The organism is Bradyrhizobium sp. LMTR 3 (assembly GCF_001693485.1).
In the GTDB taxonomy this organism is placed as follows: Bacteria; Pseudomonadota; Alphaproteobacteria; order Rhizobiales; family Xanthobacteraceae; genus Bradyrhizobium.
Genome location: NZ_MAXC01000051.1, coordinates 1 through 114,026, shown reverse-complemented (window position 1 = coordinate 114,026; position 114,026 = coordinate 1). Strand labels below are relative to the sequence as shown.

Here is a 114,026-nt window from a genome sequence, read left to right as displayed (position 1 = left end):
GCAGTGCCTTGCCGCGCTCAACACGCACGGTGTCCCGTCGTCGGCCTATCGCACGGTAGCCGAAGCGTTGCGCGATCCGCAGATTGCGCATCGCGGCGCATTGGCCGTGGTGGAGGACGGCGGCGGCACCTTCAAGGTCCTCAATCTGCCGTTCCGCATGTCGGGCGCCAACGTGTCGGCGGCGAAGCGCATGTCGACGCTCGGCGAGCACACGCGCGCCTACCTAAAGGAGACCGGCCTGTCGGAGGACGAGATCGCATCCTTCGGCAAGGCGCAGGTGTCTGCGAGCATCTGACGGCGCGCGTCGCGACGCAAGGGTGTCGATGCTGCGGCTTTTCATCCGCGGCTTGCAAACGCCCTTGCCCGCGACGGCGTTTCCGGACAATCTCCGATAGACATCGACGATCCGGAATACCGGACGAACGACATATCGGAGGGAACATCCATGAAGGCGGCGATCCGTTCGAGCGCGCTCGCGCGAATATTTCTTGTGGCGGGATTTGGCGTGGCGTTGTCGGCAATGCCCGCCAGCGCGCAGAAGCCGGGCGGCAGCATCACCTTCGGCCTTGAACTCGATATCCCCGGCTTCGATCCCCTGAAAGTCGGTGTGTTCGATACCTCCGCCGGAACTGCAGCAGCAGCGATTTTCGACACGCTAACGTCTCTGGATGACAAGGGCGCTGTGCAACCGAAACTCGCACTGTCCTGGACTCCTTCCGAGGACTTCAAGACCTGGACCTTCAAGCTACGGTCTGGCGTTAAATTCCACGACGGCACGCCTTTCAATGCGCAAGCGGTCAAGGAAAATTTCGATCGGCAGAAAGACCCTGCCAACAAATGCCGCTGCGCCTTTTACATCGCCTATGTCAACAACGTGCAGGCGCCCGACGAGCTGACGGTGGTCTACAATCTGAATGATCCACAGGTGAACATGCCGGCGCTTGTGAGCTTTGCAAGCGCCAACAATTCGGTGCAATCGCCAACCGCGTGGAAGACCAAGGGCGATGACTACAACCGCAACCCCGTTGGCACCGGTCCCTATATCCTGAAGTCATGGAGTGCGGGCGACCGCATGGTGCTTGAGAAGAATCCCGACTATTGGAACAAGGGCCGGCCCTATCTCGACCGTATCACATTGAAGCCGCTGCCGGACGCGCAGTCGCGCTTCGCCAGCCTGCAATCGGGTGAGGCCGACATCATCTGGGACGATGAATACGACGCCGACAATATCATGAAGGCGCAGAAGGACCCGAAATTGGCCGTGCACACCTATGTTGGGTCCGGCGCACAGGTCTATGCCTTCAACACTAAGGTCGCGCCGTTCGACGACGTGCGCGTCCGCCAGGCGCTGGTGATGGCGCTCGACCGCAAGAAGATGTCGCAGGCCATCACCAATGGTCTCGCAAGACCTGCCAGCAACCCCTATGGCGACGGCTCCTGGGTCAAATGCAAGGACGATGGTGCGCTTCCCGAAGACCTTGAGAAGGCCAAGGCGCTGATCAAGGACTATGGCAAGCCCGTCGAGTTCAAGATGCTCGTTACGGCGACGCCACGTGGGCGCACCGTCGGCCAGGTGCTGCAACAATTGTGGAAGCGGGCCGGTGCCAACATGGAGATCGAGCAGGTTGATCAGGCGACCATTCCGCCGCGCGCCTTCATGCGCCAGTTCCAGATGACGCCGTGGCGAATCATCGATCTCGCCGATCCTGACATCCAGATGTATGCGAATTTCAAGACTGGAAGCCCGGTGGCGCTTGCCAACTACTCCAATCCAGAACTCGATAAGCTGCTCGAACGCGCGCGGACCACGGCCGACACGAACAAGCGCATCGAGGACTATTGCGCGATCAGCCGTATCATCAACAAGGAAGCTATCTGGTTCTGGACTTTCCAGAACACCTATTACGCGCTGTCGAGCGCCAAGCTTAAGGGCTTGCCAAAAATGTACAGCGGGGTGGTGGACGTCTCCGGCACCTGGCTGGAATAATCTTCCATGCTGCTGTTCGTGGCGCGTAGGCTTCTGTACCTGATACCGGTCCTGATCGCCGTATCGCTGTTGACGTTCTTTATCGCGTCGCTGTTGCCGGGCGATCTCGCCTATACGATCCTCGGCGACCAGGCGACGCCGGAGAACGTCGCTGCCCTTCGCAAGGACATGGGACTCGATCAGCCGGTCTGGATTCGCTATTTCGGCTGGCTCGGCAACATCCTGCAGGGCGATTTCGGCCGTTCGTTCCGCACCGGACAGACAGTGTTGCAGACGGTCGCCGAGCGGCTACCGGTCTCGATCGAACTGATGTTGTTGGCACAACTCGGCGCGCTCGGAATCGGCGTTCCGTTAGCGATTATCTGCGCGGCGCGGAGCGGTGGACCGTTCGACCGCTTCATGACTGGCACTGCTTTCGGCATGTTGTCGGTGCCGACCTTCCTGTCGGCGATCCTGTTGATCTATTTCTTCGCGGTCGAACTGCGCTGGCTGCCGGCCACCGGCTATGTGCCGTTTGCCGAAGACCCGCTCGCCAACTTGCGCTTCTTGGTGCTGCCGTCGCTGACGCTGGCGCTGGCGGAATGGCCGAGCATCATGCGCGTGCTGCGTTCCGACATGATTGCGACCTTGCAGGAAGACTATATCGCGCTCGCCAAGGCAAAGGGCCTGACGCCGGCACGAATCCTCTTCGTGCATGCCCTCAAACCATCGTCGCTGACCTTGGTCACGATCACCGGCATCAATATCGGCCGGCTGATCGGCGGCGCTGTCATCGTCGAGACGATCTTTGCGCTTCCGGGAATTGGCCGGCTGCTGATCGGCGCGATTCTGACGCGCGACCTGATCATTCTGCAGGGGGTAGTGCTGTTGGTCGGGGCGGGCTTCGTCATCATGAACTTCATCGTCGACATGCTCTACGCGGTTCTCGATCCCAGGATTCGCCATGGCCACGCTTGAGCTCGATGTTGCCGAGGTGGCTGTAACCCAGCCTGCGCGCAAGGGCCGGCGGCTTGGCATGCTGTTCTGGGCGGCGATCGGCTGGATGACTTTCGTTTTCGCGATGGCAGTCTTTGCGCCTGCCTTGCCGCTGCCGAGCCCGACCGACATGGACATGCTGGAACGGCGGGCCCCGTTCTCTGCGGAACATTGGCTGGGGACCGACGGGCTCGGCCGCGACGAACTTTCGCGCCTGATCTACGGCGCGCGGATTTCGCTCGTGGTCGGTCTCTGCGCGCCTGTAATCGGGCTCACCATCGGCGGCGCGCTCGGCATGCTCGCGGGCTATTTCCGCGGCCGGTTCGAATCGATCGTTGTCGGCAGCATGGACGTGCTGCTGGCGTTTCCGCCACTTATCCTGGCGCTGGCCGTAACGGCGTATCTCGGGCAGTCGATTCTCAATCTCACTCTCATTCTCGGCTTCCTTGGCGTTCCCGCCTTCATGCGGGTGGCGCGCGCTGCGACGCTGACGTTGTCACGGCGCGAATTCGTCATCGCGGCGCAGGCACTGGGTGCCACGCATGCGCGCATCCTGTTGCGCGAACTGTTGCCGAACGTGATCCTGCCGCTGTTTGCCTTCTTCCTGCTCGGCGTTGCCATCACCATCGTCGTCGAGGGCTCGTTGTCATTCCTCGGGCTCGGCGTGCCGCCGCCGATATCGAGTTGGGGCAGCATGATCGGGGAGGGGCGCGAGAGCCTCGACGTGGCCCCGCGGCTCGCCTTCTTGCCGGCAGCGGCGATGTTCCTCACCGTGCTTTCCTTCAATCTGGTCGGCGATACGCTGCGTGCGCTGACCGATCCACGTCAAGGCGCGCTGTGAACGGGAACATCCTGCTCTCCGTCGAAGATGTCGTCGTCGATCTTCCGACACCGCGCGGCAATCTGCGCGCGGTGGATCATGTCGACCTCACCGTCGGCGCCGGGCGCACGCTCGGCGTCGTCGGCGAATCCGGCTGCGGCAAGACCATGCTGTCGCGGGCGGTCCTGCAATTGCTGCCGAAGAAGGCAAAGCTCTCCGGCCGGGTGATGTTCGACGGGCAGGACCTGCTACAGCTTCCGCCGGAGAAACTGCGCAAGCTGCGTGGCCGGTCGCTGGCGGTGGTATTCCAGGATCCGATGACCTCGCTCAACCCGGTGCTCACGATCGGGACCCAGTTGATCGAGACATTGCAGGAGCACCTCGAACTGGACGACGCCGCCGCCACCAGACGTAGCGTCGAGCTGCTCGCGGCGGTCGGAATCCCCGCGCCCGAGCAGCGGCTGGCGCAGTATCCGCATCAGCTCTCCGGCGGCATGCGGCAGCGCGTGGCAATCGCGATCGCGCTGTCGTGCGAACCAAAACTCCTGATCGCCGACGAGCCGACCACCGCGCTCGACGTCACGATCCAGGCGCAGATCCTCGATCTCTTGGCGAGGGAGCAGCGTCGCCGCCACATGGCGATGATCATCATCACCCACGATCTCGGCGTCGTCGCCGGCCGCACCGACGAAGTTGCGGTGATGTATGCCGGCCGCGTGGTCGAGCGCGCCCCGACGCCTGCCTTGTTCAAAAAGATGCGGATGCCCTATACCGAGGCGCTTCTGGCGGCGCTTCCCAAACTCGACGCCGCGCCCCACACGCCGCTGCCGGCGATATCGGGGCGTCCGCCAGATCCGACGCGGCCCCTGAGGGGGTGCTCGTTCTCGCCGCGCTGTCGCTATGCGGTGGCCCGCTGCCAGAACGAGAAACCGGCGCTCGAGGCGGCAGAGACGAAGGCCCATCAGTTCGCCTGCTTCCACCCGATAGAAGACCACGCGGATGCCAACGCATGATGCCGCAATCCGCTCCATCGATTTCGTCTGACGCGTTGCTCGAAGTCGACAATCTCGTTGTTGAATATCCTGTCGGTTCCAGGATCGTTCATGCCGTGTCCGGCGTCTCCTTGCAGATCGCCCGCGGCGAAACGCTGGGTCTGGTCGGCGAATCCGGTTGCGGGAAATCGACGCTGGGCCGCGCGGTCCTGCAACTGCGCCGGCCAACCGCCGGGCGTGTGCTGTTCGACGGCCACGATCTCACGACGATGCAAGGCGATGCCTTGCGGCTGATGCGCCGGCGCGTGCAGTTGATCTTCCAGGATCCGATCGCCTCGCTCAATCCGCGCCGCAAGATTGGCGACATCGTCGCCGAGCCATTGGTGATCGCGGGCGTCAAGGACCCGGAGAAGCGCAAGCAGCTTGTCCACGAGGTGCTGAGCGCGGTCGGGCTTGACCCGACGCTCGTCGTCGGACGGCTGCCGCATGAATTTTCCGGCGGCCAGTGCCAGCGCATATGCATTGCGCGCGCGCTCATTCTCAATCCCGAGTTCATCGTCTGCGATGAGCCGGTCTCCGCGCTCGATGTATCGATACGCGCCCAGATCCTCAATCTGCTCGAGGAGATGAAGGCCCGGTTCGGACTGACGCTGCTGTTCATTGCGCACGATCTCGCGGTGGTGAAAGCCGTGAGCGACCGCGTCGCGGTGATGTATCTGGGGCGTCTCTGCGAGGTCGGTCCCTCCGAGCAGCTCTTCGCCAGGCCAGCGCATCCCTATACCGCGCTCCTGATCGAGGCGATCCCGATGCCCGACCCGGATATTCGCCCCGCCGAGACCGTTCCCGTGGGGGAGCCGCCGTCGCCGATCGCGCCGCCGTCCGGCTGCCGGTTTCGCACCCGCTGTCCCCGCGCGGATCAACGATGCAGCGACGAGATGCCGGAACTGCGCGCCGTGGCGCCGGGCCAGTTCGTGGCTTGCCATCACCCGCTGATCTGAATACCCGGGGAGCGCCGCCCGCGTTTGTCTCGATGGGACGGACGTGGCAATGTCCGTTCTCAAGAAGTATCTAGCGCCCAAGAAATGGTCCAAGAACAAGAATGACGGGAGGGAAGCGATGAAGAGTTTTCAAGTCGCCGAGTTCAACGCACCGCTGAAGGAGGTGGATCAGGAGACGCCGCAGCCCACTGGTACGCAGGTGCTGATCAAGGTGAAGGCCGCCGGCGTCTGCCATAGCGATCTTCACATCTGGGAAGGCGGTTACGATCTCGGCCATGGCCGCAAGCCGCTGTCGCTGAAGGACCGCGGCGTGTCGTTGCCGCGCACGATGGGCCACGAGACGGTCGGCGAGGTCGTGGCGTTCGGGCCCGACGTTACCGCTGCCGACAGAGGCGATCTCAAGGTCGGCGACGTAGCCCTGGTCTATCCCTGGCTCGGCTGCGGTAAATGCGCTACCTGCGTCGGCGGCGACGAGAATATGTGCGTCGTCAAGCCGAACTCGCTCGGCGTCTATTGCGATGGCGGTTACGCCGATCACATGACGGTGCCGAACCCGAAATATCTGTTGAACCTGAAGGGACTCGACCCCGTTACCGCCGCGCCCTATGCCTGTTCCGGCGTCACCACCTATAGCGCGCTGAAGAAGGTCGAATTCGCCTTCAACTCGCCGATCGTCATCTTCGGCGCCGGCGGCCTCGGCCTGATGGCGCTGTCTCTGCTAAAGGCGATGGGCGGCAAGGGCGCCATCGTCGTCGACATCGATGCGCGCAAGCGCGAAGCGGCCGAGGCTGCCGGTGCGCTTGCAACCGTCGACGGCAAGGCGCCGGACGCGCTGGAGCAACTCGCGAAAAAGGCCGGCGAACCCATTCGCGCCGTGATCGATCTCGTCGGCAACGCGCAGACCACGCAGCTTGGATTCGATTGCCTCACCAAGGGCGGCAAGCTCGTCATTGTCGGCCTGTTCGGCGGCGGCGCGACCTTTGCTTTGCCGCTGATCCCGATCAAGGCGATCACGATCCAGGGCAGCTATGTCGGCAATCTGCGGGAGACCAAGGAATTGCTCGAACTCGTTCGAAACAAGATGATCGCGCCGATTCCGGTGACGACGCTGCCGCTCGCGAAAGCCAACGAAGCGCTCGCCGATTTGCAGAAGGGCAAACTGGTCGGCCGCGCGGTGCTGACGCCGTAAGGCGCGCTGTCGCCGCCGTCATTCCGGGATGGTCCGAAGGACCAGACCCGGAATCTCGAGATTCCCCGATGTGCAATTGCACATCTGAGGTTCGATGCTTCGCATCGCCCCGGAATGACTACCTAACCAAGGAACCCCCATGTCCGCGAATAACGCTCTCCACATCGCCGTGCTCGGCGGCGATGGCATCGGCCCTGAAGTGATGGCGCCGGCGCTGGAAGTCCTGCGCAAGATCGAGGCGACGAGCGAGCTGAAGTTTCGCTTCACCGAGGCGCCGGCCGGCGCCAACAATTATCTCGCGACCGGCAGGTCGATGCCCGACAGCACCGTGCGGCTGTGCGAGGAGGCGGACGCCATCCTGCTCGGCGCCTGCGGCCTGCCGTCGGTGCGCTACCCTGACAACACCGAGATCGCTCCGCAGATCGAACTGCGCTTCCATTTCGATCTCTATGCCGGCGTTCGCCCAGCGCGGCTGATCCCGGGCGTGCCAAGCCCGATCGCCGGCGCCGACCAGCGCGGCATCGACCTCGTGCTGATCCGGGAATCGACCGAGGGCCTGTTCGCCTCGATGGGCAAGGGCGTCGTCACGGACACCGAGGCGCGCGAGACGCTCGTCATCACCCGCAAGACCTCGGAACGGCTGTTCGAATTCTCGTTCCGCCTCGCCGAACGCCGCAAGGCGCGTGGGAAGACGAATGGCGGCCTGACCTGCGTCGACAAGGCAAACGTATTCAGGGCGTTCGCGTTCTTTCGCGAGATGTTTGATGAGGCGGCCAAGCGCCATCCCGGCGTGAAGTCCGACCGGCTCTATGTCGATGCCTGCTCGCTGATGATGGTGAAGCGTCCCTGGGATTTCGACGTCATGGTGACGGAGAACATGTTCGGCGACATTCTCTCCGACCTCGCCGCCGGCCTGATCGGCGGGCTAGGCATGGCACCCTCGGCCGATATCGGCGACCGCTACGCCGTGTTCCAGCCGTGCCACGGCACCGCGCCCGACATCATGGGACAGGGCAAGGCCAATCCTACCGCGATGATCTTGTCGGCGGCGATGATGCTGGACTGGCTCGCCGACAAGCACGGGCTGGAAAGCGCCGCCGAAGCCGGTGAACGCATCGAGCGCGCGGTCGACAAGGCCTATGCGGGCGGAATCAAACCGATGGAGTTCGGCGGCAATAACGGCACGGCGGATATCACGAAGACGGTGCTGGCGGCGTTGTAAGCCGGCTGACGCGGATGGACCTTCGCTGATCGGCCCGCTCGCAGGGCGTTACTTTCCCTTGAACTGCGGCTTGCGCTTTTCCATGAAAGCCGTTCGGCCTTCGCGGAAATCCTCCGAATCCATGCAGGTGCGGCCGATCGCCTTGATCGCCTCCATGTCGCGCTTGCTTTCGTCCTTCAGCACCTCGGCGATGGTGATCTTGGCGGCCTTGATGGCGAGCGGCGCGTTGCCGGAGATGGTGCGCGCTATCTCCATGGTGGCGTCCCACAACTCCGCGTCCGGCAGCACACGATCGACCAATCCGATCCGCAACGCTTCCGCAGCCTCAATCCGCATGCCCGTGTACATGATGAGCCGCGCCCAGGATGGGCCGACCAGCGAGACGAGGTGGCGCAGGCCGTCATAGCCATAGGCGATGCCGAGCTTGGCGGCTGGAATGCCGAACTGGCTGTTGTCGGAGGCGATACGGATGTCCGTGAGCATCGCGACCTGCATGCCGCCGCCGAGACAGAAGCCGCGAATGCAGGCAATCGTCGGCTTGGGGTAACTTGCGAGCAGCGCGCGTTGCGCCTCGCTCCGCTTGGAATATTCTTCCGACGCCGCCGCATTATGGCGAGTCTTTTCGAACTGGCTGATGTCGGCGCCCGAGACGAAGGCTTTGTCGCCGGCGCCGACCAGGATCACGACGCGCACGTCCGCGTCGTCGCGCAGTTCGGTCAGCGCGTGGCCCAGGCCTTCCCACATTTCGAGCGACATCGCATTGCGCTTGTCGGGATTGTTGAAGGTGATGACGCCGACGCCATCGCTGACGCTTTGCAGGATCTTGCCGTCGGCACGGGATATTTCGGCAGTTTTGGCGATGTCGAGCATCGGTTGCGGCTTTCACTCGTGAGGCTTGGTCCATTGTCGGACAAGCGTCGCGCCGAGGTCAATTGCCGCCTTTGCACGTGCGACCAGCAGAGGGCGCCGGGCAATGGGGTGAGGTCGTCAGGGCAGGAGCGGGCTCACGCGTATTGCGTGTGAGGGAATATCGGCGTGACGGTGATGCAGTCGTTGTTGATGGTCGAACCGGCGGTAGTCGTCGAAGACCTGCCGCGTCGGCTTTTCGCTGCGGTGCATCCGGACTCCGCCATCCCCATCCTGATGGCGTCGCACGGTATGGTCCCGGCCAGCTCAAGATTTGGCCCAGCGCAGCAACAGGCTACCCGGCGATTTCTCGCGCGTTTGAACGGGTCCGCGGTGCTGCGATCCAGGCGCGATAATGCCTAGCCCTCGTTGGCGGCGATCGATTCCATCAAAGACACCAACTGACGCTGTACAGTCTGGTCCTTGATCTTGCTGTAGGCACGCAACAGCCTGAGGCTGAACGCGCTGTCCAGGAAGAGCAGGCTCTCGACTTCGCGCGCCTTGCCGTCGCCGTCGTAGAAGAACGTCACCGGCACGTCGAGCGCGGTAGCGATTTGCTGAAGACGAGCCGCGCCGACACGATTGACGCCCTTCTCGTACTTCTGAACCTGCTGGAAGCTGACGCCGAGCTTATCGCCGAGCTCCGCTTGTGAGATTTTCTGTTCCACACGCCGCAGGCGAATCCGCTTGCCCAATTCGATATCGGGTTTGCCGGCGCTGCGCTGTTTCATCTTTTTCGCTGCTGATCTGCTGTTCATTCTGGTTTTACCGTCCTTCAATCGGGAAACCCTGGCAAAAAGTAGGTCAGGGGTTCATCCATATGTACCGCGTTAAAGTCAGTCCGGTCCGTGAGTTGGTATAGGGAACCACGGAATTCCTGAGAGATTGCGGGATGGTAGCCAAACGCTTTTGCGCATTGGAAGCATCCTGATACCGGCGCCGCCAACTACCTAAAGCTGTCGGCGCCCGGGGCGTGTTGACAAAACCCCGCCCATTACATTTGGCAAAATATTCGACAAACCACAACCACCGCGAGTTCAATGGACACAGATTTTGGCCGGCATGCTTACTGTGACCCGATCACGTACCGGATTTCTACGGGGGTTGCGGGTCGATCATGAAGTCGCTCGCAGCGCATCGGCGGTTGTTGCTAAAATTTTCCGCCGACACTGATGCCTGACAAAATGCAGCAGAGTTCAGCTCCGCTTTCGGATCCGGCGTGCTGGGAAATAGCAGCAAGCCGCGTGCTCGCCGCGCTATCGGAATCCTGCAAATAGATCTGGCGCAGCGTCGTTCGAACGGGAACGCCTTGCACGCGGGACGGGCCGGATCCGACATCGCGCAATATTTGCGGCGTGTCGGTTGCACCGCGCCAGCGGCATCCACGGATCGATCGATGTCGCGCAGCGACGCCCATGCCACGAAGCTGTGTCGGGCGCTTTACGGCTCTTGGCGCTGGGGGACGCAAGGCTCGGCTCGAGCCGGGATTTGCCCAAAATGGCTGCAATCACCGGCCTGGCCGTCTGCGGCTTATTGGCCTGGGGTACTACTTAAATTGGCTTCCACAGCCGCACCGTTTTGCATACGCTTTGCGGTAGTGGCCGCGTCGTCGGCCAGCCCAAAGTCCCGCTTACAAGGGACGGGCGTTACTGGGGAGGAAGCTATGAAACGAAGAACCCTACTTGCGGGCCTTGGTGCGACGGCTGCGGCCGGCGTCCTGGGCATGCCATCGATCGTCAGGGCACAGGCGCCCGTTACCCTCAACGGGGCGGTGCAGTTCAACGACGATCACGCCTTCACCAAGGCGCTGACCAGGTTCGAAGAGCTGGTGAAGAAGTACTACGGCAAGCCGGTCAACTTCACGCTGCACAAGAACTCGTCGCTCGGTCTCGAGAAGCAGTATTTCGAGTACATGTCGCAGGGCAAGGCGGTCGATTACGGCATCGTCTCGCCGGCCCACATGTCGACCTTCGCCAAGGCGGCTCCGTTCATCGATGCTCCCTTTGTGTTCAAGGGCATCGAGCACATGAATAAGGTGGTCGAAAAGAATATTCTGGCACCTGTGGCCGACGAAATCGCGACCAAGGCGGAGGTCGTCCTGATCGGCTATGCGGGCGGCGGCATTCGCAACATCTTCGCCAACAAGCCGCTCAAGAATCTCGCCGATCTCAAAGGCCTCAAGGTGCGCGTGCAGGGCGCTCCGATCTGGTCGAAGACGTTTGCAGCCGTCGGCATGAGCCCGACGGTGATCGCTTACAACGAGGTCTACAACGCCATCCAGAACGGCGTGATCTCGGCGGGCGAAAACGAGGCCGCCGGCGTCGAGGCGATGAAGTTCTACGAAGTTGCCCCGCACCTCAATCTGACGCAGCACGCAGTATCGATCCGGCCGATCTGCTTCTCGGTGAAGACGTTGAAGACCCTGCCGAAGGATCTGCAGGACGCGATCATGAAGGCCGGCAAGGAAGCCGGCGATTATGGCCGCCAGCTCGAGTCGAGCGAGGAGGTCGTCAAGCTCGATACGCTGGAAAAGGCCGGCAAGCTCAAGCGCGTTCCGTTCGAGGAGCGCGATGCCATGAAGAAGCTCGCCGATCCCGTGATGGCCACCTATGCCAAGGAAATCGGCGCCGAAGCCATCTTCGAGAAGATCAACGTCGCCTGATATTTGTCGCGCCGAGCGACAGGAGGTGGGGCAAGCCATGCGGCTTGCCCCACTTCCGTGATCGTTACCTTCCGGAGCCATGATGACTGAAATACCGATGCCGCCGAACCCGTCGCTATGGCGACGAGCGACGGCGGTCTATGCGAAATTACTCGAAATCCTGCTCGCCGCATGTGTCGGCATTCTGGTCGTTCCGGTCACCCTGCAGGTCATCTCGCGCTATACGCCGTTCATTCCGTCCTACATCTGGACCGAGGAGATGGCGCGCTTCCTGTTCATCTGGACCATCATGATCGGCGCCATGGTCGGAATCAGGGAGGCGCAGCATTTCGAGGTCGACGTCTGGCCCACTCTGTCGCGGCGGGCGGAAGCCGCGGTGCGGATCGTCTCGCGTCTCGGCGTGCTGGCGATGGCGCTGGTATTCGTTTGGGCTGGCCTGGAATTCACGCGGTTCGCCTGGAACCGAACGTCGGAACTGGCCGATCTACCGCTCTGGATGATTCATGTCGCATGGCCCGTGGCGGGTGTGACGTGGATCGTCTTTGCAGGCGAACAGATCATCGACGAATTGAAAATTCTGGTCGGGGCGAGCCGATGAACGGTAATGTACTTTCTGCCGGAGAGGCCGCACTGGTCCTGTTCGGCGTTTTCGTTGGCCTGCTCATCGTGCGCGTGCCGGTAGCGTTTGCGCTGGGTCTTGCCTGCGTACCGATCCTGCTCATCGAGCCCCGCTTGTCGATGATGTCGCTCGCGCAGGAGACCTTCAACGCCTACAACTCGTTCATCCTGCTCGCCGTGCCCTTCTTCCTCTTGACCGCCAACCTGATGGGCATCGGCGGCATCACCGACCGCCTGGTGGCGTTGTCGCGCTCGATGGTCGGGCATTGGCCGGGCTCGCTGGCGCAGATCAACGTCGTGCTGTCGGTGTTCTTTGCCGGCATTTCCGGCTCTTCCACCGCCGACGCCGCGAGCCAGTCCAAGATATTCATCGATGCCCAGACCAAGGAAGGTTACGACCTCTCGTTTTCGATCGCCATCACCGCCGTAACAGCGGTGCTCGCCGTCATCATCCCGCCCTCGATCCTGATGATCGTCTGGGGCGGATTGATCTCGACCTCGATCGCAGCGATGTATCTGGCCGGCATCGTCCCCGGCCTGTTGATCGCGGGCGCCCAGATGGCCACCGTGCATGTCTACGCGGTGCGCCGCGGCTATCCGACCTACCCGAAATCGAGTTGGACCGACATCGGCTACGCCATCTGGCGATCGATACCGGCGCTGATGACGCCGTTCATCATCGTCGGCGGCATCCTGCTCGGATGGTTCACCGCCACTGAATCCGCCTGCATCGCCGTGCTCTATTCCGTGGTGCTGTCGGCGTTCTTTTACCGCGAAACCGGCCCGCGCGAACTCTACAAGGCGCTGCTCGATACCGGGCGCCTGGCAGGCGTCGCGCTGTTCTGCATCGGCACCGCGAGCGCGTTCGGCTGGCTGCTGGCCTATTACAAGATACCGCAGGAGCTCCTGGCCAACGTTTCGACCTGGGGCATGGGCGCGGTCGCGGCCGGCTTCTTCATCGCGTTCTGCTTCCTGGTCGTAGGCTGTTTCCTCGACGCCATTCCGGCGATCGTGATTGTCGGCACCGTGCTGGAGCCGTTGGCGAGGTCGGTCGACCTGCACCCTGTTCAGTTTGCGATCATCTCGATCGTGTCGCTGGCGTTCGGACTGGTGACGCCGCCCTATGGCCTGTGCCTGATGATCGCCTGCTCGATCGCGGGCGTGCGGCTGCGCTACGCGCTGAAAGACACGTTGATCATGCTGATACCGATGCTGCTGGTATTGGTCGCCGTCATCATCTGGCCGAGCGTCTCGCTATTCCTGCCACGCCTGATCGTGCCGGAGATGCTTAAATAGCTATTCTTCCCTGTCGAGTGCACAGCTTACCGTGTAGACGACGCCGCGCGGCAGAAAGTCGACGGTTGCCTCGCCGCCGAGCTGGTCGCGTGCGCTGCGCTCGATCAGCCGCGAGCCGAAGCCGCGCTGCACCGGTGCCGTGACGGGCGGGCCGCCTGCCTCGGTCCAGATCAACCGCAACTTGCGCCCGTCGCTTTCTTCGAGGATTTCCCAATCCACCGCGACGGTCCCGGTATCGTTCGATAGCGCGCCGTATTTAGCGGCATTGGTTGCGATCTCGTGCACGATCATCGACAGCACCACGGCGAGCCGCGGCGACAGCGGCACCCGCGGTCCGAACATCCGCACCCGCTCCGGATTGTTGAGCAGGTAGGGCTGCAGCACCCTCGCAATCACTTCCCGCAGCACCGCGCCCTGCCACTTCTCCTGGCTGAGCAAGTTATGCGCCTCCGCCAGCGCGCCGAGCCTTCCCTCGAACTTCTCGCGCTCCGCCCGGCTCGCGCTGCGGAAGGTCTGGGTGGCGATCGACTGCAGGACCGCGAGCGTATTCTTGACGCGATGGTTGAGCTCCTCGATCAGGAGATTGTGGAGCATCTCGCCGCGGGCGATCTGGGTTGCCATCCGCACCGCGAAGGCGAGCCCGACCATCAGCAGCACGGCACCCATTACGCTCGTGATCGCGAGGTTGCGCCAGAGCGGCGCGACCAGCGAGCTTTCGGCCACGCCGGCGGCAACGGTCCAGCCGGTGAGCGAGGAGCGGGTAAAGCTCGTAATCAGCCGCACGCCCTCGAGCGATACCGTCGGCAGGGTGGCTTCCGGATTGTTGAACATCTCCGCATAGAGCGAGGGCGATGCACGCTTACCGACAGTATCCTGTGGGTTAGGCACGCGCGCGAAATTGGTGCCTTCGCCGTCGAAGATCGAGATCGTCCAGTCCTTGCTCGGCCGCTGCTGCTCGACCATGGCCTGGAAAATCTCGATCGGTGGACTGAAAGAAATGTCGTAGAGTACTTCGCCATCGACGATGACGGGCACTTCGACCGTTACGATCAAGCGTTTCTTGACCGCCCCAAAGAACAGGTTGGAATAGACCGGCTTCTTTTCCGCGAATACCCTCCCGACCAGGGCGAGGTTGTTGCGCAATGGCAGGTTTGTCGTATCGGTCGTCAGCGAGGAGAACAACTGGCGACCTTCGCGGTTCGCCACCAGCACGACGCCACCTTCGCCATACTGGTCGAGGAAGCCCTGGCAAATGCGGCGGAATGCCTCGAAATCCCCGTCGCGCAGTGCGTTTGTCAGCGACAGCACCTGGAGTGCGCCGGTGATCCGCTGCATCTCCGAGTCGAGCACGAGGCGAATGCTGCGAACCGTTTCAAGGACCCGTTGCGTCGCGTTCTGGCGGTCCTGCTTGTAATGGTTGAAAACGATGCCGGCCGCGAAAACAATCAACGGCAGCGTGGTTCCCGCGACCAGAAGGGCAAGACGCACTGGCAATGAAAGCTTCGGCAACGCAAGCCCCGGATCGGCGCCCAATCGGGGGCAAGCATAGGAGAAGCCGCCGAATTTCGCCAAGAATAATAAGAGGATAAGGTAAGATATTCAGCCGACTGGAGAAGCGGCCGGGTTCCGCCGCGTGGCCCCGCCGCCGACCTCAGAGATTGCTGTCGGTGATCGCGGCATACACCATGGTGCGCAGCTCGCGACGCAAGGGATAGGCGCTCGACGGCAGCACCTGAGTCATGAAGATCGTGATCAGTTCTTCCACCGGGTCGATGAAGAACGACGTCGTCGCCGCACCGCCCCAGTTGAACTCGCCGGAACTGCCGGCAATCAAGGTCTGCGCCGGGTTCATGGTGACGGCGAAGCCGAGCCCGAAGCCGATGCCGTTATAGGCCGCTTCCGAGAACAGCGACCGCGACATCGCCGGCAGATCGACCCCGCCGGGCAGATGGTTGGAAATCATCAGCTTCAGCGTCTTCGGACCTAACAATCTGATACCGCCGAGCTCGCCGCCATTGAGCAGCGCCCGGCAGAAGGTGAGATAGTCGGCCGTGGTCGAGCACAGGCCGCCGCCGCCGGAGATGAAGGAGGGCGGCGACAGGAATGAACTCGTCGCCGGGTCGTCCTGCAGCGTCAGCGTGCCCTTGCGCTCCGTGGCGTGGAACGTCATGCCGCCCTGCGGGTCGGCCGAATAACACGCCGCGAACCGATGCGCCCTGTCCTTGGGCACGAAGAAGTCTGTATCCTTCATCCCGAGCGGATCGAGGATACGCTCCTTCAGAAACTGCTCGAACGGCTTGCCGCTGATCAAACCAATGAGATAGCCGATCACGTCCGTGGCGACGGAGTAATTCCAGGCCTCGCCCGGCGAAAATTCCAGCGGAATTTTTGCGAGGTCGTCGATCATGCCTTGCAGCGTGCCGGCCTTGATGACTTCGCCGATCTTGTTCTCGCGATAGGCCGCATCGACGTTGCTGCGTTGCTGGAAGCCGTATGTCAGGCCGGAGGTGTGCCGCAACAGATCCACGATCAGCATCGGCCGTGACGGCGGCCGGGTCAGGAAGGCCGGGTGCGTACCGGCCACGAACACGCCGAGGTTCTTCCATCCCGGAATGTATTTGTGAACGGGCTCGTCGAGCGCGACGCGGCCTTCCTCGACCAGCATCATGAAGGCGACGCTCGTGAGCGGCTTGGTCATCGAATAGATGCGGAAGATCGTGTCGTCCTTGACCGGCACCTTGCGCTCGAGATCGGCAAAGCCCTGCACGGACGAATGGACGACCTTGCCGCGGCGATAGATCAGAAGCTGCGTCCCCGGGAAGCGGCCGGCATCGATGTAGCGCTGCTTCAGATGATTTTCGAGGCGATCGAGGGCCGCCTTGGACATTCCGGCGGATTCTGGGGAGGCGGGGGCTAACATCGGCATCTCCGGCTGGCGACTGTGGCCTTGATAGCCGAAAAGTGTCCCCTGTTCCAACGGGCCGTGCTTATGCGGGCTGGAAGGGTGATATAGGCTGACTCCAGCCATCGCATATCCCCGCAGGACAGCAAAAATGCGCCAATTCAACGAGACCGAACTGACCGCCGCCGTCATCCGCAGCTTCGACAATACGACTGATACGCGCGCCAAATTCCTGCTGCAGGAACTGGTGAAGTCCCTCCACGACTATGTCCGCAAGACTGACCTCACCTTCGAGGAATGGGAATATGCGATCGATTTTCTAACGCGGACCGGCCAGAAGTGCACCCCGATCCGGCAGGAGTTCATTCTGCTGTCCGACGTGCTCGGCGTGTCGATGCTGGTCGATGCCGTGAACCACCGGGAGCGCGAGGGCGCCACCGAGACCACGGTGCTCGGCCCGTTCTATGTCGGCGAGCACAAGGTGACGCCGCACGGCACCGATATCTCGGCGACGCTACCCGGCGAGCGGATGTTCGTGCAGAGCTGCGTCACCGACCTCGAGGGCAAGCCGCTGGCCGGCGTGCCGGTGGACATCTGGCATGCCGACGATGACGGCTTCTATGATTCCCAGAAGCCGGCCTATGCGACTGAAGGGCCGTCGTCGCGGGCGCGTTTCATTACCGATGCCGATGGAAGGTTCTTCTTCCGCACCATCCTGCCGTGCAGTTACCCGATTCCGACCGACGGCCCGGTGGGCGAGATGATCGTGCAGACCGGCCGTCACCCGATGCGGCCGGCCCACGTGCATTTCCTGGTCGATGCGCCCGGCTATCAGCCGCTGATCACCCACGTCTTCATCGACGGCGACAAATACCTCGATTCCGACGTGGTGTTCGGGGTCAAGGACGAACTGGTCGCCAGAATCGAGAAGCGTACCGATCCAACGATGCCGGATGGCAAGCCCGCGGGCGAGCCGTGGCACCTGATGACCTACGAATTCCGCATGAAGCCAGGCGAGGGAAGCGCGCCGAAACCGATGATGGCGAAGGCCGCAGAGGGCGCGTAAGGCAGGGTTGCACAGCTTGCTCAATTCTTGTGCGTCGCACAAAGATTGAGCGAATCGCAAGTTTAGGATGCGATGACTGGTTCCTGACCGTCGCCTATTTATACGGCAGGTATCTGTCAATATACTGATATTAATAGTCTTTTTGCAGTGCGGAAGGCTTGGCACAAAGCTTGAATAGCTAGTGCCGACGCCATTGTCGCCGTCCCTTGAGACCACTTATCCGAATTGTGACGCCGCACGTCCGGGCATCCCCGGCGCGCGCCCTTATGCGTCTCGCGCGGCGACACGAAACGGAGGGCCCCATTCACACGCAAAGGAGCGCACTACCCATGACGAAGCCTACCCATCCGACCTCGCGCCGCGGTTTCAGCCGCCGCCAGCTCCTGAAGGCGACCGGCGGCACGGCAGCACTGCTCGCCGCCGCCAAGCTGAACTTCCCCGCCGGCGCGTTTGCGCAAGGCGCGGGTCCGGAAGTGACCAAGGCGACGCTCGGGTTCATTGCGCTGAGCGACGCGGGGCCATTGTTCGTTGCCAAGGACAAAGGATTTTTCGCCAAGCACGGCATGCCCGACGTCGAGGTCGCCAAGCAGGCGTCGTGGGGTACCACCCGCGACAATCTCGTGCTCGGCTCGGAAGGCAACGGCATCGATGGCGCGCATATCCTGACGCCGATGCCGTATCTGATTTCGGCCGGCAAGGTGACGCAGAACAACGTGCCGACGCCGATGTACATCCTGGCGCGGCTCAATCTCGACAGCCAGTGCATCTCCGTTTCCAACGAATATGCCGACCTCAAGCTCGGCGTCGACACCGCGCCGTTCAAGGTTGCGCTTGAGAAGAAGAAGGCTGCCGGCAAGTCGATCAAGGCCGCGATGACTTTCCCCGGCGGGACCCACGATCTCTGGCTCCGCTACTGGCTCGCTGCCGGCGGCATCGATCCCGACAAGGATATCGAAACCATCGTGGTGCCGCCGCCGCAAATGGTCGCCAACATGAAGGTCGGCACCATGGATTGCTTCTGCGTCGGCGAGCCGTGGAACCTGCAATTGATCAATCAGAAGATCGGCTACACCGCCGTCACGACAGGAGAAATCTGGGCCAAGCACCCCGAAAAGTCATTGGGTATGCGCGCTGCCTGGGTCGACAAATACCCAAAAGCCGCCAAGGCAATCCTGATGGCTGTGATGGAGGCGCAGCAATGGTCTGACAAGGCCGAGAACAAGAAAGAGCTCGCCACCATCATGGGCAAGCGGCAGTGGATGAATTGCCCTGTCGACGACGTTTATGACCGTTCGGCGGGCAAGTTCGACTACGGCATCCCCGGCAAGGTCGTCGAGAACTCGCCGCACATCATGAAGTACTGGCGCGACCACGCGTCCTATCCGTTCCAGAGCCACGATCTCTGGTTCCTCACCGAGGACATCCGCTGGGGCAAATTTGATGCAGGCTTCGACACCAAGGCGCTGATCGGCAAGGTCAACCGCGAAGATATGTGGCGCGATGCCGCCAAGACGCTCGGCGTCGCGGCTTCCGACATTCCAGCCTCGACTTCGCGCGGCAAGGAGACCTTTTTCGACGGCAAGGTGTTCGATCCGGAAAACCCGGCTGCATACCTGAAGTCGCTGTCGATCAAGCGTGTTGAAGTCTGATCAAGCCCGGGCCGCGCGCAACTGCGGGCGGCCCGCTCATTGAAACACGGAGATACAACTTCAATGTCGATGCCTGCGATCAAATCCGAAGCCACCGCCGTGGCCATTCCGACCTCTGCGGCGCCGGTGGTGATGATGACGCCGAAGCCGGCGCCGCGTGCCGAGAAATACGTCAAGATGAGCAAGGAGATCGCGGTGCGCGTCGTGCCGCCGCTGATCGTGCTTGCGCTCCTGATGTTGTTCTGGGAGCTGGTCTGCCGCCGCACCGGATCGACCCTGCCGCCGCCTTCGCGCGTCTTCAAGGATACCAAGGAGCTGATCTTCGATCCGTTCTTCGACAACGGCGGAATCGACAAGGGCCTGTTCTGGCACCTGTCCGCCTCGCTGCAGCGCGTCGCGTATGGCTATTCGATTGCCGCGATCGTCGGTATCGCGCTCGGCACGCTGGTCGGGCAATCGGTGTGGGCGATGCGCGGGCTCGATCCGCTCTTCCAGGTGCTGCGCACCATTCCGCCGCTGGCCTGGCTGCCGCTGTCGCTGGCCGCGTTCCGTGATGGACAGCCGTCGGCGATCTTCGTCATCTTCATCACTTCGGTCTGGCCGATCATCATCAACACCGCGGTCGGCATCCGCAACATCCCGCAGGATTACCGGAACGTCGCAGCCGTCGTGCAGCTCAATCCATTGGAGTTCTTCTCCAAGATCATGATTCCGGCGGCGGCGCCCTACATCTTCACGGGCCTTCGCATCGGCATCGGCCTGTCGTGGCTGGCGATCGTGGCCGCGGAAATGCTGATCGGCGGCGTCGGCATCGGCTTCTTCATCTGGGACGCCTGGAATTCCTCGCACATCAGCGAAATCATCCTCGCGCTGTTCTATGTCGGCATCATCGGCTTCGTGCTCGACCGCCTGATCGCGGGACTGGCGAACGTCGTAACCCGCGGCACCGCGCTGAACTGAAGGATCAAGTCATGCAGGCCTATCTGAAGCTCGACCATATCGACAAGACGTTCACCCGCGGCAACGCCACGACAGAAGTGCTGAAGGACATCAGCCTGACGATCGAGAAGGGCGAATACGTCTCGATCATCGGCCATTCCGGCTGTGGCAAGTCCACGCTGCTCAACATCGTCGCCGGCCTCACCGGCGCCACAAATGGTGGGGTGCTGCTGGAGAACCGCGAGGTCAATTCGCCGGGACCGGATCGCGCGGTGGTGTTTCAGAACCACAGCCTGCTGCCGTGGCTGACGGTGTACGAAAACGTCAAGCTCGGCGTCGACAAGGTGTTTTCGTCGACCAAGAGCCGCGCCGAACGTGACGCCTGGGTGATGCACAATCTCAACCTGGTGCAGATGGCGCACGCCAAGGACAAGCGCCCGTCGGAAATTTCAGGTGGCATGAAGCAGCGCGTCGGCATCGCCCGTGCGCTGGCGATGGAGCCGAAAGTTCTTTTGCTCGACGAGCCGTTCGGCGCGCTTGACGCACTGACGCGTGCGCATCTGCAGGACTCGGTGATGGCGCTGCACCAGAAGCTCGGCAACACCATCTTGATGATCACCCACGACGTAGACGAAGCCGTGCTGCTGTCGGACCGCATCGTGATGATGACCAACGGGCCGAGCGCGCGGATCGGCGAGGTGCTGGAAGTGCCGCTGGCGCGTCCGCGCAAGCGGCTCGAGCTCGCGACCAACCCCGGCTACCTCAAGTGCCGGCAGCGCGTGCTCGAATTCCTCTACGAGCGGCATCGCTTCGTCGAGGCGGCGTAGGCGCTTCTCTTATGGAGCTTTGGCGGTGAACTATTGTTCTCGCGGCGCGACGAACTGGATTGCCCTTAACACGTGAGGAGAGTTTCGGTGCCAACACAAATCAATCTGGTTCAGGAGAGTTTCGCCAAAGTTGCGCCGATTTCGGAGCAAGCCGCCATCATATTCTACGATCGCCTATTCGAGGTCGCGCCAACGGTGAAGGCGATGTTTCCTGTCGACATGAAAGAGCAGCGCAAGAAGCTGGTGACGACGCTGGCCGTGGTGGTGAACGGCCTGGGCAATCTCGAATCGGTGTTGCCGGCCGCCAGCGCCTTGGCAAAGCGTCACGTCAGCTACGGCGCCAAGGCCGAGCACTATCCCGTAGTTGGCGGCGCGCTGCTGTGGACGCTCGAAAAAGGTCTTGGCGCGGCCTGGACGCCTGATGTCGCCGCGGCCTGGACCGCGGCCTACACCACGCTGTCCGGTTACATGATCTCGGAAGCCTACGGCAGCACTCAAGCCGCCGACTAAGGAATGCGCCATGAGCGAACCGCTCGTCATCGTTGGCAACGGCATGGCCGCTGCCCGCCTGGTCGATGAACTGGCCAAGGCTGCCCTGGGCCGCTACGCGGTCGCCGTGATCGGCGACGAACCGCGGCTTGCCTATAATCGCGTGCTGCTATCGTCGGTGCTGGCCGGCGAAACCACTTCGCAGGACATCGAGCTGCGGCCGGCGTCCTGGTGGCGCGACCGCGGCGTCACCCTGAAATATGGCTGCGTGGCGACCGAGATTGATGTCGGTCGCCGTGAACTCAAGATCGAGAACGACGAGAGCATTCCGTTTTCGAAACTGGTGCTGACCACAGGGTCGTCGCCGCTGCGGCTGAATGTAGCCGGCGCCGATCTAGCAGGCGTCCACACGTTCCGCGACAGCCGCGACGTCGACTTGCTGCTGACACTGGCCGCGCAGAAAAAGCGCGTGGTGGTGGTTGGCGGTGGACTGCTGGGTCTCGAGGCGGCTTATGGCCTCGCCAAGGCCGGCGCGCCGGTGACGCTGGTGCATCTGATGGACCGCCTGATGGAGCGACAGCTCGACGCGCCTGCGGCGGCGATATTAAAATCCCTCGTCGAGAGCAAGGGCATCGAGATCCTGCTCAACGCCAACACGGCGCACATTCATGGCGAGACGCGGGTTGAAGGCGTCGAACTGGCGGACGGACGCCGGCTTGAGGCCGACGCCGTGATCTTTGCCGCAGGCATTCGTCCGAACATCGCGCTCGCCAGGGAAGCCGGTATCTCTGTCAACCGCGGCATTGTGGTCGACGACTATCTGCAGACCGACGCGTCCGGCATATTCGCGATCGGCGAATGCGCCGAACATCGCGGCATCTGCTACGGCTTGGTTGAGCCGGCCTATGAGCAGGCGGGGGTGCTGGCGCGGCATCTCGCCGGGCGTGAAGCGTCGTACAGCGGAAGCATCGTTGCGACCAATCTGAAAGTTTCCGGTGTCAGCGTGTTCTCCGCCGGCGATTTCATGGGCGGCGACGGCAGCGAGGCCATCGTGCTGTCCGACATCAACCACGGCACTTACAAGAAGCTCGTGATCGCGGATGGGCGGTTGACCGGCGCGGTGCTGATCGGCGATGTCGTCGACGCGCTTTGGTATCTCGAATTGATCCGCACGCGTCAGCCGACGGCCCGAATTCGCGCCGATATGATGTTCGGCCGCTCGCTCGCGATCCGTTCCGAGGCGGCATGATCGGATTGCTGGCATGACAGTCGTCGATCCCGATCTCCGCGCTGTCAAAACCACCTGCGCCTATTGCGGCGTGGGCTGCGGAATATTGGCGACGCCGGACGGGCGGGGCGGGGCGGCGATCTCGGGCGATCCCGACCATCCCGCCAATTTCGGCCGGCTGTGCTCGAAGGGTTCGGCGCTTGGCGAGACGCTCGGGCTAGCGAACCGGCTGCTCTATCCGATGATCCGCTGCGGCAAAGGAACCATGGAGCGGGTGGCCTGGAGCGACGCGCTGGACCATGTCGCGCACAGGTTTCACCACATCATCGCGCGCGACGGTCCGGGCGCAGTTGCGTTCTATCTTTCCGGCCAGTTGCTGACGGAGGACTACTACGTCGCCAACAAGCTGATGAAGGGCTTTGTCGGCAGCGCCAACGTCGACACCAATTCGAGGCTGTGCATGGCCTCGTCCGTCGCCGGCCACCGCCGCGCTTTTGGCGCCGACACCGTGCCGGGATGTTACGAGGATCTCGACGAGGCCGACCTCTTGGTGCTGGTCGGCTCCAATGCGGCCTGGTGCCATCCGGTGCTGTACCAGCGCATGCTGGTCAACAAGCAGAAGCGCGGTGCGCGCATCGTCGTGATCGACCCGCGCCGGACTGACACCGTCGGCGACGACGATCTGTTCCTGGGATTGAGGCCGGGCACGGATACAGCGTTGTTCAGCGGGTTGCTGGTTTACCTCGCGGACAGCGGCGTGCTCGACCGCGACTACATCGAACTCCACACCACCGGCTTCGACAATGCTATTGCCCGCGCGCGCAGCATCGCCGGAAGCATCGGGGCTACGGCGCTCGCGACCGGCTTGCCTGAGGAGGACGTTGCGACGTTCTTCCAGGTGTTTGCCAGCACGCCGCGGGTGGTCACCCTCTATTCGCAGGGCGTCAACCAGTCGGCGCAGGGCACCGACAAGGTCAACGCCATCCTCAATTGCCACCTCGCGACCGGCCGGATCGGCCTGCCGGGCGCGTCGCCGTTCTCGCTGACCGGGCAGCCCAACGCGATGGGCGGCCGCGAGGTCGGCGGGCTTGCCAACCAGCTCGCCGCCCATATGGGATTCACGCCGCCGGATATCGATCGCGTGCGGCGGTTCTGGAAGGCGCCGCGCATCGCCACCCATGAGGGCCTGAAGGCGGTGCAGATGTTCGAGGCCATCGCGCGCGGCGAGATCAAGGCGTTATGGGTGATGGGCACCAATCCGGCGGTGTCGCTGCCGAACGCGGACGGTGTTCGCGAAGCCCTGAAGAAGCTCGAGTTGTTCGTGATTTCCGAGAACGTGATCTCGAACGACACGGTGGACGCGGGCGCGCATGTGCTGCTGCCAGCGCAGGCCTGGGGCGAGAAATCCGGCACGGTGACCAACTCGGAACGGCGCATCTCGCGGCAGCGCGCGTTTCTTCCCGCGCCGGGAGAGGCCAAGCCCGATTGGTGGATCATGGGTGAGGTCGCCAGGCGCCTCGGCTTCGGCGCGGCCTTCAGCTTCACCTCGGCGGCGGATATTTTTCGCGAGCACGCCGCGCTCTCGGCCTTCGAGAACGTGGGCGCGCGCGACTTCGATATCGGTGCGCTGCAGTCGCTGTCGGACAGCGATTTCGATGCAATGACGCCGGTGCAATGGCCGGTACGGCAAGGGACCGAGCCGCAAGCGCGCTTCTTCGCCGAAGGCGGCTTCTTTGCCAACGATTTCAGAGCCCGTTTCGTCGCGCCGGAAACTCCGGCGCTGCGGACCGAGACCACCGCGGCGCGGCCGCTACGGCTCAACACCGGGCGCATCCGCGACCAGTGGCACACCATGACGCGCACGGGGGAAAGCCCGCGGCTCGGCCAGCATCTGCCGGAGCCGTTCGTCGAAGTCCATCCGGACGATGCCGCAAAATACGGCGTCGCCGACGGCGACTTCGCACGCGTCACCACCGACTACGGGCAATGCACGCTCCGCGTCATCGTCAGCGAACGCCAGCAGCGCGGCATGCTGTTCGCGCCGATCCACTGGAGCGAGGCCAATGCGACCGGCGCGCGCGTAGGCTCGCTGGTAGCGCCCGTCACCGATCCGTTCTCGGGCCAGCCCGAGAACAAGGCGACTCCGGCCTCGATCGTGCCGTACGAATACGTCTTCCGCGGCTTTGCGTTGTCGCGCAAGCCACTCGAACTGCCCGCGCATGCCTGGGTGGCGCGCGTTGCCGTCAACGGCGGCCATGGCTACCTGTTCGCCGACAATGCCGATGTCGCAGGCTGGCAATCCTGGCTGAAATCCATCGCGCGCGACGATCTTGCCGAATACAAGGACTTTGGTGGCGGCGTCTATCGCGCCGCATCCTTTGACGGCGACCGTATCGACACCTGCCTGTTCATCGGTCCGGCGCGCGACGCCGGTGACTGGAACGTGGTCAAGGACTTGTTTGCCGCGGATACACTGGGCCACGACCAGCGCCGCATGCTGCTCTCGGGCAAATCGGTCGATGGCCTCGCCAACGCCGGCCCGATCGTCTGCGCCTGCTTCGGCGTCGGCCGCAACACGATTTGCGACACTATCGCAGCGGGCGCGCGTTCGGCTGCCGATATCGGAACGAAGCTGAAAGCCGGCACCAATTGCGGCTCCTGCATTCCGGAATTGAAGCGGCTGATCACGCAGGCGGGAACCGAAGCCGAGCCGCGGAAGCTGGCGACGGCGAACTAGGTGGCTCCTCTCGCTCTCCCCGTGAAGGACGGGAAGAGGGAGCGGCAGCCGCTCACCTTTACCCCTTCCGGTTCCTTGCATTCACCGCGATCGCTGCCGCGGCGGTGCGGTTCTCGACGCCGAGCTTGGAATAGATTTGCTCGAGGTGCTTGTCGACGGTGCGCGGCGAGAGTCCCAGGATCTGCGCGATGTCGCGGTTGGTCTTGCCCTTGGACAGCCATGACAGCACTTCGCCCTCGCGCATCGTCAAGCCCAACTCGCTGGAGAATTCCACTGGCGCCTCCGCGCCGGAATCTTTCGCCAGCCGGAGCAGGAATTCGTTCGCGCCGAGCTTCCCCATATATTGCAGGCGAAGCTGCTCGGTGCCGTGACGTGTCGGCATGGCCACGGCCTTCGCCCCGGCTTTGCCCTTGCGCGCCTCATCGAGCCATTGCGGAATCGGTTCGGGCAGCGCGACGTCATCATCGCCGTCGGCGGCAAGCGAGTCGGAGAGCAGCTTTTGCGCCTGCGGTGTCGCCCACATGATGTTGCCCGCGGCATTAACGGCGAGCAGATAGCGGCCGGAGACGTCGAGCGCGGCGCGCGCGCTCTGGGTCAGGCGGGCATTGGCGAGATGGACGCGGATGCGCGCCAGCATTTCCTCGACCGCGATCGGTTTTGTCACATAGTCGACGCCGCCGGCCTCAAGCCCGCGCACGATGTGTTCGGTTTCGGCCAGCCCCGTCATGAAGATGATCGGAACATGGTCGAGCCCGGCGTCGCGCTTCAGCCGCCGGCAGGTCTCGAACCCGTCCATCCCCGGCATCACAGCGTCGAGTAGAACGATATCGGGCGTGATCTGGTCGACGATCCGCATGGCGGAAGCACCATCGAGCGCGACCATGACGGTCATGCCCGCGCCGTCGAGCGCATCGGTCAATAGTCGCAGCGTCTCGGGCGAGTCGTCGACGACGAGGGCGACGTCGCGCTTTTTTGATTCAATGATCATAGCTATGCAGCGCTTTCAGGGTCGCCATGTACTGATCGAGATCGAAGCGGTCGACCAATGCGCGCATTTGCGACACGAAGTCGGCATGTTCGGGGTAGTCATTTCCGATCTCGTCGAGCTTGACCTGGATCGCGCGGACGTAACCCAGTTGCCCGAGCCCGATCAGTTCCTCGACATGTTTCACTGGCGGCCGCGAGCCGGTCTCCGGCCTCCAATGGGGGGCAGGGACTTCGCCTGCCTCATACTGCCATTCGAGCTTCAGCAATTGCCGGACGGTTTCGAGCAGCTTGGGAATATCGATCGGCTTCATCAGGTAGCCGTCGTGGAAAGGTTGCGCCAGGGGCGCGCCATGCGCTTCGAGCGCGCTCGCTGACACCATCAGGATGCGCGCCTGGTGATGGCCGCCGGCACGCAGCGTCTCCGCCACCGTCCAGCCGTCCATCCCGGCCATCGAGATGTCGAGCAGGAACAGATCAGGCCGGCAGTGCTGCGCCAGCGCCAAACAGCCGGGTCCGTCAGGCGCGCTGAGCAAAATGAAGCCGAGCGGCGTCAGCACCTCGCGCAGGAGATCGCGATGGGTCGGATCGTCGTCGGTGATCAGGATCGTCTTGCGCGGGCCGTGATAGCCGAAGATCGGCGCCTCCACCGGCGCGATCCGCGTCGGATTGGTGACTTCCGACAGCAGGATTTTCACGCGAAACGTGCTTCCGCTGCCGACTTGGCTCGTCACCTTGATGTCGCCGCCCATCACGCCCGCCAGGAGCCGGCTGATGGTCAGCCCAAGCCCGGTGCCGGTCTGCGGCTGCGAGACGCCGAGCGCGCCGCGCTCAAAGGGTGCGAAGATACGTTCGAGGTCGTTAGGCTGGATGCCGGGCCCGGTGTCGATGATCTCGAATTCTGCAACGGGACTGCGGTAATGCACGACGAACTGCACGTTTCCGGTCTGCGTGAACTTCAGTGCATTAGACAGCAGGTTGATCAGAACCTGCCGCAGCCGCTTCTCATCGGCATAGACGACGAGCGGCAGCACCGAAGGTCGCTTGAAGATGAAGTCGATGCCCTTGGCGGCGGCCTGAACGCGAAACATACCGACGAGCTGATCGAGAAATTCGCTCAGGCGGACCTCGTCGCGCGACAGATAAAGCCGGCCTGCTTCGATTTTGGAGATATCGAGGATGCCGTCGATCAGTCCCGACAAATGGTCCGCGCTGCGCCGGACCACGCGCACCTGGTCGCGGGGCTTTGCGGGGAGGCTGGAATCCTGCTCCAGCAATTGCGCATAGCCGCTGATGGCGTTCAGCGGTGAGCGCAGCTCATGGCTCAGCCCCACCACATAGCGGCTCTTGGCAAGGTTTGCCGATTCCGCGACTTCCTTAGCGCGTTGCAACTCGGCGTCGGTGCGCTTATGCGCATCAATCTCCTGGATCAGGAGCGCGGTCTGCCGCCGCGTCTCCGCTTCCGCCGCGCGGCGGCTCTGTTGCGCCAGCACGAACAGCCATGCCACCACGCCGATGATGATGGTGAGCGCGAAGAAAACCTTCCACAGCACGTCCGACAGCGCAAAATTTTCGACCGGCATTGCCGCCGAGGTCTGCAGGTAGATCAGCCCCAGCGTCAGCCCGACCAGACCCGCGGAGACCGCGAACACGCCGAGATAGTGCCCGAACTGCGAATTGATCCGCGTGTAGATCGCCTCCGGCAACAGTTTCCCGAGCATGTCAGAGACCTGCGCGCCGGCCCGCGCATGCGGCTTGCAGAGATCGTGGCAGCGCGCATCGAGCGAACAGCACAGCGAGCAGATCGGCCCGGCATAGGCGGGGCAGGAGGCCATGTCCTCCGGCTCGAACGAATGCTCGCAGATACAGCACTGGATCGATTCGAGGTTCTGCCAGCTCCGCTTCGGCTTGCGCGCGATGTAATATTTGCCGTCGGTCGCCCATGCGATCAGGGGCGCGGTGACGAAGGCAACCGCGAGCGCCACGAAGGCGGAGAGCGCCTTCGCCGTCGGGCCGAACAGGCCGTAAAAGGCGGAGATCGAGACGATGGTCGCGATCGTCATCGCGCCGACGCCGACCGGGTTGATATCGCAGAGATGCGCGCGCTTGAACTCGATGTGCTGCGGGCGCAAGCCGAGCGGCTTGTTGACGACGAGATCGGCAACCAGCGCGCCGACCCAGGCAATCGCCACGTTGGAATAAAGCGCCAGCGTCTGCTCGAGCGCCTTGTAGACGCCGATTTCCATCAACAGCAGCGCCACTAGAACGTTGAAGACGAGCCACACCACACGGCCGGGATGGCTGTGGGTCAGTCGCGAGAAGAAGTTCGACCAGGCGATCGAGCCGGCATAGGCGTTGGTGACGTTGATCTTGATCTGCGAGAGAATGACGAAGGTGCCGGTCAGCGCCAGCGCCAGATCGGGCTGCGACAGCACGTAGCGGAACGCTTCGAGATACATGTGCGCCGGCTCGGCGGCCTGCTCGCTGGAGACGCCATGGCTCAGCGCGAAGTAGGCGAGGAAAGAGCCCAGGAGCAGCTTGAGCGCGCCGAAAATGATCCAGCCGGGGCCGGCGCTGAGCAGCGCGATCCACCATGACGTTCGCGAGGTCCGGCGATCACGCGGCAGAAACCGCAGGAAGTCGACTTGCTCGCCGATCTGTGCAACCAGCGAAAACACTACCGACGCGGCGGTGCCGAACAGCAGCAGATCGAGATGGCCGCCCGCGTCGCCATGCTCGCCGGCGAACTTGCGCCACTCGGTGAACGATTGCGGGTTGGCATAGGCGATCGCCACGAAGGGCAGGATGTGAAGCACGATCCAGATCGGCTGCGTCCACAATTGAAAGCGGCTGATCAGGGTGATGCCGTAGGTCACCAAGGGAATGATGACGACGGCGCTGATGAGATAGCCGATCGGGCGCGGGATGCCGAAGCACATCTCGAGCGCCGCGGCCATGATAACCGCCTCGATCGCGAAGAAGATGAAGGTGAAGGAGGCGTAGATCAGCGAGGTGATGGTGGAGCCGATATAGCCGAAGCCGGCGCCGCGGGTCAGCAGATCAATATCGATGCCGCATCTTGCGGCATGATAGGCAATCGGCAGGCCGCAGAGGAAGATGATGACGCTGACGACAAGAATAGCTGATGTGGCGTTGGCCGCGCCGTAATTAAGCGTAATGGTGCCGCCGATCGCCTCCAGCGCCAGAAAGGAGATCGCGCCAAGCGCGGTATTGGCGACGCGGGCGGCAGACCACCGCCTCGCGCTCTTGGCGGTGAAGCGCAGCGCGTAGTCTTCCAACGTCTGGTTGGCGACCCATTGGTTATATTGGCGCCTGACGCGGTCTATCCGCTGCCGCCCTGCCACCCGCTGCTCCTGCCCAGTTCGACCGACCCGCTTGGCCCAGCAAACTCCGTACCAAAACCTACGTCGCTATTTTGCGGTGCAATATACGCAATCCCACGTATCTGTGCGGTGCACAATTCTGGGCAATCCTCGCCTGACCAATAAGCGTTCTCGAACAAAAAATGGGGTGCTCATGTCAGACGAACCAAACAAGGGCCTGCGGTCTCCGCTTCGCCGCAAACTGCTGATGGGCGCGGCGGCGCTGCCGCTCGTTTCGATCCTTCCACGGCCCTCATTCGGGGCAGGTCCCGCAACCGCCACCGTCAACACCACGGGGCTCGCGGTCACCGATACGGAGGTCACCGTCGGCATCCTGCACTCGGCCACCGGCACGATGGCGATCTCGGAGACGGGTTCGATCCAGGCCGAAAAGCTCGCGATCGAACAGATCAACGCCGCCGGCGGCGTGCTCGGGCGCAAGATCAAGTTCATCCAGGAAGACGGCGCCAGCGACTGGCCGACCTTTGCGGAAAAGGCCAAGAAGCTTCTCGTCAACGACAAGGTCGCAGCGATCATGGGTTGCTGGACCTCGGCATCGCGCAAGGCGGTGCTGCCGGTCGTCGAGCAGTACAACGGCATGCTGTACTATCCGACCTTCTACGAAGGCCTCGAGCAGTCCAAGAACGTCATCTACACCGGCCAGGAAGCGACCCAGCAGATCCTCGCCGGCCTGAACTGGATCGCCAAGGAGAAGGGCGCCAAATCGTTCTTCTTCATCGGTTCGGACTACATCTGGCCGCGCACCTCGAACAAGATCGCGCGCAAGCACGTCGAGAACGTACTGAAGGGCAAGGTCGTCGGCGAGGAATATTACGCGCTCGGCAGCACCCAGTTCAATTCGGTGATCAACAAGATCAAGCTGACCAAGCCCGACGTCATCTTCACCGACGTGGTCGGCGGCTCGAACGTCGCCTTCTACAAGCAGCTCAAGGCGGCCGGCGTCGACCTGTCGAAACAGGCGTTGCTGACGATTTCGGTGACCGAAGATGAAATCGACGGCATCGGCGGCGAGAACATTGCGGGCGCCTATGCCTGCATGAAGTACTTCCAGTCGCTCGACAATGCCAACAACAAGACGTTCGTGCCCGCCTTCAAGAAGATGTGGGGCGAGAAGACCGTGATCGGCGACGTGACGCAGGCCGGCTATCTCGGTCCGTGGTTGTGGAAGCTGACCTGCGAGAAGGCTGGCAGCTTCGACGTCGACAAGATAGCAGCCGCTTCGGCCGGCGTGGAATTCAAGGAGGCGCCCGAAGGCTACGTGCGCATCCATGAAAACCATCACCTCTGGTCGAAGACCCGAGTAGGGCGCGCCAAGCTCGATGGTCAGTTCGAGCTGATCTTCGAGACCGCTGACCTGATCGAGCCCGATCCGTTCCCGAAGGGCTACCAATAAGCGCGGAGTCTTCCCGCAACTTTCAAACCACTCCCTGGCGTGGACCGTCAATCCGCGCTTCACGACCCCGCGTCGCGAATTTTATCGCGACGCGGGACCTTCCTCCGGCGGAGAAGTCAGATGTTCGGCGACTATTCGATTGGCGATCTGGGCTCCATCTTCGTCATGCAGGGTTTTGCGGGCCTGATCCTGTTCTCCGTCTACGTGCTGATGGCGCTCGGCCTTGCCATCATCTTCGGCCAGATGGGCGTCATCAACATGGCGCATGGCGAGTTCATGATCCTGGGGGCCTACGTCACCTGGATGACGTCGAATCTGTTCCAGAGCTATCTGCCAGGTCTTTTCAGCGGCTATTTCTTTGTCGCGATGATGCTGGCTTTCCTCGCCTCCGGCGCGCTCGGAATGCTGGTGGAGTGGGGGCTGATCCGTCATCTCTACAAGCGCCCGCTCGACACGCTGCTCGCCACATGGGGCCTCAGCCTCATACTGCAGCAGGCCTATCGCTCCGTCTTTGGCGCGCGCGAGGTCGGCGTCGAGCTGCCGCAGTGGATGCTGGGCTCGCTCAAGGTGACCGACAGCATCGAGGTGCCGATCAACGGCATCTTCGTGATGGGTCTTACCGTTTCGATCACGTGCGCGGTGGCTTACGTCATTTACAAGTCGCGCTGGGGACGGCAGGTCCGCGCGGTCGTGCAGAACCGGATCATGGCCGGCGCCGTCGGCATCAATACCGAAAAAGTCGATCGCTACACCTACGGCCTCGGTTGCGGGATTGCCGGAATAGCGGGAAGCGCTTTTACCATGATCGGCTCGACCGGTCCGACCTCCGGGCAGCTCTACATTGTCGACACGTTCCTGGTTGTTGTGTTTGGCGGCGCCGCGAGCCTGCTCGGCACCATCGCGTCGGCCTTCTCGATCTCGCAAACGCAATCGACGCTCGAATTCTTCATGTCGGGCTCGATGGCCAAGGTTCTCACGTTGCTCGCCGTCGTCGGAATCCTGATGCTGCGGCCGCAAGGTCTCTTCAGCCTCAAGGTTCGCAAGTAAGAACGAGAAAGCACGGTCATGATCATCAACTCGCGCTTCTTCAATCGCTCCGAACTTATCGGCTTCGTGACGTTGGCACTCTTGCTCTTCCTCATCCTGCCGTTGTCGCTGGATGCGTTTCGCCTCAACCTGGTCGCCAAATATCTGACCTATGCCTTTGTCGCCATCGGCCTGGTGCTGTGCTGGGGCTATGGCGGTATTTTGAGCCTGGGGCAGGGGATGTTCTTCGGCCTCGGCGGCTATTGCATGGCGATGTTTCTCAAGCTCGAGGCGTCGAGCGTCGAAAATACAAAAATCCAGTCGACGCCGGGCATCCCCGATTTCATGGACTGGAATCAGATCACTGCGCTGCCGTTCTTCTGGAAACCGTTCCACAGCTTCCCGCTTACGCTGCTCGCGATCGTTCTGGTGCCGACGCTGTTCGCCTTTATCATCGGCACCGCGATGTTCAAGCGTCGGGTCGGCGGCGTGTATTTCGCGATCATTACGCAGGCGATCGCCGCCATCCTCACCATCCTGATCGTCGGCCAGCAGGGCTACACCGGCGGCATCAACGGCATCACCGACCTGCGCACGCTGAACGGCTGGGATATCCGCACCGACCACGCCAAGTTCATCCTGTACTTTGTCGAGGTGGTTCTGCTGTTCGGCTGCATCGTCACTGCACAGTTCATCCGCCTGACCAAGCTGGGCCGTATCCTGGTGGCGATGCGTGAGCAGGAAGATCGCGTCCGCTTCTCCGGCTACAGCGTCGCCAATTTCAAGATCTTCGCCTTCTGCGCCGCCGCCATTTTTTCCGCGATCGGCGGTGCGCTGTTCACGCTCGAAGTAGGTTTCATGTCGCCGTCCTTTGTCGGCATCGTGCCCTCGATCGAGATGGTGATCTACACTGCCGTCGGCGGCCGGATGTCGATCTTCGGCGCGGTATACGGCTCGCTGCTGGTGAACTTCGCCAAGACGACGCTCTCGGAATCGTTTCCACAGCTCTGGCTGTTCGGGCTGGGCGCGTTGTTCATCGCGGTCGTGCTGGCCTTCCCGAACGGTTTGTCCGGCATCTGGGCGGATCACGTCCAGTCGCGCATCGATCGCCTGATCAGCTCGATCAAGAGGAAGTCCGGCGGCTGGACCAGCAATTCGGTCGCCGACGGCGCCCCGGCAGAGTGAGGAGAACATCATGCTCATCGGTCATCTCGGTTGCCGATGCCACACTGGCGAAATGAGGAGATAGATCATGCTCATCGGTCACCAGCCCAAACCCTTCCTGCTCGCGGTCGAGGCCCTCACGGTTTCCTTCGACGGCTTCAAGGCGGTGAACAATCTTTCCTTCTATGTCGAGGAGAACGAGATCCGCGTCATCATCGGCCCCAACGGCGCCGGCAAGACCACTGTGCTCGACCTGATCTGCGGAAAGACCAAGGCGACCTCAGGCTCGATCCAGTTTCGCGGCAAGGAGCTGACGAAGCTGAAGGAGAACCAGATCGTACAGACCGGCGTGGGGCGCAAGTTCCAGACCCCGTCGGTGTTCGAGGATCTGACCGTGTTCGAGAACCTGGAGATTTCCTATCCGCGCGGCCGCACCGTGTTCGGCTCGCTCACCTTCCAGCGCGATGATGCTGTCAAGCAGCGCATCGAGGAAGTCGCCGAGATGATCTTCCTGAAGGATCGTCTCGATACCTATGCCGATCAGCTCAGCCACGGCCAGAAGCAATGGCTGGAGATCGGCATGCTGCTGATCCAGGATCCGGAACTGCTGATGCTCGACGAGCCGGTCGCCGGCATGAGCGTCAGCGAGCGCGCGAAGACCGCCGAACTGTTGAACCGCATCATCAAGGATCGCTCGGTGCTCGTCATCGAGCACGACATGAAATTCGTCGAGGACATCGCCCACAAGGTCACGGTGCTGCACCAGGGCCAAATCCTTTCGGAGGGGACGATGGAGAAGGTCAAGAACGATCCCAAGGTCATCGAAGTTTATCTGGGTCACTAAGGAGCGCGTCGATGTTGGCTATCTCCAATCTTCACGTCGCCTACGGCCAAAGCGAGGTGCTGCACGGCCTCAACGTCTCGATCGCGCCCAACGAGATCGTCGCGATCATGGGCCGCAACGGCATGGGCAAGACCACGCTGATGAAGTCGCTGATGGGCATCGTGCCGACCAAGAGCGGCTCGGTGAGCATGGAAGGCGCCGAGCTCAGCGAGCTGCCAAGCTACGAGCGCGTCGCCAAGGGCCTCGCCTACGTGCCGCAGGGCCGCATGATCTTTTCCACCATGACGGTAAAGGAGAACATCGAGACCGGCCTCGTGGTGTCGGGCGGCTCGGAGGTGCCCGAGGACATCTACGAATTGTTCCCGGTGCTACTGGAGATGAAGGGCCGGCGCGGCGGCAATCTTTCCGGCGGACAGCAGCAGCAACTCGCGATTGCCCGCGCGCTTGCCACCAAGCCAAAAGTGCTGCTCCTGGACGAGCCGACCGAGGGCATCCAGCCGTCGATCATCAAGGACATGGCGCGAACGCTGAAGCGCATCCGCGACGAGCGCGGCCTGTCGATCGTCGTTTCCGAACAGGTGTTGAGCTTTGCGCTCGATATCGCCGACCGCGTGCTGGTCATCGAGAACGGCGAGATCGTCCGCGACGAGCCGCGCGACAGCGTCGATGCCGCGCAAGTCTCGAAATTCCTGTCCGTGTAAACCCGCAAACCGTGCTGTCTAAAAGGGGAGCTATCGATGCCAGAGACACTGATCAAGGTCGATCTTTCGAAATCGGCCTACGACAACGACATGATTCACAACCGCTGGCATCCCGATATTCCGATCGTGGCGTGGGTCAATCCGGGCGACGATTTCATCATCGAGACCTATGACTGGACCGGCGGTTTCATCAAGAACAACGATTCCGCCGATGACGTGCGCGACATCGACCTCTCGATCGTGCACTTCCTGTCCGGCCCGATTGGCGTCAAAGGCGCCGAGCCCGGCGATCTGCTCGTGGTGGATCTGCTCGATGTCGGTCCGTTGAAGGAAAGCCTGTGGGGTTTCAACGGCTTCTTCTCCAAGCAGAACGGCGGCGGCTTCCTTACCGACCATTTCCCGCTGGCGCAGAAATCGATCTGGGACATCAAGGGTCTCTACACCTCGTCGCGCCACGTGCCTGGCGTAAATTTTGCTGGCTTGATCCATCCGGGCCTGATCGGCTGTCTGCCCGATCCGAAATTGCTGGCGACCTGGAACGAGCGCGAGACCGCGCTGATCGCGACCAATCCGACGCGCGTGCCGGGCCTTGCCAATCCGCCGTTCGCCGCGACCGCGCATGCCGGCCGCGCCAAGGGCGATGCCAAGGCCAAGGTGGGCGCCGAAGGCGCCCGCACGGTGCCGCCGCGCGAGCATGGCGGCAATTGCGACATCAAGGATCTGTCGCGCGGCTCGAAGATCTTTTTCCCGGTCTATGTGCCGGGCGGTGGGCTGTCGATGGGCGATTTGCACTTCAGCCAGGGCGACGGCGAGATCACCTTCTGCGGCGCGATCGAAATGGCCGGCTGGCTGCATCTGAAGGTCGATGTCATCAAGGACGGCGTTGCCAAATACGGCATCAAGAATCCGGTGTTCAAGCCATCGCCGATCACGCCGAACTACAAGGACTATCTGATCTTCGAGGGCATCTCGGTCGACGAGGCCGGCAGGCAGCATTACCTCGACGTCCACATCGCCTATCGCCAGGCGTGTTTGAACGCGATCGAGTATCTCAAGAAGTTCGGCTATTCCGGCGCTCAGGCGTATTCGATCCTCGGCACCGCGCCGTGCCAGGGCCACATCTCAGGCGTCGTCGACGTGCCCAACGCCTGCGCCACGCTGTGGCTGCCGACCGAGATATTCGACTTCGACATCATGCCGTCGTCGGCAGGTCCCATCAAACACATCAAGGGTGACATCCAGATGCCGATCTCGCCGGATAAATGATCCAGCGCGAAGGATGCGGGACGGCTCCGCGTGTCGGCCGCCCCGCATCCACGACGAACATATCCATTCGCTATTCGCCCTAAGGAAGTTCAATGCCCGTCTACGAATATCTCTGCAACGATTGCGGCCCGTTCACGGATATGCGGCCGATGGCCGAATGCGACGACCCGCAGGACTGCCCGAATTGCGAGAATGAATCGCCGCGCGTGATCCTGACCGCGCCGGCGTTCTTCTGCATGCCTTCGGACAAGCGGAAAGCGATTGCCACCAACGAGCGTAGCGCCCATGCGCCGAAGACATTAGCGGAATACAAGGCTTCGCACGGTCCCGGCTGTGGTTGCTGTTCAACCGGCAAGAAGAAGCCGGCACGGCTGATGACCAAGACCAGAGGCGGCGCCAAGGGCTTTCCGACCGCGCGGCCCTGGATGATCAGCCACTGAGGCTCGATCCATCGAACTCAAACCAGAACAAGAGGCGATCCCAATGCTTCACGGTGACATTTCCTCCAGCAATGACACGGTCGGCGTCGCCGTCGTCAACTACAAAATGCCTCGCCTGCATACCAAGGCGGAGGTGCTCGACAACGCCCGCAAGATCGCCGACATGATCGTCGGCATGAAGCTCGGTCTGCCGGGGATGGATCTCGTGATCTTCCCGGAATATTCCACCCACGGCATCATGTATGACTCCAAGGAGATGTACGAGACTGCCTCGCAGGTCCCGGGTGATGAGACTGAGATCTTCGCCGAAGCGTGTCGCAAGGCAAAAGTCTGGGGCGTGTTCTCGCTCACCGGGGAGCGCCACGAGGAGCACCCGCACAAGGCGCCGTACAACACCTTGATCCTGATGAACGACGAGGGCGAGATTGTCCAGAAGTATCGCAAGATCATGCCGTGGGTACCGATCGAAGGCTGGTACCCAGGCAATTGCACCTATGTTTCCGAGGGCCCCAAGGGCCTGAAGATCAGCCTGATCATCTGCGACGACGGCAACTTTCCGGAGATCTGGCGCGACTGCGCCATGAAGGGCGCCGAACTGATCGTGCGCTGCCAGGGCTACATGTATCCCGCCAAGGAACAGCAGATCCTGATTTCCAAGGCGATGGCCTGGGCCAACAATGTCTATGTCGCGGTCGCCAACGCTGCAGGCTTTGACGGCGTCTACTCTTACTTCGGTCACTCCGCGATCATCGGCTTCGACGGCCGCACGCTCGGCGAGACCGGCGAGGAGGAATACGGCATTCAGTACGCGGGATTGTCGAAGAGCCTGATCCGCGACGCGCGCCGCAACGGCCAGTCGCAGAACCATCTCTTCAAGCTGCTGCACCGCGGCTATACCGGCATGATCAATTCCGGCGAAGGCGCGCGCGGCGTCGCGGCCTGTCCCTACGATTTCTATGCGAAATGGATCGCGGACCCCGAAGGGACGCGTGAGATGGTCGAAGCGATGACGCGTTCGACCGTCGGCACCGACGAGTGCCCGATCGAAGGTATCCCGAACGAGGCGACGGCGAGTAATTATTGAGCTGTCAAGCGCGCCACGCACACGGGCGTCGTCCCGGCTTTGAGCCGGGACCCATAACCACAGCCGTGTGTGGTGTGTGTGCTGTAGCCCCAGCACGGCGCAACCATGAACGGCCGTGGTTATGTGTCCCGGGTCGCGCTTCGCTTGCCCGGGACGACGTTTGAGGGGACATCATCGCCCGTTTCGTCTATGGTCCGCGCGGCTCCATGGACGAACGAGGCGCGACCTTGCAGAAAAGAAAATGCGGCACCGATAACCCCGACGTCTCCGTGATCGGCCAGGGCACCTGGTATCTCGACCGCGGCGACCGCAAGGCGGCCATCGCTGCGCTGCGCCGTGGCATCGAAACCGGTATGACCCATATCGACACCGCCGAGATGTATGGCGATGCTGAGCCCGTGATTGCCGACGCGATCGCGGAGCTGCCGCGGGAAAAGCTCTTCCTGGTCTCAAAGGTGTTGCCGAGCAACGCCTCGCGCCGCGGCACTATCACCGCCTGCGAGCGCTCGCTGAAGCGGCTGAAGGCCGATTATCTCGACTGCTACCTGCTGCACTGGCGCGGCTCCTATCCGTTCGAGGAGACGGTGGCGGCGTTCGAGGAGCTGGTGGCGAGCGGAAAGATCCGTTCCTGGGGCGTAAGCAATTTTGATTCAGATGATCTCGATGAACTCGTCGATATCGCGGGCGAGGGCAAGATCGCCTGCAACCAGGTGCTCTATCATCTGCAAGAGCGCGCGATCGAACATGCCGTGATCCCGTGGTGCGAGAGGCATGGCGTCGCCGTCGTCGCCTATTCGCCGTTCGGCCACAATGACTTTCCGTCGCCGCGCAGCAAGGGCGGCGAGGTGCTGCAGGCGATTGCCGATGCACACGAGGCGACCCCGCGCCAGGTCGCGCTGGCGTTTCTCACGCGCACGGCGTCGGTGCTCGCGATTCCAAAAGCCTCCAGCGCGGAACACGCGGCCGAGAATGCGCGGGCAGGGGACTTGAAGTTGAGCGAGGCCGAGATTGGCGCCCTCGACAAGGCTTTTCCACGCGGCCCCAAGCCGCGGGGTTTGCCGATGCTGTAGCCTCTCCCTCCACGGTCTGAACATCTTCGCGGGGAGAAAGGCTCTCACTGCGAGTGCAGCGGTTCGCCGATAGACTTGCTGACGGACTTCAGGCGGCCGGAAACAGCAGTTCGAACGCGACGCCCTTGTCGGACGGCAGGAGCCGGATCGATCCGCCATGGCTGGTCATGATAGCCTGGACGATCGAGAGTCCCATTCCCGTGCCGCCGGTGTCGCGGCGCGTGGTGAAGAAAGCGTCGAAGATCTTCTCCCGGTTCGCTTCGGATATCGGATCTCCATCATTGCTGACGATCATCCTGACGGATCCGTTTTCCTCAGCCGCTTCGAGCCGCACGGCCTTGGCGTTATGACGGATGGCGTTGTCGGTCAGATGCGACAGCACGATCAGCGCCTTTTCGCTGGACATGCCGATCGAGCGGTCCAGGCACCCCGTTGCGTCGATCGCGCGTGTCGGAAACCGGCTCTTTAACCCGCCAATCACCTGCGACAGCTCGGTCTGCTCATTCTGCGGCGCGGCCTCGGCGCGCGCCAGCTCGCGTAAGCGCCGGGTCATGGCTTCCAGGCGCCCGGTGTCCCCCAGAATGTTCGATATGAAGTTCTTCTGCTCCATCCGGGTGAGGGTGTCTGTCTTGCTCTGCAGGGAATCCAGCAGCAGTTCGGCAGCACCCTTGATCGATGTCAGCGGCGACTTCAATTCGTGGGTAAGGTGGGCCGAGAAGGTCGCGATGTAATCCGACCGCCGCGACAATTGTTCGGCCATGTCGAGAAAACTGTGCGACAACTGGGCAAACTCGCGCGTGCCGTAATGGGCGAGAGGCCGAAATGCATCGCGATCGCCACGGCTGATGCGCGCGGCGCGATCGACCAGCTCGCGCATCGGGCGGGTGATGGTTCGGGAGAATACCAGGCCGATAACGATGGTCGCGAAAACAACCGCAAGTGCCGCCAGAATGAACTTGCCGCGTTCCTGATAGAGGTGATCGAAGATGTTGCTCGGGGTCCTCGACGTATAGATCACGCCTGCGACACGGTTGTTGACGATGACAGGCATTGCCGAGAATACGTGGACGCCGACGCCGCGGCTGATCGAGTAGATCGGAGGAGGAGGCTTGTCGGGTTTGCGAATCCGCAGGGCCGCCCGGTATTGTCCCTTGAGCGCTGTGGCTATCTCCTCGATATGAGCGAGCGATTGGCCTATCTCGTCGCGGCCGGCTATCACGACGCCATGGGGATCGAGGATGCGGAAGCCGGCCAGCGTGACTTTCTGGGTTTCCCGGATAATCGGCGTCAGCCGCGAGCCGATCTCGACATAGGGTTGCGATGCGGGTGCGCTTGCCGGAAGTGCGTCAGGCCGCCGCCGAAGCAGGTCGGCGCCGGCAGCGAGATCGAGCGCGGGTCGGATCGGCGTAAGCTGGTCTTCCCGGCCCAGGCGCGCCTCGGGCGGAATTTCGGCGCCGAGCGCAATGCCGGCGTTAAGGCGAGTTTCCACTTCCCGCGCATAGACCGCGGCAAGCACCCGGCTTTGCGCGATCAGCTCGGCCTGGGTTTGGTGAATGAGCTGGTTGTCATAGAGGCGGAAGAAGAATAGTCCGACCAACGGCAGTGTCGCCGCAGCGGTGAGCGCGGCAAAAATGACCTGTCCTACCGACGGCCGCCATTTTTCAGCCTTGCGAGGCATCATGCCTGGAGCTCGCATCGCCCGAGCTTGAAGCCAACGCCGTGAATGGTTTCGATGACAGTGTCGCAGTTCACGGCGGACAGCTTGGCGCGGATATTGCGGATGTGGCTGTCGATGGTGCGATCCGAAACCTGGATGTTGAGCTGATAGGCGGCGCTCATGATCTGCTCGCGGCTGAAAACGAGCGTTGGCCGTGTCAGGAATGCCCTGAGGATTCCAAACTCGATGGCCGTCAGGCGCAGCGGCTTGCCCGCAAACTCGGCAATATGCTGGCCGGGATCGACGAACAACTTGCCCTGCGACAGCGTGGCAGTGGATGCCTTTGCGTCCTGCCCGCGCGAAGTGATGCGGCGCAGGATGACGTTTACCCTCGCTACGAGTTCGCGCGGGCTGAAGGGCTTGGTGACATAGTCGTCACCGCCGATCTCCAGACCCAGTACGCGATCGATCTCGTCGTCGCGCGCGGAGAGAAACAGGATCGGAACGTCTGAGGCTTTCCTTATTTCGCGGCAGACGTCCAGGCCGTCGAATTCCGGCATGCCGATATCCAGGATGATCAGATCCGGCTTGTCGGCGGCAAAGCGGGTCAACGCTTCCTTGCCGTCGCGCGCTTCAAAGACGGTCATTCCGGCTTTCTTTAGTGCAACACGGATGACCTCGCGTATATGAAGGTCATCGTCAACGATGAGAATGCGGTGCGTCAAACGTCTCTCCCCGGCGCAATCGGCTTGCAGTCGAACTAACCTGTGGTCGAACTCTTCGGTTGGGCTTCCAGGGCACGCTGGAGGCGCCAACTCCGAAAACCCCAGGAGCGCCAGGAAGCGGCCTCTTTCGCTTGCAGTTCTACAAGGCAACTACGGCGGGAAACAAGGGCCGGATCGAACCCGCGAAGGGCGATGGCCCGGTCTATGGCAGGCAACGCCTGTGGCCCGAGGGATAGCAGATAGTTCATATCGATCCACACTCCTTTGCCGCCCGCTTCGCGGCTATGGTTGACATTATAGTCAGCGATGATGGCGGCGAAATTCACCAGTGAACAGATGTAGAGGGTCGCCGTCAGGGTGATGAGGTTGGCGCGGATCAGCCAATCATTCGAGCGGTTCAGCGCGATGCGGGCGACGATGAGCATGAGGCCCAACGCGACCAGTACCATCCAGATGAAAGCCGCGACGCGCCACCAGGTCAGCAGATAAATCTGGACATAGAGATCGAGGCGCAGGATCGACGACATCACCAGCAGAACATTCTGCGCCACCCATAGATAGACCAGCGGCCGGATTACGTCCGATTGCTCGGCGGGCCCACCAGGCCTCATCGCGGCCAGAACGAAGCCAGCCGCCAGAAGCGCCGTGACAATAAGGGGATAAGCGCCGCGATGGGCGTAGGAGGCGTAGCTGATATCTGCGGGCAAGGCCACGTTGCCCCAGAGATAGATCGCATCGAGGATGGTTTGAACGGCGAACAACAAGTTGAACAGGACCAGCGAACGCAGGATCGTCGCGACGCCGAAGAACTCCATCCGGTCCGATCGCGGCGCCTGGTCTAGAACCGCCGCTTCGACCACGGCGGACGAAACCGCCATCTTGCTGCGCCACCAGACATGGATGAAGGGCCATGTGGTCGACAGCGCCACAGCCCAGAACAATATCCGGCCCAGGCTCAGATAAGAGGCGGCGCCGCCCGGGTTCATGAGGCGGATCCACTTCTCCAGCAATGGATTTGCCGAAACCAGCAGAAGAACGAAGATGCCGCCGAGGGCCACGGGAACGAACCAGATCGTAAGACCGGTCTTCAGTGTCGGCAGATTGAACAAGGCGATGGCGTCCCGAAAAAACCTGAAGGGGCCGACCAGAAACAGATCGCATAGCGCCGCCGCCTGTTCACTGAGCTTGTACCTTTGCAGATTGGTGGTCAGCAACAGACCAACGCCGAGCGCCAGAATCATGAAGGCCAGAGAAGCCGCGTTGAATTCCTCGATAGCCGGTGCAAGTCCGGCCAACACGAGCACGCCGGCCAGCAGCATCCGACTTCTGTTCAACGTTGCGAAATTGGCGGTAAGTGAGCCCAGAGCCAGTGCGAGCGCAAAGACGACCGCAGAAATTCCGATTTGTTGGCCGTAGAACAACCAGTCGGCCAGGGCTGCCAGCGCCACGGCAATCGCGGGTTTGACCGGGAGCGGGCTCGCCTGAGCGGAGCCTGCATCGGATGCCGGCGTGGTGAGATCGGTCATTGTTGCGCTACCTGTCTGGAGGGGAAAATTGCAAGCCAGCGCCGTCGCGGGTCGCTCGCATAGCCACCACCCGTCGTTAGCTAGTCTTGTGGGAACAGGCATTCGATAACCGCCGCTGAGTTGCAAGGCGGACTATCTGGCGCAGTTGTGCAATTGGTTGGAGCGCCGTCTGCAAGAGTTCAGGATTTTTATGCAGTTTCCGTGCAGGTGCGGTTATGCGCTCGCGCCGGCGAGACAAGTTTGATACGGGCAATGCTCTCGTCCGATCCCCTTGCCCAAGCTCCCATCATTTTCATGCAAAGTCTCAACCGTATCGGCCTGATCCTGGTCTGGTTCGCTGGAATAGCCTTCGTTTTCGCTGCTGCGAACAAAAACGATCCCTATCTGATTTCGCTGCGGGGAACGGGAAACGTTGCTCTGGCTACTGCGAGCGTGATTGCCGCCGTCTTGCTCATCCGCTGCGGTTACTGGAGAAGAGGCGTTGCGGGAAGGGCGCTCATACTGCTGTGGTGCCTGCCATTGCTGTCGATGCTCGGTGCGCATGCTGCGTTTGAATGGCGCAAGCAACGGGTTCTGCGGGCCGATGCCGCACAGGTGCGCAGCCTTGGAAAGCATTTTATCGTTGGGTACTCGTCATTCCCGGAGGTTTCAGTTCTCGCCGAGAAGGGCCTGATCTCCGGCGTCTACATCACCAAGCACAATGTCGCGGGATCGTCGGCGACGCGTCTGAAAGAGGAGATTTCGGCGCTGCAGGCAAAGCGGCGCGCTGCCGGCCTGCCGCCCCTGATCGTCGCGGCCGATCAGGAGGGCGGCATCGTATCGCATCTGGCGCCGCCCTTGACCAAGCTGCCGGCGCTATCGACGCTTGCGAGGCTGGCGCCGGATGTGCGCGCCGAGAAAGCAGAGGCATTCGGGCGCACCCACGGGCAGGAGCTGGCGGCGCTCGGTGTAACCCTGAATCTTGCGCCGGTGCTCGATTTGCGACCTGAATTGAAGCGCAACCGGTTCGACTTCAACACGCTGATCGGCCGCCGCGCGATTTCCGATGATCCGACCGTCGTCGCCGAGATCGCGCGGGCTTATGTGAACGGCCTCGAAGCGTCCGGCGTTGGAGCGGCCGTCAAGCACTTTCCGGGGCTCGGCCGCGTGCGAGCCGATACTCATCATTTCAGCGCCGACTTGGATGCGCCGCTCGATGAACTCGAAGCGTCGGACTGGATTCCGTTCAGAAAGGTGCTGGCCGGCACGAAAGCGCAACTGATGATCGGGCATGTGACGCTGACGTCGGTCGACCCGGACCGCGCCGCGTCACATTCCAAACGCGTCGTCGACGGCATCATTCGCAAAAAATGGAGCTATCAGGGCGTTATCATGACCGACGACCTCGTGATGGGAGCAATCTATCAACGCAATGTCTGCACGTCGGTGGTCGAGGCGCTCAATGCCGGCGTCGATCTGTTGCTGGTCGCCTTCGACGGGGCGCAGTTCTATCGCATCTTCACCTGCGCCATGGCGGCGTCGGCCGAAGGCAGGCTCGACGCCGCCATGTTGGGAGACAGTGAGACGCGGCTGAAAGGGGCGTTCCCTGTGGATTGAGGGACCGCAGTGCGGGGTCGGAAGGCAAGACGCCGGCGCGAACTACTTCGCGAACCGGCCTTCCTTCGGCAGATCCGTCATTGCCCGGGTCCGGAATGCGGGCTTGTGATCCTGCTGTTTGGACCACGACACATAGTAGGCGATTGCTGTCATGATCGAAATCCCGGCGAAGCTGACCAGGACATGCAAGGCAAGCGAATTCGGGCCCGTGATCAGGACGAGATGCGCGGCAAACGAGAGAAATACCCCGGCGCAGAACACGGCCAGCCATTCCTGGCCGCACTTCATGATCGGCTGTAGCGCCTGCCATCGGAATCCGCGCCAGCTCCGCGGCACCATGTAGGTAAAGAGAAAGGCCAGCGCCAGGAAATGAAGCACCCCGTGGGGGGCAAGGTTCTCCCCATCGTTGGAAGGAAAGGCATCGCGCAGGAAATCCGGTACGATGCCAGCTTGTGGAAACTTCCCTGCAACTGTGACGACCAGCGCAAAGAGCAGGTACAGCCATGCCGCGGCGCGCAGGATTGCGAGGCCCTGGAGGGTGCGTATGGCGTGCACCTGCCTGGCACCGCCTAGCGCAAACCAGGCGCCGAGCACAAACAGGAGCTGCCAGCAGAACGGGTTGAGATGCCAGCGTCCGTCCGGAAACGAAGACAGATTCCAGTCGAGCAGGCGGGATGCGAAGTAGAGACCAATCGATCCAGCGAGCGTAAGGTTCGGCCGCCGCATCATGCCGAACAGCACGATCGGAAAGAACGCCATCAGCACGATGAACAGTTGCAGCACGTCGAGATTGAGCGGCTTGGCCTGAAGCAGCAGGCCGTGAATCAGCGTCCGGATCGCATGGTCGACGATCCCCGTAACATTGAACTCGCCGATGAGTTCGGGGGCACGGGATCTGCGCGCGACATATCCGATCAGTTCGATATAGATCACGAACAAGACGACGTAAGCGGCGTAAAGCTGCCACAGGCGCTTGAAAATGCGGGTCGCCGAGACGACGAAACCGCGTTCCAGTATCATCTTTCCATAGAGGATCGCGGCCGTGTAGCCGCCGATGAATACAAACAGGTCGGTGGCGCCGCTGAAGCCGAAATTGCGCATGGTCAGCAGGCTCACCGCATTGTGCGGGACGTGATCCAGAAAGAGAAACCAGGCCGCGATACCAAGCAGCAGACAGAGTCGGAGATCGCGGTCGCGCGCGGCGAGCTCGGCCTTCATTGACGGATACATTTTTGGCTAAGACTTTACATGTCGGAGGAATCGAATCGCGAATCTAGCGCGATTGTCCGCACCGTCGGAATAGACTTTGCGTGAAGAATAATTAAGCAAGTTGTCGGCGATTAAAGCCCGCCCGGCAATCACAATGTTTTGAGGGAATAGCGCGACCGAACGTGATCACGCTCTCTCGTGCTTGCGCAGATCGCGGATGTGATCGAAATGGCTGGTCTGCAGATCGGCGGCCGTCGCGCCGATGTCGGGAAGGGCCGCCTCGTTCAGAATATCGGCCGTGACATCTTCGACCGAGCAATCCGCGATTTCGTGGATGAAGCTGATATTCTTGTACTCGCCCGACGCCACCCGGGAGATGACCTCGCGCCTTGTGATTTCCGGATCGACAATAGCCTCGCGACCGCGGCGGCCGTAGTCGATCATCACGACGAAATATTGCATGCTGGCGATCTGACCTTATCCCGCGCGCCGGAATCTACCAGAAGAAGTATTTCTGAAAATCGGAAATTAGTCAAGCAAAAATTCCGAAAAACAGAAATTGCGGACAGGGTCGACGAAGCCGTCACGCCTCGGCAGGATTTGTTGATTCGGAAGGCGCAAGCTGCCTTGATTACTTTTCCGCCGTGCGTCCGCCGGTCGCCCTTGCTGCCTTGCGCGAGCGGGCCGCCGCCTTGTTGCGCAATCGTTCGATCTGGCCCCTCGGCAGGGTGACGCAGATCTCGCCGATCCATTCCAGCTTTACGCCGGTGATCGGCTTGGCATTGAAGCTCGTCAGGTTGACCGACGCCGGGGATTTTCCGCGCTCGATCGTCTTCAGATAACGCTCGCCGGTCTTCAGACGGACCGCGGCTTCCTCGCCGTAGAAGCTCGACAGCGGGTGGCGCTGCTCGCGATAGACGACGATAACATCGCCATTTTCGTACTTTGGCAGCATGGAATCGCCGGCTACCTCGAAGGCGATGGTTTCTTCCGCGATCGGAAAGGGCAATTCGACCTCGCCGAGGCCTTCCGGCGGCACCTGCTCGTGTTCCGGCTCGATCGAGGCGCCCGCGCCCACCCGCCCCATGATCGGCACCGAATTCAGTTCGAGATATTCGATGATAGGCGCGATTTCAGACGCCTTAATCAGCCGTATCCCGGACAGGATTTCGGAAACCGCGCCGGGACGAACGCCCATCGCGGCGGCCAATCCGCCCTTGGTCTTGCCCGGCTTTTCCAGGCCCCGCTCGATCAACCTGATGTCCAGCATGATCACACCTTTCCGACTTTCAGAAACGATATCAGTTCCGATTATCAGAAATCAAGCTTGACTTTCATTTCGGAATATCAGAAATTGATTGCCGGCGTCGGGCGGCGTTGACAAGAGCAAGGACAACAAGATGGAACTGTCGAACTGGGCGCCCGAGCACTCGGACGCGCTGCGGGAATTTCTTGCCAAAGGCATGAGCTATTCGGAGGCCGCGCGAGCGATCAATTCACGATTCAATACGTTCTACACTCGCAGTGCAGCGCTCGGGCGCGCACGGCGCCTCGGACTAGGAGCTGACGATCGCCTGCAACCGTCTATGCCCACCAAGCCGGCGGACCTGCACGACATCGGAGAACCTCGTGCCAGCGATTCCAGGACGTCTGCGCTTGTCTGGCCGGTGCCGTTGTTTAAGGAGATCAAGCCGCTCAAGCTGCGCTGCGCTGCGATCGAGCCACGGCATATCTCCCTGGCCGAGCTGGAGAGTGGTGACTGCCGCTATCCCTATGGCGGCGATGAGGAGAGTGAGGATATTACTTTCTGCGGTCATCCGCGCCGCCCGGGTTCGGCTTACTGCACGCCGCATTTTCATTTGAGTCGCAACCCGGTCGTGCCGTCCGACTACGCGGTGAGCACCGCTCTGCTGCGGATGTTGGAGACGGCATGACGCACGCTGCTGTCACATGCTTGGTCGACAGGCTGAAACGGCTGCCGCGCCGCCATCGAATCGCTCACCTGAGTGCGCTGATCGGACTTCAGCCGGAGGGCTGCGGCCGCCGGCGCGAATTGTCCGAATTGCTGCGCGACGAGATATCGAGCACGTCAACCGAATAGAACTTCGGGTCGATACCGGAATTCACTGTTTTCAAGGAGCACATCAGATGCCGAGAGCCAAACGCCGAAAGCCATACGATCCCGCCAAGGCGCATGACCGAAGGTCGCGCGATTTGTTACGCAATGCCGAAGTCGCAACGGTCGAGGTCGACAATCCGCTGGCGTTGGAGCCGGGCGAAAAGATCGTTGCCTTGCGTTCGATTCGCAACGACCCCCTCGCTCGGTTACATTCCCACCGCCAGATCGACGAGGCGCAGTACCAGGCGGGCAGGGCGTTCCAGAGCGACTGGGAGAAGGCGGAGCGCGGCCCGCGCGCGGTCGATCCGACCCGGGAATATGTCGATGGCGGGCAGCGGCGCGAACCGATCACCGAGGGTCAACGCAAGGCGGTGCTGCGGTTGAACCGCGCCGAGCGCGAACTTGGGGCGGACGGCTCGGCGCTAGTGCATGACGTCCTGGTCCAGGGAATGACCATGGAACAGGTCGGCGAGCGGAGGGGACTGCGTACCAAGCGATGGCATGACTATTTTTCAAGGCGATTGCGCGAATGCCTCGACCGGTTGGCGCTGTTGTACGGGTTCGCGACGGAGCATCCCGTCCCTGTCAAAACCCTCCCGCGCTGAAGCGCAGAGGCTGCACCACGTCATAGGCCGCCTTCGTCAACGGTACGGCGTAGTCGACGGTCAAGGCGCCGAATGGCGAGGCCCAGGTCAGGCCGGCACCGACCGACGAGCGCACGACATTCTTGTTGGCGACCTGAAGCGATGCCGTCGATCCGCTGTAGCGGAATACGCTTCCGGCGTCGACGAAGGCTGTGGCCCTGAGGCCGTATTCGTTGGGCACGCCGGGAACCGCGCTCTGCAGTTCGGCGGTCGTTGCCCAGTAGGCGCTGCCGCCGACATTATCCATCGTGGTGCCCGGCGTCAGGTCGCGTGGGCCGAAGCCGTTGGGAGCAAAGCCACGCACCATGGTTGGGCCGCCGAAGAAGTTGTTCATCAGCGGCACCCGCTGGCCGCCCCAACCGGTAACGTAGCCGCCCTGGGCGCGCACCATGCCGACCAGGTCGCTATTGAGCGATTTGTAATAGCGCACGTCTTCCGTGGTCTTCAGGAATTTTACGTCGCCGCCTAGTCCAGCCAGATCCTGGCTGAGCTGCGATCTGATTCCGCTGGTTGGGCTCTTTGTGTTGTCGAGCGTACTGTAGGTCGTCGTACTGCCGGGGGCGGAGACCCATGTCGGGCCGGCGGCGGCCGCCTGCCGGACAGCCAACGAGGGCGTCAGGCCGGAGCTGTTCGGCGATAGCGTGATGTTCTGATTGTAGATCGAGTAGCGCCACTGCACGCCGAGTTCCTCGTTGATCGGCGTGCCCAGTTGCAGCCTCGCGCCGTAGGTGGTGCTGCCGTAGGATTGGTAGCTATTGGCGTCGTTCTGGCGCCCGAAAAGTTCGATTCCGGCGGCGACCTTGGTGCCGAGAAAATACGGCTCGGACGCCGCCAGGTTGATGCCGCGCGCATATTGGCCGTAGGTGAAGGTGGCCTGCACATTCTTGCCCGTGCCGTAGAAATTTCGCTCGCCTACTTTGACCTCCACAAGTGCACCATCGACTGTCGAGTAGCCGCCAGCGATGTTGAAATCACCGGTTGCCTGGTCAACCGCCTCGACGTCGAGGATGACATGATCGGGCGCCGAGCCAGGCCGATTCGATATTTTCACCGTCTTGAAGTAGTTCAAGTTTTTCAGGCGCCGTTCGGCCCGATCTATCAATGTCTTGTTGTAGGGATCACCTTCTGCGATATCGAATTCGCGCCGGATCACGTAATCGCGGGTTCGCGTGTTGCCGTGAATTTCGATCCGCTCGACATAGGCTCGAGGCCCCTGTTCGATCACGAACGCAACGTCGATGCGTTGTGCTGCGGCATCGCGGGTGAGTCGCGGCGTCGCCTGGGCAAAGGGATAGCCGAGCTTCGCCATTTCGACCGCCAGCAGCTCCGTGGTCTTGTCCAGGGTGTTGCCGTCGAACACCGCGCCTGGATGGGCGGTGGGAAGGCCACGAAGCTTGTCGCAGTCCATGCCCGGAACGTTGCAGGCGACGCTGACTTCCCGGAAGTGATAAAGCGGGCCTTCGTCGATTGCGAAGCTCAGCGTGAACCCCTTCGTCGTCGGATCATACTCCGCCTTTGCCGATGAGACGCTGACATCGGCGTAACCTTTGCTGCGGTAGTAGAGCCGTAGCTGTTCCTGGTCTTGCGCGACGCGGTTGGGATCGTAGACGTTACCGCCGGTCAGAAAGCTCAGCATATGGGTGGCGGAGGTCTTGATCACGGCGCTGAGCTGTCGCTTGCCGAAGGCCTTGTTGCCCGTGAAATCGATCTGTCGCACTGGAGTCTTTGCGCCCTCCGTTACGGCATAGATGAGGTCGACCCGGCCGTTGCCGCGGTCGATGATTTGCGGATCGACGCTGACCTCGGCGCGGCCGACACGCCGGTAGGCCTCGATGATGCGGCCGACGTCGGACTGCACGGTGGCGCGTTGCAGCGAGCCGCGCGGCTTTGACTCGATGGCGGCGGCGAGATCGGCGTCCTTGACTTTCCTGTTGCCTTCGAATGCGACGCGGTCGAGTACAGGCGCTTCGGACAGGTGCACGACAAGCCGGTCACCGGCGCGTTCGATGGAAACTTTCTCGAACAGGCCGGTTGCGATCAGTGCTTTCAGCGCCGCATCACGCGCAGCGTCATCGAAATGCCCATCAAGGCTTGCGTGAAAGTGTGAGCGTACGGTCTCGGCGTCGACGCGGCGGTTGCCTTCGACGATGATCGTATCTTGCGATGGAGGCGCGGCTTCGGCGACGGCCGGCGTGGTGAAAATCAAGCCGAGGGCGCCGGCAAGCCGGCAAACGGCCGCCCCGGATCGGAACGATCGGTTGCGCTGCGTGATGCGTCTGATCTCCACGTCCCGCCGGACTCCCAGTTAATGGGCTGAGATCGAATTGCCCGCGCGGGGCGAAAAAATGTCTGGGATAAGGTGAGTTGCGGGCGAGTTTTTCGCGAGGCGCCACAATTTAGACGCCTTCTGTTAATGCCGATTTTCTCAGAATTGTCGCAATGCACGCTTCATGCTTCGCCATCGAGAGAGCCTCGGACGCTCGCGCAGGAACCCGCGCAGGCGTCGACGCTCGCAGGAGCATCACATGCGATATGCCGCCTTCGTTGCCGCTGCGCTCATGCTGATTCAGCCCGCGCACGCAGAGAAGGCGCCGGAGGTCGATCCGCGCGCCTCGCTCGGGGTAGTCCAGCAGTGGATCTATAACTACCGCGCCAAGCCGGACTATGCACATGTCCCCGCAGCCGTGCGGGTGCTGTTTCACTCGCAAACATTCAAGGAGCCGGAGAACGCCGGCATTTACCTGGGCTTTATCGCCGGTGCGATTGGCTCCAACCCCGCCAAGGCCGAGCAACTCATTGCCAGTTTCTTCCCGGTTCGGCCGGAAGACGAATGGGTGATCGTCCGCGCCATCGCCTATTCGGGGCTGCCTGACTGGAGAAACGTTCTGCGCCGGGTCGCGCCACGAATGCCGGGCCGGCGGGTCATGATCGACAGCTATCTGGCAGGCAAGCTGCCGACTTTGGCCGACATCCCGCTGGAAGAAGTGAAGCCCGGCATGATGGACAAGTTGCGCGGCGCCTTCACCAAGAATCCGTTTGCCAAGGACGAGCGCAAGCTGAACACGACGCTCACATTGGCGAGCAACCAGGATTTGCTGGATACGCTGTGGGGTTACTATTTTGCGACCGGCTCGCATGCCCCGATCCAGCGCATTATCCAGATGCTGCCATGGAGCAAGAGCCGCGACACGGTCGACAAGCTGACGGTCGGAAGCATGGCGCGCTATACGTTGGCAAGCTACGCGATTCGTGATGCAAGCTTGCGCGAATACCTCCGCAGCGAACTTGCAAGGCAACCGGTGGCGGTCAAGGCACCGCTTGCCGAAGTAGTTGAGGCGGCGGACACAGTGCAGATCGCTGCTCTTCGCAAGGATGCGCTGGCCGCCGTGGATGAACTCAAGACCAAGGGCTCCGATAGCCGCCGGGATCTCAGCTTCTGGGGTCAGGTCGGCGTCGGCGCGGTTGCGCTCGGCTGCGTCTCTGCGGCTGCGTTAGGGCAGGTCGCAGTCGGCATTCCCTGTGTGATCGGAGGTTCGGCCTCGCAGGGGTTGCTGTCGTTTTGGGAAAAGCAGCAGTAAGCGAGGCGGGGCGCGGAAGCTCATTCCAATCCGGCGCGGCGAAAGCCTTCGAGATAGTGCTCGCGATCGGCGTCGAGCTTCCAGGGTAACTGCGTCGCGATCCAGGCGAGCGAGATATTCGGCTGAGTCCGGCGCAATTCCTGAAGCGCAGCGCGCGCGAGTTCGATCTGGCCGGTCATGCCGGCGGCGACCGTCAGCACCCGATAGGCGCCGGTGAGGTCGCCACGCTGACGCGTCGCCTCGCGTGCCAGTGCGATGGCTTCCTGATAGTTCCGTCCCACGAACTGGGCGTAGGCGGCAACGCCGTAATAGATCGCCGAAGAGGGATCGCGGGGACTCTGGCGGATGGCGCGTTGCGTCGCCGCATAAGCGTCCATCCATCGGCCGGCATAGGATAGCCCCAGCGCATAGTATCCCTGTGCCAGGGAGAAATTGGGGTTGAGCTGGAGCGCCAGTTCGAACTCGGCCAGCGAATGGTCGAGCCGGCGCGTGGAGAAATACACGCTGCCGAGGGCCGTATGAGCCCAGGCATCCTCGCTGTCGGCGGCAATCGCCGCCAATGCTGCTTGCTCGGCGACGGGTGCTGCGGTTGCAAGATCCGTCCAGCCGAGATGCACGCCGAACATGTGGTTGGTCGCGAACAGCGCCAGCGCCTGACCGTAGTCCGGATCGAGCGCAATCGCGCGTTCCAGCAGCGCTTGCGCGGCGAGGCTATCGGGTCGCGTTACACGCCAGTGATGCGACAGCGCCCGCATCACCAGGTCCCATGCGTCGATGCTGTTGGGCGGCTTGCGACGGCTGCGAAAATTCTCCGCCGCGTAAATCTGCGGCTCGATCGCGGTGACAATAGCATCCGTGATCTCGTCCTGTACCGCGTATACGTCGGTCAGATCGCGGTCGTAATGCTCCGCCCAGATGTGGCTGCCGGTTGCCGTATCGTTGAGCTGCGCGGTGATGCGCACGCGATCGCCGCTTCTTCGCACACTGCCTTCGACCACGTAGCGTACGCCAAGCTCGGCAGCGACCCGCCTCATATGCACTGGCTTGCCTTTGTAGGTGAATGACGAGTTGCGCGCGATCACGAAAAACCAGCGCAATTTGGACAACGCAGTGATGATGTCCTCGCTAATTCCGTCGGAGAAATACTCCTGCTCCCGGTCGCCGCTCATATTGTCGAACGGCAATACGGCTATCGCCGGCCGGTCGGGCAGCGCGAGCCCCGCACGTGGCTGTTCTGCTTCCGTGGACAATGCGGCCTGTGCATCGCACGGCCGATTCACGTCGCCGACGAAGCGAACCCCTTTTCGGGGAATGGTGCGGATGAGTCTCTGTTCCTTTCCGTTGTCGCCGATCGCATTGCGGGCAGCATTGATCCGGCTGTCTAGCGTGGAATCCGAGACGATCCGCCCACCCCACACCAACGCAATGAGATCATCCCGGCTGACCACGCGATCGCGGTGCTTCAGCAGGTGAACCAGCAAGTCGAATACTTGCGGCTGCATCGCAACCAGATCGCCGCCACGGCGCAGCTCGCGACGATCGGTGTCCAGGATGTGATTATCGAAGTTGAATCTCACCTGCCTCATCGCATCTGTTCTCAAGAAACAATCAAGTCCGTCTCATGAAGAGATCAAGCGTCAGGCAAAGACCTGTCGCCGTTCTCCGCGCATCCTGCCAAAACCGGGAGTTCCAATCCCATTGCCCGGAGCGGAGCCAATTTCATGACGGAAACTCAAACCCTCAGCCCGGCGATGCCGGGCCATCGAGTGCTAAGATTCACTGCATTTCTGTTCGGAGGTGTGGCCTATCTCACATTTCTGTTCACGATTCTGTACGCCATCGGGTTCGTCTCGGGCCTCGCCGTGCCGAAGACGATCGATACCGGCCCGAAAACGGGGATATTGGAGGCAATTGTCGTCAATCTCGGGCTGATGTCGTTGTTTGCCATTCAGCATAGCGTCATGGCGCGCAAATCGTTCAAACACTGGTGGACGCAGTTTATTCCAAGATCTGTCGAGCGCAGCACTTATGTGCTGTGTGCAAGCCTGACACTTCTGTTGTTGTTCTGGCAATGGCGTCCGATGCCGGATGTCATCTGGAATGTCCAAGAGCCTGAAATGGCCATGGTGCTCGCGACGCTGTCGTTCGTGGGTTGGGTGATCGTGTTCACGAGCACCTTCCTGATCAATCATTTCGAACTGTTCGGATTGCATCAGGTCGCCAACAATCTTGTCGGCCGCGAGATGCCGGCACCAGTCTTCCGGATGCCGTTTTTCTACCGGTTTGTCCGACACCCGATCTATCTCGGCTTTATCATCGCCTTCTGGGCGGCCCCGACGATGAGCGCCGGGCATCTGCTGTTCGCAGCGGTGACCACGGCCTACATCTTCATCGGCATTACGTTGGAGGAGCGCGATCTTGTCGCCATGTTCGGCGAGGAGTATCTCCGGTACCGGGAGCGGGTTTCGATGCTGTTCCCCTGGCGCAGGTCTAGCTGACCAGTTCTCCTGTAAGGAGGCGGAAGAATGATGAAGCATACTGGAAGCTGTTTTTGCGGTGCGGTCGAGGTCCAGGTCACGGGCGCGCCGGAAGGAATGGGCTATTGTCATTGCCGTTCTTGTCGTTCGTGGTCCGGAGGACCCGTGAATGCGTTCACGCTGTGGAAGCCGGATGCAGTACGGATCACGGCAGGTGCGCAACATGTTTCGACGTTCGAGAAGACGCCGATGAGCCAGCGCAAGTACTGTGAGGAGTGCGGCGGTCATCTGATGACAAACCACCCGGCGCTTGGGCTGGTCGATGTCTTTGCCGCAACCCTTCCGACGCTACCTTTCACGCCCGGCGTGCACATCAACTATGCCGAGACGGTGCTGCCGATGCGGGATGGGTTGCCCAAACTGAAAGATTTCCCGGCTGAGTTCGGCGGGTCCGGTGAAATGATTCCCGAGTAATGGGGACGGGCTTCTGGAGAAGTGGCGACGCAGCGAACATTGTTTGCGGCGTCGGCAGATCAATAAGGCGCTGCTCGACTTCCGGACCTGACCCCCGGGAGCGGGCAGCGTCTTTTTTGGTGCCCGTCACGTCGAGTCTGGACCCTCCAGCTTGGATGCGAGGACATCCCCGCACATGCTTTAAGAGCTATGTCAGCGGCAGGTCCCGCCCTGCAAAATCGGGGTTTGGCGTTGCCCATCCGGTTCCGGTAAGAAAGCCTTGAAGTCGCGGCGAAAACCTTCATTTCGCCAGGCAAAATAAACAAGAGGAAATGCCGGAAATGACTGTCAGGCCGCAATTGCCGGAGCGAACGCCGCGCGCAAAGGGCGAACCGACCGCACTGGACGGTCTACTGGTCGTCGACTTCACCAGGGTCGTTGCCGGTCCGGCCTGCACGCAAACGTTGGCCGATTTCGGTGCCGAGGTGATCAAGATCGAAAACCCCGATGGCGGCGACGATACCCGCCACTATGAACATGCGGAAATCGGCGGCGAGAGCGCGGCCTTCCTCAGCCTCAATCGCAACAAGCGCGGCATTGCGCTCGATTTCAACAATCCTGCCGCACTCGAAGTTGCGCGCGAATTGATCGCGAAGGCCGATGTCGTGGTGGAGAACTTCTCCGGCGGCGTGATGAAGAAGTTCGGTCTAGACTATGCTTCCCTCGCGCCGACCAATCCGCGGCTGATCTATTGCTCGATCTCGGCCTATGGCCGCAAGGGTGAGTTCGCGTTGCGTCCGGGCTTCGATCCGATCACGCAGGCCGAGAGCGGCTTCATGTCGCTGAACGGCTTTCCGGATGGCGAGCCGGTGCGGACCGGTCCGCCGATCGTCGATATGGCGACGGGCATGTCGGCATGCAACGCAATCCTGCTGGCGCTGATCGCCCGCGACCGGCTCGGCCGCGGCCAGCAGGTCGAGGTCGCTCTGATCGACACCGCCGTGTCGATGACCGGTTTCTATGGCATGGCCTACCTCATCAGTGGCGCTAACCCGGGCCGTTTCGGAAATTCGCCGAACGGCTCGCCCACCGTCGGCGTCTATCAGGCATCCGATGGACCGCTTTACATGGCCTGCGCCAATGACCGGCTCTACCGCCGGCTTGTGGTGGACGTGCTTGAACGGCCGGATCTCGTCACGGATCCCGAGTTCGCGCACCGGAAAAGCCGAACTGCCAACAGAGAAAAGTTGCGTGCCATCATCGCCGGTGTCTTTGCGACCGACAGTCTCGAGAACTGGATGGCGAAGATGAAGAAGGCCAACATACCGGTTGGCTATCTGCGAACGGTAGAGGAAGGATTCAACGCGCCGGAAGTGCGCGACCGTCATCGCCTCAGCCGGATCCCGCATCCGACCGCGGGCGCCGTCCCCAATATTGAAACGCCGTTGCAGATGAGCTTGACGCCAACCGTCGATCCCGTGGCGGCGCCGCTGCTGGGTGAGCATACCAGGGAAGTACTCCAAAAGACGCTCGGATACGATGAGCGGCGTATTGCGGCTCTGACCGAGGCGGGAGCTTTCGGGAAAACGGATAACGCGGCTTGAGCGAAGCTGATCTTCGTTCTATCCCGATGTATCTCGCAAACGAATGACATCCCTGCGTTTGCACCACGCCTAACCCTTTCAAAGCGGTAGCTTTTTCCGTTCTTCTGCGGCTAATGTGCCGCCAAAGCGGGAGAGAAACATCATGAACGACGGGACCTCCATACGGTCGGCGAGAAATGTCGAGCTCGGCGCCAGTGGCGAAGAATTCCAGAATCTCCACGAATTCATTCGGAAGGCACGCGCCCGGCTCAACCAGAATGCATGGGACTATATCGTCGGGGCCTCCGAAACGGAGACCACCATGCGTCGCAACCGCATGGCGCTCGACGAGATTGCATTCCGGCCTCGGGTATTGCGCAATGTCGTGGAAGTCGACCCCTCGACCGAGGTCTTCGGCCGCCGCCTGCGTCTGCCTGTCATGATTGCACCGGTCGGTGCGCTGGAGATTTTCGATCCCAATTCAGGCGCCGCGGTCGCGCGCGGAGCCGGGCAGTTCGGCGCCGCTCATATGTTGAGTTCGGTGTCCGAACCGGGGCTGGAGGCGACGGCCAAAGCCGCACCCGGCGCATTGCGTATCTATCAGCTCTATGTCCGCGGCGACGACGCCTTTGTTGAAGACGTTGTCAGCCGCTCTATCGAGAATGGTTATGCCGCCTTTTGCCTGACAGTCGACACCGCGCATTACAGCCGGCGCGAGCGCGATATCGCTAAGCGGTATGTCCGCGAAAGCCGTATCCGGGCCACCGGCGGCGACTTCCAAAAAGGGCTGGAGTGGCGCACGGTGAAGCTGATCAAGGACAAGTATAAAATTCCGCTGGTGATCAAGGGCATCGCCACGGCGGAAGACGCGGCCATTGCGCTCGATCATGGCGTGGACTGGATCTATGTGTCGAACCATGGCGGCCGCCAGCTCGACCACGGACGCGGTGCGATGCACGTCTTGCCGGAAATCGTCGACGCGGTTGCCGGTCGCGCCAGGATCATGGTTGACGGGTCGTTCTGCCGCGGTACCGACATCGTAAAGGCGATTGCCTCCGGCGCCGATCTGGTCGGCATCGGCCGTCTGCAGTGCTGGGCGCTCGCGGCCGCAGGCGAGGCCGGCATCGTGCGGATGCTTGAATTGCTGGAAGACGAAGTGATCCGCTGCCTCGGGCTGCTCGGCGTCACCAGCCTTGCCGAGCTCGACAACTCCTATCTGCATGCAGCTACGGCGACCAATCCACCCAGTGTGTTCAGCGCCTTTCCCTTGCTGGATATTGAGCCCTACCGCTATTGAGAAGAGCAGCCGCGCCGGCCTTTCGACCGATCGAGCCCGGTCATTTCCGGAGCTGCTCGCTCGTCGGGGAACCTGGCGGGCATCTCCGCATTATCGGGTGCGCCGCGGATGGCGGGAAAATATGAGTCTGATCTCCATGGCCCAATATTTGGAAGCGAATGGCAGAAAATCCTTTCGCTGAATTCAGCCTCGAGAAGGCGATCGATCTCCGCTGGACGTTGCGGGACATCCAGGCTCGCCGACTGAAACTGTCGCCGGTCAGCGACGAAGACTTGAGAACATTGACGGGTCTCGGCCTGGTCGAAGTGCGCGAGGAGGGGATCGTGCTGACGCAGGCGGGGATCGCCGTGCTGAACGACTCGTAATCAGCGCGCCTTCAGGAAGCTCTCGCCAGAGTCGCAAGGCGTGCAGTGGTAGGTCAGCACGTCGTAATTCTGGTCGCGTGGCTCGATCGTGGCGAGCCGCATTTGTGCGCCGCATTTCATGCACGGCATTTCTATGCTGGTTTGAAAGCGCGTGCAGGTTGGCGTCGGTCGAAATGTTTGCAGCATCTTATCTCCATGTCCCAAGAGAGACTTAAAATCAGAGACGCAACGCCACCGACAGCCCATCCCTAAGCCCGAATCACTATGCCATACTGTTGCCACCATTGGAATCGGGCACCGCACCCGTACGGCTACGGGCCGCGAGGGAAGGAAATCATTCCTTGGGTCATTTTTGAGATTGGGCCATGGCGGCCACCGGGGCCTACAGCGAAGCTCGGGTCCAATACGGCGCAGACGCAGCCGGGAATTGTGCTAACCTGCCAATGTCGACATTGGAGAAGCGACCATGACTGAACCGAAACTCGAAGTCCCGGCCGAACTGCGCGAGTTGGCCGAGAGAACCATCGACCAGGCAGAAAAGGCGTTCGGCATGTTCTTCGATGCCGCCGGAAAGTCCATGACGTCGATGCCGGGTGCGGGTACGGAAATTTCCAAGCAGGCGCTGTCGTTTACCGAACAGAATATGAAGGCTGCGTTCGAGCATGCCCGCAAGCTGGTCCATGCGACCGATCTCCAGGAAGCGATGCAGATCCAGTCTGAATTCCTGCGCAGCCAGTTCACCAACGCGGGCGAACATATGCGACAGATAACCGGCGGCGTCATGTCAACCGCAAAGGATTCGACGAAGGGCAAGCTCTGAGGGGCCTGCTAGCGGCGACGTCCGATCGCGACACCGAACAAAAAGGCGACGAACAGACTGGCCAGCGGCGCTTCGCGAGTGATCGCGCTTATGGTCGAGAGCGGCATTCCCGGTTTCCGTGCCGCCGTGACTGCATCGCTTAGCCGGCCGACCGCGGTCTGCAGCGCGGCGGACACTTCTGTCAGCGTGCGTGACACATCGGTCGCGGTATCAACGGCGCGCTCCGCCATGCCGGGCTGGGATGGTCCTGAGGTTTCATTCACAATTTGCAACTCATCCTTGATCGCTTTGGCATCCGCCGAGCGACGGCTAACTTCCGACAATGCGGGGCCAATACATTTGTTCCAAAAGGTCCACCTCTGGCAGATCGATGAGGGAACTTTCGGCATCGTCCGGATTTGATTTGGCAAGAGGAAGCAACGCGGATTTTCCGATGGCGAAAGAATTGACTGAAGATCAGTTGATCAGAAGCGGTGGCGCGCCATTGAAGGTCGCGATTGGGGTCGCCATTCTCGGCATGCTCGGCATGCTGATCGTTGACCATGGGCCGTGGAACAAGCCGAAAGTACAGCACCCAACGATCGCCAATTACAGCACCACCGGTGAAGCTGCACGGGCAGCCGGTGCGCAGGTCATGCCAACCGAACCGAAGCTTGAGGTGGAGCCTGAACCGCCCGTACCAAAGCCGGTTCACCCGGCTAATCGGGCGCCGCAATAAGCCGCAATAAAGCGTGCCGTTTGACCCGCCGGGCAAATCGCCGGCAAAGCGGCATCATCACGGAAACTCGCAGGGGCCTCCGAAAGAGCACATCAGCGCACGCTGACGAACACGCCCCAGCATGCGGCCAAGCCTGCCACCACCAGTACCAGCAGTGGATTGTCACAGAACGGGCTGCGATATTGGCACATCGCCGCACCTAGCGAGCCATGTCGTGACGGCTTGCCGCATAGAACAAGCCCGACAGAAGCGTGAGTATGGCAGCAACGAAAAATATCCGATGGCCTCCTTGCGCTCAGTTGAACCGCGGGTTGCGCCATCCACGGCCAACGATTTCGTTTCGATATCGCTGCGTTCGATTTGAGGCTGCTCCGGTACTTGACGTGTCGGGCAAATCAGGTGCACGATGACATCATCGCCGATCTTGCAGAGCCCGCGCCGGAAACGGTGACGGGCTTTTCACTTCATAGAGTTTCGGCCAGGGCGATTTCGAATTGTCGAAGCCGTTTCGTCGAATTTTCCGCAATTCGCTGACCACTCGAAAACGGTTTGACATGTCGGGCAAATCACCGGCATAACGCCATCATCGCGAAAATTGCAAAGCCCGCACGGAGAAATCCGTCGCGGGCTTTTTGTTTGGAATTCTCGAATCGGACGGCGGTCGCACGTCGACGCCGCAACTCCCAACGCTCCCCGCCCGGGCGTCACGAGTGCGCCGCCGTCCGAACCTTCCATCACCACCCAATTGGCCGGCATGCGCGAACATGCCGGTCCGCGGCGCGGATCGTCACGCGCCGCACGCGGCCCCGACGGGATAAGGTTCGCGCCCCAAATGATCCGCGCCTGCACACCGCGATCATGCCGCACATTTCTTTTTTGGAGAAAAGCCGATGACCGCCTGCCTGATCTCGCTTGCACTTGTCGGCCTCATCGTCATCGCCGTATCGGAGGAGTTGTCGTGAGCACCGACATCAATCAGTTCATCCCGCATCCCAAACGCGATGACGCGCAGACGGATTTTCCAACAATTTCCTTTCGCACTACTCTGCGAGAGCCCTCCATCGGCCGTGTCGATGCAAGTCCAGACAAGCATGGCGGATCGTCCCGGCGAGAAGCCTAAATGGGCAAAGCAAAGGCTCTTGTTGAGATCCGATCGCTCGCGCGCAGCCACACTCGAACCGCAATCCGTGTTCTCGTCGGCATCATGCGGAGCAAGGATGCAACGCCAGCCGCCCGCGTGTCCGCCGCCAACGCCATCCTCGATCGCGGCTGGGGCAAGGCAACGCAGCCGCTGGAGAACAGCGGTGAGGGCGCGCTTGAACTGATTCATCGGATTGAGCGCGTCATTGTGCATCCTGGAAAAGGGAGCGGGCAAGCGCTTGAGGCCTCATCAAGTGCCCCGATTCGAAATGAAGCACAAGGCAAGCAGACACTTATGAACACGGCCTCTGCCGCATCTGCACAAAAATTGCTGAAACTATAGGATGCTATCAGGAGGAGAATGCACGAGAAATCCTCACGGGATCGATAGGGTCATCCGTCGATAAAGCGGCTTGAACCTCTAGATACGAGTGGCTTCCAAATGACTTATCAGAAGATGACAACCTCCCTAGCCCGTTCGATGGTGTTCTCGCTGGCTGCTTCCTCACTGCTGCTTATCCAAGCATCGACCGTTCGCGCCGATCCCGCCCTCTGCTTGGAAAAAGCAAAGTCCTATTTCGCTGAGATCGATCAGTTGCTGTCAAAAGAAAAAAACTGGATCATGCCTTTCGTCGAGCTCAATGAGCGATACTCCCCTCTTGAGGATTGCGATACCGACCTCCTGTTGCAGGAAGCCACCCGATGGAGATTCATCCAGCCAATAATCTACAATCCGCACGCGAAGTATTACCTTGTTCGTTTCTGGAGCGATGACGTCAAGGTTCAGTTCGCGTATTACGCCATCAAGAAGAAGTCCGATACTCACAGCGCTGGGTGGGTGAGCAAGTGCGATCGTCTCGACGTTATCAGCCCGGACTATGCTTGGTGCATCCTGGGCAATTGGCTCAATTACTGGCTCCGTTGATCTCCATTACGATCGCACATTGACTGACGTCGTCGAGCAGTCGGCAACGGATGCACTATCGTTCCATGTGCCGCCAGGACAAATTGCGGTTTAAGACCCGTGCAATCGGTGATCATGACGTAACGCCCCACGTCCCCTACGCCTCGAGGGCAATAGAACGACAGCCCTGTTAATCATTGATTTGAGCGTAAAGACTTGGCCGCTCAGCATTCATCACAACGGTCAGCGAGATAGTCAATGCGTGAAAGAATTTTTCTCACCTACACCAATGCGACGGCGTTGCCATATTTTGGAAAGGTCTTAGCGCACCATATCGTGTTGAACTACATCGACTCCAATGGAGTCCACCACACACTAGAGGGGGTGCCAGAACGGAAGTTCAATCGCAATATCGAAAAACTGATCGCATTCTCCAGCGAGGAGCGGCAGCTAGACAGCACAAGGAATACGGATTCGCCGTTTCGGCGGCTAAGAGCGTACCGAGACAAAGGTATCGGCACTGCATCGCTGGACAAGCCGCATACGATGATTGCCAGTGGTGATGATCTCAGCTTTCAATGGGATCGAATGAAGCGATTCGGTGACGGCGTTAACGCCACTGGTTACGAGTATCGTCCATATTCCCAAAACAGCAATTCCTTTGCAGCCGGAGCCTTGAAGCAGGGAGGCTTTCTCGGGCCAGGTGCCGTGCTCCCTGAAGTCTTTAATCGGCTCATCGTAGTTGATCCGGCAAATGGCAGTGCACATGCCGTTCGGGTTCCAGGGTTTGATCGACGCCTGACAAATCCACTTAACATGGCGGTGCCTCCTCTTGACGCAGTGCCGTTCGTGCCAACGAATTCGTCGCTGACCGAGGTTCGTCAAGACGCGTTCGATAAACGGTTCGAAACCCCGGATACTTCTCCTCGGGAGAATCGCTCGAAAAATAAGGGCTACCCTGCTTGGCTGCCGCCAATAGGAACTCAGGGGACCACGGGCGGAAAGCCAGAGCGATATCTAGCTCGTCGCGTTGCCGGCCAACCCGAAATATCTGCATTCGACGTGGGCGCTCGAGCGGTGCCTTTCGTTCCGTCTGATGAGAATTCCTCGTCTCCTCGTTCGACTTCACTTCCTGACCGCTTCGGAAACTGGAGTTCCTCACCACCAGTCAGTGCGCCGAGAGCGACATATTCGCTTGCGCCGCCGCGAGCCGAAACACCACCCGGTATCGCCACCGGCAAGCCGGAGCCCGATCTACCCTTTCCCCTTCCGATCCTGAATTTTTCGAAGAGCCTATCGGCGCGCGACGATAGGATCGACGACGACTTTCTTTTCGGCTTGCTTCGCTTCAGAAGGTAAGGGCGCCTCTGACAATCTGTCCTCTGGCGTCGAGATAAGGAATCGGCGAGCTTGAAACCATCGAACAGGACGTGTCATTGACCATCCTAAAAATTCCGACAGCGAAGGTCTTTGAGCCGCTGCTAGCGCCCGCGCGCTACAAGGGCGTTTACGGCGGGCGCGGCTCGGGTAAGGCAGTCGTCACGATGATCGTAGCGGGATTCGTCGGTGCCGTGTGGCTCGGCATCAAGGCGACGCTCGGCAAATGATCGGTTGACGCACACATAAACGTGCAGGTGCGACATGTATCAAATTCGGGAGGTTGACGGGAGCGAGGACGATAATGCGGACACACTTGCAGAACTTCATCAGTTGACGTTTCTTGATACCGCGCCCGTTCCGCAATTCGATCAGGGGCATTGGTGGCTTGCGTTTTGCGGAACCAGGCCTGTCGCTTTCGCCGGTGTCATTCCGTCGACGCACGTTTTCAAAGCCGGCTATTTTTGCCGCGTGGGCGTGCTGGGCAACCATTGCGGACGTCGGCTTCAGTTGCGCCTGATGCGAGCCATGGAGGCGCGTGCGCGTCTGAATGGGTGGTATTCGATCGTATCTGACACTACGGATAATATTTCGTCAGCCAACAACTTCATTCGTGCGGGTTACCGCCTGTTCAGCCCAGCGCATCCCTGGGCCTGGCCGAACACGCTTTATTGGCGCAAGGACATGAAATAGCTGCTTGGGATTTCCATGTCTCAAAATGCCTCTACTCGCCCGGTGGCCATCGGCCGCCGGGCTTTTTTGCGTTTTTGAGCAGCCTCTTGCGGCGGAGTAGCCATGTTCCGCCGTCTTGATCATTGGCCGTCAGCCGGTAGACTGGCAAAATGCGGGCGGCGTAAAGCAACGAAGCAGGCGAGGAAACACATGGCGGAGCACGGCCGCAAGCCGGATGCAGGTTCGCCCGCGGGACCGGGCTCGGACAGCTATGCCGCCATGGTTGCACGTGCCAAGGCCCTGATTCCAGAATTGCGCGGTCGCGCTTCAAAGACGGAGGAGCTCCGCCGCCTGCCGCCCGAGACCGAACGTGATTTGCATGACGCCGGCTTGTTCCGGGTCGTGCAGCCCAGGCGCGTCGGAGGCGCCGAGCTTGACTATGTGGCTCTGGTCGATTGCTCCGACGCATTGGCGCAGGCGGATGCTTCCGTAGCATGGAATTTCGCCAACCTTGCCAGCCACCACTGGATGCTGGGCATGTTCGACAAGCATGCGCAGGACGCGGTTTGGAGCAGGAATGCCGATGCGTTGATTGCCTCGTCCTTCATCTTTCCAGCCGGGCGCGCGAGAAAGGCGGAAGGGGGATACGTCCTGCGCGGTCATTGGCCGTTCTCCTCGGGTGTGGAATCCTGCGACTGGAACATGCTTGCGGGCGTGGTGTCCTCGGACGATGAGGCCGAGGGTATCGAATACCGGATATTCCTGCTCAACCGGAGCGAATACAGGATCAACGACACCTGGAATGCGACGGGCCTGTGCGGTACCGGGTCGAACGATGTATGGGTCGAGGATCGCTTCATTGCGAAGAACATGACCATCGCAGTCAGTGATCTGACCGGCGGACCGACGCCCGGAAGCGTCGTCAACCCAAACGCGCTCTATGCGCTACCGGTATTCTCGCTGTTTCCTTATGTATTGTCGGGCGTCGGTCTGGGCAATGCGCAAGCCTGTCTCGATGATTACGTCGAGCTCGCGCGGCATCGGGCCTCGACCTACAATCGTGCCAAACTCAGCGATCTGCAGACGACCCAAATCAAGATCGCGGAAGCGTCCGCCAAGATCGATGCGGCGCGCCTCGTGATGCGTACGAACTGCATCGATGCGATGGCCGAGGCGAGGCGGGGCCATATTCCAGACCTTGCGGTCAAGACGAGGTTGCGGCGGGATGGCGCCTTCGCAGTGAACCTCTGCACCGAAGCGGTCTCGCTGTTGTTCGCGGCAAGTGGCGCACGCAGCCTGTTCACGTCAGGTGCGCTGCAGCGGCAGTTCCGCGACGCTCACGCCGTGAATTCGCACCTCGCATTCAATTTTGATGCGGCCGGAACAAACTATGGACGCGTGGCGCTTGGCCTGCCGTCCGAAAATCTGACGCTCTGAGGCCCGACGGATGTCTGATGCACCCAAACATCCGGCCGATCCGGCCAATGAACTTGCCAGCGACAACTCGGCGATTGACCCACGGGATTTTCGCAATGCGCTCGGCACATTCGCCACCGGCGTCACCATTGTCACGGCAATGGCCGCGGACGGGAGGCCGTATGGCGTTACTTGCAACTCCTTTGCTTCGGTATCGCTCAATCCGCCGCTGGTGTTGTGGAGTCTCGGGATGTTTTCGCAGGGCCTTACGATCTTCCAGAACGCCAGCCATTTTGCGGTCAACGTTCTCGGAGCTTCCCAGCAGGCGCTGGCGTCGCAGTTCGCAAAGTCGTCGGATGACAAGTTCGCCGGCGTGAACTGGACGCCGGGGCTTGGCGACGCGCCGGTGTTGACCGATTGCGTCGCCAATTTCCAATGCCGCGCGGCCAATCGATATTACGGCGGCGACCACATCATCTTCCTCGGCGCCGTCGAGGCCTATGCCTATAATCGGCAGGAACCCCTGCTGTTTGCGCGCGGTAGTTTCGGCCGGTTCATTGCTGGAGATGACAGCAAGTCCTCGTGAGCAACCGCCGAATCTCGTTGGGCCGTCGACAAGCCTGCGGTAGACCGCAAATCTAGATGTTTGCCATCTCTGCGCGATACCAGTCGCCAATCTCGCTGGCTGTCATCAGGGCCACGCTGTCGTGACCCAGAACATAGTCGAGCAACGCCTCCAGATACTTGATACGATGCGGCACGCCCGTGATGTACGGGTGAACCGAGATCGCCATGATCCGCGCGTTCGATGCGCCTTCGAGATATAGACGATCGAACTGATCGGTGCAGCGTTTCAGGAATTGCTCGGAAGAAAGATGCTGTAGTGCGTGGATGACGATGTCGTTGGTTTCGACCGAGTAGGGAATCGTCGTGATGGTGCCGTGAGGCGTGGCGATGTCCTGCGGCAGATCGTCGATCACCCAATCCGCGACGTATTCGATGCCGTTGAGGCGCAGCAGATCGATGGTTTCCTCGGTCTCGGTGAGGCCCGGGCTTTCCCATGATCGCGGCGGCTTGCCTGCAAATTTCGAAATTGTCTCGACCGATCGTTTGATGGCATCCGCCTGATTCTCGACCTTGTGCATCGGCCCCTGTACGAAACCGTGGCCCATGAATTCAAAGCCGGCGTCGAGTGCAGCGGAGGCGACGCGCGGGTAGGCGTTGCAGACATTGGCATTGAGCGCCAACGTCACGGGTATTTTGCGATCCGTCAGCGCCTTGAGCTGTCGCCAGAAGCCGGCGCGCATCCCGTATTCATGCCAGGACCAGTTCGGCACGTCGGGCAATAGCGGCTGGCCCATCGGCGGGCTCAGCACGGTGCGAGGCATCGCGTTCTCGATCCGCCACTCCTCGACATTGAGGATGACCCATACCGCGAGTTTCTTGCCGCCGGGAAGCGTGAGCTTCGGCCTGTCGACTTGTGCTTGATAGGGAATGCGATCGCTCAGCGCCACGGCGAGCTCCCCGGCGGATTACTCGGCGGCCTTGGAAGCGCCGGATGCGCCAGCATTGATCCTCGGCATGACCTGTTCGGCCATCAGGACCATCGACTGTCGCCCCAGTTCGCGGTCTTTCCAGTCCTTGCCGGCATAAAGCAACGTGCCGAAGGGGCCGGTCTCTTCCTGAAAAGCCAGCAGTTGATCCGCCACGCTGTCCGGCGTGCCATGAATGATCAGCTTGTCGCAGATCGACTCCAGCGTCACCTCGTCGTCCGGCTGATCGCGGCGGGTCTTGAACAGCTCGATGCGACCGCTCCGCTTCAACTTGGTAAGCAACGAGCGATAGTAGTAGACATAAGGTCCGTTTGGATCGGTGGCATAAGCCTTTGCGGTAGCTGCGTTCTTGGCTACGAACACGCTCTTGGCGACGCGCCAGTTCGCCGGATCTGCAGGACGGCCGGCGCGTTCACATCCCTCTACGTATTTCGGCCAATGGCTTTTCACCCAGGCCGGCATCAGGAAATTTGCCGAGATTGGTTCCCAACCGCGCGCGGCGGCTTCGGTCACGCCCTTTGAAAACGGCGCCACCGCAGTGACCACGATCGGCGGGTGCGGCCGCTGCAGTGGACGCGGAATGAAGCCCTGGCCGATGTCTTCGATCAGAGTCTTCTGCACCGATATATTCCAGAATTGACCTTGCAGATTATAGGGCGGCTCGCTGGCCCAGATCTGAAGCACCTGATTGATCGCCTCCAGGAACATGGCATTCCTGTCCGCCTCGAGATTGCCGAACACTTCCGCGTCCGACAGCAGGCCGCCGGGGCTGATGCCGAAGATCAATCGCCCGTCGAGCATGTGATCGAGCATCGCTATCGAGGCTGCAATCGCTGCTGGATGGGCGTTCGGCATGTTGACGGTGCCGGTGCCAAGTTTAATCTTGCTGGTTGCAGCAGCGAGCCATGCAATGAATGCGAAGCATGACGTGATGTTCTCGGCTCTGTCCGTGGTGTGCTCGCCGACATAGCCCTCGGTGAACCCGAGCTCATCGGCCAGCAGGAAAGCCTCGCGATCTTCCTTGAGCGAAAGCCGCCAATCCTTGTCGACAGGATGGATCGGCATCGTAAAGAACCCAAGCTTCATGGTTCGCTCTTCCCCAAAAGGCAACTTATTGTTTGCACAGAACGTGCGTCGTTCGCCGCTCGAAAACAAGCTCAAAGTCGCAAATTACCCGACAACAAACTTGACCTTTGGCGATCGCAGCCGTCTAATTCCGCGAAAATGATGACTGTTGGCCGGGGAGGTCACGCCAAGAATGAAAGCCGCGGCTTTCGCCTACGTTCGCGCAACCAGCGTCGAAAATGCGCTGGAATTGTTGAGCGTGCATGGCGAAGCTGCCAAGCTATTGTCGGGAGGCCAGAGCCTGGTGCCGGCGATGAATCTGCGCCTGGTCGCGCCGGAACTCATTGTCGATATTGGCGAGCTGACCGAGTTGCGCGGGGTAGCGGTGAAGGGAGAGGTCCTCACCATCGGCGCGCTGACACGTCACGCTGATCTGTTGAAGTCGCGGGAAATAGCAGCCCACGCTCCCCTGTTGAAGGATGCGGTCGCCCATGTCGCCCATCCCGCGATCCGCAATCGCGGCACGATTGGGGGAAGCCTTGCGCACGCTGATCCAGCTTCGGAACTGCCAGCCTGCATGCTCACGCTTGGCGCTACCATCATTGCCCGTGGACCGGGCGGCGAGCGGCGGATTGCGGCAAACGAGTTCTTCGTCGGGATCTACGAAACCACGCTTACTCCGCAGGAACTGCTGGTTGCCGTCGAGCTGCCGGTGAATCCAAAGAACTCGACGCATTTCTTTCATGAGTTCGCCCGTCGGCATGGCGATTACGCCATTGTTGGCCTTGCAGCGCAGGCTTCCATCAAGGATGGGCGCTTCGCCGATCTTCGACTTGGCTTCTTTGCCGTCGGCGATCGCCCGTTGCTGGCCAAGTCTGCCAGCAAGCTGGTCGATGTCGCCATCACACCTGCGGTGTTGTCTGAGGCAGCTTCTGCATTGGACGACGAACTCGATCCGCTGGAGGATCAACAAGCGACAGCCGCCATGCGTCGGCATCTGGCGAAGGTTCTGTTGACGCGCTGCGTGTCGTTACTGCTTGCCCGGTCTGATCTTCGTGCGGGAGCGTCGGCGTGACGGCTACGATTGCGATTGCGTTGAGTGTCAATGGCGAGCTCGTCGAAGCGAATGTACTGCCGCGCCTGAATCTGGCAGATTTTCTTCGCGAGCATCTCAAGCTGACCGGCACGCATGTCGGATGCGAACATGGCGTGTGCGGGGCATGCACGGTCCGCGTCAATGGCGACATCGTCCGCTCCTGCCTGATGCTCGCGGTTCAGACGCACAAGGCCGCGATCGAGACGATCGAGGGGGTGTCCGACAGCGGTGAGATTGCCGATTTGCAGTCAGCATTCCGGGAGCGTAACGCACTGCAGTGCGGTTTCTGCACGCCGGGAATGCTGATGGCGGCGCAGGATCTGCTGAAGCAATCGCCGTGTCCGGATCGAGAACGGATACGCGAACATCTTTCCGGCAACTATTGTCGCTGTACAGGCTACCAGGCCATCGTCGACGCCATCGAAAGCACAGCGTGGGCGCGCACGGGACGCCGGCCATGACATCGGAGCTGGCAAATCCTCAAACACTTTCTGCGCTGGACCGCCCGAACTCGTATATCGGGAAGGCAGTGCCGCGGCCGAACCTCGATCGTCTGATGCAGGGACGCGGGCTCTATGTCAGCGACATCGAGCTCCCACGTATGGCGTATGCCGTGTTCCTACGCTCGCCGCACGCGCACGCGAGGATCGTTGGCATCGAGACTTCAGCGGCCAAGCAGATGCCCGGAGTCATCGCCGTCGTTTCAGGCAGGGAGCTATCGACCGTCGTCACGCCGTGGGTCGGCGTGCTTTCGCATCTGAAGGGACTCAAATCCGCCCCGCAAAGTGCGATTGCTGTCGACCGAGTGTGCTGGCAGGGTGAAGCGGTCGCTGCCGTGGTGGCGGCCAGCCGCGCACAGGCCGAGGACGCCGCAGAGCATGTCTCGGTTAAATATGAGGAGCTGCACGCCGTAACGGATATGCGTACCGCGCTCGATCCGGCAACGCCTGTGATCCACGCCTCCCTCGGGGACAATCTGGCGTTCGAGCGCATTCACGACGCGGGCGCCGTCGATCAGGCCTTTGCCGAGTCCGACGAGGTGTTCGAAGCAGAGTTCGTTTTCGGACGGCATACCGGCGTGACGCTGGAGCCGCGCGCGGTGGTAGCTGACTGGAGCGCCGCGGAAGCCAAGCTGACCATCTATCAGGGCACGCAGGCGCCGCATATGGTGCAGAATATCGCGGCGCTCCATCTTGGCTTGAAGGAATCGCAGGTCCGCGTCGTCTGCAAGGACGTCGGCGGCTCCTTCGGTATCAAGGTCCATATCTATGCGGATGAGATGGCGACCTACGCACTATCCAAACTCCTGCGGCGTCCGGTCAAGTTCGTCGCCGACCGGGTCGAGAGCTTCAACACCGATATTCATGCGCGCGACCATCGCTGCAGGGGAAAGATCGGCGTCAAGCGCGATGGCACCATCATGGCATTCGAGATCGACGATCTTACGGGCATCGGGCCTTATTCCATGTACCCGCGCACCAGCGCGATCGAGGCCAATCAGGTCGTCAATCTCGTGGGCGGGCCCTATGTGACCGGGAATTACCGCGCCCGTGCCCGCGTTGTATTTCAGAACAAGAACGTGATGTGCCAGTACCGTGCCGTCGGCCATCCGATCGCCTGCTCGGTGACGGAGGGCCTGGTCGATCTGGCGGCGATGAAGATTGCCATGGATCCAGTTGAAATCCGCCGCCGCAATCTGATTGCCGACGACGCCTACCCCTGCGCCTCGCCATCAGGTCTGCGCTTCGAGCAGTTGTCGCACCATGCGGCGCTCGCCAAGCTCGTCCAAATGATGGACTACGATGCGTTGCGCGCTGAGCAGGCTGCCTTGCGAGTGAAGAACATCCATCGTGGCATCGGCATCGCCAGCTTCATCGAGGTTACCAACCCGAGCGCGGCATTTTATGGCGTGGGCGGTGCGAAGATATCCTCGCAGGACGGTGTCGCGGTGCGGCTTGATGCGCAGGGGTCAGTGATCTGCCAAACAAGTATCACCGAGCAGGGACAGGGATCGGAATCGCTTACCGCACAGATCGTTGGAAGCGTGCTTGGCGTCTCGATGGATCGCGTCCGCGTGATCCTGGGCGACACCGACAATACGCCGTATGGTGGCGGCACCTGGGCTTCGCGCGGTGCTGGTATCGGTGGAGAGGCCGCGCTTCAGGCCGCCAAGGTACTGCGCAAGAACATCCTCGACGTAGCGGCTGTCGTTCTGCAATCGACGCCAAGCGAACTCGATATTGTCAACAACGCGGTAGTGAATGTCGTCGATGGCGCGCCGCGAATCGATCTGAGCGAGCTCGCGCGAATTGTCTATTTCCGCCCCGACACGTTGCCGCCGGGTATTCAGCCCGAGTTGATGGCGACCAGGCACTTTGTCCCGCGCAACTATCCGTTCGCCTTCACCAATGGCGTTCAGGCCTCATGGCTGGAGCTTGATCCCGATACGGGCTTTGTGAAGCTGCTGAAGCATTGGGTAGTCGAGGATTGCGGCACGATCATTAACCCGCAACTGGTTGATGAGCAGATCAGAGGCGGCGTGGTGCAGGGGCTTGGCGCCGCGCTATTTGAGAAATGTGTGTATGACGAACGTGGACAACTCACCAACGCAAATATGGCCGACTATCTGGTTCCGATGTCCGGTGAAATGCCGGACATCGACGTCGGACATGTGGTTTCACCGACCCTCGAATCGGAACTGGGCGCGAAGGGCGCAGGGGAAGCCGGCACGGCAGGTGCGGCGGCCGCCGTGACCAATGCGGTCAATGACGCGCTCAGGCCGTTTGGGACAATCATTACAGAGATCCCCCTGACGCCTCAGGTTATTCTGACCGCCTTGGGACGCATCTAATGCGACCGCGATAAATTTGATCAGGAGGGGAAGGGCGGCGTTGATGGAGCGCCGGGCGGCGCTGCGGCCTTCCCTGCAAAACGCTGTGTCGCAAAACCTTCATACACGGCCTATACGTCACACCGATTGGTGATGAGATCGTCAATTGCTGCCCTAACCCGGAGTGCCCCATGAAGACCGCCCGTTTTGTTCTTGCCTTGCTGGCGCTGTTGCTAATCGCGCCCTGGCAATCCGCCAAAGCGGCCGACGTCATCTGCTACAATTGCCCGCCGGAATGGGCGGACTGGGCTTCCATGCTCAAGGCCCTCAAAGCCGACCTCAACTACGATATCCCGCATGACAACAAGAATTCCGGCCAAGCGCTTGCTCAGATACTTGCCGAGAAGAATAACCCGGTGGGTGATATCGGCTATTTCGGTGTCACCTTCGGTATGAAGGCCAAGGCGCAGGATGCGCTTGAGCCTTACAAGCCGGCGAAATGGGACCAGGTCCCCGCCGGCCTGAAGGATGCCGACGGTTACTGGACCACGATTCATTCCGGCACGCTTGGCCTGTTCGTGAACAAGGACGCGCTTGGCGGCAAGCCGGTGCCGGCCTGCTGGAAGGATCTCCTGAAGCCCGACTATAAGGGGATGGTCGGTTATCTCGATCCGTCGTCGGCCGCCGTCGGGTATGTCGGCGCGGTCGCGATCAATCTGGCGCTCGGTGGCTCCGAAGCGAACTTCGATCCCGCGATCAACTTCTTCAAGGACCTGCGGAAGAACGACCCGATTGTCCCCAAGCAGACTTCCTATGCCCGCGTCGTCTCCGGAGAGATGCCGATCCTGTTCGATTATGATTTCAACGCCTATCGCGCGAAATACTCAGAAAAAGGCAATTTTGAATTCGTAATCCCCTGCGAGGGATCGGTGGTGTTTCCTTACGTCGCCGGCCTCGTCAAGAACGCGCCCAATAGGGACAAGGCCAAGAAGGTGCTGGACTATCTTTTGTCGGACAAGGGACAGGCGATCTGGACCAACGCCTACCTTCGGCCGGCTCGGCCGATCGATCTGCCCGAGGCGGTGAAGAAGAAATTCCTGCCTGACAGCGAATATGCGCGTGCGAAGAACGTCGACTGGGGCCAGATGGAAAACATGCAAAAAGGCTTTGTCGATCGCTATCTCGCCGAGGTTCGCTGAGGCAATATGGCGCCTCTCGCCGGGGCACCGTGTTTCTGATGTCGCATAGGTCTTTTGTCTGGTTATGCTTGCTGCCGCTTGCGGTACTGACGGCGGCATTCTTCCTGTTGCCGATGGCGCGGCTTGTTGTAACGGGAGCAGCGGGACCGCAGGGGCTCGCGGGGTATCTCGCGATCCTGACCGAGCCGCGTTACCGTGCGACCCTCCTCAACACGGTCTTGCTAGCCACCGCGACCACCATTGTGACCCTGATCGTGGCGACGGTCACCGGGATGTTCCTGCAACGGCATCGTTTCCCCGGTCGCGCCGTTCTGATTGCGACGCTGACCTTTCCGCTGGCGTTTCCCGGCGTGGTGGTCGGCTTCATGATCATTCTTCTAGCCGGTCGACAGGGCCTGATAGGCGATTTCTCAAACCGCGTGCTTGGCGAGAAGCTGGTCTTTGCCTATTCGATCTACGGGTTGTTTCTTGGGTATCTGTATTTCTCCATCCCGCGCGTCATCCTCACCATCATGGCCGCGGTGCAGAAGCTTGATACAGGCCTGGAAGAAGCCGCGCGCTCGCTTGGCGCGAGCCCTTGGGCAGTGCAGCGTGATGTCGTCCTGCCGGCCCTGGCGCCGGCCTTCGTCGCCTCCGGCGCAATTGCGTTTGCGACCGCGATGGGGGCGTTCGGAACGGCGTTTACGCTGGCGACGAACATCGATGTGCTGCCGATGCTGATCTATACCGAATTCACGCTGGCTGCGAACTTCTCGATCTCGGCCGCGCTATCGGTCGGGCTCGGCATCATTACCTGGCTTATTCTTGCGCTCGCCCGCTCCTTCAGCGGAAGTGCCGTTGCGGCGGCTGGATGAGACCATGCGGGATCGCCTGATCTTCATCGGCCAGTTCATCTTCACCCTCCTGGTAGCCGGATTTCTGGTGGTGCCCGCGATTCTGTCGATCTCCGCCGGCGTCACCGTGAACTACTTCCGCGGCATCCAATCCGGCGTAACCTTGCAATGGGTTGTGCAGGTATGGGAGCTCTATGCGGGCACCATCCTGCTTTCATTCGTGGTTGCATTTGCAACTCTTGCAGTGACGCTCGTCGCCGGCGTTCCAGGCGCCTATGCCTTGCATGTGCGGGGAGGGCGCCTGTCGCGGATCGTCGAGGAGATCATCACGCTGCCGTTGGCGATCCCTGGCCTGGCTATCGCACTGGCACTGCTCTTGACCTATGGAGGTTTCGGCGACTTTCGCCGCTCCTGGCTGTTCATTCTCGCAGGCCATGTCATCTTCACGATGCCCTTCATGGTGCGATCCGTGATGGCTGTGTTCGCGACCGTCGACATCAAAACGCTGGATGAGGGCGCGGCATCGCTCGGCGCATCGCCGTGGCGGCGCTTCCGCGACGTGATCGTCCCCAATGCTCTGCCCGGTATATTGGCGGGCAGCCTGATGGTGGTAACGCTGTCGCTCGGAGAATTCAACCTGACCTGGATGCTGCACACGCCATTGACCAAGACATTGCCGATCGGGCTCGCCGACAGCTATGCCTCGATGCGGCTGGAAGTGGCCTCGGCCTATACGCTGATCTTCTTCGTGATGATCATTCCGCTGCTGGTCGCCATGCAATTGTTTGCCGAGAAGGAACAGAAGAAATGAGTGCGCAGGCCGGACACGGCGCCTCGGTGCGCATCGAGGCCTGCGGCAAGACCTTTGCCGACGGAACGCGCGCGCTTGAGCCTGCAACGCTCGAGATCGCTCGTGGTGAAACGCTGGTGCTGCTCGGCCCCTCCGGTTGCGGCAAGACCACCATGCTGCGCATTATCGCCGGCCTCGAACTGCCCGATGCTGGCGGCAGGGTACTGTTCGACGGCAAAGACATGACGGCGGTGCCGATCGAGCGACGCAACGTCGGCATGGTATTTCAGTCCTATGCGCTTTTCCCCAATATGACCGTATCCGATAATATCGGTTATGGATTGAAGATCCGCGGCGTACCGAAGAAGGAGCGGGCGGCGCGCGTGGCCGAACTGGTGGCGCTGACCAATATCTCCGGGCTGGAGAATCGCCGGATCGACCAGCTTTCAGGCGGCCAGCGGCAGCGGGTGGCGCTGGCGCGCGCGGTAGCGATCCGGCCGGGCATCCTGCTGCTCGACGAACCGCTGACGGCGCTCGATGCCGCCCTGCGTGACCGGCTGCGCGGCGAGCTGAACCGCCTGCTGCGCGCGCTCGGCATTACCACGATTTACGTGACGCACGATCAGTCCGAGGCCATGGAGCTTGGCGACCGTGTCGTGGTCATGCAGAAGGGGAAGATTGCCCAGATCGGCACGCCGCGCGAGATCTACTTCACGCCGAACAGTCGCTTTGTCGCCGAATTCATCGGCGCGGCGAATATCGTCGAGGCGGCCATCGAGAATGGTCACTTGGTATTGCCGGGCGGATGTCAGCCGATTGACGGCGATGCAAATATGCCGGCCGCAGTGGCGATGATTCGCCCCGAGACCATACGCGTGATGGCGGCCGAAAGCGCGCCGCTTTCAGGTATAATCGACAGCGTCAGCTTCATTGGTGACAGGCAACGGCTGGTGGTCAGCGGCGTGTCCAACAGGTCGCTCACCGTCGATGCGCCGAACACGGTCCGGGCCAAATCCGGCGAACGGATCGGATTATCGATTTCGCCGGACGCCGTCCGTCTGTTGCCGCCCGAAAGCTGAGAAGGTCGATGTCGCCAATGCCGGTTCATATTGCCCAGATTTCTGATCTGCACATCAAGCCGCCGGGAACACTTGCCTATGGCAAGGTGGATACTGCAAAGGCGCTCGAACGTTGCATTGCCGCCCTGAACGAATTCAGGCCTGCGCCCGATTTTGTAGTTGTCTCCGGCGATCTGGCGGACACGCCGACGGCCGAGGAGTATCAATATCTCAATCGGCTGCTGGCGCCGCTCGAGCTTCCGTTCGCCGGCATTCCCGGCAATCACGACTCGCGCGAATTGATGCGTGCCGCGCTTCCTTCCGCGTCCTATGCCTTCGTATCAGGGCCGCTCAATCAGAAGATCGAGGTTGCCGGGCTCGATCTGCTGTTGCTGGATTCAAGCGTAGATCGGAAGCCGCATGGCGAACTCGATGGGCCCACCTTGCAATGGCTTGACGAGGTGCTGGCTTCGTCGCTCGACCGGCCGGCGCTGCTGTTTATGCACCATCCGCCGTTCAAGGCCGGCATTTGGCACATGGACCGTCAGAATCTCCTCAATGCAAGCGAACTCGCGCCCATCGTGCGTCGTCATCCCCGCGTGCAATTGATCGCAACTGGACATGTGCACCGCGCGGCACTGACCATGTTTGCGGGCGTGCCGACCACGATCTGTCCCGCTCCCAACCATGCCGTCGATCTCGATCTGGCCGAACTGCGCGAACCTTCGTTCAAGGTGGAGCCGCCGGCCTTCCATCTCCATAGCTGGTTTCCGGGTGAGGGGTTCGGCACGGTCGTTACCCATCAAGTCCCGATAGGCACGTTCGACGGCCCACACCCGTTTTTTGGGCCGGATGGGAAGCTGCTGTAGCCGTGCGGCATTCCTTGGCCGGATCGATTGCATAAGCCGAAGATCGGGCGCAATCTTTCCCAAATGGCGGCCGCAATCCTAAGATTTGTGCCGCTCATATTGGGGGAAGTGATGCGGCCGCTTCATCTGGTGATTCCAGCGCTCGCCTTGCTCCTAAGCCATCATGCGATGGCGCAGGGGAGCTATCCGGACCGGCCCATCAAGATGATCGTGCCGCTGGCCGCGGCAAGTGCGGTCGACGTCGCGGCGCGGATCGTCACCCAGAAGATGGCCGACAATATGGGCCAGCAAATCGTGATCCTGAATCAGCCGGGCGCTTCAGGCCTGATCGGGGCGGAGGCTGTCGCCCGCGCTGAACCGGATGGCTACACGATTGGCGGGTTCAACGACAGCATCATGACGATGGTGCCGAACCTGCAGTCCAGGATGCGCTGGGACATCCTGAAGGACTTCGAGCCGGTGTCGCTGGTCGCGACGGTGGAGTGGGGGTTGGTAACCAACAATCAGGCCAGCTTCAAGAACGCAGCAGATCTGATTGCGGCCGCGAAGGCGACGCCCGGCAAGATCGACTATGGTTCGGGCGGGCCGGGCAGTCCGCAGCATCTGGCGATGGCGATGTTCGCGTCGGCCGCCGGCATATCGCTCACGCATGTGCCTTACAAGGGGGCCACCCAGGCTGCAACCGACATCGCCGCTGGCCAGATCCCCGTCGGCTTCCAGGGCCTGGGCACGGTCGCAACGCTCGTGCGCGGCGGCCGACTCAAGCTGATCGGGGTAACCACCGAGAGGAGGTTGTCGCAATTCCCCGATGTGCCGACCGTCTCGGAATCCGGTCTGCCCGGCTTCTTCTTCAACTCATGGTTCGCAATTCTTGGTCCCGCCCGTACCCCGAAGCATATTGTTGCCCGCCTGAACGCCGAGGTGCTGAAGGCGGTTGGCGATCCTGACGTGCGCCGCAAGCTTGAAGAGTTGGGTTTTGCCGTGCGAGGCAGTTCAGCGGAAGAGCTGCGCGCCATGACGCACGATCAGCTCGCGAAGTATGAGCGCGTGATCAGGGAAACCGGAATCGCCAAGGAATAGTTGCCGACCGATGCGCCACAGCGCCAGGGTCGGCAGCCTATTTCCGCAATCAATAGCAGGCGTAACGGTGGCCGTTGCGGCCGACATAGTACTCGGCGCCCATCGTACAGGGACCTGGCGCAACTTTGAGCGCGCTGCCGGAGACACGAAAGCCAAGGTCCTCATGAGAAAGGCCAGCACAACCTCTGAGGGTCGTGCTGGAATTATCTTTGCCTACGCGTAAGTGGGATAGTTCTATTTAAGCCAGCGCCTTTTCGCGTTGTTCCACTTTTGACGAGGACTTAAGCGCCGGATTCGGACAAAGCATGAGGATGCCGATGTATTCGATGCCCTCGTGAACAAAATTCTTTATCTGTACGTCGTATGTCGCATCAACGTTTGCGCCGATCTTCATCAGCATTGGAAGGGGATTGTCGGACCGGTAATTTGAAAACGCGACCGACGTAATGCGTTCGGTAACCTCTTTGGGAATTGCGCCAGCGTGCTTTTCCCAGTTGTTGTAACCCTTTGTCGAGCCATACTCGTCAGCCCAATCGGCCGGGCGCGGCAGCAACGTCTTGGCGAACATTCCGAAGCTGTACGGCCCATTCGCCTTCTCAAATTCGACGAACTTCCTGGCAGTCGCCTTGATGTTGGCAGGACTCGTCAGCACATTCATGTTCTTTTCGAATTCGTCGCTATAAATTCCACCCATCTTGAATTTCCTCTCAAGTTTGAAGCGTTCGGTTTGAAACGCGTGCCCAAGTCCGACGCCGTCTGACACGGGGACTTTTACGCCAGCGGAAAACGATCGAAAGGCTGGCGATCACTTCAACCGCCGCAACGATCCACAGTTCAGTCTAACGATAAAATGTCAGGTTGTGCAACAGAGCGTCTGCGGCCTTGGGCAGGTTAGACCGAACTGGTAGCCTCCGGTTGCATGCTGTCTGGGTGTTGACCCGTGGGGAAAGTTCATGACGAATCCGACGATTGCAGCCGCGAAGCCTCAGTCGGGACTACAGAATGCGAACGTCAAGCGCACGCTCGAAGGATCTATCCCGCTCGTACTACTCAATTTTGCGACGCCCAGTCTTGTACAAATCCTGGTGCAGTCGGCGATAGCTGTCATCGAAATATTCCTCCTTAGTCGGCTCGGCACCGATGTGCTCGCAGGGATTAGCGCGGTCTTCCCGATTGTCACGTTGTTTGTTGCAATAACCACCGTCGGAATGGGTGGTGCGATATCATCCGCAGTAGCTCGGTCACTGGGCGCGGGGAATGTTTTGGAAGCGCAAGCGCTTGCCGCGCATGCAGTCCTGCTTTCCTTGATTTTTGGCGCGATCTCGGCTGCGGCACTGATCTTTTTCGGACCCGAAATATACGGCTTGCTGGGAGCAAGAGGCGATTCTCTCAATCAAGCTCTTTCTTATTCCAACATCGTATTCGGCGGTTCGATCAGTCTCTGGCTTCTGGGAGGCATCACCGCAATCGTGCGCGGTACCGGCGACATGAAGACGCCGGCACGAATTGCCATTTTTAGAGCCGGTGCCGCGCTGCCACTATTTGGAATACTGATTTTTGGATGGGCGCCGGTCCCTGGATTTGGGATAGCCGGCGCCGCAGCCGCAATGCTGATCTACTACACCCTGGGCGTCGTCGGGCTGTTCGTTCATTTGCAGTCCGCCAAGAGTCCTATCCATCTCACTTTTTCCGCCTTCCGGCCACGGTGGCAGCTCTTCTCGCGCATTCTGAAAGTAGCGTTGCTCTCGTCGCTGCAGATACTGGTTTCCAATGTCGCGCTGATCGCGATAACGGCCTATGTCGCCTACTTCGGCACTGAGGCGCTAGCCGGTTATGGCTTGGCTGCTCGCGTCGAGCTTCTTATTTCTTCCATGATACTCGCCCTGGGCGTAGGCACGACGACAATGGTCGGAACGTGCATTGGCGCCGGCCTGGAGGCACGCGCGCGTCGTGTGACGCTCGTTTCTTGTCTGCTGGCGGCGGCTATTTTTGCGACGATCGGACTCGGAGTGGCATTGTCGGGAAGATCGATCGCAGGTCTGTTTACACCTGTCGAAAAAGTAGTCTCGGCGGCATCCAGCTATTTCTACGCGACGGGTTTGGTGTACGGGTTCATGGCCACATTTGTGATCCTGTTTTCCGCCTATCAGGGATGGGGACGGGCGACGGCTCCGCTGCTTGTCAGTCTGTTGAGGGTTGCCATCGTATTGGCCGGCGGATGGATGCTGCAGCAGCACGCGCCTCGGCTCGATTGCCTGTACTATCTTGTAGCAAGTTCCACGGCTATTGGAGCGGTAACGCTGGGCACCGTTTTCGCCTTCCGTCCGCCAAATCGACGCGTTTTGACGCTTTCCGGTTGAAAAGCCGGCCCACGTTGATTACGGAAGGGCTGCAATCCCGTGTTCCCTGGAGTTTGACTGTCGTGCCTCAACGAAGGACGGGTGAAGCTCACGAATTTTCGAACGGCAAATTGTCGGTGCTGCGCAAGCACCCGTTTTTTGCCGACCTCGAGCCCACGGCGTTCGAGCAGCTCTGCCGCTATGCCAAACATTCCACGTTGAAGCGGGGAGCCACGCTGTTCTCCAAGGGGGACCCCGGCAACAGCCTGTACGCGGTGATTTCGGGTACGGTGAAGATGAGTATTTCCTCACCCGACGGCCGCAGCGCGATCCTGAATATCATCGAGCCTGGAGAAATCTTCGGCGAAATCGCGCTGCTCGACGGCGGGGCTCGCTCGGCCGACGCCATCGCAAACTCCAATTGCGAGCTATTCGTCATCGATAGGCGGGAGTTCATCCCCTTCGTGAAGGAGCAGCCGGGGCTGGCGATGAAGTTCATCGAATTGCTCTGCGGGCGGTTGCGGTGGACCAGCGATCAGGTCGAGCAGATTATCCTGCAGAATTTGCCCGCGCGACTGGCGAGCGCGTTGCTGCGCCTGTCCGAAAAACACAAACCTGCACAGCAGGGGCGAACCATCGCGATCACCCAGCAGGAGATCAGCGAGATGGTTGGCATGACCCGGGAGAGCATCAACAAGCAGTTGCGCGCCTGGGCGACCCGCGACTGGGTACGCCTCGAGCATGGCGCCATCGTTGTGTTGAAAGCCGAGATGCTTCGTGATCTGGCCGATGCCGGATCCGGAAGCGAAGGCGAATAGGCCTCTCATTTTCCTTCACAGGTCGAACACCGCAACCGCGCGGATCGGCGACGCTGTCCCGCCGCGCCACTTCATCGGCAGGCCGATAAACGTGAACTGGCCGCGCCCCAACAGCGCTTCGAGATTGCACAGGCTCTCGATGTGGGTGATGTCGAGGTCGAGGCAGGCCTTGTGCACGAGGGCATTAACCTTGCCCTCCGGCCCCGGCCGCATCGAATCGATGCCGAAATGCACGACGCCCTGCTGCGCCAGCCATTCGGTGGCGGCCACGTTCACTCCGGAATTGTCAGTCGAATATTCCTTGCGAGGGAATGTCCGTTCGTGGTGACCGGTGCAGAGCAGGACGGTGCCCTCCCTCGGCACCGGCACGCCGGCCTTCGCCACCGCCGCCTCGAGATCGGCAGGCGTAATTTCGGCGCGCGGTGCAATGTGGCGCAGGTCGACGCAGATACCCGGCACGATACATTTTTCCAGCGGATATTCATCGATTGATATGCCGCTCTTGCCGAAATGTCGGGGCGCGTCGATGTGGGTGCCGGCGTGGTCCACCATGGAGATGAACATCGACGCCAGCCCGTGCACATTGCCCGATTCGGCGAAGGATTCTTCGTGGGTTTTCCAGACGCCATGCATGACGGGAGGATGGCCGGGATAGCTGGGCGTGCGGTGATAGAGCTCTCGGCTGAGGTCGACGATCTTCACGCGGAGTCTCCGTGACGCGAACTGCGTCTGTTCTAGAACCCGAACGCCCTCGGCAGCGCCAGCGACAGCCAGGGCACATAGGTCACGATCATCAGCACCGTAAACATCACGTAGTAGAACGGCCAGATGCCGCGCATCACCTCGTCGACCGAAACCTTGCCGATGGCGCACCCGACGAACAGAGTCGTCCCTACCGGCGGTGTCAGGAGGCCGATGCCGAGATTGAGCAGCATGACGATGCCGAAATGCACGGGATCGATGCCGAAGCTCTTCACCACCGGCAGCAGGATCGGAGTGCAGATCAGCAGCAGGGGCGCGAGATCGAGCGCCGTTCCCAGAACCAGCAGCATGATGTTCAACCACATCAGCAGCACGTATTTGTTGCTCGATATGGCGACGAAGAACTCGGTCATCTTGGCCGGCATCTGCATCAGCGCGGCGACATAGCCGAAGCACGAGGCGGTTGCCACCAGGGTCAGCACCATGGCCACGGTTTGCAGCGTCTTGTAGACCAATAGCGGTAGCTCCGACCATTTGTAGTCGCGATAGATGAACATGGTGACGAAGAACGCCCAGACGCAGGCAACCGCGCCTGCCTCGATCGGAGTGAAGACGCCGGTGAGGATGCCGCCCAGCACGATGGCCAACGTTACGATGCCCCACATGGCGTCGCCGAGCACCTTGGCGGCTTGGCGGATCGCTACGGGCTCACCCTTCGGGTGTTTGTCGCGATAAGCGTAGAACAGACAGAGCACCATCAGCGAGAAGCCGAGCAGTAGGCCAGGGAGCACGCCGGCCAGGAACAGGCTGGTGATCGACACCACGCCGCCGGTCGCCAGCGAATAAATCACCGAATTGTGGCTCGGCGGGACGATAATGGCTTGCAGCGAGGCGCTGATGGTCACGTTGGTTGCGAAGACTCGCGGATAGCCTTTGTCGGCCATCTGGGGAATCATCACCGAGCCGATGGCGGAGGTGTCGGCGACCGACGATCCGGAGATGCCGCTCATGATCGTGGTCGCAAGGATATTGACCTGCGAGAGGCCGCCTCGAATTCGCGTGAATCCGACGAGCACGGCTGCAAAGTCGACCAGCCGCCTGGCCATGCCGCCCTCGGCCATGATGGCGCCCGCCAGCACGAAGAAGGGGATGGTCAGCATCGAGACCTTTCCGACGCCGCTGGCAAATTGCTGCATGACCGCGCCGACCGGCAAATCGATCCAGAGCGCACCGACGAGCGAAGACAGTGCCAGCGCGTAGGCGATCGGCATGCCGATCGCGAAGAACAAGCACATGCTGAGAAGCAGAACCGCAATATCCATGGCAATTACTCGACTGGTACGTGGGCGTCAGCGCCGTCGCGCGGCGGCGGGCCAATTGTCAGGCGTTCAATGACGAACAGGAGCATCATGGCGCCGCTGACCACGATCGGAAGATAGGTGATCCCGACCGAGAGCCATGGAAACTCATCCACCGAATTATCCCAGGTGGTCCGGACCAGCCGCAGTCCCCAAATGACCATGAAGATTGCAATCACGCCCATCAATATTTCGCTGAGGAACAGTGAGGCGCGTCGCAGCAGCGGCGGCAGCAGATCGGTACCAACCGTCATGTTCATGTGGATGCGCTGGCGGTAGCAGTTCGCCGAGCCGATGAAGGTGATGCCGACGGTGAGCAGCACGGCCATCGGCTCGGGCCATGACGAGGCGCTGTTGAGGATATATCGGGTGTAGATGGCCCATGGGATGACAGCCGAGACCAGCACGAGCGCCACGCACGCGATCACGGCGCCGGTCCAGTAAACCGCATCGTTCACACGTCGGAAAAATCCGGCCGCAGAATTGGACATTTTGACCTCGGAGAGTAGCGGCGCTTCAAATCGCCTCTGTAGCTCGGAGGAGTGGCCGGAACGGACGTCGCCCGGCCACCCGCCGCTCGCGAGCCGGACCTATTGGACCGCTTCGATACGCTTGACCATCGCGGCGTACTTCGCGCCGTACTTGTCCCAGACCGGCTTGACCGCATCCTGGAACGGTTTCTTGTCGATATCGGTGATGATCTCGGTGCCGGCCGCTTTCATTTTTTCGATGGCGGCATTCTCCGCTTCATACCAGAGCACACGCTGCTCTTGCTGCGCTTCCTTCGCAAATTTCTTGATCAGCGCCTGATCTTCGGGCGAAAGCTTCTGCCAGGATATGCGCGAGAACACCAGAAGCTCCGGAATGATCAGGTGTTCGGTCATCGTGAAATACTTGGCCACCTGATAATGGTTCTGCGCTATGAACGATGGCGGATTGTTCTCCGCGCCGTCTACCACGCCTGTCTGCATCGAGCTGAAAACCTGATCGAAGCCCAGCGCGACGCCGTTGCCGCCCAGCGCATTCATGGTGTCGACGAACAGCGGATTGCCCATCATGCGGACCTTGAGGCCCTTGAGGTCGGCCATGTTCCGGATCGGCCGCCTGTTGTTATAGACGTTGCGCGAGCCGGCATTCATCCAGCACAGCGCGATCAGGCCGGTTTTTTCGTTCGCGGAAATCTTCGCCAGCAATTCGTCGCCGATCTCGCCGTCGATCACTTTCTCCATGTGCTTGGAGTTACGGAAGACGAACGGCATGTTAAAGACGTTGACGTCGTCCACGACAGGGCCGACCGCGCCGACCGAAATACGGGCGAACTGCAGCGCGCCGAGTTGGGCCTGCTCGATCATTTCCTTTTCGCCACCGAGCTGCATCGACGGGAACATCTGGATTGTCAGCCGGCCATTGGTGGCGGCTTCCAGCTTCTTGCCCATCCGGACCACGGCTTCGACCGTCGGATAGCCCAGCGGATGAACGTCCGATGCTTTCAGCACCATTTTGGTTTGCGCAAATGCCGATGAAAGCGGCGCCGCGGTAGCCATGGCAGCCCCGAGCCCTGCGCTCAACTTGATGAAGTCGCGTCGTTTCATGTTGTTCCTCCTGATGCTTGTTTATCGTTTATGGGCTTCTCGAACTCTAAGGTCGCTCGTCGAAGTACTCCGGATTGATATGTTGAGTAGCCGAGATGTTCTCGAGAAGGCTTTCGAGGTGGATTTCCATTGCCCGCCTTGCGCCCTCCGCGTCATGTGCCTCGATCGCGGTCAGGATGGCCTGGTGTTCGACGATGACCTTTGCGATCCTCCCGCGCTGGGGCAGGGTTAGCCGACGATAGCGATCGACGTGAACCTTTACCTGCTGGATATACTTCCAGATTCCGGGATAGCCGGCGACATCGGCAACTGTAGCATGAAATGTTTCATCGGCCTGATGAAACGCCTCGCTGTCTCCGGCTGCGCTGGCCTCGCGCTGTCGCTCCAGGATCGACCGTAGCGCCAGTTTCTGGCTCGACGTCGCACGTTCCGCCGCGAGCCGGGCGGTCGTCTCCTCCAGCGCCTTGCGGATGATGATGGCCTCGGGGAGTGCTGCCACCGGAATGCGCGAAACGAAGATGCCAGACTGGGGATAGACCTCGAGCAGGCCTTCATCCGATAATTTGAGGATCGCCTCGCGAACGGGCGTGCGGCTCACCCCGTAGGAGAGCGCGATCTGCGCCTCCGAGACCGCTTCGCCGGGCCGCCGCTGCAGCGACACCAGTTCGCCTCGAAGATCGGAATAGATCCTGGATGCTGCCGTCGCCGCGCGCGGTCTGCCGCTGCGGCGCGTGGCAGGAGCAATTCGGCGAACCTTTGGATCAGTCTTTTTCGATGCGCGGGCGGGCATGGCTGCTTTCTCGATTGATATATTAGTATATGAATTGGCTTTGACAAACCAAAAATCGTGCCGCGCACCTATTTCGTGTTGGGCATTGATCCGCAGAGGCTCATCTGGTGGTCAGAGCAGCGGCGGCCTAATTGGGCCCGCTGATGAAGCCCGTGCGCTTCCGCAGTTCACGTTGTCCGTCGCTGATCAACAAGTCGATCAGGTGCTGGGACTGTTGCGGATGGGCGGCGGCAGTGGTGATGCCTGCCGTGTACATCGTTGCAAGTTCGCAACCTGCCGGCAGCGAACCGGATAAGGTCACGCCTTCGGCGCTGATGATCTCGGTCGATTGCGTGCATCCGATCGGGCGCCGTGCCTTGGACGCCGCCAGTTCGCGCATCGCCGTGGCGCCATTCGGGAAAATCCTGAGTCGGGCGGCGAGCTGATCGGCGATGCCGAGCTGCCGAAGGACATTTGCAACATGAATTCCGGCCGTGGAGGCTTTGGTATCCGGTACGAAGATCGCATCGGAGGCGAGGAAAACCTCGCGCAAGCTGGCGGCATCCTTGGCGACAGTCGGGGAATCGCCGGCGCGAACGGCGAGGGCGGTTTCGACCAGGCCGACATCGGCTATCGAAGCGGAAACAACCAGCCTCTCCTGCTCAAGTTTCGCGAGGAGTGCCGCGGTCAGGATGACGATGTCAGCCGGGGTGCCCTTGCGCAATTTGTCGGCCATCACGCCGACCGCGCCGAACTCGCCCGCGATATCGAATCCAGTGTTGGCCTTGAAGGTTGGCGCCAGGCTTCCGACCAGGCCCTGTGCCGCGCCGCCGCTCAAGAGGTTCAGGCTGCTCATCAGCTTAAGTCCATCGCGGCGATGATCTTGTCACGCGTGATGGGCAAATCGCGCACCCGCACGCCGAGTGCGTCGAACACGGCGTTGACAATGGCCGCCGTAACCGGGCCGTGGGCGGCCTCGCCGGCACCGACCGGATCCATGTCAGGCCGCTGAATGACCTCCACCTCGACATCGGGCACTTCGCTGAAGCGCAGGATCGGATATTCCGTCCAGCTCGTGCTGGTGATGCGTTCTCGGTCGAAGCGCACGCGCTCTTTCAACACCCAGCTCGTAGCTTGAAGGGCACCGCCTTCGATCTGGTTGATGACGCCATCCGGATTGATCGCTTCGCCGACATCGACCGCCAGCGTCAGCTTCCTGACGTTGATCTCCTCGGCGCCCTCGATCTCGGCAATCGCAGCGCAATAGGCGCCGGTGTTTTTGTAACGGCCAAAACCTATGCCGTGCCCAATGCCGGGCTGCTTCTCGGGCTTCCACCCCGCGCGCACGGCCGCGGCGCGGATGACGTCCTTGGCCCGCTCATCCCGCAAGTGGCGGAGCCGGAATGCGACCGGGTCCTCGCCGGTCTCGGCTGCGATTTCATCGAGGATGGATTCAATCGCAAACACATTGCCCTGCCCACCGAGCGTCCGGAGCGCGGAGGTGCGTATCGGCATGGTTATCAGGCGGTGGCTTTCGATGTGCCAGGATGGAAAATCATAGAGCGGGACCGAGTTGCGATCGCCACCGCCGCCGTTGGCCTGCGGCGGATTGGTCGAGACCATGCGTGGAAACGGGTTCTCCAGTTCGAACGCTGCCAGCAAGGCGGGCTGTGCCGCGCGCCCCGGCCGCGCCGCGTGCCCGTTGCTCCAGATGGAATGTCGCCAGTCGATGATCGCACCCCGCGCGTCGAGATCGGCCTCGATCTCGATCGCCATCGCTGCGCCAAACGGCGCATCCGACATCTCGCCCTGGCGAGACCATTGGACCCGAACCGGGCGGCCGCCGGCGGATTTGGCGAGCAGTACGGCATCGAGCGCGACGTCGTCGGCGGCGTTATGGCCGTAGCAGCCGGCGCCTTCCAGATGCTCAACGGTGATGTTCTCGACCGGAAGCTTGAGAACCAGCGCCAGATCAGCGCGCAGGAGATAGACGCCCTGGCTGTGCGTCCAGACATGAACGCGATCGCCGTCCCACCGCGCCATAGCGCAGGAGGGTGCGATCGACGCGTGAGCAATATAGGGGCGGGTATATTGCCGCCGGATGGTCCGGGCCACCGCGCAGAGGGCTGCGGCAGTTTTCTTGCCGATTACGGTGGATTCGGACGGTTGCGCCTTGAGGAAGTTTGCGAGATCGTTTTCGTCCGGCAGTAGCTCGCCATCGGACCAGGTCGCGCCCTTGCGCAACGCATTGAGGGCCGCCTCCGCACCATGCTCGGTCTCGCTGACGACGCCTGCAAAGCTGCCGTCGCGCACTATGGCAACGAGACCGGCCACCGCACGGGCGCCATCCTCGTTCAACTCCCTGAGTTTCGCTCGCGCATGCTCCGGACGCAGCACGCGTCCGTGCAGGATTCCGGCCAGCGCGTGGTCGTGGATGAATCGCGGCCGGCCAAGAACCTTGTCCGGAATATCGATCCTTTGGGCCGAATGCCCGGCCAGCGTCCGGCTCGTTGCGATCTTGGGCGTTACGCCGGGTGTGGCGTTGCGATCGAGCGAGACCTCGTCGGCAAGTTCCCAATAGCTGGTCCTGACATTGCCTGGGCCCGAAATGATGCCGTCCTCGATATGGAGGGTGTCGATGCCGACGCCCAACCGTTCGGCTGCCTGCTGAAGAAAGATTTGGCGAACCTCGGCGCAGGCATGACGCAGCGCACGGCCCGACTGCTGGATGGAAAGGCTCCCCGATGTGACGCCCTCGTTGGGGCTGACGGCGGTCGACGTCCGGATCATCTGCACGCGAGATAGATCGATATCGAGTTCGTCGGCGGCGATCTGCGCCAGCGCCGTCACGATGCCTTGTCCGATCTCCACCTTGCCTGGCGAGACCGTCACCTGTCCGCTGCTCGAGAACTTCAGCCACGACGATAATTTCGGGTTCGCCGCAAGGCTTACCGGCAAGCCGGGCGCGGAGGGAGGGGGCGCTGGCTGGTTCATCCTGCCGCCATTTCTTCCGCCGCGCGCAGCACCGCCCGTACCATGCGATTATGCGAGCCGCAGCGGCAGAGATTGCGGTCGAGCGCTTCCTTCACCTCCCGGCTGGTCGGTGATGGATTTCGCCTCAGCAGCGCCGCCGCGCTCATCAGGATGCCGGAAACGCAGTAGCCGCATTGCAGCGCCTGCTCGGCGATGAAGGCACGCTGCAGCGGATGTGGCCGCTCGCTCGTTCCCAGCCCTTCGATCGTCGTGACATCCTTGTCCGCCACCGACCAGAGCGGCGTATCGCAGGCCGATATCGCGCGATCACCGACGATGATGTTGCAGGCGCCGCATTCGCCGGCACCGCAGCCGAAATGCGGTCCGCTCATACCGAGATGCCCGCGCAGAATGTCCAGCAGTGACCGGTCAGGATCGGCGTCAACCTCGGTCTCGGCGCCGTTGAGGCGAAATCGAACGCTCGGCATCGAAGCTTCTCCGGCAGCTTCTTATTGCGGCGGCTTATCGAATTTTTTGACCACTTCCGCCCATTTCACAATATCGCCGCGCAGGAATTTGTCGAACTCCTCGGCCGTCATCGACATCGGAACCGCACCCTGCTGGGTCCAGAGCTTGACGATATCGGGCCGTTTCACGACCGCGTTTACCGCCGTATTAAGCTTGTCGATGATCGGCTTTGGCGTGCCTGCGGGCGCCATCAGGCCGAGCCAGATGGTGGCCTCGTAGCCGGGAATGCCGGCTTCGATCACCGTCGGCGCGTTGGGCAGAACGGTCGAGCGTGCCTTGCCAGTCGTCGCCAGCGCGCGAACCTGGTTTTCCGCGACGTTTGGAGCCATCGCCGGAACTGCGTCGATCATCATCTGAACCTGGCCGCCGATCACGCCGCTGCGCGCCTCGCCACTGTTACGGTAAGGCACGTGCACGAGGTCAATGCCGGCCATGGCTTTGAACAGCTCGCCTGCCATATGATACGGCGTGCCCTGGCCGGAGGAAGCGTAGTTCAGTTTGCCGGGCTGCGATTTGGCGAGCGCGATGAATTCCTGCAGCGTCTTCGCCTGCACGGAAGGGTGAACCACGAGGACGAGGTCGGAATAGTTGACCGATGCGATCGGCGCGAGGTCGCGCATCAGTTCGTATTTGCGTTGCGGCACCAGCGATTCATTCGCCGTTTGGGTGTTCGACATCATCAGCAGCGTGTAGCCGTCCGGCGGCGACTTGACGACGTCCTGCGTGCCGATCACGCCGCCGGCGCCGGTGCGGTTCTCGATCACGAAGGCTTGCCCAAAGCTTTCCTGCAGGATGCTGCCGATCTGCCGGGCGGTGACGTCGGCGGGCCCTCCGGCGCCGAAAGGAACGATCACCTTCACCGGACGAGAGGGATAATCCTGCGCCTGCGCACCAGTCAGCGATGTTGTGAGCAGAGTTGCAGCCAGAGCCAATGCAATCCTTGGACCCGTCATTTCCCATCCCCTGACGCTTGTTTTGTTTCTTGCCCCAAGCTTAGCTGCAATCGGAATGGGCTGTCGATGAAAGACTGGCTGCGCGCCCCTGGAATAAAAGATAATCTCGGGTGTATCGGACTGAGTTGGTGCGAGCCCAATGAGAAGGCTCGAAAAGACAATTGGGAGCGCCCAATGAAGAACTCGATCTCGCGACGCAATGTGCTCCAGGGGGCCGGCGCCGTTCTCGCAGGCGCAGCATTTTCCACCCGCGTCATGGCGGCTGCGCCACCGCCGGAAGCGGTCACACCCGCGCTGATCGAAGCGGCGAAGAAGGAAGGCAAGGTCATCTATTACACCTCGACCGACTTGCCGGTCGCGGAGAAGCTAGCCAAGGCGTTCGAGGCGAAATATCCGGGCATTGCGGTGCGTGTCGAGCGCACCGGTGCGGAGCGCTTGTTCCAGCGTATCGGCCAGGAATACTCCAGCAACATCCACGCCGTCGACATCGTGAATTCATCCGACGCCGCGCATTTCATCGTCTGGAAGCGTGACGGCGTTCTGGCGCCTTACGTGCCGGAAGACGTCGCAAAATTCTATCCGGCCGAGCACAAGGATCCGGACGGCCAGTTTGCGAGTTTCCGCGTCTGGCTCAGCATCATTGCCTACAACACAAATCTGGTGAAAGCGGAGGACGCGCCGAAGAGTTTTGCCGATCTGCTCGATCCCAAATGGAAGGGCAAGATCGTCAAGGCGCACCCGGGCTATAGCGGAACCATCATGACCGCGACCTACCAGATGCAGCGCGATCTCGGCTGGAGCTTTTTCGAGAAGCTCGCCAGGCAGAACATCATGCAGGTGCAATCGTCGGCCGATCCGCCGAAAAAACTCGATCTCGGCGAGCGCGCGGTGATGGCCGACGGCAATGAATACAACATCTTCCAGATGAAGGAGGCGGGCCGTCCAGTCGAACCGGTCTATGCCACGGAAGGATCGCCGCTGATTATTGGGCCGAACGGCGTCTTCAAGGATGCACCCAATCCCAACGCGGCAAGGCTGTTTCAGCAGTACAGTCTCAGCCGGGAGGCCCAGCAATTGATCATCGATGTCGGTGGCCTGCGTTCGGTGCATTCTCAAGCCGTCGAGAAGGTGGGACGCACGCCGCTCAAGGACATCAAGACCATGAAGGACGACGCCGCGGCAGTCGAGAAAGAGAGCGAGGCCATCAAGGCGCGCTACACAAAGATCTTCCGCATTTGACTGGTATGGCCTCCGGACTGCCAAGGATTTCGGTCGCCGAAACGCTTGCCGAAAGGATCGCCGCACTCAGACCCGGCGCGTTACCGGCTGAAACCGTCCGCAAATGCGAGGACCTGCTGATCGACGTGGTCGGCCTGTGCGTCACCGCGCGCAACGAGGACTACGTCGGAAGCGCGCTGGCCGGTTGCGATGATGACGGCCCCTGCACGGCGATCGGGCACAAGCGCACGCTGAGCGCGGCCGGCGCCGCCTTCGTCAACGGCACTGCCGCGCATGGCGAGGACTTCGACGATACTTTTGAGGGTGGTCCGGTGCATGCCGGCGCCGTGATTGTCCCGGCGGTGCTCGCCGCCTGTGAGCGGCACAACCCGGATGGCCGCATGGCGCTGATCGGGATTGCGGTGGGCGCCGAAGTACTGTGCCGGTTGAGTCTCGTGGCGCCGAAAGCGGTTCACAAGGCCGGCTTTCATCCGACTGCGATCTTCGGTGCGGTGGGCGCGGCCGCGGGTGCAGGTGCCGCCCTTGGCCTTAACGCCAGGCAGATTGTCGATGCGATCGGCATTGCCGGCAGCATGGCCGGCGGCATCATCGAATATCTTGCCGAAGGCGCCTGGACCAAACGGCTGCATGCCGGATGGGCGGCGCAATCAGGCATCCGCGCGGCGCTATTGGCGCGGGGAGGGTTCGTCGGGCCGCGCACGGTATTCGAGGGTGTGCACGGCTTGTTTCATGCCTTCGCACACACCACCGATGGCGATTATGGCTCGCTGACCGGCGATTTCGGTACGCGCTGGGTGACGGACACGCTGGCGTTCAAGCCCTATCCATGCGGAACGATGGCGCAGCCCTATATCGATTGCGCGCGCCGGTTGGCTGCACGTGGTGTAAGATCGGAGGATGTCGCCGAGATCGTCTGCGAGGTGGCGGAGGGCACGGTGCACCGGCTGTGGGAGCCATTGGCCGACAAGCAGCGTCCACGCAATGGCTATGCCGCAAAATTCGCCGTGCCTTATCTGCTGGCCACAGGCTTCGTGCATGGCCACGTCGGTCTCGGAGCGTTCACCGAAAGCGCGATCCGCGATCAGCGCGTGCTGGCGCTCGCCGCCAAGGTGAAATTCGTGATCGACCCGGACAATCCCTATCCGAACAATTACACCGGCCACATCCGTGCTACGCTCCGCGACGGCAGCGTGGTGGAAGAGCGGCAGCCATATCTGCGCGGCGGTGCGCAGGAGCCGTTGACGCGGCAGGACGTGATCGACAAGTTCAGGCTCAACGCCGCTCATGGCGGCTGGAGCGCCGCGCAAAGCGACGCGGCGTTGAAGCTGATGGCGGTGCTGTACAACGGCCGCATCGATCTTTCCTCATTGCGGGGTAGCGGCTCATGACCAAAGAACTCGCCGGCAAAGTCGCCATTGTCACCGGCGCAGGCCGCAATATCGGCCGCGCGATCGCGCTGACGCTGGCGGAAGGCGGCGCGTTCGTCGTGGTGAATGCGCGCAGCAACCGCGCCGAAGCGGAGGCAGTCGCCCAGGAGATCGAGGCCGCCGGCAGCAAGGCGCTTGTTCATATCGGCAACGTCGCTGATGCTAACGCAGTGCAGGTCATGGTGGATGCCGCCGTGCAGCAATTCGGCCGTATCGATATCCTCATCAACAACGCCGCGTTGCGCCGCGAAAAGCCATTCGCCGAGATGGACTATGCGGCGTGGCGCGAAATCCTCGACGTGGCCCTCGATGGCGCTTTTCACTGCGTGAAGGCCTGTCTGCCGGCGTTGGGAAAATCCGGCGCGGGGACCATCGTCAATATCGGCGGCCTCAGCGCGCACACGGGGGCAAAAAATCGCGCGCATGTGGTGACGGCGAAGGCTGGCATCATCGGCTTGACCCGCGCGCTGGCGCACGACCTCGCTGACGACAGCATCACCGTGAACTGCGTGGTTCCCGGCCTGATCGGAACGCCCCGGCCGAAGGATAGACCGGAGCCGGCGCATCACTTGACCCATCAGACCATCAGCGGCAATCGAGGTTTGCCGGAAGACGTCGCCGCGACCGTGCGTTTTCTGTGCGGGCCCGGCGCGCGCTACATCAACGGACAGGCGATCCATACCAATGGCGGCGCCTATTTGGGCGCCTGATGCATGGCTAAAGGCCGTTTTTGCAGACGTACTGCCGAACAAACCCTCTCGGCGACCGCGGTGTTTGATGTTACCTAGAAACGCATGAACCAGCACACCAAGGTCGATATCCGCCACTCCACCTGTCCGCACGATTGCCCCTCGGCCTGCGCGCTCGATATCGAAGTGATCGACGGGCGCTCGATCGGCCGGGTCCGCGGCTCCAAGCAGCAGACCTATACGGCGGGCGTGGTCTGCGCCAAGGTGGCGCGCTACGCCGAGCGCATTCATCATCCCGACCGGCTGCTCCATCCGATGCGCCGCACCGGACCGAAGGGCTCCGGTCAGTTTGCGCGGATTTCCTGGGATGAGGCGCTGGACGAAATCGCGGCGCGGTTCGATCAGGCCGAGCGTGAATTCGGTGCTGAGGCGGTCTGGCCTTATTACTATGCCGGCACCATGGGGCTCGTTATGCGCGACGGCATCAATCGCCTGGCGCATGTAAAGAAATATTCGCGCTTCTATTCGACCATATGCGCCAACATCGCGCGCGTCGGCTTCGCCATCGGCACCGGCAAGATCGCCGGCGTCGATCCGCGCGAGATGGGCGTCTCCGATCTCGTCGTGATCTGGGGCACCAATCCGGTGAACACCCAAGTCAACGTGATGACGCATGCCTCACGTGCCCGCAAGGAGCGCGGCGCAAAAATCGCGGCGATCGACGTCTACAACAACGACACCATGAAGCAGGCCGATATCAAGATATTGCTCCGGCCGGGGACCGACGGCGCGTTTGCCTGTGGCGTTATGCACGTGCTGTTCCGCGAAGGTTACGCGGATCGCGCCTATATGGATCGTTATACCGACTGCCCCGACGAACTCGAGGCGCATCTGGTGACGCGCACGCCGGAATGGGCTTCGAAGATCTCGGGCGTACCGGTCGAGGAGATCGAGGCGTTCGCGCGCCTGGTCGGCCAGACCAAGCGTACGTTCTTCCGCCTCGGGTACGGCTTTACGCGCAGCCGCAACGGTGCCACGCAGATGCATGCGGCGCTGTGCATTCCGGCGGTAACCGGTGCCTGGCAGTACGAAGGCGGCGGCGCATTCTTCAACAATGCTTCGATCTGGCAGTTCAACGAATCCATCATCGAGGGCCACGACGCGATCGATCCCACGACCCGCTGGCTCGACCAATCAAAAATCGGACGCATCCTGACCGGCGATGCCGACGCCTTGAAAGGCCGCGGTTCCGTCAAGGCAATGCTGATTCAGAACACCAATCCGGTGACGGTCGCCCCCGAACAGGCGTTGGTACGCCGGGGTTTTGCGCGCGAGGACCTGTTCGTCGCGGTGCATGAGCAGTTCATGACCGAGACGACGGTCATGGCCGACATCGTGCTTCCAGCCACCATGTTCATGGAACATGATGACCTCTATTACGGCGGCGGCCACCAGCATATTTCGGTGGGCGCGAAGCTGATCGATCCGCCCGGCGAGTGCCGTTCCAACCATGAGGTGCTGCAGGGCCTTGGCCGCCGCCTCAATGCCGTGCATCCCGGATTTGAGATGACGCCGCGCGAACTGATCGACGCGACGCTGAAGAAGAGCGGTCACGGCGACATCGAGACGCTGGAAGCGGATCTGTGGCGCGATATCCAGCCGGATTTTCGAACCTCGCATTATCTCGACGGTTTTGCGCACCCGGACAAGAAGTTCCACTTCAAGGCCGATTGGGCGAATCCTCCGTCCGGTAAGTCCGGCCTCGGTCCGTGGGAGCAGATGCCGTCGCTGCCGGACCACTGGACGGTCATCGAGGAGGCGGATGAGGCGCATCCGTTCCGCCTCGCCACCAGCCCGTCGCGCAGCTTCCTCAATACCAGCTTCAACGAAACCCCGTCGTCGATCGCGCGCGAGGGAAGTCCGACCGTGATGATCCATCCCGAGGATGCGGCGTCACTCGGGATTGTCCACGGCGACGCCGTCACGCTCGGCAACACGCGCGGCGAAACGACGTTGACCGCGCGGCTATTCGACGGCCTGCGCCGTGGCGTGCTGGTCGCGGAATCCATTCATCCCAACAAGGCCCATATCGGTGGCCGCGGCATCAACATGCTGACCGGAGCCGAAGCCGTCGCGCCGGTCGGCGGCGCGGCGTTTCATGACAACAAGGTCTGGGTGAAAAAGGCGACGTCAGCCAGTGGGCGCAAGAGTTAGATCGCTCTTGCAGTCCACCGTCATCCTGCCGCAAATGCGCTGCCAGCATTTGACGAAAGGCGAGCGGGACAATGACCGACCACAAAAGCGTAATCTGCGAAAAGCGCGGGCAGGCCTTCTGGATCACCATCAACCGCCCGGACAAGCGCAACGCCATCAATGCCGATGTGGTCGCTGGCATCGCCCGCGGCTATCGCGACGCACATGACGACAAGGACGTGCGCGTCATCGTGCTGACGGGGGCGGGCGACAAGGCGTTTTGCGCCGGCGCCGATTTGCAGAACAGCGGTGCCGCCTTCGCGATGGACTATTCGCGACCGAATGTCGACTACGCCGATCTGCTGCGGCTGTCGCAAAACGCCACCAAGCCCGCGATTGCGCGGGTGGGGGGCGTCTGCATGGCCGGCGGTATGGGGCTGTTGTGCATGACCGACATGGCGGTCGCCGCCGATCACGTCATCTTCGGTTTGCCCGAGGTGAAGGTGGGCGTGTTCCCGATGCAGGTGCTGAGCCTGCTGCAGTCGATCGCGCCGAAGCGGCTGGTCAGCGAGTGGTCGCTGACCGGCGAGCCGTTTGATGCGCACGCGGCACAGGCTGCCGGGCTCCTGAACTACGTGGTGCCGGCGACCGAGCTCGACGCCAAGGTCGACTGGCTGGTCGGCCGCATCGTCGACAAGTCGCCGACGGCGATCCGCCGCGGCAAATATGCGATGCGCGCCATCGCCTCGATGTCGTTCGACGAAAGCATCGCCTATACCGAAAGCCAGATCGTGCTGTTGGCGATGACGGAGGACGCCAAGGAAGGCCTCAAGGCGTTCAGCGAGAAGCGCAAGCCGTCCTGGCCGGGCCGGTAATCAGCCGACGCTGGCCTTCAGTCCGGCGGCCTCGATGCCGGCGACAGCGCAGATTTCGTCATTGTCGGAGGTGTCGCCGCTGACGCCGACGGCGCCGAGCAGGCCGCCGTTACCCTGGATCAGCACGCCACCCGGCACCGGCACCAGGCGGCCTTGCGCCAGCGCGTTCACTGCGCTGACAAAGTAGGCCTGTTCTTGCGCGCGCTGGAACAACGCCCGCGATCCCATGCCCATCGCGAGTGCGCCATAGGCCTTGCCGTGCGCGATCTCGGCGCGCATCAGGCTGGTGCCGTCCTGCGCCGCGGTGACCTTCACGCAGCCGCGGGCGTCCAGAATGGTGATGACCAGCGGCTTCAGCTTGTTCTCGACGCCTTTGGCAAGCGCGGCATCGAGAATCTTGCGGGCGACGTCGAGGGTGAGTTCAGCCATAAATGAATTCCTTTGCGATCAGGCAGGATTAACGGTTGGATTGCGCGCTGTCGAGGCTCATCGCCAGTACGCGGGCGACGTGAAGCGCTGCACGGTTCGTGCCATCCTTGATCTGATGGCGGCATGACGTGCCGTCGGCAACGATCAGCGTGGCGGTATCGGCGCGGCGTACTGCCGGCAGCAGCGACAACTCAGCCATCTCCATCGAGGCCTGATAGGTGTCGGCGCCGTAGCCGAAGGCGCCAGCCATGCCGCAGCAACTGGACTCGATAGTTTCGACGCCGAGGTCGGGAATGAGACGCAGCACCTTCTCGACCGGCTTGAACGCGCCAAATGATTTTTGGTGGCAGTGGCCATGCACCAACGCTTTCGTCGGCATGGCGCCAAGCGGCAGCTTGAGGCGGCCGGCCTCCGCCTCGCGAACCAGAAATTCCTCGAACAGCAATGCGTGCGCGCTGATGCTCCTGGCGTCATCGTCCGTGCGTAATGAGAGCAATTCGTCGCGCAGCGTCAGCAGGCAACTCGGCTCCAGCCCGACGATTGGCACGTCGCGTGCAACGAATGGCGCATAGGTGGCGACCAGCCGGTTCAATTCGCTGCGCGCCTGATCGACCAGACCCGCCGAAAGGAACGTCCGCCCGCAACACAGCGGACGGTCACTGTCCGCGGGTTTTGGAATATGCACGCGATATCCGCCTTCAACCAAGACACGCAGCGCAGCGTCGAGATTTTCGCACTCATAGATGCGGTTAAAGGTATCGGCGAACAGCACGATCTCGCGGCCATCTGCCGGACCGAAGACCTCGGCTTCCGGCTTGAATACGTCGCGGCGGAATGCGGGCAGGGCGCGTTTCGCACTGATGCCGGCAAATTTCTCGAACAGCGTACGCAGCAATGGACTGTTGTTGCGCCAGTTGGCAAGCGGGGCAAAGCGGGCGGCGAGATCCGCATAACGCGGCAGATAGCCGACCAGCCGGTCGCGCAGGGAAAGGCCCTGTTTGGCCGCGCGTGCGGCCAGCACCTCGATCTTCATCTTGGCCATGTCCATGCCGGTCGGGCATTCATGACGGCAGGCCTTGCAGGACACGCAGAGTTTCAGCGTCTCCATCATTTCATCCGAAGCCAGCGCATCAGGACCCAACTGTCCCGAGATCGCCAGCCGCAGCGTGTTGGCGCGGCCTCGCGTGACGTCCTTCTCGTTGCGGGTCGCGCGATAGGACGGGCACATCACGCCGCCCTCGAGCTTCCGGCAGGCGCCGTTGTTGTTGCACATCTCGACTGCGCCCTGAAAGCCGCCGCCGGCGCCGGGATAAGCCGACCAGTCGAGCGCGGTCTTCAGTTCGGCAACGCGATAGTCCGGCCGATAACGGAACAGCGAACGGTCGTCCATCTTCGGCGGATCGACGATCTTGCCGGGATTGAGCAAATTGTCCGGGTCGAAGCGCTGCTTGACCTCCCTGAAATCGGCAACAATACGCGAGCCGAACGTCGCTTCGTGAAATTCGGAGCGAACCAGTCCGTCGCCATGCTCGCCGGAGTGCGAGCCCTTGTACTCGCGCACCATCTCGAATGTCTCTTCGGCGATGGCGCGCATCGCCTTGACGTCCTTCTCAAGCTTCAAATTGAGGACGGGCCGCACATGCAGGCAGCCTTCGGAAGCATGCGCATACATGGTGCCGCGCGTGCCGTGCTTGGCGAAGATGGTGTTGAGCCGCTCGGTGTAGTCGGCGAGGTGCGGCAGTGGCACGGCGCAGTCCTCGACGAAGGAGACCGGCTTGCCCTCCTGCTTCATCGACATCATCACGTTGAGGCCGGCGGCGCGGAAATCGGCGATGCCGGTCTGCAAGCCTGGCTCCGTGATCTCGACCACGCCGCCCCATTTGCGTTGCGGCCTGTCCCAGCCGAAGCCGAGATCGGCCATCAGTTCGCCGAGTTGCTTCAGCCGATGCAAATTCTCGGCCTGATCTTCCTCGGCGAACTCGACGACCAGCACCGCTTCGGGATCGCCGCGCACGGCCGTGGCGATGATCGGCTGGAACATCGCGATCTCGCGGCCGAGCGCGATCATGGTGCGATCAACCAGTTCCACGGCGATCGGCCGCAGTTTCACCAGATGTTGGGCGGCATCCATCGCCTCGTAGAAGCTGCCGAAATGGCAGACGCCGAGCACCTTGTTGCGGATCACAGGCCACAGCTTGAGCTCGACCTGCGTCGTGAAGGCCAGCGTGCCTTCGGAGCCGACCAACAGGTGCGCCATGTTGTTCGGCGCGTTGCGCGGCACTAGCGCATCAAGGTTGTAGCCGCCGACGCGGCGCTGCACCTTTGGAAAACGCTCGGATATCTCGGCGGCCTCGCGCTCGCCGAGATCGAGCATGTCGCGGAACAGCGCAAGCCCGCTCTGGGGCGAATTCACCCGCGCGAGATCCCGCGGCACCTCGCCGAAATGCAAAAGCGTGCCGTCGGCCAGCGCCGCATCCATCGACAGCGTGTTGTCGCGCATGGTGCCGTAACGCAGCGAACGGCCGCCGCAGGAATTGTTGCCGGCCATCCCGCCGATGGTGGCGCGGGAGGCGGTCGAGACGTCGACCGGAAACCAGAGCCCGTGCTTTTTGAGCTGGCGGTTGAGATCATCGAGCACGATTCCGGGCTCGACCACGCAGGTGCGGTTTTCTACATCGAGCGACAGGATGCGGTTCAGGTGTTTGGAGAAGTCGACGACGATCCCGTCGTTGACCGTCTGGCCGCACTGCGACGTCCCGCCGCCGCGCGGGGTGACGATCCGGCCCTCATCTCTCGCGATGGCAAGCGCCCGCAGCGCCTCGTCCATGGTCCGGGGCACCACCACGCCGAGCGGCAGGATCTGGTAGAAGGAGGCATCAGTTGCGTAGCGGCCGCGGTTGAAGGCGTCGAACAGGACATCGCCCGCCATGTTTGACCGCAAACGTCGCTCGATCGTTGAGGCGTTCTTCATCCCAAATCCAAAGTGATCCAAGAGGGGGCTACCCCTTCGACACGGTTATGCACTTTTTCATCGAATGAACTAGCTTATGAATTCATAATCGGCAAGGTTAGCCCTCCGCAGCCGTGGCTGCGGTGGCGTCCCGTGCTTCAGCCAAGTGCTCGATAGCGGCGGTCCGCTTGTTACGCAAATGCTGGAACAGGATGTCGCTCAGCTCGCTTCCGGCGCGGCGACGCAACGCATCCAGGATCGCTTCGTGCTCGCGCATGGCCTCCGCCCAGCGCTGCCGCTTGCGGGCGAAGTTGGCGGAGTAGCGGACACGGCGAATCCGGCCGGCGAAGTTGGCGTAAGCCGTGCGCAGGGTCTCGTTGCGAGCAGCGGTGACAATGCTCTCGTGGATGCGCTGGTTGATCTGAAAATAGCCGTGCATGTCGCGGTGCAGGTAATGGCCGTACATTTTGTAGTGCAGCCGCTCGATTTCCGCGATTTCCTCGTCGGTGATGGCCTCGCAGGCAAGGCGCCCGGCCAGGCTTTCCAGGCCGGCCATCACGTCGAAAAGCTCCTCCAGGTCGCGCTGGCTGAGCTGGCGTATCCGCGCGCCGCGGTTGGGCAGGAGCTCGATCAGACCCTCTGCGGCCAGAACTTTCAGCGCCTCGCGCAGCGGCGTTCTTGAAATGCCGAGCATTTCACAAAGCTGCCGCTCCGGAACCCGAGCGCCTTCTGGAATGTTTCCCTCAACGACATGGTCGCGAAGGCGCAACAAAATTTCCCCGTGCAGTGACGCTTCCTGCCGGTCGGTGCCGTTGTCGGACGCGGATTGGGCGATCGGCGCCTCAGCTTCGGGAATCATGGATTTCATTTGCATAACGGTAGTTTGCGAAATTTACGGCGTCGACGCTCTAGATCGAATTCTAAATTAGCATTGAAAAGATAAAAAATGAATGCAAAATGAGGCCGGCATTACCTAGAGATGAGGCCTGGTGGGAGGTTTTTATGCAGCAAGGACGGCATTTTCTTCAGATTCCGGGGCCGAGTCCGGTTCCGGATCGCGTTCTTCGCGCGATGGACATGCCTGTGATCGATCACCGCAGCGCCCAGTTCGCCGAACTCGGGCGGGCCGTGCTCGGCGGCAGTCAGAAGATTTTCCAGACCTCGGGACCGGTGGTGATCTTCCCGTCGTCGGGGACAGGGGCCTGGGAAGCCGCGATCGTCAACACGCTGTCGCCTGGCGACAAGGTTCTGATGGTGGAGACCGGCCATTTCGCGACCCTGTGGCGCCAGATGGCGGGACGTTGGGGAATTGACGTCGACTTCTTGCCCGGCGACTGGCGCCGTGGCGCAGATCCGGCGGTCATCGAGGAAAGGCTGGCGCGCGACACATCGCATGGGCTCAAGGCCGTGATGGTCGTCCACAACGAAACGTCGACTGGTGCGACCAGCCGGATCGGCGAAATCCGCGCCGCGATGGATCGGGTCGGTCATCCAGCCTTGCTGATGGTCGACACCATCTCCTCGCTGGGATCGGTCGAGTACCGGCACGACGAATGGAAGGTCGATGTCAGCGTTAGCTGCTCGCAGAAAGGGTTCATGTTGCCACCCGGTTTGGGGTTCAACGCGATCTCGGACAAGGCCCGCGCTGCAGCCAAGACCAACAAAATGCCGCGGTCGTATTGGGATTGGGAGGAAATGCTGAAGCCGAATGCGAATGGCTTCTTTCCCTATACCCCGGCGACCAACCTGCTCTACGGCCTGCGCGAGGCCATTGCGATGTTGCTTGAGGAGGGGCTCGACAAGGTCTTCGCGCGCCATCAGCGGCTCGCCGCGGCTACGCGTGCCGCCGTCAATCACTGGGGACTGGAGGTGCTCTGCCAGGAGCCAAAGGACTTTTCCCCGGTGCTCACCGCCGTGCTGATGCCGCCGGGGCATGACGCGGACCAGTTCCGCAAGGTGGTGCTCGACAACTTCAACATGTCGCTCGGCTCCGGACTGTCAAAGGTGGCAGGCAAGGTATTCCGCATCGGTCATCTCGGCGAATGCAACGAGCTGGTCTTGCTCGCTGCACTGACGGGCGTGGAGATGGGGCTGTCAGTCGCCGGCATTCCGTACCGGGCCGGCGGTATCGATGCCGCGATGAAGTATCTGGAGCAGCGTCCCCAAGGCAATTCCCCGGCGCATCTCAAGGTCGTCGGCACCTAGCCGGCAACTCGCGCCTGCCTGCGGACGCCGCTCCAGCCCTCCTTCCCACGCATTGACGTGCTGCGTCTGGCGGGCGACAAGCCCGCCAAATGGTGATATTCGAGCGGCTCGAAACGCCAAGGCAATACCGGGAAGGACGCCCATGACCGTGCATACTGGAAGGCATTTTCTGCAGATTCCGGGACCGACCAACGTGCCGGACCGGGTGCTGCGTGCCATGGATATGCCGACCATGGACCACCGGGGTCCCGAGTTTGCCGAGGTCGGATACGCTGCGCTGGCGGCCATGCAGCGGGTGTTTCGCACCAAACAGCCGGTGATCATCTACCCGTCGTCGGGGACCGGGGCCTGGGAGGCGGCTATCGTCAACACGCTGCAGCCGGGCGACAAGGTGCTGATGGCGGAGACCGGGCAATTTGCCGTGCTCTGGCGCGGCATCGCCGACAAGTTCAAGCTCGAGGTGGACTTCATTCCCGGTGACTGGCGTCATGGCGCAGACCTTGAGCAGATCGAGACGCGGCTGTCGGCCGACAAGGCGCACAAGATCAAGGCCGTGTGCGTGGTCCACAACGAGACTTCGACCGGCTGCGTCACCCATCCGCAGGACGTCCGCAAGATTCTCGACCGCGTCAACCATCCCGCGCTCCTGATGGTCGACACCATCTCCGGTCTGGGATCGCTGGAATATGAGCACGACGCCTGGGGCATCGACGTGTCGGTCGCCGGATCGCAAAAGGGGCTGATGCTGCCGCCGGGTCTCGGCTTCAACGCCATCTCGGAAAAGGCGCTCGCGGTGGCGAAGGCCAATCCCGCGATGCGCTCCTATTGGGACTGGCAGGAAGTCATCGCGATCAACAAGGCCGGCACCTGGCCCTACACGCCGGCAACGAACTTGCTGTTCGGGCTGCGCGAAGCGGTCAAGATGCTCGAGGAGGAGGGTCTCGAGAATGTCTTCGCCCGCCACAAGCGCCACAGCGCCGCGACGCGCGCGGCCATCAAGGTGTGGGGGCTGGAAACGCAATGTCAGGAGCAGGGCGCACATTCGCCTGCGCTGACCGGCGTCGTCATGCCGGAAGGCCATGACGCCGACAACTTCCGCAAGGTCGTGCTGGAAAACTTCGACATGTCGCTCGGCACCGGCCTGAACAAAATCAAGGGCAGGGTGTTCCGGATCGGCCATATCGGACACTTCAACGACCTCATGCTGATGGGCACGCTGTCGGGTGTCGAGATGGGTCTCGATCTCGCCAAGGTGCCGCATCGCGGCGGTGGCGTGCTGGCGGCGATGGAAGTGCTCAAGGGACGCGATGTCGTGGAGATGCCGAAGGCCGCCGTCGCCTGAGCCTGTTTGACCGAAACAAAAATAGAGAGAGCTGCGATGAACGCTCCGGTAGCTTCGACCGAAGACCTGATCTATTCCGTCGAGGACGGCATCGCCCGGCTGACGTTCAACCGTCCGCAGGCGCGCAACGCGCTGACCTTTGCCATGTACGAGCAGATGGCGGTGATCTGCGAGACCATCAACAATGATCGCTCGATCAAGGCGATGATCTTGACCGGCGCCGGCGACAAGGCGTTCGCATCGGGCACCGACATTTCGCAGTTCCGCGCCTTCAAGACTGCACAGGACGCGCTCGACTATGAGGCGCGGATCGACCGCGTGCTCGGTGCGCTGGAGGCCTGCCGGGTCCCGACGATCGCGGCGATTGCCGGCGCCTGCACTGGCGGCGGGGCTGGGATTGCGGCGTGCTGCGACATCCGCATCGGTACCGAGACAACGCGGATGGGTTTTCCCATCGCGCGTACGCTCGGCAATTGCCTGTCGATGTCCAATATCTCCAGGCTCGTTTCGCTGGTCGGCCCCGCGCGGACCAAGGACCTGATCTTCAAGGCGCGGCTGGTGGAAGCGCCGGAAGCGCTGGCGCTCGGGCTGCTCAATGAGGTCGTGCCCGATGTCGCAACGTTGCAGCGCCGCGCCGACGAGACTGCGAAACTCGTTGCGAGCCATGCGCCGATCACGCTCGAAGTGACCAAGGAAGCAGTGCGCCGCATCCGGCGGACATTGACGCGTGACGAGGGCGAGGACCTGATCCTGCGCGCCTATATGAGCGAGGACTTCCGCGAGGGAATGGACGCGTTCCTCAACAAGCGCTCGCCGAACTGGAAGGGCAAATAGGGTACCCAAGCGTTCAGAACCGCCCACTACGGTTTGGCGGCCTTTTTGGCCAATTCCATACCGAGGTCGAGCGCCGCGATACCTATTCTGTCTGAGGGCGTGGTGAGGCAACGTTGATCCATCCACGCGATGATCGCGTCGAAGTCGCCGCCACCCACCATGTCCCGCTCGCCGCTGATGTTGAGGCCGCTGATAAATCCAACCAGCCAGGATTCAAAGCTTCCTTTGACGACCGCATTCTTCTTGCGGTTGGTCCAAGCCGTGCAGGTTTGAGAGCCCGCGCCAATTATTGAGGAGCCGGCGTCCGCGGTGGCGGCAAGACAAGCCAGGAGAAAACCAATCGCGAACGCTTTCATGCTTTTTCGCCGACCATTATTCGTCGGATCGTAGCGCAACCGGGCGGCTACTTCTTGAAGCAAAGACCGACGGCCGGACCGGTGCCGCACTTGGCGCCGTCGGGGGCACCGCCTGACGGACAGAACACCGACACCAGGTTTTCATTGGCATCGCAGCCGACCTCGCCGCTGGCCTGAACCGACCTGATGGAAGTGCCAGCCGGTCCGGGATCGCCTTTCGGACCGGGCACACCCTGCGGTCCCTGTGGCCCTTGGGGACCCTGTTGCCCTTGAGCGCCGGGCACGCCTTGCAAGCCCTGTACGCCCTGCGGCCCGGCCGGTCCCTGTGGGCCGGTATCCCCTTTCGGTCCTGGATCCCGTCCGCACCCCGCGAGCGTCAGCGTCGCACCCATGAGGGCGGTCATCAAAATCCTTCTCATTCAGTCTCTCCTCCGGATGTTTTTTGTAGCGTGCATTAAACGGGCCCACTCGCCGCCGCACAACGGAAAAGCGGCGAGATTGAATTCGGCTGTTCGTCGTAGCCGCGGCCCTCCTGCCGGAAGGATTTGCACCTGATGCGAAAGTCATGATGCGAAAGTCATGATGCGAAAGTCATGGGCGGCACATTGCGGTGCAGCTTGAACTCTGATCGGTTCGCTCGCAAGATGTGGCAACCAGACAGATCTGATTTTCCAGGTCTTGTTTTCCAGGTCTTGCAAATACATAGGGAAGAAACCCGTGGGACAGATCCTCAAAGCCGCGGCCGTCTTGACGGCCCTGATCGCAACCACCCCTGCGTTTGCCGCTTGGGAGCCGACCAAGCCGGTGGAAATCGTGGTCGCGGCCGGCGCCGGCGGTGCCTCCGACCAGATGGCGCGGATGATGCAGGCGGCGATCCAAAAGAACAACCTGATGAAGCAGCCGATGGTTGTGTCGCTCAAGGGCGGGGCGTCCGGCGCCGAGGCGCTGATGTACATGAAATCCAGCGACGGCGATCCCAACAAGGTGCTGATCGCCTATTCCCTGATCTACATGCTGCCGCTGTCGGCCAAGATCCCGTTCAACTGGCGTGACCTGACGCCGGTGTCGGTGGTCGCGCTCGACCAGTTCGTGCTGTGGGACAATGCCGAGGGTCCGAAGACGGTGAAGGATTTCATCGCCGCCGCCAAGGCGGCGAGCTCGCCGTTCAAGATGGGCGGCACCGGCTCCAAGCGCGAGGACCATGTGTTGACGGTTTTCATGGAGCAGAAGACCGGCGCGAAGTTCTCCTATCTGCCCTACAAGTCCGGCGGCGAGGCGGCGACGCAGCTTGTCGGCAAGCACACCGAAGCCAATGTCAATAACCCGTCTGAAAACCTCGAAGTCTGGCGCGCCGGCCAGGTCCGCGCGCTGTGCGTGTTCGACAAGGAGCGCATTTCCTACAAAACCAAGGTCACGGAGACGCAATCCTGGAACGACGTCCCGACCTGCAAGGAGGAAGGGCTCGACGTGCAGTACCTGATGCTGCGCGCGATGTTCCTGCCCGGCAAGGTGACGCCGGAGCAGCAGGCGTTCTATGTCGACCTGTTCCAGAAGGTGACGCAGACGCCGGAATACAAGGAGTACATGGAGAAGCAGGCACTGAAGCCGATCTTCCTCACCGGCAAGGACATGCTGAAATTCCTCGAAGAGGACGACAAGCTGAATGCCTCGCTGATGAAGGAAGCCGGCTTCGTCGCGAAGTAGCGCGCTTACTCCTCCGCGTGGCCGTATCCGGCCATGCGGAGGCGGACTTTTTCGATTTCCGCACTTGACAGCAATGGCGGCGTGCCGATTTGCAGGCAGCCGTGATATTGCCGCGCCAGCGTTTCGACCTCGACCGCAAGCCACATCGCCTTTGCCAGCGACGGCCCGATCGCGATCATGCCGTGATGTTCGAGCAGGCAGGCCAGCCGTCCCTCCAGCGCGCGGACGGCGTGTTCGGAGAGCTCTTGGGTGCCGAAGGTCGCATACGGCGCGCAGCGTATGGTGTCGCCACCGGCGACGGCCACCATGTAGTGCACCGGCGGAATCTCCATGCCCATGATCGCCAGCATGGTCGAATAGGGCGGATGGGCGTGGACGATCGCCTGCACCTCCGGGCGGGCCTTGAGGATGTCGCGGTGAAATCGCCACTCGCTCGAAGGGCGCTGGGCGGGGTCGTGGTTGCCGTCGAGGTGCATATAGACGATCTGCTCGGGCTTCATCGCCTCGTAGGGCGTGCTGGTCGGCGTGATCAGCATGCCGTCGCCATGGCGCAGGCTGATATTGCCCGACGTCCCCTGGTTGATGCCGAGCGCAGTCATGCGCAGGCAGGCATCGATGATCGACTGGCGTTTTTCCCTGTCTTTCGTGGTCGGCATTTCGAACCCTCTTGCAGCCCGCGGACAATGCTTGAATATTGCGTCGCGGTATAGTCGAACATCTTGCGTGTAATCGTAAGTGGGAGAAGTCATGACGCGCGCCGTGCTTGGCATCATCGGTGGATCCGGCATCTACGACCTGCCGGGGCTGGAGGACGTCCGCGAGGAAACCATCGAGAGCCCTTGGGGCGAGCCGTCCGCGCCACTGATGCGCGGCATCGTCGCCGGGCTGCCGGTCGCGTTCCTGCCGCGCCATGGCAAGGGGCATGTGCTCTCGCCCTCCGACATCAACTACCGCGCCAATATCGACGTGCTGAAACGGGCAGGGGTCACCGACCTGGTTTCGCTGTCGGCCTGCGGCTCGTACAAGGAGGAACTGCCGCCCGGCACGTTTGTGCTGGTCGATCAGTTCGTCGACCGCACCTATCGCCGTGAGACTTCGTTTTTCGGCAAGGGCTGCGTCGCCCATGTTTCGATGGCCCATCCGGTTTCGCCGCGGCTGCACGTGCATCTGGCGGCAGCGGCCGAGGCTGAGGGGATCGCGGCGGTGCGGGGCGGTACCTATGTCTGCATGGAAGGGCCGCAGTTCTCCAGCCTCGCGGAGAGCCTGATATATAAGGCGCAGGGTCATTCGGTGATCGGCATGACCAACATGCCCGAGGCAAAACTCGCCCGTGAAGCCGAGATCTGCTACGCCAGCGTGGCGATGGTCACCGATTACGATTGCTGGCATCCTCATCATGAGGCGGTCACCGTGCAGGACATCATTCGCGTGCTGAACTCGAATGCCGGCAAGGCCAAGGCGCTGGTTGCGCGTCTCGCCCGGGATTTCCCGCGCGAGCATGAGCCGTGCCCGATCGGCTCGGACAAGGCGCTGGACACCGCCCTGATCACGGCGCCGGAAGCGCGCGATGCAGAATTGCTCGCCAAGCTCGATGCGGTGGCGGGGAGGGTGTTGAACTCATGAAGGTCGATGGCCGGCATTTTCGCAGCATCTGGCTTGAGGACGACGGCTGGACGGTCGGTGCGATCGACCAGCGGCGATTGCCGCATGAATTCGTGGTGGCGCATATTGCGAGCGCCGCGGACGCGACCGAGGCCATCCGCTCGATGCTGGTACGCGGCGCGCCGCTGATCGGCGCGACTGCGGCTTACGGCATGGCACTCGCCATGCGCACCGACGCTTCCGATGCGGCGCTCGATGGGGCCTATGCCATGCTGCTGGCCGCACGGCCGACGGCGATCAACCTGAAATGGGCGCTCGACGAGATGGCGCGCTTGCTTCGGCCGCTGCCAGCGTCGGAACGCGTCGCGGCGGCCTACCAGCGCGCCGGCGAAGTCGCCGATGAGGACGTCGCGATCAACCAGGGGATCGGCCGGCATGGCCTGGCGCTGATCGAACAGATCTCGGCAACGAAGCAGCTGGGCGAGCCGATCAATATCCTGACCCATTGCAACGCCGGCTGGCTCGCGACGGTGGACTGGGGCACGGCCACCGCGCCCATCTACCTTGCCCATGATAGCGGCCTGAAGGTCCATGTCTGGGTCGACGAGACCCGGCCGCGCAACCAGGGCGCTTCGCTGACTGCCTGGGAACTCGGGCACCACGGCGTGCCGCACACGGTGATCCCCGACAACACTGGCGGCCATCTGATGCAGCACCACATGGTCGATCTCGCGATCGTCGGCACCGACCGGGTGACGGCCAGTGGCGATGTCTGCAACAAGATCGGGACCTATCTGAAGGCGCTCGCCGCCCACGACAACGGCGTGCCGTTCTATGTTGCACTGCCGTCGCCCACCATCGATTTCAGCATCGACGACGGCATCAGGCAGATTCCGATCGAACAGCGCAGCACCGAGGAGGTGGCGACCATGACCGGCCGCACCGCCGACGGGCGTGTCGAGACCGTGCGCGTGGTTCCCGACGGCTCGCCGGTTGCCAATTACGCCTTCGACGTCACGCCGGCGCGGCTGGTGACGGGCTTGATCACAGAACGCGGTCTGCTGCGGCCCGATCGTGCTGCACTTGCGAGCGCATTCCCGGAGCGCAGCGCCGGACATTGACGCCGGCGACGTCGGCACGTATCCCCATTCAGGACTGTCGTACCGGGGGGGCCCCGTCTCCATGTCCAATACCGACATCGAAATCGTCGTCGAGGATCCGACCGCGCCGGAGGCGGACTCGCCTCAGATGGCGAGCGTTCGGGTGGTCGACGTGGTCGTCTGCCTTCTGCTTCTCGCGCTTGCGCTGACGCTCGGGTACGATAACTGGCGAACGGGCGCCGGCTGGGAATCCACCGGTCCGCAGCCCGGCTATTTTCCGTTCTACCTGTCGATCATCCTCGGTGGCGCCAGCCTCTACGGCCTGGTTGCGGCGTTCCTGTCGCGCCGGGAATCCTCCGAATCCTTCGTGACGCAAGCGCAGCTTCGCCGCGTGATGGCCGTGTTCGTGCCGACGGTTCTGTTCTGCCTCGCCACGCAATTCCTCGGGCTCTATGTCGCAAGCTTCCTTTTGATCTCCTGCTTCATGCGGCTGGTCGGCAAGATCGCATTGTGGAAGTCGCTGCTCACCGCCTTCGTGTTCACCGCTGCGATGTTCGTGACCTTCGACGTCGCCTTCGACGTCATCATGCCAAAGGGCCCGCTCGAAGCGGCGCTCGGCCGCTAACCGGTCGGTGGGACACACGCCATGGAAGCCCCGTAAATGGAAGCTTTGGGCCTCTTGATGCACGGCTTCGCCGTGCTGCTGACCTGGAAGACGCTGCTCCTGATGATGACCGGGCTGGTGCTCGGCATTTTCGTCGGCGTGCTGCCAGGCCTCGGCGGTCCGAACGGGGTTGCGATCCTGCTGCCGCTGACGTTTACGATGGACCCGACCTCGGCGATCGTGATGCTGTCCTGCATCTACTGGGGTGCGCTGTTCGGCGGCGCCATCACCTCGATCCTGTTCAACATTCCAGGCGAAGCCTGGTCGGTTGCGACCACCTTCGACGGTTACCCGATGGCACAGCAGGGCAGGGCGGCGGAAGCGCTGACCGCGGCCTTCACTTCGTCGTTCATCGGCTCGCTGGTCGCGGTGATGCTGATCACGTTTCTGGCGCCGATGATCTCGTCGTTCGCACTGAGATTTGGGCCACCCGAATTCTTCGCGGTGTATCTGCTCACCTTCTGCTCCTTTGTCGGGCTCGGCCGGGAGGCCAAGCACAAGACCGTCATTTCGATGTCGCTCGGTCTCTTGCTCGCGGGAATCGGTATGGACACCGTATCTGGCCAGTTGCGCATGACCTTCGATTCGGCGGAGTTGCTGCGCGGCGTCAACTTCCTGGTCGCGGTGATCGGTCTGTTCGGTATCAGCGAGATCCTGCTCACGATGGAGGAGCGGCTGGCGCTGCGCGGCCACGCCGCCGGCATCTCCTTGCGCGTCGTGCTGTCGGTCTGGAAGGACCTGCCGAAATACTGGGTGACGCTGTTCCGCTCGTCCTTCATCGGCTGCTGGCTCGGCATTACGCCGGGCGGCGCAATTGCTGCGTCCTTCATGGGCTATAACCTGGCCAAGCGCTTCTCCAAGGACCAGGACAGTTTTGGCAAGGGACGCATCGAGGGCGTGTTCGCGCCGGAGACTGCGGCGCATGCCTCCGGCACGGCGGCGCTGTTGCCGATGCTCGCGCTCGGCATCCCGGGGTCGGGCACCGCGGCAATCCTGCTCGGCGGTTTGATGGTGTGGGGGCTCAATCCCGGGCCGCTGCTGTTCGTCGAGCACAAGGATTTCGTCTGGGGGCTGATTGCATCGATGTATCTCGGCAATGTCGTCGGCCTCGTGCTGGTGCTGACGACGGTGCCGATTTTCGCATCCGTCTTGCGGGTGCCGTTTGCGGCGGTGGCGCCGATGATCGTGGTGTCCTGCGCGATCGGCGCCTATGCGATCCAGAACGCGATGTTCGACATCTGGCTGATGCTGGGCTTCGGCGTCGTCGGTTACGTCTTCAAGAAGATCGGCATTCCGCTCGCGCCGTTCACGCTGGCGCTGGTGCTCGGCAACCGCGCCGAGGATGCGTTCCGCCTCTCGATGATCGGTGCCGGCGGCGATTTGAAGGTGTTCTGGTCGAACGGCCTGGTCGGCTCGATCACGACACTGGCGATCGTGTTGCTGTTCTGGCCCGTCATCGACAAGGCGTTCGGCAGTGTCACGCGCATGTTGCGGCCGGCGAAGGCGTAGCAAGACGTATAGACGGCTTTCAGAACAGCATTCGCGATGGACTAGCAACGGGCGGCCACCATGCTTTTCGTTATTTCTGAAAATCAGAAATACCAATTGACTCGTCGGGCAAATCAGTGGTCTATAAGGCACCTTGGTTGCTTCCCAAGGAGATCCGCTTGATGTCCGATCACGATCACTCTTCTGATCTTGTCGCTCTATCAAAACTCAACGGCGACTTCCGAAGAAACTACGGCAAGGTGTTGGGTGCCTTCCTTTATCTCCGGTCAATCGCGGCCGTCCGTCCTCGGACCTACCTTGTAAGCGGACTTCTAGTGGCGTTAGCGACGGTTTGCCTAGCGCTATGGGAGAAAAAGCTAATATTTTGGCTTCAAGCGAAATGACGATTCAGGCTCATGACAGCCTTCCACGTAACGCACGCAACACGGACTTGAAGTTCTTATGACCGAATTCGCCGAAAACCCGATCTGAGATACGAAGCTTCTTGCGATCTTTGGTTAAAGGTAGGTTGGCCGTCGGAAGTAGGAAGTAATCCTGAATTTCAGTATTCGACTTGTCCATTCTGATGACCAAGGTGAGATCTGATCGGCAATACTTGATCTTCCTTACTTCCCAGCGTCGCGAGCGCCGGCCTGCTGGCGCACCATCGGCTACAGACCACGCGACGGCAATGACCATTGTGAAATTGCTTGAAGAGATCAAATTGAGTTCGGGCAGGAAGTTGGTGGTTTCGTCGATTGTTCGAAGGTGGGATACGATATCGTTTGCTGCCGCGCGAATGATCGCGTCAATTTTCGCCCCGGTCTCCGCGTAGTGATACTGTGGGGCCGGATCATAGCCAATCAGCTTGTAAGCGTTCATTAGTGAGCCAAACCGGCGCGGATAGGTAGCCCAACTTGGGCTGCCCTTTGAATTTTGCAGGATTATCGAGGAGAGCCGGCCTTTTCTTCGCCAGAGCCTCCTCAATTTGTTGAGAAGATCTTCATCACTAACTTTTCGGCCCCGATCCAATTTCAAGAGTGCCGACTGTGCCTTGTCAAAAAGCGCCTGCGAGACAATCGGTTTGAATGCACTGTCGTGCCGAATCCACATCTCACGCGGATTTTTGACAGACTTCTGCAGAAGTTTGCATGAGCGACGATTGAAGACGTTGTGGCCGAGGTATACCTCATTTCTCAACAGAACATTGATCGACTGCATCTGCCAAGGATGTCCTCGCGAATTATAAATCCCCCGTGCATTCAGTTCGTTCGCGATTTCTGTTCTTGTCTTCTTGCGAATGGCAAAGTCCCTGAATATGCGTCTAACAACCTCGATTTCGTGCTTCGGCCCGGGAACGAGGATGACGCGTTCGCTCCTGAAATGCTTCTGTTCTCCGGGTTTGAGCAAAGCGCGCCGTGCGCCTCTTTCATCGACGGCTTGCCGGCGGTAGCCGTAAGAGGCCGGCCCCCCGCGCCAGAACCCCAAAGTTACCCCATGACTCTGTGCGAGGAAGATTCGCTTTGAAAGTCTCCTGCTAAAGTTTGCAGCTTCAACGCGACTCACGCTCTTCAGAAGGATCGAGGCCAAGCTGCCATCATTCTCAAAATCCTCTTCGCAGTAGTGAACGGTGATGCCAGCTCGCTTGCAAATGAACTCGTAATAGGCGCTCTCATCTACATCTTGAAATCGTCCCCAGCGGCTGACATCGTACACCAGAATGCAATCAAAATCCGCGTGCCCGCTTTGAACATCCCGGATCAGAGCATTCAGACCGTCTCGGCCGGAAATCGTAAGGCCGCTGCGACCTTCGTCCGCATAGCTGCGCACGATTGAGAACCCACGCTGCGCGGCATAGGCAGCGATCACCGTTCGCTGGTTCTCTGGAGAGTACTTCTGGTTATCCGTTGACATGCGCACGTACTGCGCCGCGCGAAGCGCCTCCTGGACTTTTGCCAGTTGTGTATTGCTGCGGATAACGAGCGCATTGACCATGGATCAACGCTCCGGGAGCGCGGCAGCTAAAGACAGCCGCTTCCCTAGCTAGCAGTCTAGCACGCATCAGAAGCCCGGAGTAGAAGGAATGGAAGACTTAGAATTGGCTCGCGCGTTCCGCCAGTCGATGATCGGCGCCGGCGGCGATTTGAAGGTGTCTGGTCGAACGGCCTGGTCGGCTCGATCACGACACTGGCGATCGTGTTGCTGTTCTGGCCCGTCATCGACAAGGCGTTCGGCAGTGTCACGCGCATGTTGCGGCCGGCGAAGGCGTAAGCCGATTCGTTTTTGGAACAGTCTCAGAACACGACCTTTCGAATTTCTCGGCAAGGTTTGGCCGAGGTTCGCACAGTGCTTCTTACTCTAAACAGCAGAGGGAGCAGGAAATGTGCAGAGTTGTTGCCGAGGGGCAGAGAACGATGTTGGCGGCATCACCAGAACCTCACTCGACGGCAAATAATCCAATAACAGATTGAGCAACAAGCGCGCGATTCCAGGGGTGCTTATTAGATCTCTCGAAGGCTCAACTCGTTGAGGTCGCGTAGCAATTACAACTATATCGCGCGATTTAAATCACTCCCGCCATCGGGAATATATTATTTAAAATAAGAAAGATGTTGAAAGCGATATTTAATGTGGTGCGGTTATCGTGCGGCTCGTTGCTGGAAGCCGATCTGCAGATTTCCGTCGAGTGTAGCCTGATTGCAACAACGTAAAAAATACGGCGGGATCAGCCATTTAGTGGAGCACGTCGAGGTATGCTCCTCTGACTTGGGCAATGGCCTTAGCCAAGCCCCGATATGGTCTAAAAAAAGCCTCTGCCAATCGGCCAAGACGAATTCCTTGGCGCTGCGCAAGCTAAAGTCGCACTTGGGGTATCGTCTCCCGGAGTTTACGGAGGAAGGGCTTATTGAAGCTTCCCTCTACCCTGCATGCGGGGACCGGGAGAAATAGATGTCGCGTTTCAGTTGCCACCGCAATTCGAAGTTCGGTACGTGCCAGGGTCAAACTAGATCGAAGCTACTAGGAGAAAACTAGATGGCAGCCATCCCTCTGAGCTGGAACGACCCGTTGTTAAGCGGTGTTACAAGTTCGAGTTCGGTCACGCTTAGAGATGGCGGAACGCTTTCGTACAAGAGCATTACGGACACTGGCTCCACGGCGTCCGTTGTCGGTCTTGGCTCGTTCAGCCTCGACCATATGCGTATTAGCTCAAGGGAAGGTGTGCGCATTGGCGGTGACGGAGACGTCACCATCAGCAATTCGTACCTTGAATCGACGGGACAAGGGAGCGATCACGCCGATACTATTCAGATCTATGCCCCCGGCAGCACCGGGAATGTGACGATCACGAATACGACGATCGTCGCCCACA

At 61.3% G+C, this 114,026-nt stretch carries 104 protein-coding genes and 3 pseudogenes (1 of these 107 running past the window's edge); 72 read left to right on the top strand and 35 right to left on the bottom strand.

Translation table 11 applies throughout. The annotated features are described in order from the left end of the window. From LMTR3_RS30895 to LMTR3_RS30860, 8 genes are all read left to right on the top strand, one after another. A protein-coding gene (locus LMTR3_RS30895; RefSeq protein ID WP_065748740.1) for a CaiB/BaiF CoA transferase family protein crosses the window boundary here: on the top strand, window positions 1-295 show its end. The gene continues 908 nt to the left of window position 1, outside the view; 295 of the gene's 1,203 nt are visible here — the last part of the coding sequence; its start codon lies off the left edge, out of view; the stop codon is at window positions 293-295. A 150-nt stretch (window positions 296-445) separates the two neighbouring features. Further along, window positions 446-1,987, top strand: a complete 1,542-nt coding sequence (locus LMTR3_RS30890) for an ABC transporter substrate-binding protein (RefSeq protein ID WP_065748739.1) — start codon at window positions 446-448, stop codon at window positions 1,985-1,987. A gap of 6 nt (window positions 1,988-1,993) precedes the next feature. Then, window positions 1,994-2,944 (top strand): ABC transporter permease, encoded by a 951-nt coding sequence (locus tag LMTR3_RS30885; protein ID WP_065748738.1) that lies wholly within the window; start codon window positions 1,994-1,996, stop codon window positions 2,942-2,944. Beyond that, complete coding sequence (locus LMTR3_RS30880) at window positions 2,931-3,803, top strand: ABC transporter permease (RefSeq protein ID WP_065748737.1); 873 nt, start codon at window positions 2,931-2,933, stop codon at window positions 3,801-3,803. Before LMTR3_RS30885 ends, LMTR3_RS30880 begins: the two co-directional genes overlap by 14 nt. Beyond that, entirely contained in the window at window positions 3,800-4,795 is a 996-nt protein-coding gene (locus LMTR3_RS30875) for an ABC transporter ATP-binding protein (RefSeq protein ID WP_245320057.1), read from the top strand. The genes LMTR3_RS30880 and LMTR3_RS30875 overlap by 4 nt, the downstream gene beginning before the upstream one ends. Then, window positions 4,792-5,772, top strand: coding sequence for an ABC transporter ATP-binding protein (locus LMTR3_RS30870; RefSeq protein WP_065748736.1), 981 nt, complete (start codon window positions 4,792-4,794; stop codon window positions 5,770-5,772). The genes LMTR3_RS30875 and LMTR3_RS30870 overlap by 4 nt, the downstream gene beginning before the upstream one ends. 118 nt (window positions 5,773-5,890) lie before the next feature. Continuing rightward, complete coding sequence (locus LMTR3_RS30865; protein ID WP_065748985.1) at window positions 5,891-6,961, top strand: alcohol dehydrogenase; 1,071 nt, start codon at window positions 5,891-5,893, stop codon at window positions 6,959-6,961. Between the two features lie 139 nt (window positions 6,962-7,100). After that, complete coding sequence (locus LMTR3_RS30860; RefSeq protein WP_065748735.1) at window positions 7,101-8,183, top strand: isocitrate/isopropylmalate dehydrogenase family protein; 1,083 nt, start codon at window positions 7,101-7,103, stop codon at window positions 8,181-8,183. A gap of 48 nt (window positions 8,184-8,231) precedes the next feature. Here LMTR3_RS30860 and LMTR3_RS30855 read toward each other — a convergent pair whose 3' ends face one another. Beyond that, entirely contained in the window at window positions 8,232-9,053 is an 822-nt protein-coding gene (locus tag LMTR3_RS30855) for an enoyl-CoA hydratase (RefSeq protein WP_065748734.1), read from the bottom strand. A 395-nt stretch (window positions 9,054-9,448) separates the two neighbouring features. Continuing rightward, window positions 9,449-9,820 carry a helix-turn-helix domain-containing protein gene (locus tag LMTR3_RS30845; RefSeq protein WP_035726633.1) on the bottom strand — a complete coding sequence of 124 codons (372 nt, stop codon included), beginning with the start codon at window positions 9,818-9,820 and terminating at the stop codon, window positions 9,449-9,451. Between the two features lie 932 nt (window positions 9,821-10,752). Here LMTR3_RS30845 and LMTR3_RS30835 point away from each other — a divergent pair. The 3 genes from LMTR3_RS30835 to LMTR3_RS30825 all read left to right on the top strand — a co-directional run bounded on the left by LMTR3_RS30835 (window position 10,753) and on the right by LMTR3_RS30825 (window position 13,665). After that, a complete protein-coding gene (locus LMTR3_RS30835) occupies window positions 10,753-11,751 on the top strand; it encodes a TRAP transporter substrate-binding protein (RefSeq protein WP_057843173.1) in 999 nt (332 codons plus the stop codon). A gap of 82 nt (window positions 11,752-11,833) precedes the next feature. After that, the gene (locus tag LMTR3_RS30830) at window positions 11,834-12,349 is read left to right on the top strand and encodes a TRAP transporter small permease (RefSeq protein ID WP_065748984.1); all 516 of its coding nucleotides are present in this window, start codon (window positions 11,834-11,836) and stop codon (window positions 12,347-12,349) included. Continuing rightward, the gene (locus LMTR3_RS30825) at window positions 12,346-13,665 is read left to right on the top strand and encodes a TRAP transporter large permease (RefSeq protein ID WP_065748731.1); all 1,320 of its coding nucleotides are present in this window, start codon (window positions 12,346-12,348) and stop codon (window positions 13,663-13,665) included. Before LMTR3_RS30830 ends, LMTR3_RS30825 begins: the two co-directional genes overlap by 4 nt. Here LMTR3_RS30825 and LMTR3_RS30820 read toward each other — a convergent pair whose 3' ends face one another. Both LMTR3_RS30820 and LMTR3_RS30815 read right to left on the bottom strand, forming a co-directional pair. Beyond that, entirely contained in the window at window positions 13,666-15,174 is a 1,509-nt protein-coding gene (locus LMTR3_RS30820; RefSeq protein WP_065748983.1) for a sensor histidine kinase, read from the bottom strand. Window positions 15,175-15,316: 142 nt separating this feature from the next. Continuing rightward, window positions 15,317-16,591, bottom strand: a complete 1,275-nt coding sequence (locus LMTR3_RS30815; RefSeq protein WP_502686684.1) for a serine hydrolase domain-containing protein — start codon at window positions 16,589-16,591, stop codon at window positions 15,317-15,319. Window positions 16,592-16,718: 127 nt separating this feature from the next. Here LMTR3_RS30815 and LMTR3_RS30810 point away from each other — a divergent pair, with 127 nt between their 5' ends. The 7 genes from LMTR3_RS30810 (at window position 16,719) to LMTR3_RS30780 (ending at window position 25,502) form a co-directional block, all read left to right on the top strand. Continuing rightward, window positions 16,719-17,633: an intradiol ring-cleavage dioxygenase gene (locus LMTR3_RS30810; RefSeq protein WP_065748730.1), complete on the top strand. Its 915-nt coding sequence runs from the start codon at window positions 16,719-16,721 to the stop codon at window positions 17,631-17,633. A 329-nt stretch (window positions 17,634-17,962) separates the two neighbouring features. Further along, window positions 17,963-19,282, top strand: coding sequence for a CmpA/NrtA family ABC transporter substrate-binding protein (locus LMTR3_RS30805; protein ID WP_065748729.1), 1,320 nt, complete (start codon window positions 17,963-17,965; stop codon window positions 19,280-19,282). Between the two features lie 63 nt (window positions 19,283-19,345). After that, window positions 19,346-20,242, top strand: coding sequence for a nitrate ABC transporter permease (gene ntrB, locus LMTR3_RS30800; RefSeq protein ID WP_065748728.1), 897 nt, complete (start codon window positions 19,346-19,348; stop codon window positions 20,240-20,242). A gap of 11 nt (window positions 20,243-20,253) precedes the next feature. Further along, on the top strand, window positions 20,254-21,048 hold the full coding sequence (locus LMTR3_RS30795) for an ABC transporter ATP-binding protein (protein ID WP_065748727.1): 795 nt from the start codon (window positions 20,254-20,256) through the stop codon (window positions 21,046-21,048). Between the two features lie 105 nt (window positions 21,049-21,153). Continuing rightward, window positions 21,154-21,558 carry a globin family protein gene (locus LMTR3_RS30790; RefSeq protein ID WP_084029941.1) on the top strand — a complete coding sequence of 135 codons (405 nt, stop codon included), beginning with the start codon at window positions 21,154-21,156 and terminating at the stop codon, window positions 21,556-21,558. A 10-nt stretch (window positions 21,559-21,568) separates the two neighbouring features. After that, window positions 21,569-22,786: an NAD(P)/FAD-dependent oxidoreductase gene (locus LMTR3_RS30785; RefSeq protein ID WP_065748725.1), complete on the top strand. Its 1,218-nt coding sequence runs from the start codon at window positions 21,569-21,571 to the stop codon at window positions 22,784-22,786. Between the two features lie 13 nt (window positions 22,787-22,799). After that, the gene (locus tag LMTR3_RS30780; protein WP_065748724.1) at window positions 22,800-25,502 is read left to right on the top strand and encodes a nitrate reductase; all 2,703 of its coding nucleotides are present in this window, start codon (window positions 22,800-22,802) and stop codon (window positions 25,500-25,502) included. 58 nt (window positions 25,503-25,560) lie between these two features. On the opposite strand, the gene LMTR3_RS30775 is transcribed toward LMTR3_RS30780, so the two are convergent. Further along, the gene (locus tag LMTR3_RS30775; protein ID WP_065748723.1) at window positions 25,561-26,490 is read right to left on the bottom strand and encodes a response regulator transcription factor; all 930 of its coding nucleotides are present in this window, start codon (window positions 26,488-26,490) and stop codon (window positions 25,561-25,563) included. Continuing rightward, entirely contained in the window at window positions 26,480-29,851 is a 3,372-nt protein-coding gene (locus LMTR3_RS30770) for a hybrid sensor histidine kinase/response regulator (protein ID WP_065748722.1), read from the bottom strand. The genes LMTR3_RS30775 and LMTR3_RS30770 overlap by 11 nt, the downstream gene beginning before the upstream one ends. Window positions 29,852-30,023: 172 nt before the next feature. Between LMTR3_RS30770 and urtA the strand changes: the two genes are divergently transcribed. The 9 genes from urtA to LMTR3_RS30725 all read left to right on the top strand — a co-directional run bounded on the left by urtA (window position 30,024) and on the right by LMTR3_RS30725 (window position 38,878). Further along, window positions 30,024-31,283, top strand: a complete 1,260-nt coding sequence (gene urtA / locus LMTR3_RS30765; RefSeq protein ID WP_065748721.1) for an urea ABC transporter substrate-binding protein — start codon at window positions 30,024-30,026, stop codon at window positions 31,281-31,283. A 120-nt stretch (window positions 31,284-31,403) separates the two neighbouring features. Beyond that, the gene (urtB, locus tag LMTR3_RS30760) at window positions 31,404-32,330 is read left to right on the top strand and encodes an urea ABC transporter permease subunit UrtB (protein WP_065748720.1); all 927 of its coding nucleotides are present in this window, start codon (window positions 31,404-31,406) and stop codon (window positions 32,328-32,330) included. Between the two features lie 18 nt (window positions 32,331-32,348). Then, on the top strand, window positions 32,349-33,494 hold the full coding sequence (urtC, locus tag LMTR3_RS30755) for an urea ABC transporter permease subunit UrtC (RefSeq protein WP_065748719.1): 1,146 nt from the start codon (window positions 32,349-32,351) through the stop codon (window positions 33,492-33,494). A 67-nt stretch (window positions 33,495-33,561) separates the two neighbouring features. Further along, entirely contained in the window at window positions 33,562-34,317 is a 756-nt protein-coding gene (gene urtD, locus LMTR3_RS30750; RefSeq protein ID WP_065748718.1) for an urea ABC transporter ATP-binding protein UrtD, read from the top strand. Window positions 34,318-34,328: 11 nt separating this feature from the next. Continuing rightward, entirely contained in the window at window positions 34,329-35,018 is a 690-nt protein-coding gene (gene urtE / locus LMTR3_RS30745; RefSeq protein ID WP_065748717.1) for an urea ABC transporter ATP-binding subunit UrtE, read from the top strand. 36 nt (window positions 35,019-35,054) lie between these two features. Continuing rightward, entirely contained in the window at window positions 35,055-36,284 is a 1,230-nt protein-coding gene (fmdA, locus tag LMTR3_RS30740; protein WP_065748716.1) for a formamidase, read from the top strand. A 92-nt stretch (window positions 36,285-36,376) separates the two neighbouring features. Beyond that, window positions 36,377-36,724, top strand: coding sequence for an FmdB family zinc ribbon protein (locus tag LMTR3_RS30735; protein ID WP_065748715.1), 348 nt, complete (start codon window positions 36,377-36,379; stop codon window positions 36,722-36,724). A 43-nt stretch (window positions 36,725-36,767) separates the two neighbouring features. Continuing rightward, on the top strand, window positions 36,768-37,808 hold the full coding sequence (locus tag LMTR3_RS30730) for an aliphatic amidase (protein WP_065748714.1): 1,041 nt from the start codon (window positions 36,768-36,770) through the stop codon (window positions 37,806-37,808). A gap of 227 nt (window positions 37,809-38,035) precedes the next feature. Then, window positions 38,036-38,878 carry an aldo/keto reductase gene (locus LMTR3_RS30725; RefSeq protein WP_065748981.1) on the top strand — a complete coding sequence of 281 codons (843 nt, stop codon included), beginning with the start codon at window positions 38,036-38,038 and terminating at the stop codon, window positions 38,876-38,878. A gap of 88 nt (window positions 38,879-38,966) precedes the next feature. Here LMTR3_RS30725 and LMTR3_RS30720 read toward each other — a convergent pair whose 3' ends face one another. From LMTR3_RS30720 to LMTR3_RS30710, 3 genes are read right to left on the bottom strand one after another with little or no spacing between them, the layout of a single operon-like run. After that, window positions 38,967-40,556 (bottom strand): ATP-binding protein, encoded by a 1,590-nt coding sequence (locus LMTR3_RS30720; RefSeq protein ID WP_065748980.1) that lies wholly within the window; start codon window positions 40,554-40,556, stop codon window positions 38,967-38,969. Then, on the bottom strand, window positions 40,556-41,260 hold the full coding sequence (locus LMTR3_RS30715) for a response regulator transcription factor (protein ID WP_065748713.1): 705 nt from the start codon (window positions 41,258-41,260) through the stop codon (window positions 40,556-40,558). The genes LMTR3_RS30720 and LMTR3_RS30715 overlap by 1 nt, the downstream gene beginning before the upstream one ends. A 35-nt stretch (window positions 41,261-41,295) precedes the next feature. Continuing rightward, complete coding sequence (locus LMTR3_RS30710) at window positions 41,296-42,786, bottom strand: DUF4153 domain-containing protein (protein ID WP_065748712.1); 1,491 nt, start codon at window positions 42,784-42,786, stop codon at window positions 41,296-41,298. A 294-nt stretch (window positions 42,787-43,080) separates the two neighbouring features. On the opposite strand from LMTR3_RS30710, the gene LMTR3_RS30705 reads away from it, so the two are divergent. After that, window positions 43,081-44,382 (top strand): glycoside hydrolase family 3 N-terminal domain-containing protein, encoded by a 1,302-nt coding sequence (locus tag LMTR3_RS30705; RefSeq protein WP_065748979.1) that lies wholly within the window; start codon window positions 43,081-43,083, stop codon window positions 44,380-44,382. A gap of 42 nt (window positions 44,383-44,424) precedes the next feature. Here the strand turns inward: LMTR3_RS30705 and LMTR3_RS30700 are convergent, their stop codons facing one another. The 3 genes from LMTR3_RS30700 to LMTR3_RS30690 form a co-directional block, all read right to left on the bottom strand. Next, on the bottom strand, window positions 44,425-45,600 hold the full coding sequence (locus LMTR3_RS30700; RefSeq protein ID WP_502686683.1) for an OpgC domain-containing protein: 1,176 nt from the start codon (window positions 45,598-45,600) through the stop codon (window positions 44,425-44,427). A 177-nt stretch (window positions 45,601-45,777) separates the two neighbouring features. Further along, the gene (locus LMTR3_RS30695) at window positions 45,778-46,053 is read right to left on the bottom strand and encodes a hypothetical protein (RefSeq protein ID WP_065748710.1); all 276 of its coding nucleotides are present in this window, start codon (window positions 46,051-46,053) and stop codon (window positions 45,778-45,780) included. A gap of 169 nt (window positions 46,054-46,222) precedes the next feature. After that, window positions 46,223-46,861: a S24 family peptidase gene (locus LMTR3_RS30690; protein WP_065748978.1), complete on the bottom strand. Its 639-nt coding sequence runs from the start codon at window positions 46,859-46,861 to the stop codon at window positions 46,223-46,225. Between the two features lie 130 nt (window positions 46,862-46,991). On the opposite strand from LMTR3_RS30690, the gene LMTR3_RS30685 reads away from it, so the two are divergent. The 3 genes from LMTR3_RS30685 to LMTR3_RS30680 are packed head-to-tail and all read left to right on the top strand — an operon-like array spanning window position 46,992 to window position 48,315. After that, window positions 46,992-47,525 (top strand): GcrA family cell cycle regulator, encoded by a 534-nt coding sequence (locus tag LMTR3_RS30685; RefSeq protein ID WP_065748977.1) that lies wholly within the window; start codon window positions 46,992-46,994, stop codon window positions 47,523-47,525. Next, a complete protein-coding gene (locus tag LMTR3_RS38760) occupies window positions 47,522-47,692 on the top strand; it encodes a hypothetical protein (protein ID WP_176722033.1) in 171 nt (56 codons plus the stop codon). The genes LMTR3_RS30685 and LMTR3_RS38760 overlap by 4 nt, the downstream gene beginning before the upstream one ends. 47 nt (window positions 47,693-47,739) lie before the next feature. Next, entirely contained in the window at window positions 47,740-48,315 is a 576-nt protein-coding gene (locus LMTR3_RS30680) for a DUF6456 domain-containing protein (protein WP_065748709.1), read from the top strand. On the opposite strand, the gene bamA is transcribed toward LMTR3_RS30680, so the two are convergent. Further along, window positions 48,296-50,641 (bottom strand): outer membrane protein assembly factor BamA, encoded by a 2,346-nt coding sequence (gene bamA, locus LMTR3_RS30675; RefSeq protein ID WP_245320056.1) that lies wholly within the window; start codon window positions 50,639-50,641, stop codon window positions 48,296-48,298. The genes LMTR3_RS30680 and bamA overlap by 20 nt on opposite strands. A 238-nt stretch (window positions 50,642-50,879) precedes the next feature. Between bamA and LMTR3_RS30670 the strand changes: the two genes are divergently transcribed. Then, window positions 50,880-51,932: a hypothetical protein gene (locus tag LMTR3_RS30670; protein WP_065748708.1), complete on the top strand. Its 1,053-nt coding sequence runs from the start codon at window positions 50,880-50,882 to the stop codon at window positions 51,930-51,932. 20 nt (window positions 51,933-51,952) lie between these two features. Here the strand turns inward: LMTR3_RS30670 and LMTR3_RS30665 are convergent, their stop codons facing one another. After that, window positions 51,953-53,509, bottom strand: a complete 1,557-nt coding sequence (locus LMTR3_RS30665) for a winged helix-turn-helix domain-containing tetratricopeptide repeat protein (RefSeq protein ID WP_065748975.1) — start codon at window positions 53,507-53,509, stop codon at window positions 51,953-51,955. Between the two features lie 144 nt (window positions 53,510-53,653). Between LMTR3_RS30665 and mddA the strand changes: the two genes are divergently transcribed. From mddA to LMTR3_RS30635, 6 genes are all read left to right on the top strand, one after another. After that, the gene (mddA, locus tag LMTR3_RS30660) at window positions 53,654-54,430 is read left to right on the top strand and encodes a methanethiol S-methyltransferase (protein WP_065748707.1); all 777 of its coding nucleotides are present in this window, start codon (window positions 53,654-53,656) and stop codon (window positions 54,428-54,430) included. Between the two features lie 30 nt (window positions 54,431-54,460). Next, on the top strand, window positions 54,461-54,883 hold the full coding sequence (locus LMTR3_RS30655) for a GFA family protein (protein WP_065748706.1): 423 nt from the start codon (window positions 54,461-54,463) through the stop codon (window positions 54,881-54,883). A 320-nt stretch (window positions 54,884-55,203) separates the two neighbouring features. Further along, window positions 55,204-56,466 (top strand): CaiB/BaiF CoA transferase family protein, encoded by a 1,263-nt coding sequence (locus LMTR3_RS30650; RefSeq protein WP_065748974.1) that lies wholly within the window; start codon window positions 55,204-55,206, stop codon window positions 56,464-56,466. Between the two features lie 142 nt (window positions 56,467-56,608). Next, on the top strand, window positions 56,609-57,742 hold the full coding sequence (locus tag LMTR3_RS30645; protein WP_065748705.1) for an alpha-hydroxy acid oxidase: 1,134 nt from the start codon (window positions 56,609-56,611) through the stop codon (window positions 57,740-57,742). 158 nt (window positions 57,743-57,900) lie between these two features. After that, window positions 57,901-58,107: a hypothetical protein gene (locus LMTR3_RS30640; protein WP_065748704.1), complete on the top strand. Its 207-nt coding sequence runs from the start codon at window positions 57,901-57,903 to the stop codon at window positions 58,105-58,107. A gap of 466 nt (window positions 58,108-58,573) precedes the next feature. Continuing rightward, window positions 58,574-58,927 (top strand): phasin, encoded by a 354-nt coding sequence (locus tag LMTR3_RS30635; RefSeq protein ID WP_065748703.1) that lies wholly within the window; start codon window positions 58,574-58,576, stop codon window positions 58,925-58,927. An 8-nt stretch (window positions 58,928-58,935) separates the two neighbouring features. Here LMTR3_RS30635 and LMTR3_RS30630 read toward each other — a convergent pair whose 3' ends face one another. Further along, on the bottom strand, window positions 58,936-59,157 hold the full coding sequence (locus LMTR3_RS30630; protein ID WP_176722037.1) for a hypothetical protein: 222 nt from the start codon (window positions 59,155-59,157) through the stop codon (window positions 58,936-58,938). Window positions 59,158-59,360: 203 nt separating this feature from the next. Between LMTR3_RS30630 and LMTR3_RS30625 the strand changes: the two genes are divergently transcribed. Further along, window positions 59,361-59,645 (top strand): hypothetical protein, encoded by a 285-nt coding sequence (locus LMTR3_RS30625; RefSeq protein WP_065748702.1) that lies wholly within the window; start codon window positions 59,361-59,363, stop codon window positions 59,643-59,645. 856 nt (window positions 59,646-60,501) lie between these two features. Here the strand turns inward: LMTR3_RS30625 and LMTR3_RS36950 are convergent. Beyond that, window positions 60,502-60,738, bottom strand: a complete 237-nt coding sequence (locus LMTR3_RS36950; protein ID WP_084029914.1) for a hypothetical protein — start codon at window positions 60,736-60,738, stop codon at window positions 60,502-60,504. Between the two features lie 27 nt (window positions 60,739-60,765). Between LMTR3_RS36950 and LMTR3_RS36945 the strand changes: the two genes are divergently transcribed. From LMTR3_RS36945 to LMTR3_RS30595, 7 genes and pseudogenes are all read left to right on the top strand, one after another. Further along, a complete protein-coding gene (locus LMTR3_RS36945) occupies window positions 60,766-61,128 on the top strand; it encodes a hypothetical protein (protein WP_502686682.1) in 363 nt (120 codons plus the stop codon). 99 nt (window positions 61,129-61,227) lie between these two features. Beyond that, complete coding sequence (locus LMTR3_RS30615; RefSeq protein ID WP_065748700.1) at window positions 61,228-61,710, top strand: hypothetical protein; 483 nt, start codon at window positions 61,228-61,230, stop codon at window positions 61,708-61,710. A gap of 237 nt (window positions 61,711-61,947) precedes the next feature. Next, window positions 61,948-63,048: a hypothetical protein gene (locus LMTR3_RS38100; RefSeq protein ID WP_141686887.1), complete on the top strand. Its 1,101-nt coding sequence runs from the start codon at window positions 61,948-61,950 to the stop codon at window positions 63,046-63,048. A gap of 77 nt (window positions 63,049-63,125) precedes the next feature. Further along, window positions 63,126-63,224: pseudogene (locus LMTR3_RS40125) on the top strand (phage terminase large subunit); the annotation flags it as partial. A 106-nt stretch (window positions 63,225-63,330) separates the two neighbouring features. Further along, on the top strand, window positions 63,331-63,759 hold the full coding sequence (locus tag LMTR3_RS30605) for a GNAT family N-acetyltransferase (protein ID WP_065748699.1): 429 nt from the start codon (window positions 63,331-63,333) through the stop codon (window positions 63,757-63,759). Between the two features lie 189 nt (window positions 63,760-63,948). Then, window positions 63,949-65,175: an acyl-CoA dehydrogenase family protein gene (locus LMTR3_RS30600; protein WP_065748698.1), complete on the top strand. Its 1,227-nt coding sequence runs from the start codon at window positions 63,949-63,951 to the stop codon at window positions 65,173-65,175. Window positions 65,176-65,185: 10 nt separating this feature from the next. After that, window positions 65,186-65,740, top strand: a complete 555-nt coding sequence (locus LMTR3_RS30595; RefSeq protein WP_065748697.1) for a flavin reductase family protein — start codon at window positions 65,186-65,188, stop codon at window positions 65,738-65,740. A 52-nt stretch (window positions 65,741-65,792) separates the two neighbouring features. Here the strand turns inward: LMTR3_RS30595 and LMTR3_RS30590 are convergent, their stop codons facing one another. Together LMTR3_RS30590 and LMTR3_RS30585 are read right to left on the bottom strand one after the other, a co-directional pair. Next, window positions 65,793-66,668, bottom strand: a complete 876-nt coding sequence (locus tag LMTR3_RS30590) for a polysaccharide deacetylase family protein (RefSeq protein WP_065748696.1) — start codon at window positions 66,666-66,668, stop codon at window positions 65,793-65,795. An 18-nt stretch (window positions 66,669-66,686) separates the two neighbouring features. After that, the gene (locus LMTR3_RS30585; RefSeq protein WP_065748695.1) at window positions 66,687-67,793 is read right to left on the bottom strand and encodes an LLM class flavin-dependent oxidoreductase; all 1,107 of its coding nucleotides are present in this window, start codon (window positions 67,791-67,793) and stop codon (window positions 66,687-66,689) included. A gap of 172 nt (window positions 67,794-67,965) precedes the next feature. On the opposite strand from LMTR3_RS30585, the gene LMTR3_RS30580 reads away from it, so the two are divergent. From LMTR3_RS30580 to LMTR3_RS30540, 9 genes are all read left to right on the top strand, one after another. Continuing rightward, window positions 67,966-68,847, top strand: a complete 882-nt coding sequence (locus LMTR3_RS30580) for an FAD binding domain-containing protein (protein WP_065748694.1) — start codon at window positions 67,966-67,968, stop codon at window positions 68,845-68,847. Next, entirely contained in the window at window positions 68,844-69,329 is a 486-nt protein-coding gene (locus tag LMTR3_RS30575; protein WP_065748693.1) for a (2Fe-2S)-binding protein, read from the top strand. Before LMTR3_RS30580 ends, LMTR3_RS30575 begins: the two co-directional genes overlap by 4 nt. Further along, window positions 69,326-71,719 carry a xanthine dehydrogenase family protein molybdopterin-binding subunit gene (locus LMTR3_RS30570; RefSeq protein WP_065748972.1) on the top strand — a complete coding sequence of 798 codons (2,394 nt, stop codon included), beginning with the start codon at window positions 69,326-69,328 and terminating at the stop codon, window positions 71,717-71,719. Before LMTR3_RS30575 ends, LMTR3_RS30570 begins: the two co-directional genes overlap by 4 nt. Before the next feature lie 170 nt (window positions 71,720-71,889). Continuing rightward, on the top strand, window positions 71,890-72,897 hold the full coding sequence (locus LMTR3_RS30565; RefSeq protein ID WP_065748692.1) for an ABC transporter substrate-binding protein: 1,008 nt from the start codon (window positions 71,890-71,892) through the stop codon (window positions 72,895-72,897). A 38-nt stretch (window positions 72,898-72,935) separates the two neighbouring features. Then, a complete protein-coding gene (locus LMTR3_RS30560; protein WP_065748691.1) occupies window positions 72,936-73,751 on the top strand; it encodes an ABC transporter permease in 816 nt (271 codons plus the stop codon). 4 nt (window positions 73,752-73,755) lie between these two features. Further along, window positions 73,756-74,541, top strand: coding sequence for an ABC transporter permease (locus tag LMTR3_RS30555; protein WP_065748971.1), 786 nt, complete (start codon window positions 73,756-73,758; stop codon window positions 74,539-74,541). Beyond that, window positions 74,538-75,599 carry an ABC transporter ATP-binding protein gene (locus tag LMTR3_RS30550; RefSeq protein WP_065748690.1) on the top strand — a complete coding sequence of 354 codons (1,062 nt, stop codon included), beginning with the start codon at window positions 74,538-74,540 and terminating at the stop codon, window positions 75,597-75,599. The genes LMTR3_RS30555 and LMTR3_RS30550 overlap by 4 nt, the downstream gene beginning before the upstream one ends. An 8-nt stretch (window positions 75,600-75,607) precedes the next feature. After that, complete coding sequence (locus LMTR3_RS30545; RefSeq protein WP_065748689.1) at window positions 75,608-76,447, top strand: phosphodiesterase; 840 nt, start codon at window positions 75,608-75,610, stop codon at window positions 76,445-76,447. 111 nt (window positions 76,448-76,558) lie between these two features. Beyond that, window positions 76,559-77,527 carry a Bug family tripartite tricarboxylate transporter substrate binding protein gene (locus tag LMTR3_RS30540; protein ID WP_065748688.1) on the top strand — a complete coding sequence of 323 codons (969 nt, stop codon included), beginning with the start codon at window positions 76,559-76,561 and terminating at the stop codon, window positions 77,525-77,527. Window positions 77,528-77,765: 238 nt separating this feature from the next. On the opposite strand, the gene LMTR3_RS30530 is transcribed toward LMTR3_RS30540, so the two are convergent. Further along, window positions 77,766-78,290, bottom strand: a complete 525-nt coding sequence (locus LMTR3_RS30530; protein WP_141686886.1) for a hypothetical protein — start codon at window positions 78,288-78,290, stop codon at window positions 77,766-77,768. Between the two features lie 190 nt (window positions 78,291-78,480). Between LMTR3_RS30530 and LMTR3_RS30525 the strand changes: the two genes are divergently transcribed. Both LMTR3_RS30525 and LMTR3_RS30520 read left to right on the top strand, forming a co-directional pair. Then, on the top strand, window positions 78,481-79,887 hold the full coding sequence (locus LMTR3_RS30525; RefSeq protein WP_065748685.1) for an MATE family efflux transporter: 1,407 nt from the start codon (window positions 78,481-78,483) through the stop codon (window positions 79,885-79,887). Window positions 79,888-79,949: 62 nt separating this feature from the next. After that, a complete protein-coding gene (locus tag LMTR3_RS30520; protein WP_065748970.1) occupies window positions 79,950-80,684 on the top strand; it encodes a Crp/Fnr family transcriptional regulator in 735 nt (244 codons plus the stop codon). Between the two features lie 15 nt (window positions 80,685-80,699). Here the strand turns inward: LMTR3_RS30520 and LMTR3_RS30515 are convergent, their stop codons facing one another. From LMTR3_RS30515 to LMTR3_RS30475, 9 genes are all read right to left on the bottom strand, one after another. Next, complete coding sequence (locus LMTR3_RS30515; RefSeq protein ID WP_065748684.1) at window positions 80,700-81,386, bottom strand: cyclase family protein; 687 nt, start codon at window positions 81,384-81,386, stop codon at window positions 80,700-80,702. Between the two features lie 32 nt (window positions 81,387-81,418). Then, the gene (locus LMTR3_RS30510) at window positions 81,419-82,708 is read right to left on the bottom strand and encodes a TRAP transporter large permease (RefSeq protein WP_065748683.1); all 1,290 of its coding nucleotides are present in this window, start codon (window positions 82,706-82,708) and stop codon (window positions 81,419-81,421) included. Window positions 82,709-82,713: 5 nt separating this feature from the next. After that, a complete protein-coding gene (locus LMTR3_RS30505; protein ID WP_065748682.1) occupies window positions 82,714-83,235 on the bottom strand; it encodes a TRAP transporter small permease in 522 nt (173 codons plus the stop codon). Window positions 83,236-83,334: 99 nt separating this feature from the next. Next, complete coding sequence (gene dctP / locus LMTR3_RS30500; RefSeq protein WP_065748681.1) at window positions 83,335-84,336, bottom strand: TRAP transporter substrate-binding protein DctP; 1,002 nt, start codon at window positions 84,334-84,336, stop codon at window positions 83,335-83,337. Window positions 84,337-84,382: 46 nt separating this feature from the next. Continuing rightward, window positions 84,383-85,126 carry a GntR family transcriptional regulator gene (locus LMTR3_RS30495; RefSeq protein ID WP_065748680.1) on the bottom strand — a complete coding sequence of 248 codons (744 nt, stop codon included), beginning with the start codon at window positions 85,124-85,126 and terminating at the stop codon, window positions 84,383-84,385. Between the two features lie 127 nt (window positions 85,127-85,253). Beyond that, window positions 85,254-85,961, bottom strand: a complete 708-nt coding sequence (locus LMTR3_RS30490; protein ID WP_065748679.1) for a molybdate ABC transporter substrate-binding protein — start codon at window positions 85,959-85,961, stop codon at window positions 85,254-85,256. Next, window positions 85,961-88,099, bottom strand: coding sequence for a xanthine dehydrogenase family protein molybdopterin-binding subunit (locus tag LMTR3_RS30485; protein WP_065748678.1), 2,139 nt, complete (start codon window positions 88,097-88,099; stop codon window positions 85,961-85,963). Before LMTR3_RS30485 ends, LMTR3_RS30490 begins: the two co-directional genes overlap by 1 nt. Then, complete coding sequence (locus tag LMTR3_RS30480; protein WP_065748677.1) at window positions 88,096-88,566, bottom strand: (2Fe-2S)-binding protein; 471 nt, start codon at window positions 88,564-88,566, stop codon at window positions 88,096-88,098. The genes LMTR3_RS30485 and LMTR3_RS30480 overlap by 4 nt, the downstream gene beginning before the upstream one ends. A 21-nt stretch (window positions 88,567-88,587) precedes the next feature. Beyond that, the gene (locus LMTR3_RS30475; RefSeq protein ID WP_065748676.1) at window positions 88,588-89,559 is read right to left on the bottom strand and encodes a tripartite tricarboxylate transporter substrate binding protein; all 972 of its coding nucleotides are present in this window, start codon (window positions 89,557-89,559) and stop codon (window positions 88,588-88,590) included. 174 nt (window positions 89,560-89,733) lie between these two features. On the opposite strand from LMTR3_RS30475, the gene LMTR3_RS30470 reads away from it, so the two are divergent. The 5 genes from LMTR3_RS30470 (at window position 89,734) to LMTR3_RS30450 (ending at window position 95,982) form a co-directional block, all read left to right on the top strand. Further along, window positions 89,734-90,798, top strand: coding sequence for an ABC transporter substrate-binding protein (locus LMTR3_RS30470; protein ID WP_065748675.1), 1,065 nt, complete (start codon window positions 89,734-89,736; stop codon window positions 90,796-90,798). Window positions 90,799-90,803: 5 nt separating this feature from the next. Continuing rightward, complete coding sequence (locus tag LMTR3_RS30465; RefSeq protein WP_065748674.1) at window positions 90,804-92,186, top strand: MmgE/PrpD family protein; 1,383 nt, start codon at window positions 90,804-90,806, stop codon at window positions 92,184-92,186. After that, entirely contained in the window at window positions 92,183-92,935 is a 753-nt protein-coding gene (locus LMTR3_RS30460) for a 3-oxoacyl-ACP reductase family protein (protein ID WP_065748673.1), read from the top strand. Before LMTR3_RS30465 ends, LMTR3_RS30460 begins: the two co-directional genes overlap by 4 nt. 84 nt (window positions 92,936-93,019) lie before the next feature. Continuing rightward, on the top strand, window positions 93,020-95,128 hold the full coding sequence (locus tag LMTR3_RS30455; protein ID WP_065748672.1) for a molybdopterin oxidoreductase family protein: 2,109 nt from the start codon (window positions 93,020-93,022) through the stop codon (window positions 95,126-95,128). Between the two features lie 71 nt (window positions 95,129-95,199). Next, window positions 95,200-95,982, top strand: a complete 783-nt coding sequence (locus LMTR3_RS30450) for an enoyl-CoA hydratase/isomerase family protein (RefSeq protein ID WP_065748671.1) — start codon at window positions 95,200-95,202, stop codon at window positions 95,980-95,982. On the opposite strand, the gene LMTR3_RS30445 is transcribed toward LMTR3_RS30450, so the two are convergent. The 3 genes from LMTR3_RS30445 to LMTR3_RS30435 all read right to left on the bottom strand — a co-directional run bounded on the left by LMTR3_RS30445 (window position 95,983) and on the right by LMTR3_RS30435 (window position 100,229). Further along, window positions 95,983-96,411 carry a GlcG/HbpS family heme-binding protein gene (locus tag LMTR3_RS30445; RefSeq protein ID WP_065748670.1) on the bottom strand — a complete coding sequence of 143 codons (429 nt, stop codon included), beginning with the start codon at window positions 96,409-96,411 and terminating at the stop codon, window positions 95,983-95,985. Between the two features lie 28 nt (window positions 96,412-96,439). Beyond that, window positions 96,440-99,382, bottom strand: coding sequence for an FAD-binding and (Fe-S)-binding domain-containing protein (locus LMTR3_RS30440; RefSeq protein WP_065748669.1), 2,943 nt, complete (start codon window positions 99,380-99,382; stop codon window positions 96,440-96,442). A gap of 97 nt (window positions 99,383-99,479) precedes the next feature. Then, window positions 99,480-100,229, bottom strand: coding sequence for a GntR family transcriptional regulator (locus tag LMTR3_RS30435; RefSeq protein ID WP_065748668.1), 750 nt, complete (start codon window positions 100,227-100,229; stop codon window positions 99,480-99,482). Between the two features lie 134 nt (window positions 100,230-100,363). Here LMTR3_RS30435 and LMTR3_RS30430 point away from each other — a divergent pair, with 134 nt between their 5' ends. The 3 genes from LMTR3_RS30430 (at window position 100,364) to LMTR3_RS30420 (ending at window position 103,742) form a co-directional block, all read left to right on the top strand. After that, entirely contained in the window at window positions 100,364-101,566 is a 1,203-nt protein-coding gene (locus LMTR3_RS30430; protein WP_065748667.1) for a pyridoxal-phosphate-dependent aminotransferase family protein, read from the top strand. Window positions 101,567-101,708: 142 nt separating this feature from the next. Beyond that, window positions 101,709-102,908, top strand: coding sequence for a pyridoxal-phosphate-dependent aminotransferase family protein (locus tag LMTR3_RS30425; protein ID WP_065748666.1), 1,200 nt, complete (start codon window positions 101,709-101,711; stop codon window positions 102,906-102,908). 36 nt (window positions 102,909-102,944) lie between these two features. Then, a complete protein-coding gene (locus tag LMTR3_RS30420; protein ID WP_065748665.1) occupies window positions 102,945-103,742 on the top strand; it encodes an enoyl-CoA hydratase/isomerase family protein in 798 nt (265 codons plus the stop codon). 26 nt (window positions 103,743-103,768) lie between these two features. Here the strand turns inward: LMTR3_RS30420 and LMTR3_RS30415 are convergent, their stop codons facing one another. Together LMTR3_RS30415 and LMTR3_RS38755 are read right to left on the bottom strand one after the other, a co-directional pair. Next, window positions 103,769-104,098, bottom strand: a complete 330-nt coding sequence (locus LMTR3_RS30415) for a hypothetical protein (RefSeq protein WP_065748664.1) — start codon at window positions 104,096-104,098, stop codon at window positions 103,769-103,771. Window positions 104,099-104,145: 47 nt separating this feature from the next. Beyond that, window positions 104,146-104,517, bottom strand: coding sequence for a collagen-like domain-containing protein (locus tag LMTR3_RS38755; protein ID WP_084029911.1), 372 nt, complete (start codon window positions 104,515-104,517; stop codon window positions 104,146-104,148). 307 nt (window positions 104,518-104,824) lie between these two features. On the opposite strand from LMTR3_RS38755, the gene LMTR3_RS30405 reads away from it, so the two are divergent. Continuing rightward, window positions 104,825-105,802, top strand: coding sequence for a Bug family tripartite tricarboxylate transporter substrate binding protein (locus LMTR3_RS30405; RefSeq protein WP_502686686.1), 978 nt, complete (start codon window positions 104,825-104,827; stop codon window positions 105,800-105,802). A 5-nt stretch (window positions 105,803-105,807) separates the two neighbouring features. Here LMTR3_RS30405 and LMTR3_RS30400 read toward each other — a convergent pair whose 3' ends face one another. Further along, window positions 105,808-106,458 (bottom strand): class II aldolase/adducin family protein, encoded by a 651-nt coding sequence (locus tag LMTR3_RS30400; RefSeq protein WP_065748661.1) that lies wholly within the window; start codon window positions 106,456-106,458, stop codon window positions 105,808-105,810. Between the two features lie 91 nt (window positions 106,459-106,549). Here LMTR3_RS30400 and LMTR3_RS30395 point away from each other — a divergent pair, with 91 nt between their 5' ends. The 4 genes from LMTR3_RS30395 to LMTR3_RS30380 all read left to right on the top strand — a co-directional run bounded on the left by LMTR3_RS30395 (window position 106,550) and on the right by LMTR3_RS30380 (window position 110,677). Next, window positions 106,550-107,425, top strand: coding sequence for an S-methyl-5'-thioadenosine phosphorylase (locus tag LMTR3_RS30395; RefSeq protein ID WP_065748660.1), 876 nt, complete (start codon window positions 106,550-106,552; stop codon window positions 107,423-107,425). Further along, window positions 107,422-108,525 carry an S-methyl-5-thioribose-1-phosphate isomerase gene (gene mtnA, locus LMTR3_RS30390; RefSeq protein WP_065748659.1) on the top strand — a complete coding sequence of 368 codons (1,104 nt, stop codon included), beginning with the start codon at window positions 107,422-107,424 and terminating at the stop codon, window positions 108,523-108,525. The genes LMTR3_RS30395 and mtnA overlap by 4 nt, the downstream gene beginning before the upstream one ends. Before the next feature lie 61 nt (window positions 108,526-108,586). After that, window positions 108,587-109,129, top strand: a complete 543-nt coding sequence (locus LMTR3_RS30385) for a tripartite tricarboxylate transporter TctB family protein (RefSeq protein ID WP_065748658.1) — start codon at window positions 108,587-108,589, stop codon at window positions 109,127-109,129. Between the two features lie 36 nt (window positions 109,130-109,165). Beyond that, window positions 109,166-110,677 carry a tripartite tricarboxylate transporter permease gene (locus tag LMTR3_RS30380; RefSeq protein ID WP_065748657.1) on the top strand — a complete coding sequence of 504 codons (1,512 nt, stop codon included), beginning with the start codon at window positions 109,166-109,168 and terminating at the stop codon, window positions 110,675-110,677. A gap of 393 nt (window positions 110,678-111,070) precedes the next feature. Here LMTR3_RS30380 and LMTR3_RS30375 read toward each other — a convergent pair whose 3' ends face one another. After that, the gene (locus LMTR3_RS30375) at window positions 111,071-112,651 is read right to left on the bottom strand and encodes a recombinase family protein (RefSeq protein ID WP_065748656.1); all 1,581 of its coding nucleotides are present in this window, start codon (window positions 112,649-112,651) and stop codon (window positions 111,071-111,073) included. A 112-nt stretch (window positions 112,652-112,763) separates the two neighbouring features. Here LMTR3_RS30375 and LMTR3_RS40120 point away from each other — a divergent pair. Next, a pseudogene (locus LMTR3_RS40120) lies at window positions 112,764-112,927 on the top strand (tripartite tricarboxylate transporter permease); the annotation flags it as partial. A 762-nt stretch (window positions 112,928-113,689) separates the two neighbouring features. Further along, window positions 113,690-114,026, top strand: a pseudogene (locus LMTR3_RS30370) (Ig-like domain-containing protein); the annotation flags it as partial.

Bases quoted from the DNA above. Each gene is read 5' to 3' on its own strand.
- LMTR3_RS30890 (WP_065748739.1), top strand. From the start codon at position 446: ATGAAGGCGGCGATCCGTTCGAGCGCGCTCGCGCGAATATTTCTTGTG.
- LMTR3_RS30885 (WP_065748738.1), top strand. From the start codon at position 1,994: ATGCTGCTGTTCGTGGCGCGTAGGCTTCTGTACCTGATACCGGTCCTG.
- LMTR3_RS30880 (WP_065748737.1), top strand. From the start codon at position 2,931: ATGGCCACGCTTGAGCTCGATGTTGCCGAGGTGGCTGTAACCCAGCCT.
- LMTR3_RS30870 (WP_065748736.1), top strand. From the start codon at position 4,792: ATGATGCCGCAATCCGCTCCATCGATTTCGTCTGACGCGTTGCTCGAA.
- LMTR3_RS30865 (WP_065748985.1), top strand. From the start codon at position 5,891: ATGAAGAGTTTTCAAGTCGCCGAGTTCAACGCACCGCTGAAGGAGGTG.
- LMTR3_RS30860 (WP_065748735.1), top strand. From the start codon at position 7,101: ATGTCCGCGAATAACGCTCTCCACATCGCCGTGCTCGGCGGCGATGGC.
- LMTR3_RS30855 (WP_065748734.1), bottom strand. From the start codon at position 9,053: ATGCTCGACATCGCCAAAACTGCCGAAATATCCCGTGCCGACGGCAAG.
- LMTR3_RS30845 (WP_035726633.1), bottom strand. From the start codon at position 9,820: ATGAAACAGCGCAGCGCCGGCAAACCCGATATCGAATTGGGCAAGCGG.
- LMTR3_RS30835 (WP_057843173.1), top strand. From the start codon at position 10,753: ATGAAACGAAGAACCCTACTTGCGGGCCTTGGTGCGACGGCTGCGGCC.
- LMTR3_RS30830 (WP_065748984.1), top strand. From the start codon at position 11,834: ATGACTGAAATACCGATGCCGCCGAACCCGTCGCTATGGCGACGAGCG.
- LMTR3_RS30825 (WP_065748731.1), top strand. From the start codon at position 12,346: ATGAACGGTAATGTACTTTCTGCCGGAGAGGCCGCACTGGTCCTGTTC.
- LMTR3_RS30815 (WP_502686684.1), bottom strand. From the start codon at position 16,591: ATGCCGATGTTAGCCCCCGCCTCCCCAGAATCCGCCGGAATGTCCAAG.
- LMTR3_RS30810 (WP_065748730.1), top strand. From the start codon at position 16,719: ATGCGCCAATTCAACGAGACCGAACTGACCGCCGCCGTCATCCGCAGC.
- LMTR3_RS30805 (WP_065748729.1), top strand. From the start codon at position 17,963: ATGACGAAGCCTACCCATCCGACCTCGCGCCGCGGTTTCAGCCGCCGC.
- ntrB (WP_065748728.1), top strand. From the start codon at position 19,346: ATGTCGATGCCTGCGATCAAATCCGAAGCCACCGCCGTGGCCATTCCG.
- LMTR3_RS30795 (WP_065748727.1), top strand. From the start codon at position 20,254: ATGCAGGCCTATCTGAAGCTCGACCATATCGACAAGACGTTCACCCGC.
- LMTR3_RS30785 (WP_065748725.1), top strand. From the start codon at position 21,569: ATGAGCGAACCGCTCGTCATCGTTGGCAACGGCATGGCCGCTGCCCGC.
- LMTR3_RS30780 (WP_065748724.1), top strand. From the start codon at position 22,800: ATGACAGTCGTCGATCCCGATCTCCGCGCTGTCAAAACCACCTGCGCC.
- LMTR3_RS30775 (WP_065748723.1), bottom strand. From the start codon at position 26,490: ATGATCATTGAATCAAAAAAGCGCGACGTCGCCCTCGTCGTCGACGAC.
- urtA (WP_065748721.1), top strand. From the start codon at position 30,024: ATGTCAGACGAACCAAACAAGGGCCTGCGGTCTCCGCTTCGCCGCAAA.
- urtB (WP_065748720.1), top strand. From the start codon at position 31,404: ATGTTCGGCGACTATTCGATTGGCGATCTGGGCTCCATCTTCGTCATG.
- urtC (WP_065748719.1), top strand. From the start codon at position 32,349: ATGATCATCAACTCGCGCTTCTTCAATCGCTCCGAACTTATCGGCTTC.
- urtD (WP_065748718.1), top strand. From the start codon at position 33,562: ATGCTCATCGGTCACCAGCCCAAACCCTTCCTGCTCGCGGTCGAGGCC.
- urtE (WP_065748717.1), top strand. From the start codon at position 34,329: ATGTTGGCTATCTCCAATCTTCACGTCGCCTACGGCCAAAGCGAGGTG.
- fmdA (WP_065748716.1), top strand. From the start codon at position 35,055: ATGCCAGAGACACTGATCAAGGTCGATCTTTCGAAATCGGCCTACGAC.
- LMTR3_RS30735 (WP_065748715.1), top strand. From the start codon at position 36,377: ATGCCCGTCTACGAATATCTCTGCAACGATTGCGGCCCGTTCACGGAT.
- LMTR3_RS30730 (WP_065748714.1), top strand. From the start codon at position 36,768: ATGCTTCACGGTGACATTTCCTCCAGCAATGACACGGTCGGCGTCGCC.
- LMTR3_RS30720 (WP_065748980.1), bottom strand. From the start codon at position 40,556: ATGCCTCGCAAGGCTGAAAAATGGCGGCCGTCGGTAGGACAGGTCATT.
- LMTR3_RS30710 (WP_065748712.1), bottom strand. From the start codon at position 42,786: ATGACCGATCTCACCACGCCGGCATCCGATGCAGGCTCCGCTCAGGCG.
- LMTR3_RS30705 (WP_065748979.1), top strand. From the start codon at position 43,081: ATGCAAAGTCTCAACCGTATCGGCCTGATCCTGGTCTGGTTCGCTGGA.
- LMTR3_RS30700 (WP_502686683.1), bottom strand. From the start codon at position 45,600: ATGAAGGCCGAGCTCGCCGCGCGCGACCGCGATCTCCGACTCTGTCTG.
- LMTR3_RS30695 (WP_065748710.1), bottom strand. From the start codon at position 46,053: ATGCAATATTTCGTCGTGATGATCGACTACGGCCGCCGCGGTCGCGAG.
- LMTR3_RS30690 (WP_065748978.1), bottom strand. From the start codon at position 46,861: ATGCTGGACATCAGGTTGATCGAGCGGGGCCTGGAAAAGCCGGGCAAG.
- LMTR3_RS30685 (WP_065748977.1), top strand. From the start codon at position 46,992: ATGGAACTGTCGAACTGGGCGCCCGAGCACTCGGACGCGCTGCGGGAA.
- LMTR3_RS38760 (WP_176722033.1), top strand. From the start codon at position 47,522: ATGACGCACGCTGCTGTCACATGCTTGGTCGACAGGCTGAAACGGCTG.
- LMTR3_RS30680 (WP_065748709.1), top strand. From the start codon at position 47,740: ATGCCGAGAGCCAAACGCCGAAAGCCATACGATCCCGCCAAGGCGCAT.
- LMTR3_RS30670 (WP_065748708.1), top strand. From the start codon at position 50,880: ATGCGATATGCCGCCTTCGTTGCCGCTGCGCTCATGCTGATTCAGCCC.
- mddA (WP_065748707.1), top strand. From the start codon at position 53,654: ATGACGGAAACTCAAACCCTCAGCCCGGCGATGCCGGGCCATCGAGTG.
- LMTR3_RS30655 (WP_065748706.1), top strand. From the start codon at position 54,461: ATGAAGCATACTGGAAGCTGTTTTTGCGGTGCGGTCGAGGTCCAGGTC.
- LMTR3_RS30650 (WP_065748974.1), top strand. From the start codon at position 55,204: ATGACTGTCAGGCCGCAATTGCCGGAGCGAACGCCGCGCGCAAAGGGC.
- LMTR3_RS30645 (WP_065748705.1), top strand. From the start codon at position 56,609: ATGAACGACGGGACCTCCATACGGTCGGCGAGAAATGTCGAGCTCGGC.
- LMTR3_RS30640 (WP_065748704.1), top strand. From the start codon at position 57,901: ATGGCAGAAAATCCTTTCGCTGAATTCAGCCTCGAGAAGGCGATCGAT.
- LMTR3_RS30635 (WP_065748703.1), top strand. From the start codon at position 58,574: ATGACTGAACCGAAACTCGAAGTCCCGGCCGAACTGCGCGAGTTGGCC.
- LMTR3_RS30630 (WP_176722037.1), bottom strand. From the start codon at position 59,157: ATGGCGGAGCGCGCCGTTGATACCGCGACCGATGTGTCACGCACGCTG.
- LMTR3_RS30625 (WP_065748702.1), top strand. From the start codon at position 59,361: ATGGCGAAAGAATTGACTGAAGATCAGTTGATCAGAAGCGGTGGCGCG.
- LMTR3_RS36950 (WP_084029914.1), bottom strand. From the start codon at position 60,738: ATGCTTGTCTGGACTTGCATCGACACGGCCGATGGAGGGCTCTCGCAG.
- LMTR3_RS36945 (WP_502686682.1), top strand. From the start codon at position 60,766: ATGGGCAAAGCAAAGGCTCTTGTTGAGATCCGATCGCTCGCGCGCAGC.
- LMTR3_RS30615 (WP_065748700.1), top strand. From the start codon at position 61,228: ATGACTTATCAGAAGATGACAACCTCCCTAGCCCGTTCGATGGTGTTC.
- LMTR3_RS38100 (WP_141686887.1), top strand. From the start codon at position 61,948: ATGCGTGAAAGAATTTTTCTCACCTACACCAATGCGACGGCGTTGCCA.
- LMTR3_RS30605 (WP_065748699.1), top strand. From the start codon at position 63,331: ATGTATCAAATTCGGGAGGTTGACGGGAGCGAGGACGATAATGCGGAC.
- LMTR3_RS30600 (WP_065748698.1), top strand. From the start codon at position 63,949: ATGGCGGAGCACGGCCGCAAGCCGGATGCAGGTTCGCCCGCGGGACCG.
- LMTR3_RS30595 (WP_065748697.1), top strand. From the start codon at position 65,186: ATGTCTGATGCACCCAAACATCCGGCCGATCCGGCCAATGAACTTGCC.
- LMTR3_RS30585 (WP_065748695.1), bottom strand. From the start codon at position 67,793: ATGAAGCTTGGGTTCTTTACGATGCCGATCCATCCTGTCGACAAGGAT.
- LMTR3_RS30580 (WP_065748694.1), top strand. From the start codon at position 67,966: ATGAAAGCCGCGGCTTTCGCCTACGTTCGCGCAACCAGCGTCGAAAAT.
- LMTR3_RS30570 (WP_065748972.1), top strand. From the start codon at position 69,326: ATGACATCGGAGCTGGCAAATCCTCAAACACTTTCTGCGCTGGACCGC.
- LMTR3_RS30565 (WP_065748692.1), top strand. From the start codon at position 71,890: ATGAAGACCGCCCGTTTTGTTCTTGCCTTGCTGGCGCTGTTGCTAATC.
- LMTR3_RS30560 (WP_065748691.1), top strand. From the start codon at position 72,936: ATGTCGCATAGGTCTTTTGTCTGGTTATGCTTGCTGCCGCTTGCGGTA.
- LMTR3_RS30555 (WP_065748971.1), top strand. From the start codon at position 73,756: ATGCGGGATCGCCTGATCTTCATCGGCCAGTTCATCTTCACCCTCCTG.
- LMTR3_RS30550 (WP_065748690.1), top strand. From the start codon at position 74,538: ATGAGTGCGCAGGCCGGACACGGCGCCTCGGTGCGCATCGAGGCCTGC.
- LMTR3_RS30545 (WP_065748689.1), top strand. From the start codon at position 75,608: ATGTCGCCAATGCCGGTTCATATTGCCCAGATTTCTGATCTGCACATC.
- LMTR3_RS30540 (WP_065748688.1), top strand. From the start codon at position 76,559: ATGCGGCCGCTTCATCTGGTGATTCCAGCGCTCGCCTTGCTCCTAAGC.
- LMTR3_RS30525 (WP_065748685.1), top strand. From the start codon at position 78,481: ATGACGAATCCGACGATTGCAGCCGCGAAGCCTCAGTCGGGACTACAG.
- LMTR3_RS30510 (WP_065748683.1), bottom strand. From the start codon at position 82,708: ATGGATATTGCGGTTCTGCTTCTCAGCATGTGCTTGTTCTTCGCGATC.
- LMTR3_RS30505 (WP_065748682.1), bottom strand. From the start codon at position 83,235: ATGTCCAATTCTGCGGCCGGATTTTTCCGACGTGTGAACGATGCGGTT.
- dctP (WP_065748681.1), bottom strand. From the start codon at position 84,336: ATGAAACGACGCGACTTCATCAAGTTGAGCGCAGGGCTCGGGGCTGCC.
- LMTR3_RS30495 (WP_065748680.1), bottom strand. From the start codon at position 85,126: ATGCCCGCCCGCGCATCGAAAAAGACTGATCCAAAGGTTCGCCGAATT.
- LMTR3_RS30490 (WP_065748679.1), bottom strand. From the start codon at position 85,961: ATGAGCAGCCTGAACCTCTTGAGCGGCGGCGCGGCACAGGGCCTGGTC.
- LMTR3_RS30485 (WP_065748678.1), bottom strand. From the start codon at position 88,099: ATGAACCAGCCAGCGCCCCCTCCCTCCGCGCCCGGCTTGCCGGTAAGC.
- LMTR3_RS30480 (WP_065748677.1), bottom strand. From the start codon at position 88,566: ATGCCGAGCGTTCGATTTCGCCTCAACGGCGCCGAGACCGAGGTTGAC.
- LMTR3_RS30475 (WP_065748676.1), bottom strand. From the start codon at position 89,559: ATGACGGGTCCAAGGATTGCATTGGCTCTGGCTGCAACTCTGCTCACA.
- LMTR3_RS30470 (WP_065748675.1), top strand. From the start codon at position 89,734: ATGAAGAACTCGATCTCGCGACGCAATGTGCTCCAGGGGGCCGGCGCC.
- LMTR3_RS30465 (WP_065748674.1), top strand. From the start codon at position 90,804: ATGGCCTCCGGACTGCCAAGGATTTCGGTCGCCGAAACGCTTGCCGAA.
- LMTR3_RS30460 (WP_065748673.1), top strand. From the start codon at position 92,183: ATGACCAAAGAACTCGCCGGCAAAGTCGCCATTGTCACCGGCGCAGGC.
- LMTR3_RS30455 (WP_065748672.1), top strand. From the start codon at position 93,020: ATGAACCAGCACACCAAGGTCGATATCCGCCACTCCACCTGTCCGCAC.
- LMTR3_RS30450 (WP_065748671.1), top strand. From the start codon at position 95,200: ATGACCGACCACAAAAGCGTAATCTGCGAAAAGCGCGGGCAGGCCTTC.
- LMTR3_RS30445 (WP_065748670.1), bottom strand. From the start codon at position 96,411: ATGGCTGAACTCACCCTCGACGTCGCCCGCAAGATTCTCGATGCCGCG.
- LMTR3_RS30440 (WP_065748669.1), bottom strand. From the start codon at position 99,382: ATGAAGAACGCCTCAACGATCGAGCGACGTTTGCGGTCAAACATGGCG.
- LMTR3_RS30435 (WP_065748668.1), bottom strand. From the start codon at position 100,229: ATGAAATCCATGATTCCCGAAGCTGAGGCGCCGATCGCCCAATCCGCG.
- LMTR3_RS30430 (WP_065748667.1), top strand. From the start codon at position 100,364: ATGCAGCAAGGACGGCATTTTCTTCAGATTCCGGGGCCGAGTCCGGTT.
- LMTR3_RS30425 (WP_065748666.1), top strand. From the start codon at position 101,709: ATGACCGTGCATACTGGAAGGCATTTTCTGCAGATTCCGGGACCGACC.
- LMTR3_RS30420 (WP_065748665.1), top strand. From the start codon at position 102,945: ATGAACGCTCCGGTAGCTTCGACCGAAGACCTGATCTATTCCGTCGAG.
- LMTR3_RS30415 (WP_065748664.1), bottom strand. From the start codon at position 104,098: ATGAAAGCGTTCGCGATTGGTTTTCTCCTGGCTTGTCTTGCCGCCACC.
- LMTR3_RS38755 (WP_084029911.1), bottom strand. From the start codon at position 104,517: ATGAGAAGGATTTTGATGACCGCCCTCATGGGTGCGACGCTGACGCTC.
- LMTR3_RS30400 (WP_065748661.1), bottom strand. From the start codon at position 106,458: ATGCCGACCACGAAAGACAGGGAAAAACGCCAGTCGATCATCGATGCC.
- LMTR3_RS30395 (WP_065748660.1), top strand. From the start codon at position 106,550: ATGACGCGCGCCGTGCTTGGCATCATCGGTGGATCCGGCATCTACGAC.
- mtnA (WP_065748659.1), top strand. From the start codon at position 107,422: ATGAAGGTCGATGGCCGGCATTTTCGCAGCATCTGGCTTGAGGACGAC.
- LMTR3_RS30385 (WP_065748658.1), top strand. From the start codon at position 108,587: ATGTCCAATACCGACATCGAAATCGTCGTCGAGGATCCGACCGCGCCG.
- LMTR3_RS30380 (WP_065748657.1), top strand. From the start codon at position 109,166: ATGGAAGCTTTGGGCCTCTTGATGCACGGCTTCGCCGTGCTGCTGACC.
- LMTR3_RS30375 (WP_065748656.1), bottom strand. From the start codon at position 112,651: ATGGTCAATGCGCTCGTTATCCGCAGCAATACACAACTGGCAAAAGTC.